70 protein-coding genes (1 of these 70 cut by a window edge) are annotated in these 87,789 nt (G+C 47.8%); 23 read left to right on the top strand and 47 right to left on the bottom strand.

The window, feature by feature from the left end; genetic code table 11:
- The first annotated feature begins 249 nt into the window (after nt 1-249).
- Nucleotides 250-696 (top strand): transposase, encoded by a 447-nt coding sequence (locus tag OEY58_09705; protein MDH5325723.1) that lies wholly within the window; start codon nt 250-252, stop codon nt 694-696.
- A gap of 625 nt (nt 697-1,321) precedes the next feature.
- Here OEY58_09705 and OEY58_09700 read toward each other — a convergent pair.
- From OEY58_09700 to OEY58_09690, 3 genes are all read right to left on the bottom strand, one after another.
- Entirely contained in the window at nt 1,322-5,254 is a 3,933-nt protein-coding gene (locus tag OEY58_09700) for a hypothetical protein (GenBank protein ID MDH5325722.1), read from the bottom strand.
- A 308-nt stretch (nt 5,255-5,562) separates the two neighbouring features.
- On the bottom strand, nt 5,563-13,509 hold the full coding sequence (locus OEY58_09695; protein ID MDH5325721.1) for an Ig-like domain-containing protein: 7,947 nt from the start codon (nt 13,507-13,509) through the stop codon (nt 5,563-5,565).
- Between the two features lie 159 nt (nt 13,510-13,668).
- Nucleotides 13,669-14,325, bottom strand: coding sequence for a cohesin domain-containing protein (locus OEY58_09690; protein ID MDH5325720.1), 657 nt, complete (start codon nt 14,323-14,325; stop codon nt 13,669-13,671).
- Nucleotides 14,326-15,544: 1,219 nt separating this feature from the next.
- Between OEY58_09690 and OEY58_09685 the strand changes: the two genes are divergently transcribed.
- On the top strand, nt 15,545-15,916 hold the full coding sequence (locus OEY58_09685; protein MDH5325719.1) for a hypothetical protein: 372 nt from the start codon (nt 15,545-15,547) through the stop codon (nt 15,914-15,916).
- A 390-nt stretch (nt 15,917-16,306) separates the two neighbouring features.
- Here the strand turns inward: OEY58_09685 and OEY58_09680 are convergent, their stop codons facing one another.
- Both OEY58_09680 and rtcR read right to left on the bottom strand, forming a co-directional pair.
- Nucleotides 16,307-16,768 (bottom strand): hypothetical protein, encoded by a 462-nt coding sequence (locus tag OEY58_09680; protein ID MDH5325718.1) that lies wholly within the window; start codon nt 16,766-16,768, stop codon nt 16,307-16,309.
- 300 nt (nt 16,769-17,068) lie between these two features.
- Nucleotides 17,069-18,661 (bottom strand): RNA repair transcriptional activator RtcR, encoded by a 1,593-nt coding sequence (rtcR, locus tag OEY58_09675; GenBank protein ID MDH5325717.1) that lies wholly within the window; start codon nt 18,659-18,661, stop codon nt 17,069-17,071.
- Between the two features lie 389 nt (nt 18,662-19,050).
- Between rtcR and OEY58_09670 the strand changes: the two genes are divergently transcribed.
- Entirely contained in the window at nt 19,051-20,364 is a 1,314-nt protein-coding gene (locus OEY58_09670) for a TROVE domain-containing protein (GenBank protein ID MDH5325716.1), read from the top strand.
- A 149-nt stretch (nt 20,365-20,513) separates the two neighbouring features.
- On the opposite strand, the gene OEY58_09665 is transcribed toward OEY58_09670, so the two are convergent.
- Complete coding sequence (locus OEY58_09665) at nt 20,514-21,050, bottom strand: hypothetical protein (GenBank protein MDH5325715.1); 537 nt, start codon at nt 21,048-21,050, stop codon at nt 20,514-20,516.
- A 566-nt stretch (nt 21,051-21,616) separates the two neighbouring features.
- Here OEY58_09665 and OEY58_09660 point away from each other — a divergent pair.
- Together OEY58_09660 and OEY58_09655 are read left to right on the top strand one after the other, a co-directional pair.
- A complete protein-coding gene (locus tag OEY58_09660; protein ID MDH5325714.1) occupies nt 21,617-24,739 on the top strand; it encodes a protein kinase in 3,123 nt (1,040 codons plus the stop codon).
- Nucleotides 24,740-24,764: 25 nt separating this feature from the next.
- Nucleotides 24,765-25,214 (top strand): histidine phosphatase family protein, encoded by a 450-nt coding sequence (locus OEY58_09655; GenBank protein ID MDH5325713.1) that lies wholly within the window; start codon nt 24,765-24,767, stop codon nt 25,212-25,214.
- 16 nt (nt 25,215-25,230) lie between these two features.
- On the opposite strand, the gene OEY58_09650 is transcribed toward OEY58_09655, so the two are convergent.
- From OEY58_09650 to OEY58_09590, 13 genes are all read right to left on the bottom strand, one after another.
- Complete coding sequence (locus tag OEY58_09650) at nt 25,231-26,055, bottom strand: phosphate ABC transporter ATP-binding protein (GenBank protein MDH5325712.1); 825 nt, start codon at nt 26,053-26,055, stop codon at nt 25,231-25,233.
- Nucleotides 26,052-26,918, bottom strand: coding sequence for a phosphate ABC transporter permease PstA (pstA, locus tag OEY58_09645; protein MDH5325711.1), 867 nt, complete (start codon nt 26,916-26,918; stop codon nt 26,052-26,054). The genes OEY58_09650 and pstA overlap by 4 nt, the downstream gene beginning before the upstream one ends.
- Nucleotides 26,911-27,498, bottom strand: a complete 588-nt coding sequence (locus tag OEY58_09640) for an ABC transporter permease subunit (GenBank protein ID MDH5325710.1) — start codon at nt 27,496-27,498, stop codon at nt 26,911-26,913. Before OEY58_09640 ends, pstA begins: the two co-directional genes overlap by 8 nt.
- Nucleotides 27,499-27,741: 243 nt before the next feature.
- Complete coding sequence (locus OEY58_09635) at nt 27,742-28,551, bottom strand: phosphate ABC transporter substrate-binding protein (GenBank protein MDH5325709.1); 810 nt, start codon at nt 28,549-28,551, stop codon at nt 27,742-27,744.
- Nucleotides 28,541-28,849, bottom strand: a complete 309-nt coding sequence (locus tag OEY58_09630; GenBank protein MDH5325708.1) for a metalloregulator ArsR/SmtB family transcription factor — start codon at nt 28,847-28,849, stop codon at nt 28,541-28,543. Before OEY58_09630 ends, OEY58_09635 begins: the two co-directional genes overlap by 11 nt.
- A 447-nt stretch (nt 28,850-29,296) precedes the next feature.
- Nucleotides 29,297-29,743 (bottom strand): hypothetical protein, encoded by a 447-nt coding sequence (locus tag OEY58_09625; protein ID MDH5325707.1) that lies wholly within the window; start codon nt 29,741-29,743, stop codon nt 29,297-29,299.
- Between the two features lie 139 nt (nt 29,744-29,882).
- Nucleotides 29,883-30,632, bottom strand: coding sequence for a fused MFS/spermidine synthase (locus tag OEY58_09620; GenBank protein ID MDH5325706.1), 750 nt, complete (start codon nt 30,630-30,632; stop codon nt 29,883-29,885).
- Nucleotides 30,633-30,774: 142 nt separating this feature from the next.
- Nucleotides 30,775-31,794: a hypothetical protein gene (locus OEY58_09615; GenBank protein ID MDH5325705.1), complete on the bottom strand. Its 1,020-nt coding sequence runs from the start codon at nt 31,792-31,794 to the stop codon at nt 30,775-30,777.
- 281 nt (nt 31,795-32,075) lie between these two features.
- A complete protein-coding gene (locus tag OEY58_09610; protein ID MDH5325704.1) occupies nt 32,076-32,657 on the bottom strand; it encodes a TlpA family protein disulfide reductase in 582 nt (193 codons plus the stop codon).
- Nucleotides 32,642-33,211 carry a hypothetical protein gene (locus OEY58_09605; protein MDH5325703.1) on the bottom strand — a complete coding sequence of 190 codons (570 nt, stop codon included), beginning with the start codon at nt 33,209-33,211 and terminating at the stop codon, nt 32,642-32,644. Before OEY58_09605 ends, OEY58_09610 begins: the two co-directional genes overlap by 16 nt.
- A 20-nt stretch (nt 33,212-33,231) precedes the next feature.
- The gene (locus OEY58_09600; GenBank protein MDH5325702.1) at nt 33,232-34,827 is read right to left on the bottom strand and encodes an amidase family protein; all 1,596 of its coding nucleotides are present in this window, start codon (nt 34,825-34,827) and stop codon (nt 33,232-33,234) included.
- Nucleotides 34,828-34,871: 44 nt separating this feature from the next.
- Nucleotides 34,872-35,225, bottom strand: a complete 354-nt coding sequence (locus tag OEY58_09595; protein ID MDH5325701.1) for a TraR/DksA C4-type zinc finger protein — start codon at nt 35,223-35,225, stop codon at nt 34,872-34,874.
- A gap of 7 nt (nt 35,226-35,232) precedes the next feature.
- On the bottom strand, nt 35,233-35,811 hold the full coding sequence (locus OEY58_09590) for a DnaJ domain-containing protein (protein MDH5325700.1): 579 nt from the start codon (nt 35,809-35,811) through the stop codon (nt 35,233-35,235).
- A gap of 142 nt (nt 35,812-35,953) precedes the next feature.
- Between OEY58_09590 and OEY58_09585 the strand changes: the two genes are divergently transcribed.
- On the top strand, nt 35,954-36,616 hold the full coding sequence (locus OEY58_09585; GenBank protein ID MDH5325699.1) for a glutathione S-transferase family protein: 663 nt from the start codon (nt 35,954-35,956) through the stop codon (nt 36,614-36,616).
- 33 nt (nt 36,617-36,649) lie between these two features.
- Here the strand turns inward: OEY58_09585 and OEY58_09580 are convergent, their stop codons facing one another.
- The 3 genes from OEY58_09580 to pgi all read right to left on the bottom strand — a co-directional run bounded on the left by OEY58_09580 (nt 36,650) and on the right by pgi (nt 39,624).
- A complete protein-coding gene (locus OEY58_09580) occupies nt 36,650-37,489 on the bottom strand; it encodes a DUF3943 domain-containing protein (GenBank protein ID MDH5325698.1) in 840 nt (279 codons plus the stop codon).
- Between the two features lie 179 nt (nt 37,490-37,668).
- On the bottom strand, nt 37,669-37,968 hold the full coding sequence (locus tag OEY58_09575; GenBank protein MDH5325697.1) for a hypothetical protein: 300 nt from the start codon (nt 37,966-37,968) through the stop codon (nt 37,669-37,671).
- A 15-nt stretch (nt 37,969-37,983) separates the two neighbouring features.
- Complete coding sequence (gene pgi / locus OEY58_09570) at nt 37,984-39,624, bottom strand: glucose-6-phosphate isomerase (protein MDH5325696.1); 1,641 nt, start codon at nt 39,622-39,624, stop codon at nt 37,984-37,986.
- 139 nt (nt 39,625-39,763) lie between these two features.
- Between pgi and OEY58_09565 the strand changes: the two genes are divergently transcribed.
- Both OEY58_09565 and OEY58_09560 read left to right on the top strand, forming a co-directional pair.
- Nucleotides 39,764-40,090 carry a non-heme iron oxygenase ferredoxin subunit gene (locus OEY58_09565; GenBank protein MDH5325695.1) on the top strand — a complete coding sequence of 109 codons (327 nt, stop codon included), beginning with the start codon at nt 39,764-39,766 and terminating at the stop codon, nt 40,088-40,090.
- Nucleotides 40,091-40,120: 30 nt separating this feature from the next.
- Nucleotides 40,121-41,236 (top strand): anthranilate phosphoribosyltransferase, encoded by a 1,116-nt coding sequence (locus OEY58_09560; protein MDH5325694.1) that lies wholly within the window; start codon nt 40,121-40,123, stop codon nt 41,234-41,236.
- 34 nt (nt 41,237-41,270) lie between these two features.
- Here OEY58_09560 and OEY58_09555 read toward each other — a convergent pair whose 3' ends face one another.
- Nucleotides 41,271-42,230, bottom strand: a complete 960-nt coding sequence (locus OEY58_09555) for a pentapeptide repeat-containing protein (GenBank protein MDH5325693.1) — start codon at nt 42,228-42,230, stop codon at nt 41,271-41,273.
- Between the two features lie 107 nt (nt 42,231-42,337).
- Between OEY58_09555 and OEY58_09550 the strand changes: the two genes are divergently transcribed.
- The gene (locus tag OEY58_09550) at nt 42,338-42,724 is read left to right on the top strand and encodes a DUF6164 family protein (protein MDH5325692.1); all 387 of its coding nucleotides are present in this window, start codon (nt 42,338-42,340) and stop codon (nt 42,722-42,724) included.
- A 30-nt stretch (nt 42,725-42,754) separates the two neighbouring features.
- On the opposite strand, the gene OEY58_09545 is transcribed toward OEY58_09550, so the two are convergent.
- Complete coding sequence (locus OEY58_09545; protein ID MDH5325691.1) at nt 42,755-43,072, bottom strand: nucleotide pyrophosphohydrolase; 318 nt, start codon at nt 43,070-43,072, stop codon at nt 42,755-42,757.
- A gap of 583 nt (nt 43,073-43,655) precedes the next feature.
- Nucleotides 43,656-44,219, bottom strand: coding sequence for a hypothetical protein (locus OEY58_09540; protein ID MDH5325690.1), 564 nt, complete (start codon nt 44,217-44,219; stop codon nt 43,656-43,658).
- A 271-nt stretch (nt 44,220-44,490) separates the two neighbouring features.
- Here OEY58_09540 and OEY58_09535 point away from each other — a divergent pair, with 271 nt between their 5' ends.
- Nucleotides 44,491-44,943, top strand: a complete 453-nt coding sequence (locus OEY58_09535; GenBank protein ID MDH5325689.1) for a hypothetical protein — start codon at nt 44,491-44,493, stop codon at nt 44,941-44,943.
- Nucleotides 44,944-44,952: 9 nt separating this feature from the next.
- On the opposite strand, the gene OEY58_09530 is transcribed toward OEY58_09535, so the two are convergent.
- Both OEY58_09530 and OEY58_09525 read right to left on the bottom strand, forming a co-directional pair.
- Complete coding sequence (locus OEY58_09530; GenBank protein MDH5325688.1) at nt 44,953-46,287, bottom strand: Glu/Leu/Phe/Val dehydrogenase; 1,335 nt, start codon at nt 46,285-46,287, stop codon at nt 44,953-44,955.
- Between the two features lie 40 nt (nt 46,288-46,327).
- On the bottom strand, nt 46,328-46,579 hold the full coding sequence (locus OEY58_09525; protein MDH5325687.1) for a zinc ribbon domain-containing protein: 252 nt from the start codon (nt 46,577-46,579) through the stop codon (nt 46,328-46,330).
- A 248-nt stretch (nt 46,580-46,827) separates the two neighbouring features.
- On the opposite strand from OEY58_09525, the gene OEY58_09520 reads away from it, so the two are divergent.
- Nucleotides 46,828-47,736 carry a serine hydrolase gene (locus OEY58_09520; protein ID MDH5325686.1) on the top strand — a complete coding sequence of 303 codons (909 nt, stop codon included), beginning with the start codon at nt 46,828-46,830 and terminating at the stop codon, nt 47,734-47,736.
- A 133-nt stretch (nt 47,737-47,869) separates the two neighbouring features.
- Nucleotides 47,870-48,016, top strand: a complete 147-nt coding sequence (locus OEY58_09515) for a hypothetical protein (protein ID MDH5325685.1) — start codon at nt 47,870-47,872, stop codon at nt 48,014-48,016.
- Nucleotides 48,017-48,034: 18 nt separating this feature from the next.
- Here OEY58_09515 and OEY58_09510 read toward each other — a convergent pair whose 3' ends face one another.
- The 4 genes from OEY58_09510 to OEY58_09495 all read right to left on the bottom strand — a co-directional run bounded on the left by OEY58_09510 (nt 48,035) and on the right by OEY58_09495 (nt 50,617).
- Nucleotides 48,035-48,328 (bottom strand): hypothetical protein, encoded by a 294-nt coding sequence (locus OEY58_09510; GenBank protein MDH5325684.1) that lies wholly within the window; start codon nt 48,326-48,328, stop codon nt 48,035-48,037.
- A 168-nt stretch (nt 48,329-48,496) separates the two neighbouring features.
- On the bottom strand, nt 48,497-49,267 hold the full coding sequence (locus OEY58_09505; protein ID MDH5325683.1) for an MBL fold metallo-hydrolase: 771 nt from the start codon (nt 49,265-49,267) through the stop codon (nt 48,497-48,499).
- A gap of 239 nt (nt 49,268-49,506) precedes the next feature.
- On the bottom strand, nt 49,507-50,283 hold the full coding sequence (locus OEY58_09500; protein MDH5325682.1) for a DUF4395 family protein: 777 nt from the start codon (nt 50,281-50,283) through the stop codon (nt 49,507-49,509).
- 130 nt (nt 50,284-50,413) lie between these two features.
- Nucleotides 50,414-50,617, bottom strand: coding sequence for a cold-shock protein (locus OEY58_09495; GenBank protein MDH5325681.1), 204 nt, complete (start codon nt 50,615-50,617; stop codon nt 50,414-50,416).
- A 473-nt stretch (nt 50,618-51,090) separates the two neighbouring features.
- Between OEY58_09495 and OEY58_09490 the strand changes: the two genes are divergently transcribed.
- The gene (locus tag OEY58_09490) at nt 51,091-51,933 is read left to right on the top strand and encodes an alpha/beta hydrolase (GenBank protein ID MDH5325680.1); all 843 of its coding nucleotides are present in this window, start codon (nt 51,091-51,093) and stop codon (nt 51,931-51,933) included.
- Nucleotides 51,934-51,936: 3 nt separating this feature from the next.
- Here OEY58_09490 and argS read toward each other — a convergent pair whose 3' ends face one another.
- The 7 genes from argS to OEY58_09455 all read right to left on the bottom strand — a co-directional run bounded on the left by argS (nt 51,937) and on the right by OEY58_09455 (nt 60,513).
- Complete coding sequence (argS, locus tag OEY58_09485; GenBank protein MDH5325679.1) at nt 51,937-53,679, bottom strand: arginine--tRNA ligase; 1,743 nt, start codon at nt 53,677-53,679, stop codon at nt 51,937-51,939.
- A gap of 102 nt (nt 53,680-53,781) precedes the next feature.
- Nucleotides 53,782-55,692, bottom strand: a complete 1,911-nt coding sequence (ftsH, locus tag OEY58_09480; protein ID MDH5325678.1) for an ATP-dependent zinc metalloprotease FtsH — start codon at nt 55,690-55,692, stop codon at nt 53,782-53,784.
- Complete coding sequence (locus OEY58_09475) at nt 55,689-56,861, bottom strand: DUF839 domain-containing protein (protein ID MDH5325677.1); 1,173 nt, start codon at nt 56,859-56,861, stop codon at nt 55,689-55,691. Before OEY58_09475 ends, ftsH begins: the two co-directional genes overlap by 4 nt.
- 53 nt (nt 56,862-56,914) lie before the next feature.
- Nucleotides 56,915-57,640, bottom strand: a complete 726-nt coding sequence (locus OEY58_09470; protein ID MDH5325676.1) for a hypothetical protein — start codon at nt 57,638-57,640, stop codon at nt 56,915-56,917.
- Between the two features lie 10 nt (nt 57,641-57,650).
- Nucleotides 57,651-58,553, bottom strand: coding sequence for a hypothetical protein (locus OEY58_09465; protein ID MDH5325675.1), 903 nt, complete (start codon nt 58,551-58,553; stop codon nt 57,651-57,653).
- A gap of 107 nt (nt 58,554-58,660) precedes the next feature.
- The gene (locus tag OEY58_09460; GenBank protein MDH5325674.1) at nt 58,661-59,062 is read right to left on the bottom strand and encodes an acyl-CoA thioesterase; all 402 of its coding nucleotides are present in this window, start codon (nt 59,060-59,062) and stop codon (nt 58,661-58,663) included.
- Nucleotides 59,059-60,513, bottom strand: a complete 1,455-nt coding sequence (locus tag OEY58_09455; protein MDH5325673.1) for a M20/M25/M40 family metallo-hydrolase — start codon at nt 60,511-60,513, stop codon at nt 59,059-59,061. Before OEY58_09455 ends, OEY58_09460 begins: the two co-directional genes overlap by 4 nt.
- Nucleotides 60,514-60,669: 156 nt before the next feature.
- Here OEY58_09455 and OEY58_09450 point away from each other — a divergent pair, with 156 nt between their 5' ends.
- Together OEY58_09450 and mfd are read left to right on the top strand one after the other, a co-directional pair.
- Nucleotides 60,670-61,707: a pentapeptide repeat-containing protein gene (locus OEY58_09450; GenBank protein MDH5325672.1), complete on the top strand. Its 1,038-nt coding sequence runs from the start codon at nt 60,670-60,672 to the stop codon at nt 61,705-61,707.
- 210 nt (nt 61,708-61,917) lie between these two features.
- Nucleotides 61,918-65,376 (top strand): transcription-repair coupling factor, encoded by a 3,459-nt coding sequence (mfd, locus tag OEY58_09445; GenBank protein MDH5325671.1) that lies wholly within the window; start codon nt 61,918-61,920, stop codon nt 65,374-65,376.
- Nucleotides 65,377-65,661: 285 nt separating this feature from the next.
- On the opposite strand, the gene OEY58_09440 is transcribed toward mfd, so the two are convergent.
- Nucleotides 65,662-66,483, bottom strand: a complete 822-nt coding sequence (locus OEY58_09440) for a cell division protein ZipA C-terminal FtsZ-binding domain-containing protein (protein MDH5325670.1) — start codon at nt 66,481-66,483, stop codon at nt 65,662-65,664.
- 74 nt (nt 66,484-66,557) lie between these two features.
- Nucleotides 66,558-70,073: a chromosome segregation protein SMC gene (gene smc / locus OEY58_09435; GenBank protein MDH5325669.1), complete on the bottom strand. Its 3,516-nt coding sequence runs from the start codon at nt 70,071-70,073 to the stop codon at nt 66,558-66,560.
- A gap of 191 nt (nt 70,074-70,264) precedes the next feature.
- On the opposite strand from smc, the gene queF reads away from it, so the two are divergent.
- Genes queF through cysZ form a run of 3 tightly spaced genes read left to right on the top strand, consistent with a single transcriptional unit; the run spans nt 70,265 to nt 72,706 of the window.
- On the top strand, nt 70,265-70,654 hold the full coding sequence (gene queF, locus OEY58_09430) for a preQ(1) synthase (GenBank protein MDH5325668.1): 390 nt from the start codon (nt 70,265-70,267) through the stop codon (nt 70,652-70,654).
- A 12-nt stretch (nt 70,655-70,666) separates the two neighbouring features.
- Nucleotides 70,667-71,968, top strand: coding sequence for an FGGY-family carbohydrate kinase (locus tag OEY58_09425; protein MDH5325667.1), 1,302 nt, complete (start codon nt 70,667-70,669; stop codon nt 71,966-71,968).
- Nucleotides 71,969-71,971: 3 nt separating this feature from the next.
- On the top strand, nt 71,972-72,706 hold the full coding sequence (gene cysZ, locus OEY58_09420; protein MDH5325666.1) for a sulfate transporter CysZ: 735 nt from the start codon (nt 71,972-71,974) through the stop codon (nt 72,704-72,706).
- Here the strand turns inward: cysZ and OEY58_09415 are convergent, their stop codons facing one another.
- The 3 genes from OEY58_09415 to OEY58_09405 all read right to left on the bottom strand — a co-directional run bounded on the left by OEY58_09415 (nt 72,707) and on the right by OEY58_09405 (nt 75,395).
- The gene (locus OEY58_09415) at nt 72,707-73,222 is read right to left on the bottom strand and encodes a DUF5658 family protein (protein MDH5325665.1); all 516 of its coding nucleotides are present in this window, start codon (nt 73,220-73,222) and stop codon (nt 72,707-72,709) included.
- Between the two features lie 198 nt (nt 73,223-73,420).
- Nucleotides 73,421-74,599 carry a pyridoxal phosphate-dependent aminotransferase gene (locus OEY58_09410; protein MDH5325664.1) on the bottom strand — a complete coding sequence of 393 codons (1,179 nt, stop codon included), beginning with the start codon at nt 74,597-74,599 and terminating at the stop codon, nt 73,421-73,423.
- 37 nt (nt 74,600-74,636) lie between these two features.
- Nucleotides 74,637-75,395, bottom strand: coding sequence for an HAD family hydrolase (locus OEY58_09405; GenBank protein ID MDH5325663.1), 759 nt, complete (start codon nt 75,393-75,395; stop codon nt 74,637-74,639).
- 325 nt (nt 75,396-75,720) lie between these two features.
- On the opposite strand from OEY58_09405, the gene dksA reads away from it, so the two are divergent.
- From dksA to acs, 3 genes are all read left to right on the top strand, one after another.
- Complete coding sequence (gene dksA, locus OEY58_09400; GenBank protein ID MDH5325662.1) at nt 75,721-76,173, top strand: RNA polymerase-binding protein DksA; 453 nt, start codon at nt 75,721-75,723, stop codon at nt 76,171-76,173.
- Nucleotides 76,174-76,238: 65 nt separating this feature from the next.
- Complete coding sequence (gene gluQRS, locus OEY58_09395; GenBank protein MDH5325661.1) at nt 76,239-77,129, top strand: tRNA glutamyl-Q(34) synthetase GluQRS; 891 nt, start codon at nt 76,239-76,241, stop codon at nt 77,127-77,129.
- A 104-nt stretch (nt 77,130-77,233) separates the two neighbouring features.
- A complete protein-coding gene (acs, locus tag OEY58_09390) occupies nt 77,234-79,198 on the top strand; it encodes an acetate--CoA ligase (protein MDH5325660.1) in 1,965 nt (654 codons plus the stop codon).
- Nucleotides 79,199-79,262: 64 nt separating this feature from the next.
- Here acs and OEY58_09385 read toward each other — a convergent pair whose 3' ends face one another.
- The 4 genes from OEY58_09385 to OEY58_09370 all read right to left on the bottom strand — a co-directional run bounded on the left by OEY58_09385 (nt 79,263) and on the right by OEY58_09370 (nt 85,307).
- Nucleotides 79,263-80,669, bottom strand: a complete 1,407-nt coding sequence (locus OEY58_09385) for a bifunctional serine/threonine-protein kinase/universal stress protein (GenBank protein ID MDH5325659.1) — start codon at nt 80,667-80,669, stop codon at nt 79,263-79,265.
- Complete coding sequence (locus OEY58_09380; protein ID MDH5325658.1) at nt 80,666-81,412, bottom strand: metallophosphatase family protein; 747 nt, start codon at nt 81,410-81,412, stop codon at nt 80,666-80,668. Before OEY58_09380 ends, OEY58_09385 begins: the two co-directional genes overlap by 4 nt.
- Nucleotides 81,413-81,683: 271 nt before the next feature.
- Nucleotides 81,684-82,217, bottom strand: coding sequence for a hypothetical protein (locus tag OEY58_09375; protein ID MDH5325657.1), 534 nt, complete (start codon nt 82,215-82,217; stop codon nt 81,684-81,686).
- Between the two features lie 318 nt (nt 82,218-82,535).
- A complete protein-coding gene (locus OEY58_09370) occupies nt 82,536-85,307 on the bottom strand; it encodes a hypothetical protein (GenBank protein MDH5325656.1) in 2,772 nt (923 codons plus the stop codon).
- A gap of 441 nt (nt 85,308-85,748) precedes the next feature.
- Between OEY58_09370 and OEY58_09365 the strand changes: the two genes are divergently transcribed.
- Both OEY58_09365 and OEY58_09360 read left to right on the top strand, forming a co-directional pair.
- Complete coding sequence (locus OEY58_09365; GenBank protein MDH5325655.1) at nt 85,749-86,606, top strand: PhnD/SsuA/transferrin family substrate-binding protein; 858 nt, start codon at nt 85,749-85,751, stop codon at nt 86,604-86,606.
- Nucleotides 86,607-86,625: 19 nt separating this feature from the next.
- Nucleotides 86,626-87,789 carry the 5' portion of a HAMP domain-containing histidine kinase gene (locus OEY58_09360; protein MDH5325654.1) on the top strand. 294 nt of this gene lie beyond the right edge of the window, so the window shows 1,164 of its 1,458 coding nt (coding positions 1-1,164); it begins with the start codon at nt 86,626-86,628; its stop codon lies off the right edge, out of view.

Below are 87,789 nucleotides of genomic sequence, written 5' to 3'. Positions count from 1 at the left end.
ACCGGTGTGAGTCTCTGTACAGCCCTTCTCCGCCGCATTAATTAAACCACCCTACCCTCACACAAAATAGTCATCTTCGCTCATAGTAATGAGTCAATTCCTTTTGGCTAGATTTTGTTTTAGCCAGTTTCTACTGCGCTGTTTCCTTTTCTTCGGGTGTATCCACTGAAAAACCGATTCCAAAGGTAATGTTGAATTGTCTTTTTCTAAGATCTGGGAGGGGTTTCGCTGGATGAGCGATTATATATCGTGGATGTCCTCTATTCTGTTATAGAAAAATTGATTTTGCGTCAGGTAAAACTACATCCGTCGTTTCTAGGGTTAAAACAAGTGCCCGGTATCGGTGACATATTGGCGCTTACCATCATGCTGGAAACGGGTGAGATAAACCGGTTTTCAAGCGCCGGTCACTATGCTTCCTATTGCCGCGCAGTAAAAAGCGTAAAGACGAGCAACGGTAAGAAAAAGGGCGAAGGCAACCGGAAAAATGGTAACCGTTACCTCGGATGGGCCTATGTCGAAGCCGCCAATTTTATTGTTCGGTACAATGAAACGGCAAAGCGGTTCTTTCAAAGGAAATTGGCTCAAAAAAATCGGGCAGTCGCGGTAAAAGCTACAGCCAACAAATTGGCCAAGGCTTGTTTTTATATTATGCGCGACCAGGTTAAATTTGATGAGACATTATTGTTTCGATAAATAAGGCTGGGGCAGTGAGCTAGTGCTGGGGTTGATTGAAATCACTGGTCTGATTGGGCCGCTGTCCCACCCTTTTATGAAATAGGTTATTTGATGCGCCTAAGCCGTGAACCACTCTAGGGTTGGTAATCCGTTGCATACGGTAAAACCATTGTTTCTGTGATATTCCTTTTGGAGGCGGCTTGGTACCAACGATTTTTTGGGGCCTTTAGGCCTGGGGTAAAACAGCAATACCGTTTTACCTAGATCCTGATGGGTGACTGGTGCGGATCAATTTCGACACCATCCATAGAGAATCCGGGTGCGTAACAAACACCTGTTTCATTTTCTAGGTCACATTGTGTGGCTATGGGATTTATTGGGACCTTGACACCGGCTGGCTAATGGGCGACCCAACATTATAGTATAGCACTAATGGGCGACCCAACATTATATATAACGCTCAAAGCACGTTGAACCTGCTCCAATAATTTATTCATTCTATTCGATTCCAATAAAACTTTGGTATCGTGTATAGCCACACGAGGCACAAAAAAAGCGAACCTCAAATGAGGCTCGCTTTATGATTGTCAAACTATGGGACAGCAGTGCCTGTTTCGGATTTTTTTTGCAGAACAAGCCTGTCTCAGTAATAAAATCGCCACAGGGCCATGTCTTCCGAATCAAAGGAAAAACCCGGGTCGGAATATCCTCCGACAAATATCCTGTCTACGCCGGATGTTGAATCCAACATAATGCCGGTGGCGTAGTTATTCGTACGGGTATTTCTTCTATCATCATAGTTCCACAATTTCACACCGGTGTGATTGAATGTTGTATCCACACCGCTGTCGGTGAGTCTCCAAATGCCGATGTTTGCACCCAGATCAGCGTCGGTCACCATTCCGGTCACTACAATTTTTCCATCGCCATGGACGGTGATACTGTGCCCTGCCTCATTGGTGCCCGTGGAATCCACAGTAAGATACCCGACCTGATTAAACGTCGTATCCAGACTACCTAAAGAGTTGTAACGCCAGACGATCATATCCGTATTGGGACTGCTTCCGGTGGTCCCGGTCACCAGAATCTTTCCGTCGTTCTGTAAGGTCAAAGCATTATTAGACCATTGGGTCAGCCTCCCGGTCTCGTTCCTGACAACGCCGTTGCCATTAAATGTGTTGTCCGGAGTCCCGTCACTGTTAAAACGCCAAATGGTCATAGCGGTGATTCCATTCAAAACACTATCACCGGCAACAACGATTTTTCCGTCACTTTGAATCTCCATGGCATGTGCCACTGACTCGGGCGTCGCGGTATAACTGACAACGCCGTATCTACCAAATGTAATATCCCATCTGCCGCGAGAATCGAAACGCCAAAGCGTCATGTTATAAATTCCGTCGGCGCTAAGTCCTGACTTACCGGCCACTATAATTTTTCCATCGCTTTGCAGGGCCAGTGCATAGGCGAAATCCGCCAGGTCCGGGGTGATGGGTTGGCTAAGCGCACTAAAGGATGTATCCAGGCTGCCATTTTCATTAAAACGCCAAAGTCCTATCTCGCGGCCGAAATAGCTATACAGTCCTGCAAGTAAAATTTTTCCGTCCGGTTGGATTCTAACAGCGTACGCGGCTTCCTCGCTTTTCCCGAAGCTGGATTCAGTGCTGTTGTATACCACTTTGCCGTCATTGTTGAATGTGGTATCCACAGACCCGTCCAGGTTAAAACGATACATTGCCAGATCCCTTGTGACGGATCCAACCATTAGAACTTTACCGTTGTGCATGACCATATCATGCCCCGTGTCAGTAAAAGTTGGCTTGGGTCTGGGCCAGGTGGACAAGGTCCAGGGGGGCGTTCCAAAACTGACAAAACCGGCAGGATAGTTATATTCATGATCCAAACTGCCGGGAATACCGGGGCTGGCTGTGATTGTGGCAGGAGGAGAAGCGTTTAAATATCGGTCAACAGCGTAAATGGTGTAATAGTAAGGAGTTCCGTTTAACAAATCATTGTACAGCTCACTCACGGGACGAAAATCGGCTCTCAGGGTTTGATCCACCCTATCGTCCGGTCCATTTGCGTAACCAACTGTTGAACTTAACACGTGAATTCTTGTGAAATCGTCGGTCGGATTGGTCCAGTTTAATGTCAGACGTCGGTCGTCTATGTCGATCCGCAAGTCGGTTACCGGTCCGGGCGGTGTCATGTCCACATCTATGGTGGCTATGACTGTGCCGGACCAATTACCGGCAGGGTCCTGGGTTTTCAGGCTAAACGTGTTAATCCCCAGATTGAGAGTTACCTCGGTACTCCAGCGGGTTCCCGAACCGGCCCCCCATTCCACATCATCGATCCACAGTGAATCCCTGAACCCTTTATTACCGCTCATTGTATATTTAAGAGTATTGACATATTCCCGACTGGTTACCACAGGATTATCGGGTGGTACCGTATCCAGTACGATAGTGACTCTACGCGGAGCGGATTCCAGACCCAGGATGTCTTTTGAACTTATATCAAAAATATTGTCGCCATCCAGAAGTGTGATCGCCAATTGCCAGACCATATTCGGGTCTGCAGGGACTTGCTCGACACCGTTGAACCATATGGAGGCCCCGGGATCTTTCGTGCCGGTTAACAAATAGGCAGAATTATTGGTCTCCGGGTTACTGGTTACCGTAGGTGTGGAGGGTACGTTGGTATTCAACACCACGGTCTGAGCGTTACTTGGTGAAACATTACCCGCCGGATCTTGACAATAAATATTGAATATATTGTCGCCCTCCGCCAAATTGGTAGTGTAACTCCAGGTAGTTTCGGCGTTGTTTGCCACCACTTGGCTGTTACCGATCCAAACCGACGTGTCCGCATCCTTAGTACCCGATAGGGTATAGGAAGGTTCACTGGTTAACAGTACACCACTGAAAGTGGGCGCTGACGGCGCGATGGTATCGCGCACAATATTCAGTACCGTCGCCGTTGAGGTGTTTCCTGCCCCATCGACGCTGGTCAAAGAAAAGCGGTTATTGCCTTCCACACTGAGTGTGATATGGGTACTCCAGGTTGCGGCCGAATCTGCCTCGACCAAAACTGAACCATCCATCCAGATTGCCGTCCCCACTTGTTTTTGGCCACTGAGAGGATAATTTTCGCTATTGAACGGGCTGACCACCGTATTGATTGTGGGCGCCCAGGGATCAATCGTATCCAGCACGATCGTGAGTGACACGACCGACGAGGAATTTCCCTGCTCGTCCCTGACCGTAAAGTTAAGTTCATTCACCCCTTCGGTAAATACATAAACATAACTCCAGTCGGTACTGGTGTTGGCCGGCACTCGTAATATGTCGTTTATCCAAAGCGATGTGCCTGTGTCTTTTGTCCCTGCCAATGTTACTTGGGTAAGGTTAGTGGGTGAGCTAACCGGATTCACCGTGGGTGGCTTAGGCCCTAGTGGCGTTACAATCAGGGATACGGTTATATTTTGTACTGAGGATTCATTACCCAATGAGTCTTTAGACGTTATCGCAAACGAGTTGTCGCCTGCGGTCAACGTGTAGTTGAGACTCCAGCCGGTTTCATTGTTAACGGCCACTCTTTCCACGCCATTTACCCAAAGGGAAGATCCCGCTTCCTTGGTGCCGCTTAAAACATAGGCACTGTTTTCGGTAGTCAGGGGACTGTTAACGGCGGGTGTTGCAGGCGGCATTGAATCCAGCACCACGTTTATCCCCAATACAGCCGACTCATTGCCCAGATTGTCTCTGGCGGTCAGGTGCAATGCATTGTTTCCTTCCTGCAGGGACAAGGAAGTGCTCCAGTTGGTACTGTCATTGAGTGCTTGAATTTCAACAGCATTCAGCCAGATGGATGATCCGGCCTCCTTGGTGCCACTTAGGATATAACTTCTGTTGTTGGTGAGTAATGGACTGACAACCACCGGGCTTGCGGGAGGCGTGGAATCCAAAACAACATTCACAGCGATCGCATCGGATTCGTTACCCAGATTATCTTTTGCCACGACATTAAAGCTATTGCCGCCTTCCTGCAGTTGAACGCTTACACTCCATTCGGTTAACTCGTCCAAAGCAACCCTTTCAATTCCATTAATCCAAATGGCGGATCCTGCCTCTTTGGTTCCGGTCAAATTATAAGCACTGTTTGCGGTTAATAAGCCGCTGTTCACAGCAGGAGATGAGGGGGCGGTTGTATCCAACACAATGCGGACTGTAACCGTCTGTGATTCCCTGCCCTCGCTATCCTTTGCGGAGAGGTCAAAGCTATTGTTACCCTCTATCAAAGCCATGTCTGTGATAGACCAGTTGGTTTGCTCATCCAGGGGAACCCTTTCAACCCCGTTTACCCAAATCGAACTGTTTGCCGACTTTTCGCCCGCTAAGGTTTGAGTCTGCACAGAAGTCGGTGAGGTAACCGGGTATACGAGGGGAACTGACGGCGCTTGATTAACGGGTTCTTCACTTTGTGCCGTGGAATCGTCGCCGCTGCCACAACCAACGATTAGTAAACTGCCTAATATTAACGCAACAACCAAAACGTCTTTAATTCCGCACATATCCTATCCCTATTGTTATTCTACCCTTACCTAATGTTTCTATGGTCCGGCCGCTCATCTTATTGAATTAACAGTACGCCCAGGAAACAACACAACTGCGGCACAATCGTACGAACAGCCACTCAGTATACGCGTTGATTTTCGAGGTCACAAGACTCAGCATCAATGGGGGTTATATCATTGGGGACACATCACTAATCGGGGGAACCTCACTCTGCCCCCTTACGGCTGGGGTTACGTTACGGCTGGGGTCGCCCCGCTATCCGGGGCGCCCTTTAATTCCCATTAATAGCGTGAATCATTTACCCCTACAACGCCTCCAAGGTTAAGGATGTAGGATTGGAATCATCCAGGATAAAATTCAATCCTGGTGCTATCGTCAAACTACCACTGCGCGTTGCATTGGTGAAAAACTGAAACCTGTTCCCCGAACTGGGGATAAAACCGTTTGCCAATTCCGCATTGAGAGTACCGGCAAGATCAGCATTCATAGTAACTCTGACACGACCAAAGGAACCCGTACTAGCCAGCTCCACCGTCATACTTCCCGTTGCCGATTGGGTGTAGTTACCGGTGATATTGATTGAGCCGCCCCTATTAGCGCGAAAATCACCATTGTTGATTCCCATATTGGAAATAGCGATAGAACGACTGACATCAGCGACAACCGTTCCATTATTAGTGAAGCTGCTGGGGCTAATGGTCATGGTACCGTTATCGGCTAACAGGGTGCCGTTGTTGACAACTGCCCCACCGGATCGGCCCACTATACCAGCTCCTCGCACGGTCATTCCTGAGCCGATTGTCAGAGTATTGCCATTGATCGACTCTAACACGGCACGCCCGGAATGAGTCATAAGGATTTGCCCGCTTCCATTTATGGTGTTACTGGAGTCCATTTGCAACACGGCCGCTCCAGAACAACAATATGTTTGCTGGATGGTTAGAGTACCGTTGATTGACAGATCAGACCGCAGCATTAATGTTGAACCGTTGCTAATTGTAAGCTCACCTTCAACAAACACTCCGGCCTCCAGAATCCCACCCGCGGTTCTAAGACTGGATCCCGTCGGAATTACCACATTCCTTAATGTAGTCGTACCAATCGTGTATACCGTACCGCCATCTTCATTGACTCTTAAGGCAGTACCCCCGTTATCAATAATCCCGTTTAAATACCCATTACCCGTAATCTGCAATTCCGAACCAAACCCCGTACTGCCATTAATAGACTCTACATAAGCTCGGCCACCGCCGATGATTCGAATTTCGCCATTGCCTCTAACGGTATGACTGCCATCTATAGTCAAACGCGTTGCACCTGAACAACAATAGGTTTGTTGTATCAACAAACGGCCATTAACCGTCAAATCCGATGTCAGTCGCAAACCCTTCTGGTTCAAGACGATTAACTCACCATCCAGTACCACTCCGGAACCCAGTGTTCCGCCTGCAGAACGAACAACACTGTTTGTGGCTATCTCCATATTTTGTAAGGTCGTGGTGCCAATCATATAGACGGTTCCGTCATCCTGATTGATTTTTAAAACACCACCGGCATTGTCTATGGTTCCTGTGAGATAACCATTACCACTTATGTGAAGATCCGGACCAAATGTCATAGCACCGTTTGATGACTCTACATAAGCTCGGCCACCGCCGATGATTCGGATTTCGCCATTGCCTCTAACGGTATGACTGCCATCTATAGTCAAACGCGTTGCACCTGAACAACAATAGGTTTGTTGTATCAACAAACGGCCATTTACCGTCAAATCCGACGTCAGTCGCAAACCGTTCTGGTTCAAGACGATTAACTCACCGTCCAGTACCACTCCGGAACCCAGTGTTCCGCCTGCAGAACGAACAACACTGTTTGTGGCTATCTCCATATTTTGTAAGGTCGTGGTGCCAATCATATAGACCGTTCCGTCATCCTGATTGATTTTTAAAGCGCCGCCTGCATTGTCTATGGTTCCATTGAGATAACCATTGCCACTAATATGAAGATTTGGACCAAACCCCATACTGCCATTAATGGACTCTACATAAGCTCGGCCACCGCCGATGATTCGGATTTCACCATTGCCCCCAATGGTATAACTGCCATCTATTGTCAAACGCGTTGCGCCTGAACAACAGTAGGTTTGTTGTATCAACAAACGGCCATTTACCGTCAAATCCGACGTCAGTCGCAAACCCTTCTGGTTCAAGACGATTAACTCACCGTCCAGTACCACTCCGGAACCCAGTGTACCACCATCCGCCGCTAACCGACTTGCCGCGGACAAGACGAGATTCTGCAGAGTCGTGGTACCCAACATTTGTACGTCGCTGCCATTTTCATTAATTCGCAATATTCCGCCAGCATTGTCAACCACACCGGTTATATATCCATTACCGGTTATATGCAGGTTAGGGCCAATTGCCATCGAAGTTTCTGTTGACTCTAAATAGGTTACACCATGACGTAACAATCGAATTTCGCCGTTTCCACTAACCCTTCTGACGCCATTCAAGCGAACTCGAGCTGTCCCGGAACAACAAGCAGTGTGCTGAACCTGCAAAGACCCATCCACCTGTGCGTTCGTAGTCAGATCTAAAATTCCACTGTTATTGACCAAGTAAGTTGCGTTAGCGTGTAACCGAAAGCCTTGCAGCATCCCAACTCCGTTGACAGTCAGGGTATTGGCTTGCAGTACGTTGGAATATAGGTCCAATGAGTTGACTGTATGATTCCCGCTAATATTAACCGTACCATTAGTAGAAATAAGTACATTATCTCCAACACCCGGCACCCGATTTTCCGACCAGTTAGCCGCCACGTTCCAGTCCCCACCTCCTGGGGTAATCCACTGAATGGTGTAATTACCACTAACCACACGAATATCGGCACTGGCCGTACCAGCAGCGGTAGTCAGCGTTAAGGTGCGTAAGCCGGTTGCGGCTGTTGCACTGACATCCAGGCGAATATCACGCCGATTGTAATCGCCCGTCCCCAGGTCTGTGAGGGTGACTCCTGTCCCGTCGATACTAATGGTGCTGATATCCGCAAGCGCGTGTCCATTAATGGCCAATTGAATACTGCTTCCCGTTCTCACTACAGCAGGATCGATGGAATCGATGCGCGGCGCTTCCAGCACATCAAACGCCAGGCGCGCTTCGCCACCAGACGTTGTCAGCCCCATATCGGTAGAGCCCAGTACCGCACCTGCCCCTATGGTTACGTTGGCGGTCACAGAAGTATCACTGACCGATACAATACTACCGCTAATACCGGGGTTGGCAGAAACGACATTACTTGCCGTTGCCAAACCTTCACCTTCAAATATCACTGGTAAAGTACTGCCACGCAAACCGCTGTTGGGGTTAACGCTGTTTAAAACCGGAACCGGATAGGGAATGCTGGTAATGGTTACGGTCGCCGTTGCGCTATTTACTTGTCCGTCGTTAACCACCAGTTCCAAACTGTAGTCTCCCACTACATCAGCAACAAAGGATGGTGTTACAGCGGTTGGATCTGACAACACGGCAGCACTGCCCGCAGGTGGTATAAACGACCAGGCATAGCTCAGGGCGTCACCATCAGCGTCACTGGACAAGCTGGCGTCCACGGCAACCGTTTGGCCCTGATAGGGATTACTTGGAGCCTGAATAACAGCCACTGGCGCAAAGTTTTCCGGACGGGTAGTAAAAGTTGCAGTGAACTCGGTGGCCATGGCATTGCCCGCAGGATCAACGATGCTGGCAGGTACCGTTATCTGGTATGTGGTATTAAAAGCCAAGGCGCTGTTTGGAACAACCGTCACTATATTATCTGCAAGCGATACTGAGATCGCCAGCGGTGTACCTCCTGTGCTTAACGACACTCCGGCACTGGCATTCGGATCCAGATTTTCACTAAACACAATTTGCACCGAAGTCGTCACGTCTACCCCAGTGGCACCGGCATCAGGGCTGACACTCAATACCTGAGGAGGCGTGCTGTCCTGCAACACTTGCAATGGATTACCGTTGACATCGTTAGCAACCGGATCCGATGCACTACCGGAAGTATTCCTTGCCTGTACAGTTAATACATTGCTTGCATCCAACAGCAAAGGAACTGTGATATTGAACAAACCCGAACCAAGTACTTGAGCACTGGCATCAGCCGCCCCTCCCAACACGGTAACTGTACTGTACGCTGGAGCTGTACCGGAAACCTGAACCTGGGCCTGATTACTGATAGCCGGTACCGGGTTGACGATCGGTGCAGCCGGTATGGCATTAGGCACAGTATTAAAAGAGTTTAATAACACGCCATTTGTGGTGCCCGTTTGTAACGGATTACCGCAAGTATCCCGCACAGTCTGGGTCAGGCGAATATGAATTTGTGAATTCACAGGTAATTCCGGTTCTGCAACATACGTCAACGTTTTGCCTGAATTACTGAAAAACGCAGTACCACTCAAAGGCGTTCCTTCTGTAACCAGTTCTCCACCCGATTCGAGCGCATTGGCGTATAAGCCGTAGGAACTCCCCAATAAATTACCCGGGGTAAACATGAGACTGGAATAATCCAATGCATTGCTGAAATTTAAAACAATGGGACGGTTTACAGATTGATCAGTTGCCCCGTTTGTCGGTTGTACGTCCAGCAATACCAAATCCCCCGTGAGAGAACAATCTTGTGCTGTTGAAAATTCCCATGTAAAAGAATCCGACATCTCCACCCCGGAAGCGCTGCAAATACCTCCCGTTCCCCCCACCAAGGTGACTCGATACCGGGTATTGGCTTTTAGAAAGGCTTGACTCAAGGGCGAGCTTAAACCCAAACGTAAAACAGCGATCGTGGTACCGCCGGCTGGTGGCGATTCAGTCACCAGGTCTGTCGGTATATGTCGAACCGCTTGACCTGTACTATCCAGCTCTTCCAAATAGTACGTTCCGGTAGAAACCAGGTTAGCCGATACTATCTGCAAACCATTGGCCGGATCACCATCAATAGGCACCGTCACCACATTGTTCCAGCTATCTGCCGTCAAACAACTACTGGAAGGACTGAACACAGTAACAACTGAACTGCTCAGCACTACATCGATTTCATTACTTTCAGGGTTTATACCAATCACGGCGGGCGCTTGATCCACCGGCAATGGTTCAAAGTTGGCAGGATACATATTATTAATTTCGCAACTGCTACCATCCGGTCCGGTATCTACACTGAGAGTGATATTTTCACTGGCTATACCCTGGCAAGCGATAATCTCACCTTCCAACTGAGATTGAACCCGGTAGGCCAGAGTGGCCGTCTCACCGTTGCGAATCGTTCCAATACTACGAATGCTGTTGGATTCAGGAACGGGGTTACCTGACTCGTCTACGAGTTGAGCACCGCCGCCGATAAACAATTCCAAACTGGTGTAAAGCGCGGGTCTCTCGGATAAGTTAGTAATCTCAACCAGTAAGTCGTAGATCTGGCCCTGACTGACATCAGGACCACCCACGACACTGGGGTGACGCAATACCACACTGAGTTCAGGTGCGCCCAGCACTTTCACGGTCGTTCCTACGGAACCGCTGATGGGAACGGGTTGAGGCAATCCACCTTCTGTAACAAAACCGGAAAAGCTCACTGAAACATCGTGTACGCCTACCGTATCACCGCGCAAAATAAACTGACCCCGGCCGGTACTGTTGGGACCAATACGTCCAATAACAACCTGGTCTTCGGAACCATCCGTATTCACCTGGGAAACATCATTACCCAAAGCTGCCTTAACGGCTGTTAAACCCGCCGGTAAAGCTAAGCTTGCCTGCATATCCTGCAATACAAAGGAGTCCGAGGTGTTATAAAGCGCCAAAGTAAGTTGAAAGAACTCTTTCAACGTTTTTATACGGCCATCGATAATGATCACACCCGGAACTGCCTGACGTCCTTCGCCCGGATTGACCACAAAGATTTGGCCGCAGGAAGTGGCACATCCGCCCACATTGTTTGAGGCGCTGTATGTGACAATACTACTGGGGCCGCTGCTGCCTCCACCGCCTCCACTGCCTCCGCCACCACCACCACCGGATCCACCGCCTCCTACAGAGTAAAAGGTTTGGGATCCCCCAAAAGCCACCCCTGCTGCCACGGGGACGGCAACGGGTTGGGTAAATGTTACCGGGTGCCCGCCAATCGTTAACACGACGGTAAACAGAGACACATTAAAGTTAGCCGGATCGTCCAGATCAATAATTCCTCTGGCAACCAGATCTGCAATTTCCTCTTCTGATAAAAGACGAGAGAACAAGTCGGCAATAATCAGTTCGGATGGGTCCAGATGAATTACACTGACCGGCTTGGCGTATGCGACAGGCTTAGGTTTATTGGCAAGATCATCGATAGCGGAAGCCAGCAAAATGTTTTGTGTATTTTGCTTCAGGGTGACATTGACGCAGAACTCGGTAGTCAAAGCATCCAGTGTTACAAACACCGGAATGGCCGCCCCTTCAATTCTCACAGTGGTGTTGGCTCGTGAGGTACCACAAACTTCGATAACATCATCTGCGGTAATGCCCGGCAGAGGATCCAAAACCGGCGGTTCCAGTGCGGATGTATTCTTGACGCCAGGTGTACCAACAAACTCAGGTAATTCATTACCTCCCTGGTTCAATACCACGGATACTTCAATCACACCATCGGCCAGGTCGCAGGCATTAACACTGCTAAACGCTACGGCCCCGGCACCATCCGATGCGCCAACCACCAAACTACTGCTAGATAGTCCACCCTGATCCGTTAAAGTCACCACAAAACTGTCGGACGCGCTACTGCTGGAAATAAACTGGACATTGCCGCTAACATTGCTGCAATTGTTCAAGGTAATAACATCGTCAAGCTCGGCACCCACGACAGGATTTGGGAACAAGGCAGGTACCGGCGCAACGGCTTTACCCCACAATGCCACGTTGTATAAGGCTTCGTCGGGGTCATTACTCTCGATTAACAATTGCGCCTCATACACAGTGCCGGCACTGCCTGCCGGTGGTGTAAACTGTATTTGCAAATCGCTGGAGCTTCCCGGTTCGATAGACAAGGGAAGGTTAACGCCTGGTATGGTAGATACGCTATAAACGCTGAGATTGGTGGAAATGCCCGTTACCAGCAGCGGCGCATCGCCCACATTATGTACAGCCAAAGTTCGTTGGACCGTCAACCCTTCTGCTACGCTGCCATAATCCACACGGGGAACACTATCAATATCCGGTGCCTGAATCGCCTCCACCGCCGAGCCTAGCAAATTCACAAGTACACTGGCTGCGTTAGCGGCGTTACTTGTTATAGTGGCTGTTCCTGCATTAGCGCCAGGTACAGTGGGACTGAAAATTACCGTCACATTGGCCTCAACATCCGGAGCCAGTAACGTCGGTAGTGGATTTACAAGTGCAAACGGTGCTCCGCTGCTGTTGATGCTTTGTATGCTTAAATCAGCGAATCCTATGTTACGAATAGTGAATGATGCACTGGTGGAGTTGTTCACCTCAAGTTGACCAAAGTCCACCGGATTCGGAAACACCTCTATCAAAGGCAATAAAAGATCTGAGCCACTGCAGTCCTCGTCAATGCCGTTGTTTGCAATTTCATTTGCTCCAGGATAGACAATCGCGTTGGCATCATCACAATCGCCCTGGTTCTCTGTAAAACCGTCGCCGTCGTTATCCACATCGTTTGGATCCAAATCGGAACCACTGCAATCTTCATCAATGCCATTACCGGCGATATCAATGGCACCGGGATTTATCGCCGCATTACTATCGTTACAATCTCCCTGATTCTCTGTAAAACCATCGCCGTCATCATCCACATCAGCCGGATCGGGGGGATCCATATTGTCACAGTTTTCATCTATTCCGTTACCAGGAATTTCTGTAGCACCCGGATTAATGGCTGCATTGTTGTCATCACAATCCTGGGTAGAGTCATAACCATCACCATCCATATCGATCACTGGATTGGAGGCCGGCTCGACACATCGGGGTTCAGTACATTGCAACACACACGTGCGGGCGTCGTTAATGGTAATGTATCCATCACCATCAGCGTCCCTGGCATCATCCTGTCCGTTTGCCGGTTGGTTGCGTGCCGCGGTGATCAGGTTTATATCATTAATATCTATATCCTGATCCGCATCAACATCGCATGTCTGAGCATAGACTTTCGACCCCCAAACAGTACTTAGCGCAATAAGAAGGAGTAAAAAACCGTATCGAATCCCTGATTTCATAGAATGGTTCCCCGATAATTGTTATTTGAGTTTTACTTGGTACAACACACGAATAATTTCAGCCGAACTGCTTACAGACAAATACAAAGTGAACGCAAAACCATCAAACACGCCAGGCCGCCAACGTCGCTGCCTCAGCGTGTAAATAGTGAAGGCTATCTAACTGCGAATTGGGTATTTCAGATTGGAAAACACAGCGATTATCCCTGCGAGCATCAGTAATGAAGTACCAGGCTCGGGAACGGACGCTGTCACGGTGATGCTCGCCTGACCTACATCCAGGGGTAAAATTGCCGCATCTCGTCCTTTTACGTCCTGACCACCAAGAATAGGATGCGGTAGAAATAGAAGCTCGCTGACACCGGCCGTCAGAGCATCGAATGTTATTGTGCTCAATAGCACACTATCCGATTGAAGAGTTGCCAGTTCGTAATCAAATAGAAACGACAAATCTACCAGTTCCACTTGACCGGCTATGGTTGTATCCGTGTCCTGGAAAAACCCTGTATACAGCTCCGTTCCGAAAACAATGTTGGATACTGATAAGATGGCGTCGTCAAAACCGATAAATAGGTCGAAGGCGGATACAATTTCGTCAGCGGCTGTTAAACCGGACACGATGATGTCCACGTCAAAACTGTCGCCTTGCGCAACAGTGGATTGCGATGTTTGAAAATCGATTAAAATTGCCGAAGATTGTTGTGCTGCAAATAAACTGCAGACCAAAACCAGATTGCGTACAACAGACAGCCCTTTACTTCCTACCCCACTCCCTACCCCATTCCCTACCCCTCTCATACCACTTAACTTGCTCATGGTCTCTCCCGATCCAGTGGAAATTTCTACAGCTGTTGGTTGACTTATCATTTATCAAAAATATTTTAGACCTCTTATTTTTGTTGAAACCTTATATACACATTTTGTACCGATTTTATTTATCCAATTTAACAAGCAGTTACAGCTTTCTCTTAATTTAACTGTAAAGTATATCGGCGTTTTGAAATTCTAAACAGGTTAGTCATTAAGCAATCAGCGTGAATGATACAGCGGATGCAATTATCGATTTCCTAGATAACCCGAAACGAGTTGATGCAGGCGTCCACATGCAACACCATTTGCCTATTCTTTTCTCTGTTTGTCACATAATAAAAAGCGTTATCGTATTCGATTCGTTGTGGCCTATAGAGCAAGCGACTTGCGCCCCGTCTACAATTACTATTTACAATCCTCGGGAGTAGTTTAGCATTTCAGAAATCTCTGTTGCTGTGCAATTACATCTTCTTAAGATTTTAGGACCGCCGCTCACTATGCATCGGTTTCTCTGATCCTTCTTTGATGGATTGTATTGCAGCACTCAATTCATTAGTAATCCGATTTATCACAATCCCACGGCCGCCCCCTTTTGTGTTACCCCTTTTTTTAGTTCACTATACCCCAACCACGTAACACTAAACAGATAATAATTATTGCTGTCCATTTGATCTGAATTAATATTTATTCGAGTGAACTTGTCTATATTAGAATTGGAATAATTAGTTTTTACATGTAGATGGTTGTGGTCAAGCCAACCGTTGGTTTTCAGAAAACTATTCATGTAAGACTGAGTCGGTCAAAGCCAACGAAATGAGTCGCCGTGGTTACTATAACAGTGCATTTCGGCGTTGGCACTGGCGTGTTGCGTATAAGCAACTAATATTTATGCATGGCGAACCTACTCCGATTAGCGAGGAGTATAAATATCAGAGGCGTTCCGGCTATGATTTGTTTAACGGACACTTACTGTTAGCAGCCGGATCTAAAGACAATAATTTTCCTGACAACCTATATTCACAGGCAATTGAACTATCAAAGGGTTTACGTCTCGGAACAAAAGTTAAAGGCACCAGCTTCGAAAGTAGCGGGTAATCCATTTGGTTATGTTGTTGGCGGTAGCCAACACGTGTTCTACCGTGATAACAATAATGGATTGCATGAGTTGTTGTGGCTTTCCGGCCAAGGATGGAGAGACCACACTCTCCCGGCAACTGCGCGAGTAATGAGCGATCCGTTTGGTTATGTTGTCGGTGGTAGTCAGCATGTGTTCTACCGGGATAATAATAATAAATTACATGAAATGCTCTGGCTTTCCGGCCAAGGATGGAAAGATAACATACTTCCAACAAGCGCAAAGGTCGCGGGAAATCCCTTCGGATACATCGCAGGCGAGAGTCAGCGTATCTTCTACCGTGACACCAACGGAGTTATGCACGAGTTGTTTTGGAAACAACATCGTGGTTGGCAAGATCTGCCACTTCCATCAATAGGGGGAAAAGCAGTGAGTAACCCATACGGCTATTTAGTTAATGGCAGTCAACACATTTTCTATAGAGATGACAAAAATCAACTCCGAGAATTAAGATGGAATTAGACTATGTGTCCAGGACTATTATGTTTTGCTGCAAAATAAAGACAGGCGTGCTTGAAGATGTTGACTCATTTACTTAGTGAAATTGATCGCAAAATGATCGCAAAATGATCTATTTCTGACAAATTCGCACATACTACGTCTGCTACAAATTGCATTGTACGATCTACAGTGACGCGGCGAACCTTGTCAGGGCAATGCGCGAAACCGCACAATACTGACCGAAACGAAAACTTAAAACGACTCTACACAAGATTCAAGGTGGAGAATATGGGGCTATGGGCAAAATGTGGCCTCAACGGACCCCACTGTTTTATGCTCCCCGTAATGGCGTTGCGTGAACGGTGAAGATAGGCCCCCAACTTAGGGAGCCGTCTCTGGCCACAAATAGAATTAAGCAGCCATGCTCGGTGTTGTGGATTTAGCTTTTGTTTTATTTGCTTTACTCAGGGCTTTGTCGGCTATGGCAACTCCCTTTAGGTAGGCTGTTACACGTTTTACATTTAGCTTTAATCCGGCCAGTTCCTCAGCAACTTTAGTTTTTTCCAGATTAGTTTTCGCCAGACTCTTTGACACCGTAATCAACTCTTTTTCAATCAGACTGAGTGCTTTACGAGTTTCTACACCGGGCGCTTTTTTCAATTTCGTTGCTGCCGTACGCTTTTTTTTCAATAATGTGTTTTTTTTCTTAGATAAGCGTTTACTGTCTGATAGTAATTTCTGCTTTTCTTTAGATCGAACCGATACAGCAGCAGAGCCACCATCATACATATTCTTTAAGGTTTCAAGGGAAGAATCAATCGATTTTTCCAGTGCTCCGAATTTTACAACCGGTTTTGTTGTCGCTTTTGGCATTATTCGCTCTCCAGTCTAATTAATATTGCTGCTGTTGTTGTGCTTTAGCGCACGCCACATATACTAGAGAAGTATAGGTTATTGTCAAATTTGTTGTTGATTATTGAGCAAATTAATTGTTTCCGGGGCCAAGTAAATGGCGAGTTGTCTTTTTTATGAGACAGTTGGAATCACTTGACTGCTTTGAACTGAAAAGTTAGCACAAACATCGATATTGTATATCGAGCTTTGAACCACTTTTAAGCGGATTTGTGTGGATCTCAGACTGTGAACAACAGCGATATCGCTTTAGCGGCGATGTCATGCGTTGATATCACTCCAGGACAAACCAAACTTCTGTAGATATTTACGCAGTCGGTCTGAATCATTGGATTGAGCGCGTTGTTTTCGTGAAACAGAAAATAGTTTTCGCCCTGCGTCTGCCAATGATTTGGAATTTCTACAAGTTTCGATGACTGTGTGTAATTGCGTTTGGGAGAACAAATCAATGGTTGTATCGTACTGTTCGCCCAGTATCTCGGCCAATAGTGCATGGCGAGTGTTAATGCCTATAGGCTTCCACAGTCTTTGTAATCGCTCTATTTCCTGTTCCGCAACGGCTGTGGTAATACGCCCGCCCGGAGCCAGTGTAGCCATGCGAGTGACGCTGGCGTTTAAATCACGAAAGTTACCGTTCCAATGTGCTTCGGATGATTTAGCAAATTGCAAATACCGGCGCCGCGCTTCTTTATTAAAATTCACCTGAGACGCATTTTGTTGCGCGAATTTTTGCAATTCATAATCCAAATTTGGTTCAATATCTTCTTTTCGCTCACTCAAACCCGGCAAGCTATAAGTCCACAAGTTTACACGGGCCAATAAATCTTCTCTGAAACGGCCATTTTGTACCTCTTTGAGTAAATCCCGGTTTGTACCGACAATTAATTGGAAATCACTGACCACTTCTTTGTCCGCGCCAACGGGTAGAAACCGTTTCTCTTCCAACGCTCTTAGCAACATGGCTTGTTCATCCACCCCCAACTCACCAAGCTCGTCCAGAAACAAAATACCACCGTTTGCCGTTTTCAACAAACCATCCCGCGCCATCACCGCACCGGTAAAAGCCCCTTTTTTGTGACCAAATAACGTTGACATGGCATTTTCACCTCGCAAGGTGGCACAATTCACTTCAACGAACGATCCACTTAACTGATGCCGGTATTGTTTTAACTCATAAATTCGTCGAGCCAGTTGAGATTTACCGGCCCCGGTTGGCCCCATAAGCAAAATCGGCGCACGCGACTGTATGGCCACCTGCTCTATTTGTGCAATCATTTGGTTAAATGCTTTGTTTTTGGTATCGATCCCGGATTTTAAATAGGTTAATCCGGATTGTTGTTCCTGTCTAAATCGCGTTGCCAGTCGGTCGTACTTGGATAAATCCAGATCTATAACGGTAAAGGAACCGGCCACGGAATGTTCGCTGCGTTTGGGAGGAGATGTTTGTAACAGCTTCCCCGGAAAATAGTGTGCTTCAGTCAACAGAAACAAGCAGATTTGTGCCACATGGGAACCGGTAGTGATATGTATATAATAATTTTCCTTGCTGGTGTTAAACGTATAACTCTGAGCAAAATCATGAAGATCACCGTAAACATTTTCAAAGTCCCACGGATCATCCATTGCCACCTGGTGCAACCTTACTTCTGTTTCCGGAGACACCATAGCGATGTCCTGCCGGACTCTTTCCGCCAAGGCGATATAGCGCTCCTGGTATAACAGTTCCAATCGATCCACCAGAAAGTCCTCATGCCGGCATACAGAAACCGTGGGGCGCCAGCGTTCCCAACGCGATGCGCCCTTACCCTGATCCAATGTGGTTCCCAGCAAACCAAAGACGACCGTTTTATGCATGTTGTTCCTTTGTGTAGCTTAATAGATAGATTACTATAAATTATTATAGTTTATACTGATTTTTGTTTCCGCCCAATATTGACAAAATACTATTTTCATACGTAATAACAATTAGTTACACGTTATCAAAAAACTTGGTACGCCCCATGCTATATACCAATTAAGGTCACGGTGAAAAAAACAGTTACTTCATATCTTGAACCGATACTGTTTTTGCTTGTTCCTGACCTTGAATTGAGTGGCGTAGCTAACAGTTACTTCATTTGGGATGACGGGGTTGCGGGTTCGAGTCCCGTCTCTTCCATTCAATGGGAGAGTAGCTCAATAGGTAGAGCACGATACACTGTTAACGATTGTTCCCTCACCACAATCTGTAGGAGTAAAAAAAAATGAAACTGAATACACACCAGACTAAAGGCAAAAAGAACTCTACGTACACCCACGAAGGTGCGCATGCCGAGAACTTAACTCCTGTACAAGAACTGCGCCGTACAGTGATGTCCTGCCTGTTGTGGGAAAATACTTTTTATGAGTCCGGCATGGATATCGCGCAGCGTTTAGAATCACTGGTGGCTAAGAACAAAGCAGAGGATGTGGCTGCTATTGCGGTTCTGGCACGCAATGACTACCGTTTGCGTCATGCACCTTTGTTATTGGCTTGTGCCTTGGCAAAACATGCCCAAGGAAAGGTTGTGGGTGATACCGTATACAATGTCATTCAACGGGCTGACGAGTTAGCGGAAATTCTGGCTGTATATTGGCGTCACGGTCGCCGACCATTATCTGCGCAAATGAAACACGGCTTGGCGCGAGCTTGGCATAAATTTAATGCCTATGCATTAGCAAAATACGACCGTAACGGTACGGTTAAATTGCGTGATTCTTTGTTTTTGTGTCACGCAAAACCAAAAGACAAAGCACAGGAAGCGGTGTGGAAGCAAATGATCGACGGAACGTTAACCAGTGCGGATACCTGGGAGGTGAATTTGTCCGCCGGTAAAGATAAGAAATCCACATTTGAGCGCTTATTGCGTGAGAAAAAGTTGGGTTACATGGCTTTGTTGCGCAACCTACGCAACATGCGTGATGCCGATGTGGATAAGCAGTTGGTATTCAAAGCGCTTGCAGATGGTGCAGAACGATCCAAAGCCCTGCCTTTTCGATTTGTTGCTGCTGCCAATGCGGTTCCTAAGTGGGAACATGCTATTGATAAAGCCATGCAGCTGGCTGTAACCGGAATGCGGCCTTTGCGCGGGAAGACCGTTGTATTGATCGATGTTTCCGGCTCAATGACTTGGAAGCTTTCGCAAAAAAGTGATTTAAACCGTATCGATGCAGCCGGCGCTTTGGCAGCATTGGTGGCCGGAATCGCTGAGGATTACGAAGTTCATACTTTTGATACTCAGGTGTACGAAATGCCGAGTCGTAAAGGTTTGGCATTGCTCGACGCGATCAAACGCAGCGGTGGTGGAGGTACTTACCTGGGTAAGGCGGTTACTCGGATGAATCAATTGCAGTATGACCGCTTGATTGTCATCACGGATGAGCAATCCAGTGATCCGGTTCCTGCTCCAAAAGGTAAAGGTTACATGATCAATGTCGCCAGCTACAAAAATGGTGTCGGTTACGGTCCATGGGTACATATCGATGGATTCAGCGAAGCTGTAATTGGCTTCATGCAAGAGTATGAGACCAACATTTGAGTTAAGGGCAGATAGAGCGCTATCTGCCCTCTACCCAAACGTATATATAGTTGCAGAAACCAGGAAGTGCGGTAAAACCGAAAAACCAGTGTATGCGGGCGGACACAAAAACCATGCGCCCTCCCTCCCCTAAACACCCTATCCAAATATCAGATCGAGTTTTCCCGCTGCTTCTGCAGTGTCTTTTCCTTGAGGACTATCCTGTCCTGTAATACTCGATACACAAAACCAGCACCGGACCGTATATCCAGGTTGGTGCGTTGATCTTCCCAAACCGTATGGGTGACCGGAATTCCAAACACGGTTTCTTGATAGTGACCTTTGGGTTTGCCGTATAGGGCTGCCGTTTCCTGTACCAGGCTGCGATAAAAAGTGGGACTGGTTCGATTCTTACTGTAGACGATATAGATCTTGTACAAAACGCCTTTGAAAAAATAATATTCATAGCGAGTACCGTCCGACACCTTACGCACATAAACATCGGGATTGGTTTCTGCATGATCGGCATAACTGTACTCACTGCCCGGTGTTGCTTTATGCACCTTCAGAGTCTGCTGTAATTGCTCCACATTCATACCCCATGCGGCATCGCCATCACCTGTTGGTAGTGGGGACAAAGGGAGTGATGCAGCAAAAGCACTGTCGACTAACAGGACTACAGCAGCGGCGAATAATAATCTGATCATAATCTCACCAACCTTTCCTTAAGCGGGTACGGACTCAAACAAAACGATAATAACAATAAAACTGACGAATGACGCTCAAAACATGTCGTTCACAAGACACGCCGCACATCGATTTAGACTCTCTCTAAATTCCGCTTTACATTGTTTATCAACAAAATCGATGCATGACATTTTTGACAAAACAATGCTTTAAATCGTTGATCGCCAAAAACATACGTCGCTTAGCGGGAATTCTGCCCCTAAAACCCGTTAATATTTCCGAATATGTGTGTAACTATTGACACAAGGTCTAATGATTAGCTAATTTACAAATGCTGCGGGGGGATTCTTAGGCAAATCAGTTGATAATTCCAGGGCTGTCTGTTTCGGGCAGTTTTTTCAATGGATAAGTCCATAATTGATAGGGGCTCCAGGCAGTGTGTGGTTTTTGTAGTTAATATTGTCGTCACGTAGTTAATATTGTCGTCACTGATATAAAAACTCAGTAATTCATCTTTTATGAATTAAAAACCAATTAAAATCTATAAACAAGATAATAAACCAGTCGGTAAGCGGTAGAAAATAACATGCTTAGGGAAATAAACAGATATCAAGTAAGAGAGCACATAGGCAAAGGCTCCATGGCAGACGTCTATGAAGCTTATGACCCTAAGACCGACCGTTTGCTTGCTATAAAAATACTTCGGGAAGACCGCTCGGACAACTACGAATATTTGGAACGTTTTTTCCGGGAAGCTAAAGCAGTTGGCAGCTTGTCCCATTCCAATATTGTTTCTATATATGATATCGATGAAATGGACAAACGTCCTTTCATTGTTATGGAACGTCTCAAGGGTGTTCCCCTAAGCGACCTCATCAAAGCGGGACGCAAATTCAACTTCACCGAAATCGTCACCATAGGCACGCAGTTGGCCTTGGCTTTGGACTATGCGCATAATAAAGGTATTGTCCACCGTGACATCAAGCCCAGCAACATCATTATTATCTCCAATAGTTTTAAAGTAAAAATCACCGATTTTGGTATCGCCCACTTCGAAGACCCTGAGATCACCATGAAAACCCGCATGGGTGACGTGCTGGGCACCCCACAGTATATGTCTCCGGAACAGATTCAGGGCACTCCTGTGGACGGTCGTGCCGATCTATTCTCCGTCGGTGTCATTTTGTATCAACTCATCACCGGTGAACGCCCCTTCACTGGGGACACGATTCCCACGTTGATGTACAAAATCACCACATTGGACCCCAAACCCATGAATCTGGGACCGGAAGTTCCCAAATCCATGCGCTATGTGGTCACTAAGTTATTATCCAAAGATCCCGCAGACCGCTACCAATCCGGTGTTGAGCTTGCTGAGGCATTGAAGCAAGCCATGCTCAAAAAGAACAAAGAACCTACTGCAAAGAAGAATAAAAACAATACAAGCAATGCCGCTCCCAAACGGCGCTGGATGCTTTCGGCAGCCATGGCTGCTTCATTGCTGGCGGTTACCTTTGGTGCTTTTTCCTTGTTTAACACGGTCACCTACAGTCCACCGGCGACGGGTCGCATTTACGGCATGGTGCAGAGCGGCCAACTGGCGCACTCCACTATTAGTGTGTATTCCTTCAGTTCTGCGGCTAAAAATAATTTCGATTTCTCCAGAATCGAAAAGCTGGACAAATTAAAAGCCAATGAAAATGGCGTGTTCGTCCTGCCGCTCAATATCAGCTCGGAAACTTTGCTGTTAACCGCTTCTACTCCGGAGAAATCCAGGCAACTGATGGCTGTATTTAATTACACTGAAGGCAAGGAAATGGGAGTTAATATCACGCTCTTTTCCCACATGTCTACTGCCCTGGCCATGTACTTGAGCAATAAATACGAAGCCAGCGCCGCCGTCGCCAGGGCCAATGCCACAGTGTCGGATTTCATGCAAATCGACAATATACTGGTGAGCAAAGCTTCGGATGTTAATGCCAATTCTGCAAACAACCCCAAGGATAATGACAAGTTCAGTATTATTCAGTTAGCCACAGTTAATCTGCTCTCCAAAATGAACAACACCTCAACGGACAGCAAGAATCTGATCCAATTCAGCGACATGGTTTTTAACGATGTTAAGCACGATGGTTTACTCAATGGCACGTCCGCCAACGGTGCCGTTCATTTTGGTGCCCGCGCTTTTTCCCCGCGCAAATTCCGCGAAGAACTGGCAGAGTCTATTATGGAGTTTGGCCGTTCCTTTGAGAATGAATTTGCCGCCAATGAATATTATAAAATTGCCTTGCTGGTCAATAACAGCAATGTTGAGTTGTTTGGTACGCCTCCTTCTGAATTTAAAGACTCTCCGGCAGGTAGATTGGTGGCCCAGCAACAACAACGTATTAAGGCTATTCGCGACAAGTTCAATCAGGACACGAAACCCAGCGCTACTGTTGAGCCCGAACTTGAACCCAAGCCGGTGAAGCCGGCGGAAGTGGTACAAGCAACACCCGTTATTAGCAGAGAAACCACACAACCCAAAAGCGTTAATAAGAAGCCGAAACCGGCAGTGAAAACCATTACCGTCAGCGGTACCGCCAATATTGGTGGTTTCTTAAGAAATGCAACGATACGTGTGGCGCGCTTAACCGACACCAAACCACACTCCAAGTTTGTTGGCAAAACGCGAACAGACTCTAATGGTGACTACTCTCTGAACATTCCTGACTCGCCTGATAGCACCATTTTTATTGCAGCTTACGGTGGTGAGTACCGTGAAATCATGACCGACCAATTGGTACGCATTCCCTCAGAACAAATGGTATTAAGTTCCATTATTAACCTAAAAAATCAAAACGAAGCGCTGGTTAACCTCACCTATTTCACCCACGTCGCCGCAGGTTTGACCCAATACCTCATGAAACGCGGACTTACCCCGGGCAAAGCTCAAAACCGAGCCTACCGCAGAATGCAGAACGTGATCGGCTTTCAGTTTATGGAAACCACCCCTTCCGGGCGTTTTACCGACAGCGAACACAACGGCCTCATAACTCCCGAACTGGCTTACGGTATGTTCAACGCTGCCATTTCCAATGTTACCTTGGACTTGTCCCATGCACTGGAGGTCAAACCCCACACCAAATATACCTCAGCAGGTTTCTCACAAATTTCTTATCAGGATATATCCCACGACGGTGTATTGGATGGCCGTTCCGCCTCAGGCCAAATAGAATTCGCCAAATCAAACGTTGATACACATTTCTACCGACGCGCCGTTGCACAATCCATTTTAGCGGTAGCACAAAGCAACGTGAACCACACCAGTTTAAAATTCAATCAGTTCTTTACCATTGCATCCAACTATAACGATTCTACGGATGATATGTTTGGCACACAAACACCAACCCGATTGGACTCTGATGGAGCTTTGATCACCAAACTCAAACCCGCAAAAGAGAGTCTATTAACCGGTAAAGTGGCTATCAAGGCGACTGTCAACGATGCCGTGGGAATCGACAAAGTGAGCTTTTGGTTGGATAAAACCTATTTGGGAACAGCCAAGAATCCTTTGAGCCCGTCATTGACTTTTAATTCCAAACGTTTTCCCAGCGGGATCCACAAGCTGAAAATTGACGTTGTCAACAAGAACGGGAAAAAGACTTCTTTGGCCCATTACGTCTATGTAAACAACCGAATCAAACGCAACAAGAAAAGTAAAAATTAATACCCTTTCGCACAAGCAACTCTACATATTACGGCATGCCGAGGCCGCCTCCGGAAGTTCTGATTTTGCCCGCACATTAACCCAAAATGGTCTTGATAGCGCTTTGCATGTAGGACAATGGATGCAGAGTAACGGATTGCACGTGGAAACCATTCTCTGCTCTGCTGCTGACAGAGCCACTCAGACCGCCTCAGCGGTTGCCAAAGCCTTATCGCCTTTACCCCAGCTCACGGTGTCAAAACAGCTGTATTTAGCCACACCTTCTATATTACTGGCACAACTAAACACTATCGCAGCAGACATTCAAAGCGTTATGGTAGTGGCCCACAATCCGGGTCTGGAACAATTGCTGTACCAACTCACTCATGAGAAACACGCCATGAGACCGGCTTCCCTGGCCCACATTAATCTATCGCGTCCCTGGAACCTGCTACAAGAAGGCAGTGGCGAACTGCTCACCCTGAGACACCCCTGACGTTCTATTCAGCAAGTCAGCCTCTGGCCCCGGATACATACGCTGCCGTTAACTCATGCTTTGGATGGGCAAACAAATGCGGGGTTGGACCTGACTCAATTAAAACACCGGCAGTCCCATTCACCCAAAAAAACGCCGTATCGTGGGATAGTCGTTTGGCTTGAGCCAAATTGTGGGTTACCAGAATAACGCTGTGATTTCTTCCCAAATCCGAAATAAGCTCCTCGATAACGCCACTGGAAATAGGATCCAAAGCACTACACGGTTCATCCATTAACAATACGCTTGGCTGTAAAACCAAAGCCCGAGCCATACACAGTCGCTGTTGTTGCCCGCCAGATAAAGCCAAGGCCGATTTATGCAGTCGGTCTTTCACCTCTGACCACAAACCCACACGGCAAAGCACCGACTCTATGCGATGCCGGACTTCGCTATTGTCCTTTATACCGTGCTCTTTTATAACCAATTCCAGGTTTCGATATATGGAAAAGGGAAACGGGGTGGGTTTTTGAAACACAAAGCCAATGTGATGTCGCACCGATTGAGCACTGCTCACATCGGTTAAATCTTTGCCTTTGAATTGAATAGAACCACTGACCCTGGCATTGGGAACCTGCCCCAGCAATCCAGCCATCGCATATAGCAAACTGGTTTTACCACAACCGGATGGTCCCATTAAGGCATATATGCGCTTTTCCGGAATTTCAATATTGATACCGTCCAAGGCTTTATGCGTACCGTAATAAACGCTAAGATTTTCACAAGAAATCAGACTGGAGGCGGTGCAGGCTTGTGGAGCGGCGACCTCCACTGCAAAATCCGATAAAATCATAGGTTTCATACGTTTACTATCCTTCGTTTTAAGAAACTTCGCATCAATATTTGAGTCGTGACATTGATAGACACTATCAGCACCAGCAAAACCAAAGCAGCACTATAGGCACGGCTGTCACCGCCGGGCACATTCATGGATAAATCAAAAATATGAATAGACAATGCCCTTCCTGATTCCAACAAAGAATCCGGCATTCTGTCAACGTAACCACTGGTAAAAATCAAAGCGGCGGTTTCTGCCAACGCTCTTCCCACACTCAGACTCAAGCCCACGGCTATGGCCGGTAAAGCCATGGGAAAAAGTACATAACGAATGGTGGACACTTGGGTCAAGCCCAACGCCGACGCATTGTGCCGATAGCTGTCATCTATGCAACGAAACCCATCTTCAGAGGCACGAATAAAAATGGGCAATACCATGCAGGCTAATGTCAATCCACCGGACAGGATGGAAAATCCCAAACCCAGTTGCACACAAAAAAACGCGTTCCCGAATAAACCGATCACAATAGAGGGAACACCGGCCAAAATATCCAAGGTTCGGCGTACGAACCAACCCAATGGGTTTTCCAGTGGCAGATATTCAGCCAATAGTACCGCTGTTCCCAAACCTAAGGGCACAGTGACCACGAGACATACCGCCAAAATTAGCAATGTAGACACCAATACCGGCCCAATACCGCCGGCACGTCCCGACTCCAGAGGGGTTTGAGTTAGGTAAGCCCAGGAAATATTGTCAATACCAACCCAAAATACATCAATCAGTATGAAGGCAAATAAAAACATCAAAGCTATGGCCACCAAACCCAGAAGCAGTGCGGAAACTTCGAGTTTTCCTTGTGTATATTCCTGTAGATGCACGCTATACATAAGATCTACCTCGCTCCAGTTGCGCTACCAAGTTGACAACCAGCATAGACAATCCCAATAAAACCACCCCGCAAAAAAACAGCGCCGCCCGGTGAGCGTCCATAGCATAGGCCATCTCCAGCGCAATATTGGCGGTCAATGCCCGTACCGGGTCAAATACGCTGGAGGGCAGTTTGACAATATTGCCACAGACCATGAGAACGGCCATGGTCTCCCCCATCGCACGTGCCACTCCCAACAACATGGCAGTGAGAATACCTAAACGGGCTGCCGGCAGCAGGATTTGACGCACCGTGGTCCAGCGGCTTAGACCCAAGGCTTTAGCATTTTGTATATAGTGGGGAGGCAAGCTTTTAAGGTGCGAATCCACAATCAATGCAATGGTGGGTAATATCATCAGCGCCAGAATAATAGTGCCCGCCAATAGACTGGCCCCCGGCGGCTGCAAACGTGCAATCGTTGGCACCAGAACCACCAAACCCCAAAAGCCATACACCACCGAGGGAACGCCGGCCATCAACTGCAGTGCCTGACGGTAAATGGCGGCAATACGACCGAAACTATAATAATTGCAATACACGGAATGGCGATGGCTAGGGGTGCAGCCAACAGCAATGCTCCAAAGGTTAACAATAAGGTTGCCAACAACATGGGTAGGATCCCGTATTGATTTTCCGTCGGATTCCAAGCCAGTCCCAGAAAACGTGAAGCACCAATACCGGTGAACCCCAAGGCCGCCTCATCTAACAAAAAAACTATAATGAAAAATAGCAGACTGCACACAATCAACGTGCATAGCAGCAACAGCGGTGGAAACCATTTATTAGTGGGAAGCGGCAACAAAGCTTTGTCCTTCCACCAAATCCCTCACTTGGGTGGAACTGGCAAATTCTATAAACTGCTTTTGCAAGCCTTCGGGCCGATGGCGTGTCACCAAGTTGAGTACACGAGACATGGGATAACGTCCCAGGGCAATGGTTTTAGTGGCTGCCGCATTTCCATCCAAAGACACCAGTTTTATGGGAACACCCACTGCGATATCATGTTCCGCAGTACCCACAGACACGTATGCGATGGCATTGACATTACCTGCCACCGTCTTAATAGCCTGCTCATTGTCACCAATAATGACATCTGCGGTGATTTGACTGTTTTTTAAGCCAAAATGCTCCAAAAAAACCTCCAGAGTGGAACGCCCTTCTGCCTTGTTCACCACCGTAATGGCTGCCTTCAGCCCTGACATCGTTTCCCAATTGCGAACTTTACCGGTATAAATATCCACAATTTGTGAACTGCTTAAATTGTCTATGGGATTATCCTTGTGTACCACAACGCCCACACCGTCTCGAGCAATGATAAACGCCGATAGATCCTGCTCCTTTTGTTTCAATGCACGAGATACCATTCCTATCTGTGACACCCCGCGACGCACATCGGCAATGCCCCGAGAAGAACCACCGGTCTGCACATCAATGCGCACGCCGGGGTGTTGCTGCTCAAATCGGCGCCCGATTTCCAATGCCAAGGGAGCCACGGTACTGGAACCGGTTAACACCAGTTTTTGTGACGGCCCGGTGTCAGAACAAGCGCTCAGGCAGACCACTGCCACGCCTAAGAACACTTTAGATAGCATTGCGGCCCTCCTGTTCTGTTGAATCAAACTCCAGCTGACAGCAGCCCAAATTAATTCCGGAAGGTAATCTAAATTTTGGAGAAATATCATACAAAACAGCTTTGCCGGCCCGTTTGGCAATAACCAGCCCGGCATCGCGCAGAATTTTCAAATGATGTGACAGTAGACTCTGACTCACAGGAATGGCTTGATTCAATTCATTCACCTGTTTGGGTGTATGCAACAACTGCTTTACCACCCCCAAGCGCGTTTCATCTCCCAAGACCCGCATTATTGTGGCACAGCTGACTTCCGCCATTCCTTTCTCCCTTTAAATTACAAACTGTTATGAACATCCATTCATTAGAAACTAGACAAACATAACCCAATTCACAAGCCTTTCACGAAAATTTAGTGCTGATTCAGTAATATGCAGTATCACGAGCCCCCCAAATGTTACAGAAAATATTCCACTATTTTACTGTGGTTAATAACCAACGGTTGACCTAGGTTAATTTCTTGGGTACTCTTTTGCCTGCTCTAAAATTGAGCGAATGTTAAAAAATATTGAGGGGGAGATTTCAATGGATTTAGTTATTATTTTATTTGTAGTGTTACTGTCTATCGCATTCGCCGGTGCATTTTTCGGTTAATCGGGGAAAAATCCAAGATCAGACCGGAATGCTTTTTTCCGGTCTGGGATTCTCTCACTACCCCCTTTTAAAACCTTCTCCAAATCTTTTATTCCATACGCTTTCCCAACCCGTCAGTCACTCACCACTTGTGGATCTTTTAATGGTTGCAGAATACGGCAGTTCTCACCCGGCGGGAGAATTAACCACAACTGTTCCAAAGTGGGTGGTACCCCTCGGTCCAGGCAGCAACGAATCATTTTCATAAAACGTACCGCACTGATTCGCCCGTGCACACCTCCCAGTATGGGAACAGCAATAGAACGAAATCCTTCCCGATTTACGATCTCAAACACCTCTTGCAGCGCTTCATTGACCCATTCCACCCGCCAGGAAGGCTCCTGTTCTAAGTCATGCACAATGGCCAATAGTCGTTTGGGATATTTTCCGGTGACGATCACCTGTCCGGGAAAGGAAGGTTTGTCGTTGAGCATTTCAGTAACAAGTTTACGTGTGGATTGGCGCGGCTCTGTTACATCATGATACGCCCCTAATACCCGGTGGGTATCTTCCTCTTCCACGTATGCCTGTACGGCAAACGGAGCAGAATTTAGTGGGCGCGCTACGATACGTAAACCCTTAAACTCCAGTTCGCATTGCCTAGCATCCCAGACTAGGCGTAAAAAACCCGCATCGTGATAAGTAATTACGTTCTCCCCCCTACATAGAGATAGCTCGTATCCGATACTTTTCCGGATAATTTCTAAGTACCGCGTGGAGTTCCGGAGCTGATAGGTTTCGCAACAGGGCTTTGGTGCTTGAAGCAGTTTTTAAAAAGGCAGCGATGGCATTCTCATTACTAGGGGTTTCCAGTTTAAACGCGGATCGAAATTGGGACTTCACCAAACGGTTGGAAAAAAAAGCACTGCGTTTCAGCTCTTTTGCTGACACAAAATTCATAACCAAAACACCATTGGAACTCAAATGCTTTAGCAATAAGGAAAACCAGCCATGATCCGCTTCCACAGCGCGTTCCGGCTCACCGGAGGCGTCGCTGAATAAGTCGTCCACAATATAGTCGAATTTAGGACCTTGGTAGGAACGCAACCAATGTACCGCATCATGTTCGTATAAATAGGTGTTAGGACGGTTTATTTTGAAAAATCGTTTGGCAATATACAAATGCATGGGATCCAACTCGACACCCGTAATGCGGGTTGGATGTAAGAAATGTTGTAACTGACGAACGACTGCACCGCCCCCTACTCCCAACACCAGCACGTTCTTTATGGTCGCAGGATTGGATAAATATGCAGGCAAAAACAATAAATCCCAGACACTGCCCGAGGCCGGACTATCCGCATTATATTGACTATGAAATACTCCGTTGGTGTACAACCGTAATGATTTTCCGGCCGTACGCACTTCATAACGGGTATCGTCGACTACCTTACTCCACAAAACCGCCATTCAACTCTCCGAAGGTCCCGGAATATGTGTTATAACATGATTCCTGCTTCGCTGCAGCATGCGGTGAGGTAGAAAAAAAAACCGCAGACTGGCTGCGGTGGTTAAAGACGGTTTATCTGGAGTGGTTTTATTATTAGTCGGTTTAAACAGCTTGTGTGTTCCTGGCTACGAAATTCATAGGAACCAGAGTTGGAACCTTTTCCAAAGAAGTTCGTATAAAATTTGAATTCAAAGACTTCATTTCACGAATATGTGTATACACAAGATCAAAACTTTGTTCTAAGGTTCGAATCTTGACCCCTAATGAGTCATAGTGTTTGGATGCCGCCCGGATTTGCGCTGCGTACATGGTCTCGTGATTTAGAATTTTCTGTTTGTTGTCCAAAAACATTTTATAGATTGCTTTACAGCGGGATGGGGCAAGAGAAATCGCCGTTTCTCCCTCTTCATACAGACTAAACAATTCACTTTCAAAATAGCGTTTCTTGATAATGCGATTGCCTATTTGGTCGCCAATAAACGCGGTATAGCGAATCAAATACCAACACTCTGCGCGGTTTTGTTGCAACAGCGCTTGACCTAAAGCAGAAAATTTTGGAGTTTTCCCATCCTGCTCCATCCCTATCAATCCTTGGTACGCCAGGCTGAACAACACCGACCGCTCTGCAGATTTAAGCGAAAGTTGCGGACTCATGTTCTCAAAACTTTCCAACCAACGATCCAGTTGCTCCTCGTAGTAACTAATGATCGATGCCAGCGAAGTAATCATGCCTTTGGGCTTCTCAGCTACAAAGTGCTGTAACCGCACAAAATCCGGGTCATAGCGTTCATCTTGAGCTCTTGTCATTAGGATATTGTTAGTGATTCGTTTTAAGGACGCTGCATCTTTACAGCTAACAATCTGGAAGGCACTAAAAATCAACTCTATATAGTATTTCTCAGCGACAGCGGCCTCACCACTGAGAACCGCACCGGAAATATCAAAGCCCATGGCAAACAAAACCTGTCGCAGAACCACCGGGTCCTTAAGGTTAAAATTGTATCCGATACTGGGAAACCCATGATCAGAAATAAAAAGTTCTGTGGAGTAACCGGTGTCGCCAACAATGCTTTTAAACACCAGTTGATTGTATTTGTCATTGCTAAGGTATTGCAGTTTCATCTCACTAATTCACTTTTTCTGAAGCCCCCCTGACAGTGCTTCTTTCGCTGGTAAAAACCAGACAAGCTCATGTTACCGATACAGATATTATTGGTCAAACTTATCCGATTACCCTATAAACAGGACTTTATTCCATAATAAACAAAGAGATAGGCTGTTTTTTTGACCCAAAACGACATTCCCGTTTGTCGGCTTAACCGCTCCTCTTATCTGCGCCAAAACGGGTGTAACGAAGCGTTAAGGAAACACTAATGGAATCTTAAGTCCAGACACGACGTCGACTATTGGGTTGGTAAATGATGCAAGAAATTCAGGTACTCCGGTTTTTCCCAATCGCGCCCACCCAGGACAACATAGCGAACCTGTCCTTTGGGATCGACCAAGAATGTCGATGGCAAACCACGAGGTTGCCAAGCCTGGGTCACTCCGCCGTCCAAATCCAACAGCGCCCCCAATTCAGGAGCCACTTCGGCCAGGAAACTAAACACGGTATCTTCGGTTTCGGACGTGTTGATGATAGCAATGTGCCAACCTTTCAGCTTGGGAATGAGCTTTTGAATACTGGGCATTTCCCGTCGACACGGACCACACCAGCTCGCCCAGAAATGCACAAATACCCAATGGCCCCGTGACTGGTTAATATCATACTCGTTGCCATCCATATCGGCTAATTTCAGAGCCGGTGCGGCACGGGGGGCGGCCACAATAATACCTTTCGGTGGGTTTTGGAATGGTTTTTGGGATGACTTTTGCGATGACTTTTGCGATGACTTTTGACTTAGCTCCGTGGCTGCGATCACACCGGGTAAGACAACACCCAGAATCAACCCGGCCACGGTTACTCTGATTATTTCAATTTGCATTGTAATGGTCCTATCGGTACGCGGTATCGCTTTCCCTTACGATTATCGTTTGTAGGAAACTCTATCAACCAAGTGACAGCTTCTTGATGTAAACGCAGAGTCACGTTTCCGCCAACACCTTCTTCCGGAAATAAGCCGCGTTCTTCCGGCAGTAAGGTCCAGCCAAAGGTTGAACGATACGCGGGGGCTAATTGGATCTCATCCCACTGCTGTTGCCAAAAGTGTCTGTCGAGACGCAAGGATTGATCTTTGCTTCCAAATTGCCATTGACTCATATCCAACCAAAGTCTGTTGTTGCTTTTGTTTTGAATAATCACGGTAAAAAAACAGGCTTTGGCGATCCGTTGCTTGGCCATAACAGGAAAACCGCGACCTTCGTAAAACGCCAGCATTTGCTCGGGAGAACGTGGAATAATTTTCACCTCCACAAATTTGTCTTCGTAAATGAGTTCTTGTGGCTGTTCCTTCGTATCAGTCTTCGCAACGAGTACAGCTTGATAAAAGGTACTTGGAAGTAAAAATACCAAAACCATCCAACCCAATTGCCTTTTCATGTTCTGTTGCATCCTAAACCTCAGGGAAACATGGCCGGTGGTTGTCGATGCAGCGTCGCTTGCTCATAAGCGTAGGCCAGTTGAAACAAAAGCGCCTCGGAAAACTCCCGCCCCAAAAACTGGATACCCGTTGGCAACCCGGATTGAGTGAACCCCATAGGTACCGTAATGGCAGGTTGCCCCGTATGGGGGGCAATAACCGGGCTGTTATTACCGTTCGGACTGTCCAGATCACCCAGCAAGCGCGGGGGATTGGTCCAGGTGGGATAGACCAGGGCATCCAATTGTTGTTTGTCCATAGCCCACTGTACCGTGTCACGATAGGATTTGCGCCGGGGATCACCCTCCACATCCACACAAGGAATTTCCTGCTCCTCAGGTGCCACATCCACCGACATTGCCCAATCCATAGCACGTTTGCTGGTTTCGTGAAAAGCGCCGGACTCTACGATTTGTGCCAGGGATTGAACGGGCACTTTATCCCCCATACTTTTAAAGAAACGGTTAATATCATAACGAAACCGACTGCAAAACCCGTTGATTTTGCGCAATTCCGCAAAATTCGGTATGTCCACCGCATCAACGATAACCGCCCCGGCTTTGTGCAGATCGCGAAGCGCACGTTCAAATATTTCCGTAATTTCAAAATCCTCATCTCCCGGTTGCACCAGGGTTCTCAATACACCAATGCGCATGCCTTTGAGACCGGAGCGACTCAATGACTGTGTATAATCCACCGGTAACTTGTCTCTACCTTTTTTGGTAATCGGATCTTCAGGATCGTACGCATCAATCACGGCAAACACCCGCGCCGCGTCTTCCACGGTACGCGTTAATGGACCGGCAACATCTCGATTCATCAGTAAAGGAATGACACCGCTGCGACTGGTACTTCCCAAGGTGGAACGAATACCCACCAAAGCAGTGTGTGATGCCGGCCCCCGAATGGAGTTACCCGTATCCGTTCCCAACCCAACCAAACCGAGATTCGCTGAGATGGCAGCTGCCGTACCGCCACTGGAACCGGCCGGCACTCGATTCAAATCATAGGGATTGCGAGTCTCTCCCGCAGTAGAACTGATGGTGAAATAGGGACTGAATGCCCACTCTGCCATATTGGATTTAGCCAGTACTAACGCACCGGCTTGTTTCAGAGCAGCCACCATAAATGCATCGTTATCCGGAATAAAACTGCGCAACACCTGTGACCCGGCCGTTGTGGGCAAATCTTTGGTGAGGAAATTGTCTTTTACGATCAGAGGAACACAGTGCATGGAACGCAATTTTCCGGAACGCCTAAACTCGCCATCCAGTTTGAGCGCCGTTTCCACCGCCCGTTTGTTAACAAACGTAATGGCGTTTAATTTGGACACGCTATCGTATTGCTTGATGCGGTTTAGGTATTCCCGCACCAGTTCCAGACACGACAATTTACCGTTACGAAATGCTCTATGGACATCACCAATGGTGGCCTCCACCAAAGTGAAGGGTTCATCGCTTGCGCTCGGCCGTGGTGGAGTATAGGTATCCGCATGTCGCAGCGGCACACGCGCGCAGGCGCTGATCGCTACCGCGACAAGAACAATAAGCAACCATTGACTAAATTTGTGGAACATAAACATTACCCGCGAAGTGTTCAAATGATATATATTAATCCAATTCATGTTGTTTGATCTTCAGCACATTGTATGCACAAGGTTGCAGCAGGGTCCACTTCCAACCTCGCTTTGTGCACCGGTTCTTCGCAACGCAGGCAAAAACCGTATTCCCCGGCATCCATCCGAGTCAGTGCAGTTTGAATTTTTTGTAGTTCCTGACTACGCCGGCGTCCGGCTTCCTGTGACATAGCCTGTCCCTGCAAAGCATCCATACGGGATAAACGACCCACTCGGGTTTGATCCAACTCCACCGTTTGCGATGCCTCTTTGTTGGTTTTATCCAGCGCCAGCAATTGCTCCTGTTTTTGCAAAAGTTGACAGCGTAATCGTTCCAGTTCCTGAGCATCAAGACTCATAACTTTCTTACACCTTCCCTAATAGTACTTTGACAGCCTCATTGATGAGCTGAACCGTTTCCTTGTCTCCGCCTCGGTCAGGATGAAACTTCATCACCAAACGTTTGTAAGTGATGCGAATGGTAGCATTGTCCACAGGGTCTTCAAGCCCCAACTGCTCTAAAGCCCATTTACGCTTACCCCAACCGGACAAATGCTCATAAAACGTACTCAGCATTTGCTCAACCTCTGTGGCACTGGTGTTTTTCAGATGAGAAATATCAAGATAGTAGGCGGCAAGTTCATCAAATTCCGTGAGCCCTGATTCCTGCTCGACATAGGGCAGCAACTGGATTTTGAGCGGGCTTATATCCAAATGCCCCTTTTTTTCAAGCCACAAATCATTACGCAATTTATAAAGCACATGAAACAAGATAAAATGTGCCTTAAATAATGAGTGATTATTGTCAAATGCATTTTCTATTTGGGCAGTGTTATAATTGGTTTTGAGGAACTTCATGAATTCGTATTCGCTCAAACCATCAGGGTGCCGCTCGATGACATCCAGCACGACGGACGATAATTCGAGGGTGATGGAATCCGACATGGAACTAACCACGTAGTTGGTAAAACACAATCATGAACCTAATGGTAGCATAGAAAATTCACGTACGTAGACCTCACCATAACTGGACATAGAAACATAGGCAGTGGACGGGTAAGCCCGCAGCAAAGAAGGAAAACCGAATATGACTCCCGAATTGAAATTGATCAGCTTCGCACTGTGCCCTTTTGTGCAGCGCGCACTAATCGTGTTAGCTGAAAAAGGCCTACCGCACCAGATTGAATACATCGACTTGGATAGCCCGCCACCTTGGTTTTATGATGTGTCACCTTTAGAAAAGGTGCCGGTGCTATTGGTGGATAAAGAGCCCCTATTTGAATCCATTCCTATTATCGAGTTTATTGACGACATTTCACCGGGCTCCTTATATCCGAGTGACCCTATGCAAAAAGCCAAACAAAAAGCCTGGATGGAGTTTGGTAACGACATCTTGTCCAGTGTATACAGTTACTATACAACCACAGATGCCATGCTCCACAAACAGCAACGCAACACCATCGTCGATCGATTGGATACCTTGGAAGAGTTTTTATCCGACGGTCCTTTTTTTTCCGGCGCCGAATTCAGTATGGTAGATGCCGTATATGCACCCCTGTTTCGCTATTTAAGTGTTCTAAGCTCATTGTCCGGGGAGGATTTTTTTGACGATCTGCCGGCTATTAAAAAATGGAGCGAGGAACTGCTAAAACGCAACTCTGTGTTAAACAGTGTACCGGCCAGTTATCCCGATGAAATCATTGCCTATGTCCGCAGCCGTAATTCCGTGTTCTCCGCAAAGCTGTCCTGATCATACAGTAAATTTGCGCCCGAAATCGCCGGACTACCACTTCAGACTGATACGCAGGCCCAGCGTTTCCTGAACTTGAACACCAGCCAGTTCACCAACGGGATCAAGATACCTGTTGGCCTCACGACTGGAGAGATGCAACTCCAGATGATCTTTCCAGCCGAAAACGCGCCTGAATTTATTGTTCAAGCTACCGATGGGGTCGGTTAGAAATAATATGATGCCATCACTGGTGGATCGCGTAATGGGACGTTTGTTTTTGATGGGTTGGCGCACCCGCATAAAAAATTCACCCACCATTTTTCCAAAGGTAGGCGTAACAATCATATCTTGAATGGAGACCGGTTCAGCCAATGCTTCCAAACCCAGCTCCCAGGAAGTGGACATCATCACCGTATACCAAAAAGCAGTCTTGGGATCGTAACCCCGTTCCCTGGCGCGTACATAATAGGTACCGCCAAAGTAAGGATGACCGACATAATTGATGTACCACCGATCCTGGTCCCATTCCGGATGGGTGACATTGTAACCCCACTTGTCAAACGGGTTGCCGTGTTTTTGTTCGGTGCTCCAACCCGATTCGTCCTCCGGTAATACGTAAATCAAACCGAGAAAAAACACTTGGTAGGAGAAAAAGTACAATGAATCGGATATCAGTCCTTTTTTATCGGGTGTGTTAATTGTTGTGCTGGAATCCGCATCGTCAGGATCAGGTACAACATCGATCGCTACAACATCGATCGCAGGTGCAACATCGATCGCAGGTGCAACATTGATCGAATGTGCAAAACAGGAGAATAAAAACAAACCTGTACAGACCAATAAAACGGCCCAACGTGAAAAACGCTTAATACTCCGATTTGTGCCGCTCATTGAGCTATCACTCAGACTTTTCCCAAGCAATTCCAAAATAAGTGCCAAATTACTCTGTCATCACTAATACACATCCTCTACAGTAACTATAGTAAAATCAATGCTGCTATTTTTCCGTTTTTATTGATTTACCTCATAGTCTACGGCGATGACAGATTGACTTACCGGCCCGGTGTAGGCTACTTGATTTCTTCGATGTAGGTTCGCCCCACCGGTGTTTGCACATACACGGACTTACCGTCCACCCTGGCCCAAAAGTAGTAATAGCCTTTTTGCGGGTCACTGGTGACTTTACCGTCTTTCACTGTCCAGGATTTGACGTGGCTACCGTCAGCATAAGTAACCCGGTAATCCCCTTCCAGCCACGTCACCCCCAAACGGGACAATTTATTCTGCTGTTCTTCTGAACACCCAAATAGAACCACAGCAAGAACAACGCCGCTGATCACTTTGACTGACCAATCATAGAAATAGGACATTTTTCGCTCCAACCACTATCGATTATCAAAAATGTAGTTTAACAAACCCGCAGTGGAAGCGTCATGCTCCTTAGTGACTTTACCAGATTTTAACTCTTCCAAAACATTGGATGCCAGTTGTTTTCCCAATTCCACACCCCACTGATCGAAGGAATTGATACCCCAAAGGACTCCCTGCACGAATATTTTATGTTCATACAAAGCCACTAGTTTTCCTAGGGCTTGTGGGGTTAAAGCAGGAAATAGTAAAGAATTGCTGGGCTTGTTACCGGGAAATATTTTGTGCGGCGACAAAGCGTCGATTTGCTCGGTACTCATGCCTTTACTTTCCAATTCGGCACGAGCCTCAGCCTCGGTTTTACCTTTCATCAGCGCTTCGGTTTGCGCGAGAAAATTGGCTGTTAAATAATCATTATGCCCTTCCAGGGGATATTGGCTGTGTATCGGCATGATAAAGTCGCAGGGGATCAAACGATCGCTTTGATGTACCAGTTGAAAAAAGGCATGTTGACCGTTGGTCCCCGGCTCGCCCCAAACAATAGGCCCGGTTTCATAATCCACCTCACTGCCCTGTTTATTGATACGTTTACCGTTACTCTCCATATCACATTGTTGCATATAGGCAGCAAAACGGTGTAAAGACTGATTATAGGGAAATATGCCATGGGTCTCGGCGCCGAAAAAATTAATATACCAAACCCCCAGAAGTCCTAGAATGACCGGCATATTCTCGGAAAATGGTGCACTACGAAAATGCTGATCCATTTGCCAGGCACCATCCAATAATTCCCGGAAATGTTGTTCGCCAATCGATATCATGATGGACAGCCCAACTGCCGACCATAGCGAATAACGACCTCCCACCCAATCCCAAAACCCAAAAACATTATCACTATCGATACCAAACTCTGCCGTAGCATCCAGATTGGTGGACACCGCCACAAAGTGCCGCGCCAAAGCTGACTCCTCATTGTGGTGAGACAAAAACCACTGCCTGGCGCTGTTGGCGTTGGCCATGGTCTCCTGAGTTGTAAAGGTTTTGGAAGTCACAATAAACAAACTGGTTTCGGGATCCAACCGTTGCAACACCGCGCCCAAATCTGCTCCATCCACATTGGAGACAAAATGCATATTCAAATCGCCGCTGCTAAAAGGCCGTAGTGCCTCGGTTACCATTTTGGGCCCCAGATCAGATCCACCGATGCCAATATTCACCACATCCGTTATACGTTTAGCGCTGTAACCTTGCCACTCACCGGATCGCACCTTGGTGGCAAACACCCCCATACGTTCCAATACCCCGTGCACCTCCGGCATCACATTCTCATTGTCCACACACACCGGTTCTCCGGAACGATTGCGTAAGGCCGTATGCAAGACTGCTCGATGTTCAGTAAAGTTGATTTTTTCGCCTTCAAACATGCGATGGATTTCTTGGCTCAATCCCACTTCCTGTGCCAATTGGAGCAGTAGCTCCAGGGTTTGAGTAGTAATACGGTTTTTTGAGAAATCCAGAAAAAAGTCATCCACCTGTAAACTGAACCGGGAAAATCGGTCACTGTCTTTGGCAAACAGCTCTCGCATGTGGAGATTTTTAAGAGTCGACCAATGTATTTGCAATGATCCCCAAGCGGAGCTGTCTGTTATAGAATTCACTGTAGCATTTTCCTTCTTTCCGTGGTTCCGGCTACAAGTGTAGCAGTTCCAGGACACCACCTGAGAGCAGAATCTCCTAGCCCCCCGTCGCTACCACCAGTGAGATATGGATTTTTTTGTTGTCGGACAGATACAATAGATGCCCATGGAAAACCACAACATACGAATAGCTCACATCGCCGAATTCGAGCCCGGAACGATGAAATGTTTCCGTATTGGAGAAAAACGTCTACTCATTGCCTATAGTGAGGGACAGTTTTTTGCTGTCGATGAGATGTGCACTCATGAAGATGCTTCACTTTGCACCGGGTCTTTGAAAAACCACTACGTAAAATGCCCACTGCACGGCAGTCGCTTCGACTTAAATAGCGGAGAAGCTCTGGACGACCCGGCAGACGAACCTTTGCGTACTTACCCCATTGAAATCATTGATGGTGAAATTTTTGTTAATTTAAACGACCTCTGACCAGAGGCTGCCAGACAGGACTTTTCTCAAATGCCGAACCCAAGTACCGACCTTTACTCCGACCCACTGGCCACCATGCGCTCTGTTATTCAGCGAGTGGCAACCGGTCCGGAATTGAGCAAAAACATTTCTCTGGAGGAAGCGAAAGCCGCCACCCGGTTTGTGTTGGACCAAACCGTTGACCCGGTTCAAGCTGCCGTGTTTCTCATTGGTCTGCGCATGAAACGGGAGACCGATGACGAGATGAAAGGTGTACTGGAAGCCATTTGCGAGTCCACTCCCCCAACCTCCGTTGAAGCGGACGAAGTTGTGGCTTTGGCAGACCCCTATAACGGTTACAATCGTTGCGTTCCTGCAGCACCGTTTGTACCGGCCGTACTGGCGGCCTGCGGGGTCGCGGCCTATACCGAAGGTGTGGAGAAAATGGGACCTAAATGGGGAGCCACTCACCACCAGATTTTGGCGGCAGCCGGTATCGATGTGAATCTTAGCAGCCAACAAGCAGCTGCCCGCCTAAGCGACAGCCGTATTGCATGGACTTACATCGATCAAAAGGTATTTTCACCTAAATTGTATCAATTGAGCGAACTGCGTCGTCTCATGGTAAAGCGGCCCTGTCTCACCACCATTGATGTGTTGACCGGACCCTTGCGGGGACGTCAAAAAACCCACTTAGTGACAGGTTATGTCCATAAACCCTACCCCCGTATTTATGCCATGCTGGCACGGCATTCCGGCTTCGACAGTGCCCTGTTGATACGCGGTGTGGAAGGGGGGATCACACCGTCATTACGTCAAACCGGAAAATGTTTTTATTATCATGATAACAATGCAGAACAGGATCAAGACTTAAATCCGACGGAATTGGGCATCAGCCAGGAGCTGAGGGCCGCCCCCTTACCCGAGAACCTACAACGCCAAGATGATGACAGCACCGTAGCAGCAGACATTCCTGCACTGGCTAAAACCGCAGCACAAATGGGTTTGGCTGCTTTACGGGGAGAAGCAGGGATCACTCGGGATGCATTGATTTACAGCGGTGCTCTGTGTTTGTGGCATGTCAAAGGCACTCCCCTACCTCAAGCGGCAGATCAAATCCGCGCTGTACTGGATAACGGTAAGGCTTTACAGCATTTTCAAGCCTAGCCCTGGCGCCGGCCGAAATCAGTAAGGTCGGAGGCTAACGACCGTAACCTGCATCATCAATGGGTAACTCGGAAGGTACCGTGCCTTCCAATATGGCGTCACTAAAATCCGCGCTACGGATATCCGCGTTCATGAGCAAAGCATTGCTGAGATCCGCATGCACCAGTAAGGCATTCTGCAAATTGGCAAAGGAAAAGTCTGCACCGACCAAGCTGGCGCCTTCTAACTGCGCCTCCACCATATAAGCTCGATAGAAAGAAGCGCCGCTCAAGTCCGCATTCATAAACTTGGATTTGTATAAATAGGCATCCTTAAACTTAGCCGAATACAAATTGGAAAAACTGAAGTCCACGGATTCCAACGTAGCCAGCGTAAAATTAACTTGCGCCAGGCGAGCCCCTTGAAAATTAGCTTGGTTAAGTATTGACCACTCCAGGTTCGCTTGATCCATCTGTGCATCCATTAACCGGGCTCGACTTAAATCCACGCCCAACATGTTGACACCACGAAGATCCGCTCCGGACAAATCGGCTCCCGCCAATACAGCGCCAACCATTTTGCTGTCTTTCAGGTCCAGTTTAGCCAACAAAGCATTACTTAAATCGGCTGCGATAAAGTCACACCTGGAAACCTTAGCGGCCGTAAAAGAGACACCGCGCGCCTCTGCCCCTACAAAACCGGTTCCGCGCAATTCTGCTTGAGCAAAATTAGCATCCGTAAGCAGTGCACCGTGAAATAAAACGTCTTTTAGTTTGGTTTTGCTGAAATTACTTCCACGCAAGTCGGAGAAACGCAAATCCACTCCGGTCAATTGCAAGCCGCTGAAATCTGCACCACACAGATTGGCTCCCGATGCGATATCCTTCAGTTCGGGCCTGCCTCCGTTTTGGAACTTCCCGGTACAATCGCCTCCAGCCCATACACCGGTACTCCCGGTACTCCCGGCCACAAAAGCCCCTACCACTAAAACCGCTATAATGACCGACCTTATCATGATCCCCGCTTCTTCTTGTGTATGGCTTGTGTATAAAAAGGACTAGTAAAATTATAGAATGTTGCAGGCTAATTGTAACCAGTTTTATTTAAACACCTTAGGAACTTATGAGTAAAAGATTATTCTCCTACCCAATGGATGCGGATCGGGAAGCCGAGGGCATGAAAAAAGTGCTGGAACAGCATCACATTGACTATTATGAAACTCCGGGCAATCGCTGGGGCTTTAGCAATGCGGCATTGTGGATTAAGGACGCCCAGGACTTCGAAAAGGCCCAATCCCTGTTTGATGAGTATCAGCAAGAATATGCGCAAATAGCGCGAAAAAAGTACAAGCAAGAGACGGGATATGACCCTAACGCACCACTGACTCAACGCATAGGATTCACGTTAGTGCGCTTGCTCCAAAACAAAGGATCATTGTTGCTACTGATTTTTACCGTTGTTCTTGTTTTTTTGTATTTACGAATGTTTCTATCATTGTTTTCCAAATAGCAAGGCTAAAAACATTGCTTAATTTCTGCGTCAATATTCGTTATATTTTTTAGAACTGCCTTTGACCTTATCGACAGGGTACTTGTTTTTATTTATTTGGATTTTCTCTTTGACGGCCGACAATAATTCTATATCCAGTTGGTCGGCGATTCGAACCAGGTAAATGAGTATATCTGCCATCTCATAGCGCACTTGATCCCGCTTATCCGACTCCAACGCATAGCTTTGGGGTTCGGTCAGCCATTGAAAATGTTCTACCAACTCCGCCGCCTCTTTGACCAATGCCATACTTAAATTTTTAGGTGAATGAAACTGCTCCCAATCCCGCTCCTGTGCAAATTGTCGCAGTGGAATCTTTAATTTCTCCAGCGGGTCTCCATCTAAAGCAGATTGAATGATTTTATTAACCGCTTTGCTTATATGCGGATCTTTCGACATCAATGAATCTCCAACTTTGGTGAAAAATCAGGTTACAATTAAGGTTATATTAAGGTTAACAGCGTTAACTACACAGGCCTGAATGTTCATTGCGTCATTCAGGTCCCCTACAGCCCGTTTCAGTGCCTGGACGGGCTGTATTCTTTTCTGCTCTTATAAAACAAAAATAGTGTCCATCAAAGATCAATTGTTAAGCACGTGTTCAGATTTTGTGTCGTATACTGAATCCGCTTCTACAGTAACACACGGATGAAAGTTACATCTAGATGCCCCCTTGGACAAGCCCGCGCCCCCGCGGGCTTGTTTTTATCTGCGGCTTTTTTGTTAACACATTTGAAAACTAAATTTTTTATAGTTGGGGCAAATCATTAAGCTTGTATTCAGGTTTGAAGCAATAAAATAAACCCAGCTTCTACTAAATGACAACGGGAATGTTGTCATGCTAGATGCCCCCTTACAAGCCCGCGCCCCCGCGGGCTTTTTCTGTTTACCACTACTCAGTTGGCTTTTGTTTCAATGTAATCATTTTCTGCCATTGTGACCTACTAAGATACCGACCCGGTATAGGAAAAATTCCCGGCACTTGCTCACAGTAACTGAGGTAAGTGGCACCATATAACTCGCACAGTTTCCGATCCTCCAATTTAGAACCGATATAAAAATACAAACTGAGCAGAATAGCACTGCACAAGAACAGACTATCCATATCACGACTCCAAATATAAACCAACGCCAAAAAATACCAGGGGTGGCGCACATAGCGATGCCATTGGGTTAAAGCCATGGGCCCAGGGTCAGAATGCTGATTCCATTGCCGCAATCCGGCAAACTCCTGCAAATCATAACCTTTAGAACTGAGATAAAAGCCCAGCACCACCATTGCGGTGATGAAGATTTGAACGTACAACCACCCACCGTCCCAACGCCACAAAATCGGAGCTTGATATACGGCCAAAAACCAGGCGATGGGCATTAGTAACAGCAAGGACAGCAAATTAAAGCTCAAACGATAGTACCGAGGTACCAGCGGATGGAGGCGATACAGTCGGCTTTTCACTGAATTAGCCGCTAACGTTGAATGAATTATATAATAAATCAACCACATAGATGACAAAACCCAAAAATCACTAGAACTGTTCAATGTCTTTCACCCGTCTTTCATCCGGTAACTGTGGTAATTTCTTACAATTGTTATACAATTTAGATCTGAACCTCAGGGGCTAATCCAGGAAACCTTACAAACGCCTGGATCATAATTAAAAGATTATAATATTCAAGTGGACTACTTAACCATTTACATTAGTACGATAGCGGCTACCATTCTGCTCATGTCAGTTTGGGTCGGCTTACGCTGCTATAAAAACGAAGGTTTACGACCGTTTCGTTCCCTGTGGTCCGTACTCATAGAAATGACAGTGTGCTCGGTTGGTTACGGGGTGTTTTTATTTGTTGTCACCTTGGCCATTGGCGTAGCTATCTGGTTGCTTTTATTAGGTTTTGTCTACATACCGGCAGACTTATACCACAACACCATTGGCGGCCAGGCCATGGAGCAGTTAGTCAACAAGATTTCGCCCTATATTCACCGCAGCCATGACACCCCAGGCATCACCGGTCAGCCCATATTGGACTATTGCACCTTAAGCGTGTTGATATTGGCGCCCCTGGCTGGAATCTGGGCAACGTTTAATAACCACAAACCGAAGAAAAAACCGCCTCCCGCCTCACCGCCGGATAATTCACCCGACGAGAGCCACTCCAGCCCCACAACAACGCCTTGATCGCCCCCGCTAGGGCCAAATTCCGCGCTCCAATGTGACATGCGCCAGCCGTTCTACAGCCAACATCATAGCAGCCGTACGCAAATTGACAGGATCTTCACTCGGTTTTTGTTCCTGTTCCTGCAGCATTTTTTTCCAGCGATCCACCACAGCGTCAGCTGCCCGGTTCATTTTCAAACGCAGTTTCTTGTTAACCTCGTCAAAATCCCATTCTTCATTTTCGATGTTTTGCACCCATTCGAAATAGCTCACCGTCACCCCTCCGGCGTTGGCAAGAATATCCGGGATCACAAACACGCCTCGCCTGGCTAAACTATCATCAGCTGCTAAGGTGGTCGGGCTGTTAGCCGCTTCAACAACCATTTTGGCCTGCACACGATCCACATTGGACAGACGAATCTGACAACTCAAGGCGGCGGGGATCAGAATATCACAGGGGATAGTCAACAAATCTTCATTGGTAATCGTCAAAGTGTCCGGTAATCCCACCACAGAACCGTGCTGCGCCTTGTAAGCGAGAGCGGCAGAAATATCCAGACCCTTTTCGTTGTATATCCCACCTTGGGAATCACTGACGGCAACAATTACGGCACCGGCCTCAGCAAACAAAGTGGCAACCGCTTCGCCCACATTGCCAAATCCCTGTACCGCGATGCGTGCGCCTTCAACGCTTTCCATGTCGGTAATCAGCTGGTTAGACAATACTCTTTGAGTGGCGTACAGCACCCCCCGCCCGGTGGCGTCCTGTCTTCCCACCGAACCCCCAATTTCCAAAGGTTTTCCCGTAACCACAGGCAGATTGTTTCTTCCCGGATGCATCATGTCGTAGGTATCGTATACCCAGGCCATGGTTTGCGCATCAGTATACAAATCCGGCGCGGGAATATCGGTATGAGGACCGATGTTGTCGCCCAGTTCGGTAATAAAGCGGCGGGTGATACGCCGTAATTCGCGCAGACTGAGTTCTTTGGTGTTGCAAGCCACACCACCCTTGGCACCGCCAAACGGAACCCGTATCAAAGCGCATTTCCAGGTCATCAACTCCGCTAATGCTACTACGGACTCGGCAGTGACATCGGGATGAAACCGAATTCCACCTTTGCCCGGACCCAAAACCCGGTTATGTAACACCCGATGACCTTTGAATATCTGCACCGATCCGTCATCCATCTCAATGGGAAAACAGACCGATATCGTGCGTTTGGGAGAATTAAGAAAACCGATAACACCGCGTTTCATATCATCCAAATGCTCTATGGCCCGCAATAACTGGGCTTGGGTGATATGCAAAGGATCCAGGTCTTCAGCTGGCTCAAGTTTTTCCACATCCACCGGTTTATTCACTGTCACCTCAGCTTAGCCCATCTATTTGAGCCCCGTTAAATCACATCAGACTGCAACCACCGCCGCAACATGGCCCTTGCCCACACGGAGGAGTGGTCTCACCTAAGCGTCCGCTTTTAACAATTTGTCCGCCAGTTGCCAATTTATGTACAGGTGTATCTGACGGGGTCGTACCGGGATCAATTCCGGCTTTTTGACAAAGCTCGCCCCAGCTGCGTATCTCATCGGCCATGGAATGGCGAACTTCAATGACCCGTTCATTGAAGTCGCACTTGTAGTCATATGTGGGCATGTCTAAACTCCCTATTTATAAATTTAACACATTCTTTATACATACCGATTTTCGCCAGTGTGCTATTCTATGTATGCATTTGTATCGTAAAGTATTTTTCACTTCCCATTACACACCTGATATTGGGAACGCTTTAGTTTTCTTTAGTTAATAGCTATTCACTCCGATATACCCAAGAAGGGGGTGGATACAGGCATAGCGGATGCAAATAACATATGATTGAACATTAACAGATTCAAGGTAATTCTATGTTACGCCAAGGAATAATTATCACCACATGTATATACCTGCTCGCCGCTGTATCAGTGGGTTGGGCCGGTGAAACTCCGTTTGTGGATAGTCGCATCTTAAAAAAATTTCTAGATCCGAACCAGTTAAAATTACACTCCAGCACCGTTATCGTTAAAGACAGTCGAGAACAAGTCACTTTATACAGCAAAAATTCCAGGGAATCTCTGGCCATGGCATCTATCACAAAATTGATGACTGCCATGATTGTACTGGACTCTAACCAGGCGTTGGATGAATACATAACCATTTTGCGCGAAGACAAAGATCGTTTGCGTTGGTCCCGTTCACGTTTGAAATACGGTTCCATACTCACCCGGGGAGAATTGTTGCAGTTGGCTCTCGCCGCTTCTGAAAATCGCGCAGCGTCGGCTCTGGCCCGCACCTACCCCGGCGGAAAGGCAGCGTTCATCAAAGCCATGAACCGAAAAGCGCAAATACTGGGTATGCACAATACGACATTCGCAGATGCCTCCGGCTTACACCCCGACAATGTAGCCAGTGCCAATGACTTGATTATTTTGCTGGAAACCGCTTACTACTACCCGTTGATTCGCAGCATGAGTACCGTCGATAAAGGCGAGGTTCTGAATGCCAGAAACAACCATTCCATAAAGTTTATCAACACAAACCGACTGCTACGTAGCGACAGCTGGAAAATCGACTTAAGTAAAACGGGGTTTACCTCAGATGCAGGTTATTGCCTGGTTATGTTTGCTGAAATTGCCGAACGTCCCGTGACCATTGTGCTGCTCAATTCATGGGGCAAATACAGCAAATACGGCGACGCCAACCGAATTCGCAATTGGATACTTGCCAATTTCAAAAAAGCCAAGCGTTATTATTCCAATGTAGCAAATAACATTTAACTGTTAACAACGTCACTGTTTGTTCGTTCGCTGACGTCCCCTTCCCGGTCTGTGACACGTTTCACGGCACAATTCCCACCACTTGTTATAGTTAGTGAGTTTTCATCTCGCCTGGTGTCAAAGGGGTAGTCATATGTTGCGTAACATTAAAAAGCTGCTGCTTAACTTGTTTTTGCATATAACAGAAGAAGTAACAGACCGCATCACCTGGAAACGCGAGCCTGTGTTTCACAAAAGCGACGCGGAAACCGAAGATTCAATTACTATCGACTTTGATTGAGGCAATCCATCGGTAACGTCAAGAAAACATCATTTCCATATCCAACTCACCGGATGCATCGGACCACATGAGCGTGCCGCCGGTTTCACGAAATTTTTTCAAAATATTACGGACAAAACAGAAAGCCAAACACATAGACTGGAATGAATCCACACCATTCACATGGTAGGTATTATCCAGTAAACCGTCGATGGTAATCTCATTGCTCCATTCTCCGCCTTCCTGGACCGGGGCACTGATTTGAATAGTCACCGCCAATGTCTGACCGGCGTTGGTAATGCAATGCAGTTTTCTCTCAATTAAGGCTTCCACGGGCCCCCAACCTCCTGTTTGTATTCACAATGTGTGTGCCAGTGGAAAACATCCGTGAGAATTGATGCTTAAAACCGGTGCCAAAATTCCCAATTATTCAAGCAGATAATATGCCAGAGCATCAACATTCAAAATCGTGTGAAAATACCAGTAAAACCGCAAGAAAACCTAAGGGAGTTTGTAGTGTTGTTGAAACAGATTATCAATGCCACATTCCAATTGTTCAAACCAGTTTAAAAATTCGTTGATTATTTCTTTACCCTGAAAGGGCCGGCCATGTTGAGGCACAATCATCTCCGGATCCAACTCTCGAATCATATTAACCCATAATCGGCACACTTTATTGGAAACCATATAACGTCGATGGAAACCACTCATTTTGGCAATATGTTTTTTAAAATCCTGTACCGGTCGATTCGGTTCAGCATCAACCAAGGAAGCGCCAACATCACCGGAAAATAATATTTTGCTGCTGCAATCATAAAAATGAAAGTTACCGACGGAATGGAGAAAATGTGCCGGAATGGCTTTGATGGTTGCATCACCCAATTTAATATTGGCGCCTTCGTCCGGTATTGGAACAATTCTTCCTTGGCCTTTTTCTTTCATATAACCTGGAACCAGATGGGGAATGAATCGATGCCATAGTTTGGAAATGACTATTTTGGCATCGCTGTAAATCAGCCATTTATCCAGGGAAGAAACTATGTCCGGATCCTGATGTGTTGCAAAAACAAAATCCACATCTTTAACACGAACGTATTTGGCAATGGCCATACTCAAGGGCATATAGGTCAGATCACCACCGGGATCGAATACCGCGGAATGATCTTTGTTCACAATGACCAATTGATTGGATTGTATGCCTTCACCGGTGACCAAATCGGTAAAAGTCATGACTTTGTGACCGTCACTTTCATAAAGAATATTTGCCTGCATAATGGCTCCCCAAGCACAAAGAGCCTGCCAGACCTCGGTAATGATAATGAAACCCGGCAAGCTCTATATTATTGTAATAACTGAGTATGTATTTACTGCCAATGTTTTAAACAACGCATGACAGATATTGCCTTTGTACTATTATGACATTTTATGTTGTCGCATCACTTGATATAAATCAATCCAAAAAAAACGGCCACTTATGTGTGGCCGTTTGAAACTTCATTTGAGTCGTATCGTTATGCTTCGCACAACTGTTTGGCTCTGTCATACGCACCCACATTGAATATTTCACTAACACCGTGATGCTTGAGTTTTTCTGCAGCAATATGACTTCGAGTCCCACTATTGCAAAAAACCAAACAAACTTTTTCCCGATAGGTTTCCAAATGGTGTTGTAGATCTTCCAAAGGCAAATTGATCGCACCCTGAATAGAGTCCTTCTCATATTCATTGGGACTGCGCACATCCACCAGCATGGCGCCTTGTTGTAATAAAGATTTGGCATTGTCCAGATCAATAGGAGCATGCCATTTACCTAACAACCGCATCAATCCTTCATACATCCACGACAAGGTACAAAAATGCGTGAAAATGACGATAGCTTGTAGAAATAACAACATCACACCGACAACGATCGCAGCCACATTAAAACCCAACAGAAACAAACTGGCTGCAGCCACATTCATTACGCCGGCTGCAAAACAAGCCAGACGACGCTGGAAGGGGTTTTCCGGTAGCTTTACCGCTGAGAACATGTAACGCACTGCGTGATTGTATAATAAATCCATGGGGTGTTTAGCCGGAAAGAAAAATGCCCAGATTCCCAAAAATGCCACGGCATACAAAACAACCGGTAACTGGTAATACAAGGCAAATGCGGTAATAAGGGAACAAACCGCCGGGGTAAACCGCAAGCCCCATTCAAGCTGCTTTAACTCTGTCGGGGTAAATTGTTGATATCCTTGCTGAAATAAACTTTTTTGCTGAAACGTCAAGTCACACGATTTTGCCATTTTGTCCACCTGAATGAGTACGAAGCCAGTATATTAGCAATCTCTTATATTCTCGTCAAGCGCTCAACCATTTCTATTTTGCAAAAAAAAGCCCGCTGCAAGCGGGCTTTGAGTTGTTTAATTCGTGGTTTCAATCAGGCATCACTTTGGCAGCCTGTAAACCTTTGGGGCCGTTTTCCGTTTCATAGCTTACCTTCTGCCCTTCATGGAGCTCTTTAAACCCTGATCCCTGAATTGCCGAATAGTGTACGAATACATCCTTACTCCCGTCATTGGGTGTAATAAAGCCGTAACCTTTATCTTTGTTAAACCATTTTACAATGCCGTTGTTCATATAGAAAAGTTCCTTACCAATTGAAATATAACTGAAAAAAATACTGCTTATTCGTGAATCGTGCTGGGTTTCTTCGAGGGACATTGCGGTTGAACGACGTTACTAATGGCACCGGAAAAATCGATCTAAAAACGCAGATATTCATTAAAAAGTATAATTGAGATTGTTTGAAAATAAACCAGACATTGAAAAAATTCGATCTGTGTCTCAGTTTTTCCCCGGTTTTCTTTGCCTCGTCATTGCTTTTGGTGCTATAAGTTGCCACTAGTCACTGACAAGTGACATTCAATCGATAAAAATTCCAGGGGGACATTCATGATCATCCGCAATATGTATCGTTTGACCATAATAGGCGATCTAAAATAAAGAACTAACAGCAAAACCCGGCAACTCTGAGTTTGCTAGAGTCTTGATAAGGAAATTGATTAAGGCTTGGTTCAAAGCACTCGGATTTGTCGGGTTACCCGCTACGCATGGACACATTACTTAACGTGTTAAAGATTGCCGCGATTGCTTACATCGCCATGTTGGCGTTGTTGTACTTTATGCAACCCGGTTTGATCTACTATCCCAAAATGCCTTCCAGGGAAATCCAAGCCACCCCCGGGAACCTCGGCCTGGCATTTGAAGATGTTACACTGAACACCCGTGATGGAATTTCCCTTCATGCCTGGTACATCCCTCATCCAAACCAAAACGGTGTGTTACTGTTTTTCCACGGCAACGCCGGAAATATTTCGCATCGACTCGACTCGATTCAACTTTTTCATCAGTTGGGTTTTAGCGTATTCATTCCGGACTACCGGGGCTATGGGCGCAGTCAGGGTTCTCCGTCTGAATCCGGCACATACAAGGATGCCGATGCGGCGATAGAGTATTTAACTCAACAGCGGGGAATCGCCTCAGAAACCATTACCGTTTTCGGCCGATCTCTGGGAGGCGCAATCGCCGGCTACACAGCAGCGAACTACCCGGTCGCCGGCTTGATATTAGAGTCGACCTTTACCTCTGCTAAAGACATGGCAGCCCGTGTGGTACCCTGGCCGGTTTTTCCTGTACGACTGTTGTCGCGCTACTCCTATGATTCGCGAAAACGCTTAGAGCAGATTCAGTGCCCTATTTTAATTGTGCACAGCCCTGAAGATGAAGTGATCCCTTATGCGCATGGACTTAGCTTATATGAAACCGCACAGCAGCCCAAACAACTGCTTACCATTCACGGTGGACACAACGATGGCTTTCTACTTAGCGGTGACATCTATAAGCATGGATTAAAACAATTCTTATCAAACCATGTTTATCGGAGAAAACACTAAGGTTTACATTTTTTCCAGGACGCGAATACCTAACAGCTGTAAACCCAACTTGATCGTGGAAGCCGTTACATCACACAGCAACATTCGTGTAATACGACTGTTGTCGCTATCGGCCTTAATCACCGGGCAAGCTTCGAAAAAAGTGGAAAACGCAGTGGCCAGTTCAAACAGGTAATTACACAATCGATGCGGTTCCAAACTGGACGCCACTGAATCCACTGAGCCGCTGAACTGGCTCAGTTTCAAGCACAGAGCTTTTTCCGCGTCGTGCACCATGGTTAGTTGCTCCGGTGTTAACGTGGATGGATCAAATTGACCAGCGCTACCTTCCAGGGCTTTGCGAAATATGGATCGAACCCGAGTGTAGGCGTATTGAATATAAGGCGCGGTATTACCTTCCATTGCCAACATGCGGCTCCAGGAAAACACGTAGTCCTTGATTCTATCTCCACTGAGATCAGCGTATTTGATGGCACCAATCCCCACCGTTGCTGCAATGTTGTCTTGCTCGTCTGACGTCAATCCTGGGTTTTTTTCTTTGACCACTTCGGTGGCACGACGTTTAGCCTCATCAATAAGGTCGATTAATCGCACTACCTCACCGCTGCGGGTTTTAAAGGGTTTGCCGTCTTCACCCAACACCGAACCAAAGGGAACGTGCTCTAAAGAGCTGTCGCCCACCCAACCGGCTTTTTGGGCTGTGGCAAACACCATGGCAAAATGTTGAATCTGCCGAGCATCGGTCACATAGATAACTCGGTGTGCATTTAATGTGTGTAAGCGATATTCCAGGCACGCCAGGTCGGTGGTGGCATACAAATAACCCCCGTCGGATTTTTGTATAATCAAGGGAATCTCGGCAACATCCGGCAAGTGCACCACTTGCGCCCCTTGGTCCAGGGTGGCCAGTTGCTGCTGTTGTAATTGCTCCACTGTCTGCGACAGGTGCTTATTATAACTGCTCTCACCCCGAATATGATCGTTGCTTAGGGTGACATCCAACTGTTGATATACCGAACTGAAATAGCGTTCAGACAATTCCACCAATGATTTCCATATGGCTACCGATTGAGGGTCGCCGCCTTGCAAGGCCACCACGCGTTCACGGCTGCGCGCCTTAAATTCCTCATCCGCATCAAAACGCTGTTTGGATTCCTGGTACAAGGCATTTAAATCACCGTAGGCCGCATTGGCATCGGCACTCCAGCCTTTATCCAATAAGTTCTCAATAAGCATGCCGAACTGGGTACCCCAATCCCCTACATGGTTTTGGCGTATGACTTTGTGCCCCTGAAACTCCAGGGTTCGAGCGATGGCGTCTCCAATGATGGTGCTGCGTAAATGCCCCACATGCATTTCTTTGGCGACATTAGGGCCGGAATAGTCCACCACCACGGTTTGTGGTTGCTCTGTCACACGAATACCCAAGCGTTCATCACCGGCTAATTGCAAACAATAGCGGCACAACGCAGCGGCCGAAAACCGCACATTAACAAAGCCCGGCCCGGCGATGTCCACACTTTCGCAAAGATCATCCAATTGCAAACAGTCACACACCTGTGTCGCCACCTCACGCGGATTGCGCTTTAAGGTTTTTGCCAGACCCATAGCGAAATTGGCCTGAAAATCTCCAAAACGGGGATCCTGGGTGGGGCGGATGAGGGGGTCCATGTGAGCGTAGTCGGATCCAAAAGCCTGAACAAAGGCGTCTTTAAATCGTTGCACTAAAAGCTGGGTCAAACTCATTGATCTGTGTACTCGGCGAATAAAAGCCTGCCATTATCAACCAGGCAGGCAAAAATGGAAAGAGCAAACACTAAAACGCCCTAAACACTTGAGCTCACACCACTATTGCTTTGGTTTCGGCCCCAAGCATTGCTCAATCTGCTCTCGATTCAGGCTCTCATATTGTTCCAGTTGGGCCACCAGCTGCTCCAAACCCTGACGATGATTTTGAATCACAGCCCTGGCATGTAACTCTGCATCCAGTAATAGTTTTTTCACAGCATCATCTACTTCTTCCGCTGAATGCTCGCTGTAATGACGTGGCTGGGCAATATCTCGGCCTAAGAACGGATGTTCCTCAGACTCGCGTAAATCTACCGGTCCTATTTCCTCCGACATACCCCAGCGGGATACCATAGCCCTGGCAATAGCACTGGCTTGATGAATATCGTCATCAGCACCGGAACTGACCGAACCCAACAGATCTTTCTCGGCCACCCTACCGCCAAGTACCACAGCCAATCGATCCTTCAAATAGTCCTCGGGCAAGGTATGACGCTCATGTTCCGGTAACTGTTGCGTCGCCCCCAAAGCACGGCCTCTGGGTATGATACTGACTTTGTATAACGCATCGGCATTGGGGAGGAAATAAGCCACGACAGTATGCCCGGATTCGTGCACTGCCAAACGGTGCCTTTCTTCCTCTGTCATTACCAAAGCCCGTTCCGTACCCATAATCACCTTATCATGCACATCGTCGAAATGACGCATATGGACTTCGTTAAGGTTCTCTCGAGCAGCTAAGATGGCGGCTTCATTGACCAGGTTTTTCAGATCGGCCCCTGAAAAACCGGGGGTCGCCTGAGCAACCCGCCTTAAATCCACATCCTCAGCCATCGGTGACAACTGACTGTGGACTTTCAAAATAGCTTCCCGGTCGGCCACGTCGGGTAGATCCAAAGTCACGTGCCGATCAAATCGGCCTGGACGCAATAAAGCCGGGTCCAATACATCAGGACGGTTTGTCGCTGCCAACACAATCACAGCTTCATGCCCTGCGAAACCGTCCATTTCCGCCAAAATCTGATTCAAAGTCTGTTCCCGCTCATCGTGTCCCCCACCTAATCCCGTACCACGAGTACGCCCCACGCTGTCCAATTCGTCGATGAAAATAATGCTGGGTGCATGGCGCTTGGCCGAGTCGAACAAACTGCGGACTCGGGAAGCTCCCACGCCCACAAAAACTTCTATAAATTCAGAACCGGAAATGGAATGAAAGGGCACGCCGGCCTCTCCCGCCAACGCTTTTGCCATAAGGGTTTTCCCTGTTCCCGGAGGCCCCATGAGCAACACCCCGCGGGGAATTTCCGCACCCATTTTCAGATATTTCTGTGGATTTTTTAGATAATCCACAATTTCCATGATTTCCTGTTTCGCGGCAGCTTGCCCTGCCACATCCTCAAATCTAATATCGGGAATAACGGTTTGCTTACGCGACAAGTCCAAAAACCGCTGTAAATCACCTCCCGCTCCCCCCATTCCTCCGCCTATCCCTCGTCTGGCCTGGCGCACAAACCAAATCAGCACTACAAAGAACACCACCCAGGGCAATAAAGACAGAATAAACGCAGACAACATCCCCGGCTGCTTTTCCTTTTCCACCTTAATTTTAACCTCGGCTTGTTCCAATGCCTGTAACAGGTTCTCTTCACCGAAGGGGGGAATCCGGGTGATAAAATGGGTGGAGTTTTGACCCTTAGGACCAATAGGTAGCGCATCAAACAAATGACCTTCCAGAGTTTCGCCTCGGATGATTACCTCATGAACGTTTTCCTGGCTCAAATATAACTTGAAATCGCTGTAGTTGATTTCGTAAACGGGGTCCCGCCCCTGCCCCATGTATAGGAGAAAATAGCTGACGGAAAAAACCACGGTGATAACGATGTAGACCAAAAGCGCAGAGTTGCGCGGTGGCTTTTCGCCCGGCCCAAACTCCGGCACCTCGGCATACGGATCTATTTTTTGACCGGTCATAAACTATGAAAGGGCCCCGTGACTTCATAGGTTCGCCCACCTTCCGGAGCCCCTAAAAACCCCCGCTGCGAACTGAAATACAATCTTGTGTAATCGGGATTAAACGCCACTCCCGTGACCTCGGATAAACCCTGTGAAGCCAGCTGTGCCACCGCTCGGGTGCGACCATCATGCGTCAATTTCACCACCTGAAAATCACCACCGTCCTCAGCGACGTATAAGCTCCCCAGCCTATCTGCAACAAGTGCATCCACACCTTGTAATATGCCGTAGGAACCCGTGTTTTTGTCCTTCTTATTTCCATCATAGATGACTTGAATGGTGGAGTTATTGACGTACAACACCCAAACACGGTTGTCGCGCTTGGTGGTAAAATACACTTTACCGTCGTAGTAACAAATCCCTTCGCCACCGCGAAATACTCGGCGCTGCTTAACTTGATACCGGGTAGGTATTGTGTCTGCATTGGGATCGGGAACGATTTCCCAAGCCAGTTTATCAGGTTCCCCGGATATACCAATAGCTACTTCCAACAAACCTTGAGATAAATCAACCGCACCATTGTCACTTATATTTGGTGTAAAGCGATAGAGACAGCCGTCTTTCTCGTCTTCGGTCATATAGATCTTCAGAGTACTGGGTTCCACTACAGCCGACTCATGCTTGAATATGCCCATTTGGGTTCTGACCATGGCCGGGTTCTTTCCCATAGGGTCACACTCCCAAACCCGCCCATTATGGACCTCTTCACAAGACAACCAGCTCCCCCAGGGTGTCACGCAACCCCCACAGTTTCTGTTTCCCCCTTCCAAAATCGAGTACGCAGACACAATCTCTGCTGCGCCATTAAAGCGAATCACCCCCACTTTGCCTTTTTTTGGCATTTCACTGTTGGAAATATACAGCCAGCCGCCATCGTCCAGGGCGACAGTGCCGCCGCCGTCGGGAGCGGCATGCCACTGATACGGAGAATCGGGATGTACCCGTTCTCCGGATTGGGCAATGAGTCGAGACGTAAAACCCTGCGGTAACCGAACTGAATTTTCATCCGCCGACAGCAAGGTATCGGGTGGCTTTTGGTTTTTGCAAGCACTGAGAAACGTCGCGGGAAAAGCCACGCATGCTGCGCCGGCTTTTAGAAAGTTACGTCTGGAATGATGTCGCCTCACGACATTGGGAACCTCTTGTTGATCACCATACCTATTTTACGCTATTTTGCCAATTAACGCTTGGCCTGCACCAATAATCGGTTCTCTTGCACCACAACGCTGTGCTGACTCAGCCGGAAATTAATTTTTCCTTTTCGAAACGGATGTTGCATCACCGGTCTGAATATCTCTGTAACATCAAACAACAATCGTTCCAGGAACCTATCCTTATATAGCAGTTCATTAATGAGATTGGCCAGGGCTTTATCAAGAGGCGGAATTATATTGTCAATATCAAGAAAACTCACCGCCAAGTATGGGCGCAAAAATACTTTTTTACCCCTTGTTTCCAAACGGGGAGCCAATTGGATGACTATATCTTTCACCGCTATGGTATTGCTGGAAACAATCCCTTTTAACACAGCCTTACCGCTGCCACCTATGGCTAAGGCACCTTTTTCCCCGGCGCGAAAACGGGTCAATTTCTCCAATACAATATAACTATCATCCAAGTGATGTACTTTGGAATTTTGCAAAGGTATTCGGAATCCCTCGCCAATAAAATTATTAATGAGCTTCTTGATCATGGTGTCACTGAATTCCAATGTAACATCCGGATCAGTCAGCTCAGGGTTCAGTGGCGGTAACTGTACGGGTTCGACACCGCCCCATAGGGTAATGATTCTATCACCGATCTCGCCAGTGCCTGAATCCACAGAGGGAATGGTAGATGTCGCGCCGCAAGCCACCAGGAAAACGGCGAACAGCTCCAACACAAGAATTCGCGTCAGCTTGCGCATCTTGCAGTCCTTATAAACGAGCCGCGATGAACATGCGGTCCTTATTAACATTTACAGAGATTTGTTGCGGCATTATGTTTACTTTCCGTTCTTGACCAAACAGGGAAATTTCCTGACTCACGGCCAGCAAAGGCGTTAAGTCTCTTTCCAGTAAATAGCCTTTCCCTAGCACCAATTCCTCAGCAATAGAAGCAAATAGCTTATCCACCACCGAAGAGTGATTTGCAATATCGATGTAGGTCATCCGCGCTTTAAGGCGCAACCAGGTTCGGTTGCCCTGAGTAACCACCGTAGGCGCGAATTGCATTGTGGCACTATTGACCTTTATACCTGCTTTTACCAAACCTCGGAATCCGGCATAACCGTCGTTAAAAAATGCCATAATCACGTTACGTTTTTCGTTAAATGCGATTCTCACCTTACGTAATTTAAAATAGCTATTGGTAACGTCCGAATCCAAAGCAATGGGGCTGCTCATTAATTCGCTGATCATTTGTTGCAAATAAGCTTGTTTGATGGTGATTTGGACATTGGCCCCCTCAATGGTTTGCTTGGGATTCTTAAGCCCCGGCGGAAATGATTTGGACTTCTGTAGTATGTTAACAATTTTATCGCTTCCATACTGCGCTTTTTCCAGTACGTCCAACGCAGCGCGTTGAGCGTCTTCCAACTCGTCTGACCATTGCCGGGTTACCGGATCCAGATGTTGTTTTTTGAATTGCTGCCAATGCCCGTTGATGCTGTCGCTAAGTTCAGTCTCAGCCAAAACAGTCGCTGAGGTGGTGGCCACATTTTGCGCTGCCTGCGATTGTGTTGACACCGCTGCTGCTTCTTGTGGCCCTGCCACAGGCACCCCTGGCACCAGAGCCAATAATAGTGCGATCAATCCTCTATAAGTTGATAGTCCTTTCATTTTCAATACTCCTGATTGTGACCCTATAGCCCCAGTAAACATAGCACAGCTTCCCAACTACGGAGAAAAGCCATGATTAAAGAGGTAAAACAAGCGATGATTTTCGACTAAGATTGGGAAATCGATTGCGAAAGCAGTTGAAACAAAGAGTCCGTATGTTGCAACTTCCCCTCTTCGTTGCGCAAAGCCACATAAGCCTTGGCGTCGACAACGACAGTATCTTTCCTCGTGATAGTCTGTGCAAACAACAACCTTAGGGGTGAATGCTGTTTTATCACGACACTGACTTCAAATTGATCACCGCTGTGTAAAGACTGTTTGTAGTCTATTTCCATGCGTACCAAAACCGCGTGAATTCCCTCTTGCAGCAACGCACTAAAAGATTTTCCCCGTGAGCCTAAAAACTCGTGACGGGCATGCTCCAAATAATTTTGATATACGGCATTATTGACAATACCCTGCATGTCGCACTCATAATCCCGGACACTCATTGGGATTTTAAACATCATTCCAAACCCTCCAAGCCCGTAAATAGCAAACGATAAAACAATACGGCTTTTTTTAAATCTTCAATACGAACCCGCTCATCCACACCATGATAGCGTTTTATATCCTCTCTGCTTATCCGGTTAAAACGAAACCGGTAAACATTTTCACTAACACTGCGGTAATGTTTAGAATCGGTACCGGCGACTGTTAAAGACGGTACAGCAACAATGGTCGGATCGACCTGGCTTAAGCTCGATGTAATGTGGCGAAACCCGGTGGCATCAATCGATGCGACAGGTGAGGGCTCATGAATCTTACCGAAGGGCTTAAATTCCAGCTCCCTATCTCCCGCTAAGCCCCGCAGTCGCAACAAAACCCGGTCACTGCTGTCACCGGGATGCAAGCGAAAATTAATCATCACTTTGGCTTGAGCCGGTAACACATTATCTGCTACGCCTGCATTAAACATAGTGACTGCGGCGGTGGTGCGAATCACCGCATTCGTACTGGGGGCACGACTTAACTGAGACAACACCAAAGGTTCAAATAACCACAAATTGGAAAACACCATACGCTGAGCCCAAGGCATATGAGGAGCCAGCCCTATGAACATATCCCGAACCGGAGCCCGTAAGACGGCTTCCGCAGGATGAGCTTCTACAGCGGTAACAAAAGCACTCAATTCACCCACGGCAGTGGATGGCGGAGGAACTGAAGAATGACCGCCGTTGCTGTGCCGGGTCACCTCGTAGCTGACATAACCTTTTTCCGCGACACCGATCAAAGCCACAGCCGGGACAACCCCAGGCACCACTCCTTGGGTTATCATTCCCCCTTCATCCAAAATGTATTCCGCTTTCACATTTCGTTGCTGTAAATACCGAGCAAGATGGACAGCGCCTTCGTTGCCGCCGGTTTCCTCGTCGTGACCCAAAGCCAGGTAAATATCCCGTTGCGGTTCCTGACCATCTGCCATCATCATCTCCAAAGCCTGGAGAATAGCGATCAAAGCCCCCTTGTCGTCCATGCTACCACGTCCCCAAACGTAACCGTCACGAAGGGTCCCGGAAAACGGAGGCTCTGTCCAACGAGTAATATTTGGCGCAGGCACCACATCAAAATGAGCCAAGACGATGATGGGTTTTAGATCACGGCGCTTTCCCTGCAGATGAAATAATAGTGAGTATTGATTGATTTGCAGTGGTGGTGCACTTTGGTGCAATAAGGGAAACTGCTGCTGCAGTAAGCTGTGAAAGTTCAAAAACGTTTTAGCATTGAAATAGTTAGGATCCGAAATGGTTGCCTGTTGAACTGCCAGTGAAAGTTTCTGCACTACCGCGTCGTCCACTAACGTCAGGTCCGTTGCAGCCCTTACTTCGGGAGCAGAGGCCACTGTGCGCACTGCGAGAATGAGCGCCAAGCCAAACAACATCGTTGCTATCAGCACCAACAGCTTTACCAATACTTTCATTTCGCTTTCCCTGTCTTACCCTGCCGTCTAACGGAAATGTTTAACAAAAAATTACATTCACCGATCGTGCACACATTTTGCTTATCTATAATCGTTTTTATGGTTAAATTTATGCAGCTTGAAAAATCCCGTACCAACGTTTGAAAACACTATATCATGTCACAACCTGTTAACATTGTCTCCACAAGCCTATCGGAACAGGATCAAGCGACGGACTTGTCATCCGTTACCGCGATCCAATGCCAATATATTACGCCAAATGGCAAACCTTGCCAGGAACCCGTAGAGGAAGGAGAGTATTGCAAGTGGCATGATTCGGAACAAATTCGTACCGACCCGGCTATTCGCCTGAATCTTCAAAGTCAAATCCGAAAAGTAAAAGTGGCGCAGGGCTACAAACTCGCTTTCGTGGACCTGCGCGACATTGATTTGATTCATCACGGCTCCAATGATGGCTATCAAATGCTAAACACGGATTTTTACCGCGCTGACTTGCGCGGGGCGCATATGTTTCGCCTTAACTTAAGCAACAGTTCCTTAATGAAAACCAACCTCAAAGGCGCCAATCTTCACAGCGTCAATCTCACCAATGCCAATTTGTTGGGAACTATACTGGATAAAACCCGTTTGGAAGGGGTTATATGGGGAGAGAAGGTCCTCCAGGAAAACCAGGCGGAAATATGTTCCGACCCGGAACAAAAGGCTCTCTTACTCAATGAAGCGGAAGAGGTCTACCGCAACCTGCGCACGATTCTGGACGGACAAGGTCACTCCCATACGGCCGGCTATTTCTTTCGGCGGGAAATGATCATGAAACGGTTTCAAATGCCACGCTTTTCAATACAGCGCTTGGGTTCCAAATTATTGGATTTGTTCAGCGGTTATGGCGAACAACCAACCCGTGTGATTTTATTTTCCATGACGGTGATTGCAATATTTATGGTGTTGTTCGCGTTGTTTGGGGTGAAATCCAACGGTGAAATTGTCCAATTAAGCAGCACAATGTCATTACAACAGAATTTCGGCACCCTGATGGAATGTCTGTATTTCAGCGTTGTCACCTTCACCACATTGGGATACGGCGACATTACGCCGTTTCAAATCACCCGGCTCATGGCAGCAACAGAAGCTTTCGTTGGGGCTTTCACCATGGCAGTGTTCGTGGTTATGGTGGTCAAGAAGATGTCCCGATGACTGCGTAAAACACAACCAATCCAACCCACCCACCGAATCGTATAAGCGCCGGGGAACTATACACAGACTTATCCACAGTTTTAGTGGAAATACATGAAACATCGGTAATGTTTCACGCTCCAGCAATGTTAGGTCCAAGCGCTTTAAACCGTCTGACATAGAGACTACAATACGCGGCTCAACTTAATTAACCCGCGGTATTGCAGTTGCATGAGTCAGTTACAGTCACCTTTTACCCCTAACATCCATCGGAAAACGGGGTTTAAAACCCATTGGGGCCGCCTCTACGGCAGCGCCGCCGCCCTGGCCCTGTGCAATGCCGCACGCCTGGAAAACGCTCCCGTGGTAGCTTTGACCATGGATACGCCCGGTGCCACCCGTTTGGAATACGAATGCCGCTTTTTCGGCGCAGGCACCGAGACATTACCCCTGCTTAGCTTTCCGGATTGGGAAACCCTGCCTTACGACGGTTTTTCCCCTCATCAGGATATCATTTCCGATCGTTTGGCCACCCTGTACCGCTTGCCCCAGTTGCAACAGGGCATTTTGATTGTACCCATTTCCACCCTTATGCATCGCTTGCCGCCCCGCGCATTCTTAGATGCCCACTACTTTGTCATGGATGTGGGTGATGACATCGACCTGGAAGCCTTGCGCCAACGCTTAACTCAGGCGGGTTACCGAGTGGTGTCCCAGGTGATGGAACACGGCGAATTCGCTGTACGGGGCAGTATTGTGGATTTATTTCCCATGGGAGGCTCGCAACCCTACCGCATCGAGTTGTTTGACCGGGAGATCGAAAGCATCCGCACCTTTGATGCCGAAGACCAACGCTCCTTGGAAAAAGTGCAACGCATACGCTTACTGCCTGCCCGGGAGTTCCCATTTACCGACGACTCCATCAAAACCTTTCGGGAAAACTACCGCCAGAGTTTTGAAGGCGACCCGCAAAACAGCCGTATTTATCATGACGTCAGCAATGGCATCACCCCGTCGGGAATAGAGTACTATCTGCCGCTGTTTTTTCAGAATACCGCCGTATTATTCGACTATTTACCGGAAAACACCATTATTGCCGGTTTTGGCGATTATCAGGGTGCAGCCGAGCTTTTTTGGCGGGAAGTCAACACACGCTACGATCAATACCAATACAACAGTGAACGTCCACCCTTACCGCCACGCCAGGGTTTTTTACCGGTTAATGAACTGTATGAAAACATTAATCGTTTTCCTATTGTTACACTACAGAGTTTTAAGCATGAAGATAAACCTGACAATTACAACTTCAGCAGTATCAAACCCCAAAGTCTGAATATCGATTCCCGCGCCGCCAACCCCACGGAAAAACTGGAACTGTTTCTCAACAGTTATGACGGCCAGGTTTTATTCGCCGCCGAATCCACCGGACGACGCGAGAGTCTTGCCGATTTGCTCAAAGAACGGGGAATAAAAACCACCGTTGTTGATAGTTGGCAGCAGTTTCTGCAAAGCGGCACCAGCCCTGCTATCACTGTTGCCGCGCTGCAGCAAGGCCTGCAACTGGAAGATCCGCATCTGGTGGTTATTGCCGAAGCTCAGTTGTACGGCGAGCAAGTGCTGCAACAACGCCGCCGTCGCGCCAAACAGCGTGATCCGGATTTGGTCATTCGCAATCTGGTGGAACTGGAGCCCGGCTCTCCCGTAGTGCATGAAGATCACGGCGTGGGCCGTTACCAAGGCCTGCAAGTATTGCAAGTGGGCGCCACAGAACAGGAATTCTTAACCCTGGAATACGCCGGTAAAGATAAACTCTATGTGCCGGTGGCCTCCTTGCATTTAATCAGCCGTTATACCGGTGCTTCTCCCGAGACGGCACCCCTGCACAAGCTGGGCAGTCCACACTGGGAAAAAGTCAAACGCAAAGCACGGGAAAAAGCCCGTGACGTGGCGGCAGAACTGTTGGATATTTATGCCCGGCGCGAAGCCCGCAAAGGCTATTCCTATCAGTTGGACAAAGAAGGCTATCAAACCTTCAGCCGCGCCTTTCCCTTTGAAGAAACCCCGGATCAGGAGGATGCCATCACCGGTGTGATTCAGGACATGCGTTCCGACAAACCCATGGACCGACTGGTGTGCGGCGATGTCGGCTTCGGTAAAACCGAAGTGGCCATGCGAGCGGCTTTTGTGGCGGTACAAGATGGCAAACAAGTGGCCATGTTGGTGCCCACCACACTGCTGGCACAACAACACTACGAAAATTTTCAAGACCGTTTTGCCGACTGGCCGGTTAAAATACAGTCCCTATCCCGGTTTCGCTCCAAAAAAGAACAAGACGAGATCCTCAAGGGTCTGGAGAGCGGAACCGTGGACATTATTATCGGTACGCACAAACTGATTCAAGATACGGTGAAGTTTAAACGCCTGGGTCTGGTGATCATTGACGAGGAACACCGTTTCGGCGTACGCCAAAAAGAGCAGTTCAAAAAACTGCGCTCGGAAGTGGACCTGCTCACCCTCACCGCCACACCCATTCCCCGTACCCTCAACATGTCCCTCTCCGGTTTGCGCGACTTATCCATTATCGCCACGGCTCCGGCCAAACGCATGGCGGTAAAAACTTTTACCAGCCAATGGAACGATACTCAAATCCAGGAAGCCTGCATGCGTGAGATTCGCCGCGGCGGTCAAGTATTTTTCCTGCACAATCAGGTGGAAACCATCGAAAAAATGGCGGCACAAATTGCCGCTTTGTTGCCGGAAGCCAAGGTGGAAATTGCCCACGGGCAAATGCGCGAGCGGGAATTGGAACGCGTTATGGCGGATTTCTATCACCAACGTTTCAGTATACTGGTCTGCACCACCATCATTGAAACCGGCATTGACGTTCCCAATGCCAACACCATCATCATTAACCGCGCCGATCGTTTTGGCCTGGCCCAACTGTACCAATTACGCGGTCGTGTGGGACGCTCCCATCACCAGGCCTATGCCTATCTCATCACACCCCCGCCCAAGTCCATGACCGCCGATGCCGTCAAACGACTGGAAGCCATCGAGTCCATCGAAGACCTGGGCGCCGGCTTCACCCTGGCCACCCACGATTTGGAAATCCGAGGTGCCGGCGAATTGCTGGGCGAAGACCAAAGCGGACAAATGCACGAAATCGGATTTGATATGTATATGGACCTGCTGGAACGGGCCGTCAAAGCCATGAAATCAGGCAAACAACCGGAACTGGACCAACCCCTGGATCACGGTGCCGAAGTGGACTTGGGCATCTCTGCGCTGATCCCCGATGACTATTTACCCGATGTGCACTCACGTTTGATTATGTACAAACGTATTGCCAACGCGGCGGATCAAGCGGAACTGCGGGAACTGCAAGTGGAAATGATCGACCGCTTCGGCTTGTTACCGGAAAACACCAAGAACCTGTTTAGCATAACCGAACTTAAGCTTCTGGCGACACCTCTGGGTATCAAAAAATTGGAATTGGGCAGCGAAGGCGGCCGCATTGTGTTTAACACCAAACCCAATATAGACCCTATGAACATCATTAAGCTGATCCAAACCCAATACAATACCTACAAACTGGAAGGCCAGGACAAACTGCGCATCGTCAAGAAACTGGAAGACCCGGCACAACGGCGGCAGTTTGCGGAGCAGTGTTTAGGTTTGTTGCAGGGCTAAGATATGGTGAACCTAATGATGGCACGATTCATTGCACCACAATTTTGTATTTTCCACCCACAATGTTGTAAGCAAGCGTTAAGGGCTCATCAGCGGAGTACCCGGCTTTCATAATACCGTTCGAGGCTAATTGAATAGAACCCACGGTGATATCCGTACGTCCGCCGGTAGATGGTAAAGTAGCAAGTGTCGCGAAAGGCAGGAGCCGGGAGAGACTATTCCGCCCTACCCGCTACAAGTAGCGTAGCCCGGCTGTAGCCTGCTACCTTGCTACCGATAAAATAATTAATGCACTGAGCGGCGATTGAGACTTCTGAGTTTGAGGTTGTAAGCGGAAATTTCGTCTTTGATGTTAGCCATGGCTTGCAGGGTCATTTTGTTGCGTTTTTCATCGCAGAACACGCCTCCTAAACGCCCGGCGAAGTATTTGGCAACTTGGCACATGCGCTCAAAGGCCAGGACGCCGTCCAAGGGGCCGGGGATTTGCAGAAACAGGGTTAAACCTGCTGTTTCATAACTGCTCAACCGGGAACGGTCAAAATACCCCGGTTCGGTCGCGCTGGCGATACTGAAAACCTTTTGCCTGACTTTTCGGTCCAGGGGGTCGGCTTGTTCATAATAATGATAAATACTCATGTCACCGTAGACCAAAGATGTGGACTCGATACTGGCCTTCACGTCCACACCACGAAACTTGGAAGCTTTTGGGGAAATGACATTAACACAAATAATCAGAGGCTCGACGCCGGGGGGCAGCGGTACCGGAGGCACATAATCCTCCACGACATATTCTTCTTTTCGAGCCGGCTTTGTGTGAAGACGGTCGAATTGCACCAAATCGTCTTCGTTGGTAAGACTTTCAAAATCCCCTTCGCAATCCAACACATGGACATCTTCGTCCATAAAAAAATCGTCTTCGTCATGCTTTTGTAGTGGAGAGAAACCCGGTTCCAAAGACTGCAGATCCAATCCACTTTGTCCGTTCTTACGCTTGACCCTGCGTCCGTTGATGTAGATACCAAGGATAATAAATACCCCGGCAGCGATTAACATCAGCCTAAGATCATTGGCGAAAAATGCCTCAAGGTCTATTTCGATGTTCGGCACGTTCTTCCTCTACGCTTGCCTCAGAGGCTTGCAACCTGCTTGCGACCCTTGGCCGCTCTACCCTTGGGGTACAACTACCCCACTGCCATATCGTAGGCTTCATCCACGTCCACGGCAACAATGCGGGACACACCCGGTTCATGCATGGTAACGCCGTTAAGTTGGTTGGCCATTTCCATGGTAATTTTGTTATGGGTGATAAAAATAAACTGCACATGCTCCGACATTTCCTTAACCATGTTGCAGAATCGGCCCACATTGGCGTCATCCAACGGTGCATCCACCTCATCCAGCATGCAAAAAGGAGCCGGATTCAACTGGAATATGGAAAATACCAGTGCCACTGCCGTCAGCGCTTTTTCACCGCCCGAAAGCAAATGAATACTACTGTTACGTTTACCCGGCGGTCGCGCCATTACTGTTACGCCCGTGTCCAGCAGATCTTCACCGGTGAGCTCCAGATACGATTGACCACCGCCAAACAACCGCGGAAATAACTCTTTGAAACCTTCGTTAACCTTTTCATAGGTCTCTTTAAATCGGGAACGGGTTTCGCGATCGATTTTCTTAATAGCGTTTTCCAACGTCAACAGAGCCTCGCTCAAATCGTCAAATTGAGCATCCAGGTATTCTTTACGCTCCAGCTGTTGCTGATACTCTTCGATAGCGGCCAGATTAATGGGTCCCAGACGCTGAACCCGTTGTGCCATTTTATCCACTTTCTCCTGCCAGAGTGTCTCCTCGGCTTCCGGCGGCATTTGCTCGCACAAAGTGGCGAGATCGTGCCCGGTTTCCTGCAAGGACTCTTCCAGGGTCTGGCGACGTACTTTTTGTTCCTGTTGCGCCATGCGCATCAGATCCATTTCCTGACGTATGGACTCTGAACCCTGTTCCACTTCATGGCGTTCACTGGCCAGCGCTCGCATGGAATGGTCCAGTTCTTCGACACCTCGACGGGCTGCTGTGAGTTGAGCCTCTACGTCAACGCGCCGGTTTAAAAAGTCCTGCAATTCTTCCGCCATTTGTTGCAGCGGTGCTTCACTTTCTTCAATTTGACGTTGCAACTCCTCCCGCCGGGCGGTGAGCTGCTCCAGTTGTTTGTCCATGCGTTGCTGGTTCTGCTCAGTGGAATTCAGTTCGGTACGCATGGTTTGTATTTTCATGGCTATATCATGGGCCACATCCCGATCGTGCCTGGCCACAGAACGGGTATCATCCAAACGTCGACGTAACTCGTCTTTGCTGGCTTCCAACAGTTCTCGCTGTTGCGCAAACTCTTCCATCATACGAATGGCACCGTCCAGAGACCCGCGTGCGGCTTCGGTTTCCTGTTCGCTTTTTAGATTATGGGTTTTTAATTCTTTCACTTCAGCCAGAATGGTTTCACGACGCTGCACAACCTGATCGTAGCGCGCTTGCTTACCACCCAGCTTGGATTGCACTTGCGCTTTTAATTGATTCGCTTGATTGTGTTCGTTCTGTAGTGCTTCTCGTTGCTCCTCCATGGAATGCAGGCTATCGCGCCCCTGTTGCAAATCCGATTGCAACTGTTCGATTTGCGCTTCCAGCACTTGAATATTTTCATTCAAATTAGCCAGTTCCTGTTCGCGCTGTATTACACCCTGTTTTTCGTCGCTTTCCTTAAGAAGTCGCAACCAACCTTTACCAACCCAAACCCCGTCGCGACAAATCAGTGATTGGTGATCCAACAAGCGCGGGCGCAATGCCAGTGCCGAACTTAGATCTTCCACACAATAGACACCCGGCATCAGGGTATTGACGTTCCAGGGCGAGCTGATTTTACTGAGTAAGGACTCACCCAGTTCGCTATTGCTTGCTGCCGGTTCGACAGTCACAGCAGTATCGAACAAAGCCAGGCTGCCGTTTTCAAAACTGCTGAGTATATCACTGACGGAATTCAAACCATCGATGCAAACCGCTTCCAAATTAAAGCCCAGTACGCATTCTACTGCCTTTTCCCATCCAACCTGCACATCAAGGGATTGAGCCAGACGTTGGGCCTGGCCCAATCCGTTTTGCTCCAACCAGGATGTCACCACGCCTTCTTGTTTGCCTAAGGCCGCCTGTTGTAGAGCTTCCAAAGAAGATTGGCGGCCCTGCAGACTTTGTAATTTGCCACGCCGTTCGTTTAGCTGTCGATCCAACTCCACATTGCGTTCACGCTGTTCACTGATCTGGTTCAATTGTTCATGCAGCTGATGTTGCATTTCGTCGCAACGTGCTGTGTTGATCTCCTGTTCACTGTTGAGCTGTTCAATTTCCATCGCCAATGCATCCGGCACTAAAGACTCCAACTCGATCTCGAGGCGCTTCAGGGTATCCAGGGCTCTGAGAATCTGTTGTTCCAGGTGAGCAATGCGGGTACGTTCCACTTCAGCTTTCTGTGCAGGTTCGGCCGCTTTATTATTGAAATCTTCCCACTGTGCTTGCCAGGTATTCATAGCCTGCTCGGCATCCGCCAGTTCTGCAGCAGAATTGCTTTCTTTTTCTCGCGCCAACTCCAAGGCAGGTTGGTTCTCTTCCAAAGCAGCGCTCAGTTCCTCGATGCGGGTAAGATCGGTTTTTATGTGCGCGGACGCTTCATACCAGGACTCTTCCGCAGTTTTCAAATCCTGCTCATTTTGAGTTTTACGTTCCTTGGTGTGAGCAATGGACTGCTCCACCCGGGCGATCTCCGAACCCACACTGTAGTAGCTCGCCTGGATTTCGTTAAACTCCTCGCTGGCTTCCAGATGCTGGTCTCTTTGTTTCTCTATGTCTGCCTCGATGCTGCGCAGTTTGGCTATGACCGCTTCATAACGATTCCGCGTCTCGCCGATCTGTTCCTGTTTAGCTTGGATTTGGCGATCCAAGCCCTGCCAGCGCAACGCCGTTAACTGCGCCTTGAGCAAGCGCTCTTCTTCTTTGAGAATTTTATATTTTTCTGCGGTGCGGGATTGGCGTTGCAACTTATCCAGCTGTTTGGCCAGTTCCTCGCGCAAATCGGTCAAACGTTCCATATTCTCGCGGGTATGGCGAATCCGGGTTTCGGTCTCTTTTCGCCGTTCCTTGTATTTGGAAATTCCGGCAGCTTCCTCCAGGAAAACGCGCAAGTCTTCCGGTCTGGCCTCAATCAATCGAGAAATCATTCCCTGTTCAATAATGGAATAGCTGCGTGGTCCCAGGCCTGTACCTAAAAATATGTCGGTAATATCCCGGCGGCGACAGCGGGTACCGTTTTGGTAATACTGTGACTGACCGTCACGAGAGACCATACGCTTAATGGAAATCTCACTGTATTGGGCATATTGGCCACCCAGAGTGCCGTCGCTGTTATCGAAAATCAGCTCTATGGATGCCTGCCCCACGGGTTTGCGGGTATTGGAACCGTTAAAAATAACGTCGGCCATGGAATCACCGCGCAAATTTTTAGCCGAAGATTCCCCCATTACCCATCGCACCGCATCGATAACATTTGATTTGCCACAGCCGTTGGGCCCGACCACGCCAATTAAATTGGATGGTAGTGGAATGGTGGTCGGGTCTACGAACGACTTAAACCCTGCGAGTTTGATTTTGCTCAAGCGCATGTGAGATCCATGATTCCTTTATTAGATGTTATGACCGGGGTTTTTGAAACCCGACTTGTAATGCTTATTTCGCTTTGCGTGATCGTCCACTGCCTGTGATAAACTACGCCTCCTTATAGAACCAGCCCTGTTTTGTCGGCCATTTATGTCGACCAAAGTTAGCGAGCCAAACTACCATACGAGACCTGTTTATGCCTAGTCAACCCAGCAAAGAAATCGAAACTTTTGATAACCCTAATATTGACAGGGATTATACTATTCGAATAGAAGTGCCGGAATTTACCTGCCTGTGTCCGAAAACGGGACAGCCGGATTTCGCCACATTTTCCATTGAATATGTACCGGATTCGCGTTGTATTGAACTCAAATCCCTTAAATTATACATGTGGTCTTTCAGGGAAGAAGGCGCGTTTCATGAAGCCGTTACTAATCAGATACTTAACGACTTGGTCCAAGCCTGCCAACCGCGTTTCATAAGGTTGAGTGGTGATTTTAATGTACGCGGCGGCATTTATACAACCGTCGTTGTGGAGCACCGCCACCCTGAATGGACCCCGCCTGTTCCCGTACAGCTGCCCTGATTAACTCAATCCATGTTCATTGGCCTGGATCTGGGTACTTCCGGTTGTCGCGCCTGCGTCATTGACTCACACAATCGGGTTCTGGCACAGCAGCGCACCTCTTTTCCCCCGCCTCAAAGCCGGGGCAACGCGGTGGAACAGGATCCGGCCATATGGTGGGACCTGTGCCTGCAAACCCTGGAAGCGGTTATCAACCAAATTGATCCGGCATGCATCCAGTCCATCAGTGTGGATGGCACCTCCGCCACTGTATTACTGTGCGATGCCAACGGCCAGGTCCACAGCCCCGCACTGATGTACAACGATGCCAGAGCCCAGGAGCAAGCCCGACGCATCGCCGCGATAAGCCCAGCCCATTCGGCAGCTCAAGGGCCCAGCTCCACATTGGCCAAAGTGCTCTGGTTCCAGGACAACGGGTATCCTGTGGGTGATTTGAGAATTCTGCATCAGGCGGACTGGATCAGTGGCTGTCTTAGCGGAATTTTTGGTTACACCGATAGCAACAACAGTCTCAAACTGGGTTATGACCCCCTTATAAAATCCCAAACCAACCCATGGCCGAGTTGGTTGGAACAGTTGAATCTTCCCTTGACCGGGTTTCCCAAAGTTTTTGCTCCCGGCCAGACTGTGGCTCACATCAGCCCGTCAATCGCCCAACGGTTACGGTTACCTGCCCATACCCAAATAGTCGCCGGCACCACCGACAGTACAGCGGCTTTCATCGCCTCCGGGGCTCATGTGGCGGGAGACGCCGTCACCTCGCTGGGTTCCACCTTGGTGCTCAAATTACTCAGCGACAAACCTTTATTTGCCCCTGAGTACGGAATCTACAGCCAACCATTTTTCGGCCGCTGGCTTGTGGGCGGCGCATCCAACAGTGGCGCAGCGGTATTTTTGCAATACTTTAGCAAAGAACAACTACAGCAAATGACCCCATTAATAAAACCGCAACAGGATACGGAACTAAAGTACTACCCCTTGAGTCAACCGGGAGAGCGATTTCCCATCGCCGACCCCACTCTGGCACCGCAACTGAGCCCAAGGCCCGACTCGGACCTGGAGTTTTTTCAGGGACTGCTGGAGGGGGTTGCCGCTGTGGAGAAACGTGGTTACGATCTATTGAGGGATTTATGCGGTGTTTATCCACGTCGCGTGTTCAGTAACGGCGGTGGTGCTGACAACCAACCCTGGCTTGAAATCCGTCAACGTTATTTAGGTGTACCCGTATTGAAAGCAGAGCATACTGAGGCAGCTTTCGGTGCGGCAAAATTGGCACAATGGGGATGCAAGTCGTCTCTCGAGGAGGAAATCTGAATTATGGGCAATCCGGTTAAAGGCGCAACGTATTTATTCAGCGGTTTAGGGCTGATTTTCAAGCCAGGCATACGTGGCTATGTAGTGATACCGCTGAGTATTAATGTCTTGTTGTTCGCCGCTCTTGTCTGGTTTGGGGTTGCCCAGTTTTCCCTGCTGACGGATTGGGTCAATGCGCAAATACCCGAATGGCTGCAATGGCTATCCTGGCTACTGTGGATTGTGTTCGCTATGGGCATCCTGCTGGTGGTGTTTTTTTGTTTCTCCCTGCTGGCTAATCTAGTCGCCGCACCTTTCAATAGTTTACTGGCACAAGCCGTGGAACGCACGCTGGACCCGAACGCCGCCACAATGGAAAAGACCGAATCCGGCAAGAGTTTTGTTGCCAACTTCATTCCCGCTATCGCCAATGAGCTGCGTAAGATTCTCTATTTTCTGGGCTGGTCCATTCCTTTTTTAATTCTATTTTGGATTCCAGTGATCCATTTCGCCGCACCGGTGTTGTGGTTCTTATTTACTTCCTGGATGCTTTGCCTGGAATACGCGGACTATCCCATGGGAAATCACGATTTGTTATTTGACGAACAAAAACAAAAACTGAAAGGAAAACGTCTGACTTCGTATGGCTTTGGCGCCATGGTCAGTGTAGCAACCATGACCCCCATTGCCAATTTTCTTGTTATGCCCGCAGCCGTTGCGGGTGCCACCTTGCTCTGGGTGAAAGAATTTAAGGCTTGACTACAAACCAACAAACAATTTGGAGAAGAAATCCACGCTCACTAACATAGCGAACTCATAGCTTACCAGGGCTCCATACATAAAAAAGGCTAAGTACATTAAATGGTAGCCATTGAATCGATTTAAAAAACGAAAATTTTTGTGCATCACCAAAAACAGTAGGCACAGCGCCGTCATGGAAAATTTCACCAACAGGAAAACTGTCTCCCCTTGTTGGATGAAATAGAGCATGAACGGATTTAATTCCTCACTACCGTGCTGCAACAAAGCCAGGGTAAAAAAGGCATCACAAATACTTAAAAACAAGGCCGTTATGGCCATGTAAACGAACCAGGGCTCGTGACGGTCTACGTACACATCCACTTGCTCTTCAGAAACTCGACGCGGCCCTACGCGGCGATTTTTAAAAATTGAATAAACAGCGGTTTTCGCTGTGGTTCTTCGTCGATCTCTGCGTGTGCCTCGCATTTGATATTGCTCACCACTTTGGGGGTTATAGTCACTGCGTTCAAACATGAATCTTAATCTCACACTCAAAATTACGTGCCGCTACCCCACGCTTGAGGGGAACCGTGTCACAATTTGGTTAATTCTTGTTCAACTTTACCTAAGTGTATCGCCGTTTTCCAGATTTTGTTAAATATCTCGACACTTAATAAGCTTTTAAACAATTAAGATATATTTGAGAATTGAATGACTTAAGGAGAGCATATATTATTTATTGATATAGCCATTGATATTATTAATACCTTGAGCCAATGCATCCATGCCAGTGGTGTAAGCAAAGCGTAAATGCTCTTGGGAACGATGCCGGCCAAAATCAATTCCCGGCGTTACCGCCACTGCCGCCTGCTCCAATAAACGTTGTGAAAAATCAAAACTGTCCTGAGTCAATGCAGCGCAATTGGCGTACAGATAAAACGCACCCTGCGGGGTGGATGCAATCTGAAAACCCAGCTGCCGCAGTTCGGGCAATAAATAGTCGCGCCGCTGTTTGAACTGTTCGACCCGCTGTTCCAACTGTACCCGCGTTGCCGGAGAAAAAGCCTCTAAGGCCGCATACTGGGATATGGTTGGTGGTGCCAGAAACAGGTTTTGCGCCAATTTTTCTATGCTGCCGGTCATATGATCGGGGCATACCAACCAACCCAGGCGCCAACCGGTCATATTGAAATATTTAGAAAAACTATTAATCACAAACACCCGTTCCGACAAATTAGCGCAAGTAAATGCGACAGTGTCGTAAACCAGGCCGTGGTAAATTTCGTCTACAATCAAATACGCATCGTTTTTTTCCACCCAACGCAACAAATCTCGACATTGTGACTCGGACAACAAGGTTCCGGTGGGATTCGAAGGTGAAGCCACCATCACGGCCACCGTACGCTGTCCCTTGTGCTGCTGCGCCAGTTCCGGTGTGATTTGATAGTTGCTGCTGTCATCCACGGGAACGCCAACCGGTTCGCCTTCCAATAAGCGAACAAAATGCCGGTTACAAGGATACCCCGGATCCGACATTAACACTTGATCCCCCGGATTGACCAAAGCCGCCAAAATAAGCATTAACGCTCCGGAGGCTCCCGGCGTCACCACAATCTGTTGAGCAGGTACATGCCTGCCATACTCATCCGCATAAAACCGGGAAATGGCTTCGCGCAGGTGTGGCAAACCCGATGCGGGGGTGTAGTGGGTTTTGCCCTGCGCCAAAGCCGCCACACCGGCATTGATGATGGTTTTGGGTGTGGTGAAATCGGGTTCGCCAATTTCCATGTGCACCACCGACCGGCCTTGAGCTTCCAACTCTCGGGCACGAGCCAATATGGCCATCACATGAAAAGGTTCAATATGTGCTAAACGTTGGGCAAAATGCCATTTATCCGAGGTTGTGCTCACTGCGTGTTCCTTTCAACACCACCCCGTATTACCACGTTTAAGAGGCCAGGAGGTGTCGCAATAATTCCAAGTTTAGATAAGTATGGCCATAAGTGTTTCCCTCCGCCACTGTAAATGGCTGGTCCGGCTCGCCCAGATGATCCACGACTAATGCAGCCCCGTCAAAATTATGCGTACGGGTAAAATCGTTGGTGCTAATTACTGTGGTAAGCCCCGCCGCACGGGCCGCCTGAATACCATTTTCCGAATCCTCCAGGGCAACGCACTCACTTGCATCCAAGCCCAGTTCCCGTAAAACGTAGTCATAGATGTCCGGTGCCGGTTTTTTCGCTTGTACCATATCTCCGGCTCCGATCACGTCAAACCAAGCCATCCCTCCTTCACCCAATGTGCTGGCCAATAAGGCTTCCACATTGGCCAGCGTGGTAGTCGTGGCAATGGCCAGACGTACCCCCTGCTGTTTGGCTTGTTCCAACAGGCGCTTGACCCCGGTTCGCAGAGTCACTTGACCCGAAGCCATCATCCGTGTGTATTTTTCCGTCTTACCTTTGTGCATTTGGGCAATGTATTGATCCAGGTCAGGGGGGGCTTCAAAGGCGGGTTTGTAGGTATCTATAAAATGCAGCATACGCTCTTTACCGCCGGTTACGGCGAGCAACTCCAAGTACCTCTCCTTAGACCAAAACCAATCCAAACCCGCTTCGGTGAACTGGATATTGAATGCCTGCCGATGCATCTCCTCCGTATCCGCCAGCGTACCATCTACATCAAAAATAATTGCCTTTAATTCAGCCACGTTTTTAACACCTTTAAAAACAATAAGTTGCAAAGATTACTTGATGGCGATTGAGGAAGCAAATCTTTGCTTCAGTCAATTCATGCTCAATCTTTATTCAAATAAAAACCAAGCCTGACAGTCTACCTAAAAATTTTTTCGGCAAAAAGCCATTGTGGGTCTAAACTTTCTATCGAATTAATTTACTAACTAAAATGAGCCTATTGACCACAAAAGCAAAATGGTGAAAAAAAAGCCATAATTAGATAATGGATTGTGTTTGTCAGTCGTTTTTGATATAAGATTCGCCCTTAAATTTTTATACCTGTAAATGGGAGCAGTTAAGATGGCTGTGAAGAAGAAAGCAAAAGAATCGAGTGCCGATCTCGACTTTCGGAATTTTACCCCTTACAAGGAAAAGAAAGGGGAAGAATACATGAACCCGAATCAGGTTGAGCATTTCAGAGGGATGCTGCTTAACTGGAAAAAGGAACTCATGGATAAAGTGGATGAGACTGTGCACCACATGCAGGATGAAGCCGCTAACTTTCCGGATCCCAACGACAGAGCCAGCCAGGAATCCGACTTCACCATGGAGTTACGCACAAGGGACCGTGAACGTAAATTGATTAAGAAGATCGATGAGTCCATTACGGCATTGGAAAACGAAGAATATGGCTACTGTTCTTCTTGCGGCGTGGAAATCGGCATCAAACGTCTGGAGGCCCGCCCCACCGCCACTCAATGCATCGACTGTAAAACCCTGAATGAAATTAGGGAAAAACAGTACGGCAAATAACATCTAAACCCGTAAAGGTGCAGCACCAGCGTGTTGCACCTTAGGCTGCCTGTAGCCCTCACAACATGGTCCCATTCTATAGAGGACGATTTGCCCCCTCACCCACCGGCCCCCTACACATGGGATCTCTGCTCTGCGCCGTGTGCAGTTTCCTGGATGCCCGTCATCACAATGGACAGTGGTTGGTGCGCATGGAGGATCTGGATCCACCTCGAGAAACCCCCGGTGCGAGCTCACAAATACTCACCACTTTAGAACGGCATGGTTTGGCTTGGGATGACGCAGTCTTGTACCAAAGCACGCGCACTGAAGCCTATGAGGCCGCTCTGCAACAGTTAAAACAAGCACAGTTCAGCTATGTTTGCACCTGTTCACGTAAAACCATACAAGCAAACAGTCAGAATCCTCATGTATATCCCGGCAGCTGTCGCAACCTGGGGTACAGCACTTCCAAAGCGGCTATTCGCCTGCGACTGGAGGATCGGACCGTGTGTTTCACCGATCAACTGCAAGGACAACAATGCCAAAATGTGCTGCAAGAAGTGGGCGATTTTGTCTTAAAACGCGCAGACGGTTTGTATGCGTACCAACTGGCGGTGGTAGTGGATGACGCCTTTCAGGGGGTGACCCATGTGGTACGGGGCTTTGATTTGTTGGATAACACGGCACGTCAGCTGGTATTGCAATCAATGCTGGGATTGAGTCAACCGACGTACGCCCACATTCCCATACTCGTGAACCCCGAGGGAGAAAAACTCAGTAAACAAACTTTCGCACGTGCGGTCGACAACACCAAACCCGTGGAGAACTGGCGGATTATACTCAGGCTGTTAGGCTTATCGCCTCCGGACCTGTCACTGGATACGCTGATTCAATGGGCCGTGCAACAATGGGAATTAAACACACTGAGCCGGCAACAATACATCCCCTATGTTAACGTCGAGGGCAGCGCCTGAGCCAAGTGAGGTGGATCATGGCTTCACAGCAACAGCTCTGCTACCATAGGCGCCCTATCCATCTTTAAATTTGGGTCCAATACATAGAATACCAGGGAGGCCATATGAGCACTGAAAATATCGAATCCATCCTGCAGGAAGATCGAAAATTTCCACCTCCGGAGAAGTTTGCCGCAGCGGCTAATATCAACTCTGCCAAACTGGACCAGCTCTATGCGGATGCGACCCAAGATCACGAACAATTCTGGGCTACCATGGCCCGCCAGGAAATTCACTGGAACAAAGACTTTAATACCATCTTAAACAGCAGCAATGCTCCCCACTACCGTTGGTTTGAGGACGGTCTGACCAATGTGGCCTACAACTGCATCGACCGCCACTTGAGCGATAAGGCAGATAAAACCGCTATCATCTTCGAAGGTGAAAAAGGTGATACCCAGCACATCAGCTATGCCCAGCTGCACCAACGGGTGAGTCAATTTGCCAACGGCCTCAAGTCCAAGGGCATCCAGCAAGGCGACCGGGTGGTCATCTACATGCCCATGGTACCGGAAGCCGCCATCGCCATGTTGGCTTGCGCCCGTATTGGTGCGGTCCATTCAGTGGTCTTCGGGGGGTTTTCGGCAGAGTCACTAAAAGATCGCATCGAGGATGCCGGGGCGAAAATGCTCATCACCGCTGACGGCGGTCATCGTGGTGGTAAAATTGTGGAACTCAAAGTCGCAGCGGACACCGCATTGAATAACGGCTGTGGCAGCATCGAATCGGTCGTGGTGTTAAAACGCAGCGGTCAGAATATTAATATGCAATCCGGCCGTGACATTTGGTGGAACGACATAGAAACAGGCCAGAGCGACCAATGCGACCCGGAGTGGGTCGAAAGCGAACACCCTTTGTTCTTATTGTACACTTCCGGGTCCACCGGCAAGCCCAAGGGTATCCAACACTCCTCGGCCGGCTATCTACTCAACTCCATACTCACCATGAAATGGGTCTTTGACATCAAAGACAACGATATTTACTGGTGTACCGCCGATGTAGGCTGGATTACCGGCCACAGTTACGTCACTTACGGACCCTTAGCGGTGGGCGCCACCATGGTCATGTACGAAGGCGCGCCCTCCGTCCCCGACTTTGGGCGCTTTTGGAAAATATGTCAGGATCACAAAGTCACCATATTTTATACCGCGCCCACGGCTATCCGCGCTTTGATGAAGCAAGGCGATGAGATACCGGCTCAATATGATTTATCCAGCATTCGACTATTGGGCACGGTAGGTGAACCCATTAACCCGGAAGCCTGGATGTGGTACCACCGCATTATCGGCAAAGAGCAATGCCCTATTACCGATACCTGGTGGCAAACCGAAACCGGAGCCAATATGATTGCACCGGTACCCGGTGTCACGGCGACCAAACCCGGCTCCTGTACCCGAGCCTTACCGGGTATTGACGCCGACATTGTTGACGAAAACGGTGCCCCCATTACTCAGGCCAACCAGGGTGGCTACTTGGTCATTAAAAAACCCTGGCCATCCATGCTGCGCACCATCTGGGGCGATGACTCACGTTATATAGAAACCTATTGGGCCAAATTTGATAACCGCTACTATCTTGCCGGAGACAGCGCCCGGCGCGATGAAGACGGTTACTTCTGGATTATGGGCCGGATTGATGATGTACTGAATGTTTCGGGCCATCGACTCGGCACCATGGAAGTGGAATCCGCACTGGTAGCCCATCCCAAAGTGGCGGAAGCCGCTGTTGTGGGCCGCCCGGATGAAATCAAAGGTGAAGGCATATTCGCTTTTGTCGTGCTAAAGGGAACCCGACCCGAAGGCGGTATTGACGCTAAACTGACTCAAGAGCTCAGGGCGTGGGTCAGCGAACAAATCGGTCCCATCGCCAAACCGGATGAAATACGCTACTCCGATAATCTGCCCAAAACCCGTTCGGGAAAAATTATGCGACGGTTGTTACGCTCCATCGCCAATGGCGAGGAAATCACGCAGGACACCTCGACCTTGGAAAACGAATCCATTGTGTTACAACTTCAAGGCAAGGAGTAAGTCAATTCAATTTAAAGCGGGTTATGCTCTGATAACCCGCCCGTACCCGCAAGGAAGCACACACCTACCCTAAACGTGTTCTCACCACAGTCACAGTACATGGCGCCTCAGCCATAACTTTGGTAGATACGCTGCCCAAATAACGACTTAATCCGCTGCTGCTACGAGCACACAGCAATATATGATCCACTACATGGTATTTAGCATAATCCAATATCTCGCGTGCCGCCTTACCCTGAAGCACTTGATAATGAATACGGTGTTTGGCAATGGGCAAGGCTTTCATCCAATGACGCAGCTCCATTAACCGGTGCATATGTCCGGGACGTTCTTGATCGATTATGTCTGAGAAGTCTTCGCGCCCATCCAGCTCAGCATCGTCCATTACTGTCATGACAGTGAAATAGATGTTCCTATCCTGTTGCGCTAATCGACGCAAGGTATGTTGCATGGCAGTTCGCAGTTCCTGGCCGGTGTGTTCCAAATCCACAGCCACCAGCACATGAGAAGCTCCGGCTATACGTTCGCGCGGTTGCATATTCTGCTGACTCTGAAGTTCGTTATCCGTGTTAAACCAGGACTTCATTATTGCCATCAAGCCCGGTTTACGTGTCAATTCCGCCAGTTGGGTCAGGGGCACCGCATTGGGATGAGAAAGATAATACGCCACCTGTTTGGCACTGGCGTAGCGATCCTGGGCGCGCCGTTGCAGGCAGGTAAGAATAATCTGCTGCAACCAGGGAGGGACTTCGGGGTTTAGCAGGCGCGGTGGCTTGGGAAGTAAAAACAACCGTTTTTTCACCGTTAAGGGATCGCCCTTACCGAATGGCAACTCAGCCGTAGCCAAACGGTATAGAATTACGCCTATGGCAAACAAGTCACTGCGCGAATCGGTACGCACACCTTGCAGTTGCTCCGGTGCCACATAGGGATAAGAACGGGGTGCCTGTTTGTGCGGATCCTCGTAGAGATCCGGCATTTGGCTGTGGTGCGCCGTGCCAAAATCCAGTATAACCGCACGACCATCACCGCGATTGCGGATATTTCCCGGTTTTAGATCCAAATGAATAATATTGTGCCGATGCATTTCGTGTACAGCCTTGCACACGGGAACCATCAACTGTCGCAATTCGTCAATATCAACAGGCGCCCTGTGGACGGCCTGTTGCAAGGCATCCCCCTCCACGTATTCCATCACCAGGTAGGGTAAAGTTTCCAAATCGCCTTTGGCGATAATTTTGGGGGTATAGACTCCACGCAAGCGGGACAAAATTCGCATTTCGGTCTCAAATGCGGTTAAAACTGCGGCGGGTAAAGTTATATTGATGCGGGGGGCTTTTAGGATTAATGGTAAATCATAATCGGGGTGAACCACCCGATACAAATCATGATATAGACGCCTGGACTCCAGTGCCTGAAGGGTAAATCCGTCAAACTCATCTCCAGGAGCCAATTCATGGATTGCCGTCATGGCCCTTGTTTCCTGCCTGCCAGGCGCTCGGCAAATTGCGGAGGAAATCCCGCCTCTAAGATTTTTTTGGCCGTTTGCGTATAGTCGTAAGCTACTCGGTGAAAGGTTAATTCACGTTGTACCGTATCATAAACCACAAAACTCGAGGTACTGCTACCGTCACGGGGCTGTCCTACCGACCCCACATTAACGAAATAACGCTTCCCTTGGTATACAGGAATAACACTGTCTTCGCGAACCAGCTGTTGCTTGATGCCCCCCGCGGCAGTTTCATGAAACAATGCGGGAAGATGGGTATGGCCGGTAAATACGACCGGCCTGGGGGCAGCTAACATGCAATTTCTCACGGAAACCATGTCCAGCAAATAAGGCCAGGATTGAGGATTGTGAACCGAAGCATGGGCAAACACCGCGCCATAGGCGTTTTGCACATAGGGTAATTCCTGTAGGAACTGACGATGCCGATCCAGTAATTTTCCGCGGGTCCAGGCGAAAACCAGCTGCACAGCGGGATTCACATTGTGATATTCACCGGTTAGAACCGCTTCATCATGATTGCCTCGTACAGCAATAAGTCCGGGAAGATTGATCACCAAGTCAAGCACCGGCACCGGATCCGCCCCATAACCCACCATATCCCCTAAGCAGACATAACGCTTTACACCAACAGATCTAGCCCGACGACAACAGGCGATCATGGCTTCCAGGTTACTGTGTATATCCGAGAGTATGGCTATTTTCACGTGTTGTGCATAAGGGTAAGGATGACTATGTCCATAGTACTTTAATTAGCCACATTTTTCCAAACCCAACTTTGGCATCATGGCCGTTTCACCCAGCGGATTATCGTGGTAACAAATGTGTGCTGTCCTGCAAGGAATCCGGGCTGAGAAGCAAGGATGATTGACGCCAGGGCGCCCTACTCACGTTGCTTACCGACATCCATGTAAACAACGCAGCGGTAAATCAGAGGCTACCCGGTGCAGTGTGGAAGCATTCCAACTCCGTGACGCATTAACCGCTGTGGGTTTTTTCATTGACTAAAGTGGAAATCACCTTATCTCCCGGCACCTGAAACACCCCTATACCCCGAACCGTTTGGGTGCGACCTTTGACATCGGCATACCGAAATTCTTTCATGGTTACACAAAGAATATCGCCGACAATATTTTTCTCCACAGCAATACAATCCACCATGGCACGATTAATCAAAACGGCGGCACGGCAAGGAAAATATCTTGGTTGCCGAAAGGTGGTTACGCAGGACTGAGGATCAAGGTGATCATTGTAGATAGTGACAGGTTCCATAAATTTGTAGGCAGCCAATACATCAATCGCTTGCTGATGTTTTAAATGCTTACCCAACCATCGTAATAACTCGATGTCTTTTTGTGATAAAGCGAAACCGGTACGTAACTGACGTACGATAGTCTGATCCTCGACCCGTACAACAGAACAAGCGGTTTTCCCGCGATTGGCGATGGATACGCTGCATTGTCTCTGCGATTTTTCTTGTTTGGGAAAAATGGTCCAGTACAACTCTTTCATAGGAATCCCCCGAATTCGTGCAAGGTTTAGTCTATCCGATGTGCAACGATTGCGGACAATAGGCAGCATTAACAATGCCAACAATCAAACGAAAAAAAACAATTTTAACTAATTGTTTTTATGAAATTTTATTTCAAATAACCGTCTCTTTAAAGTATAGGCCATCATGCGGATCACACAGCATCTCATCAGTGGTGAGCGTGTGAACAGATTCAACGTGACCTCGTCAAATATTTGTCACCAAAAAGCAGAAAACCGGCGACAAAAAAAAGGGCTGCGTACTTGCAGCCCTTTTCTTCACTTATTGCGTCTCAAAAATCAGACTTCGTCCCCATTGAGAATCCCGTCTTCATCGCGATCGATAGCAATACGCGTTCCTGAACCCGGGGGTACGCAGGTATAGGTAATCTCACCCGAGTCGGCATTGGCTTTATCGCGTAAAGCCGCATCACTCAGTTGAGCCGCTGCAGCGCTGTCTGCCTTAAACATGCCACCACCCAGATACAAATAACCCGCATTTTGTTGCTTGGCCACCAGATCGCACTGTTGGGCATCGGCTTGTTGTATTAACAAATCGATACGTGCACCCACAATATGGCCATTACCTTTGCTCAGAGTGATTTGTTGGCCAACAATAGGAAACAAGTTGGTATCGAAAGCCAGCAGGAACTGCTCCGTTTGACGACGTATGGGATCGCCCAGGCTACGGTCACGTGGATAGCCGTTAGGATTACCCGGATCCCTAGGACCGTTCGTACCCGGCTCACGGAAAATAAATCCACGGGCGCTTTGTTGTAAGAACAAAGTTCCGCGACTGCCGTCATGATGAAAACCAAAACCACGAATTTGATCACCCATGTGTTTGTTTTCTTCACCTTCTACGTCCGGCAAGTGCTGTGGAATATTGGGGAAGCCGAACATGCCGATCTTCTGATACATATTTCGCAAGTGCGGTACTTTCAGGGCCTGAGTGGACAAACGCGTCACGTTGTAAAACCCGTCCGTACCGAAAAAGCCGGGTTTGGCTACGCCAAATTCACGGTTACCATCGCGGTCCACAACATGACACTCAAAACAGCCGAAGAAAGTATCTGCCTTGGCACCGAAGAAAAAGTCCGCGCCACCCTGCTGTTCCGGAGTTAAAGAGTTGTCCAGATTACGGTTTGGATTGGGTGGATAGGTCAATTGCAAAGCAAACTGGGTAAAAGCGTCCATTTCTGCATCGCTCAGGGTTTTGTCGCGACCGATCAATCCGACAAATGCCGGATTAAAGGCTTTGAACGCCACGTCTTCGTTAAACTGACCGCCATCGGGCTGCACATTGTTCTCCATAACAGGGTCGGCACCGGTACGGTCACCGCGCCAATGCAAAGGACCGTGGTTGGCCATACCACGCAGGCTTTGTGTGGTCATGGGGCCTTTCATAGGCGAAAACTCATGTTTAACTGGCGAGTTGAGCAGCGCCGCAGTGTTACGGAAACGTCCAAACATGGGTACGCTTACCAGATCCGGATCGCCTAAATCCCAGGCCAATTGGTCCATATCACCAAAGATATGACACCCTGCACAGGATGAGTCACCCCGACTGGAGGTGTAAGAAGCATCGTATAAGAAAGGGCGGCCGGCGATGACACTGGCGGGCTCAGGGTTGTACATTGCGACATGTGCCATTTCCGCTTTGCTGTTGGTGTCAATGACGGAGACGGAATTATCAAAACGAGTCAACACATACAGACGTTTACGTCTCTCGTCCAGAACCAAACCACTGGGACCACCACCACTGACGTTAACTTGATCATCGGTGGAAGGTACGAAAGTATCTTTTTCCAGTTCGGCTGTATTATAAATTCCTACTTTAGAGGAACCGAAAGCGGCAACATACAAAGTTGCCCCATCCTGGCTGATCGCCATGCCCATGGGCGTGGCTAAACTACGGGCATTTTCATCATTGGGAATGGGATCACAGCATTCCTTCTCATAGTTAATGTGTTTATTCAAGTGACGATGTTGTACCCCGCCCTTTTTATCCAGTACAGAAATACGGTTTTGAATAAATTGGCCACGTACGGTTTTACCTGCCACATAACCGTGGCCTTCAAAACGCACTTCATTTCTGGCTTCCAGGTTACTTACATACACTTTACCGTTAGCAGGGTTCTCAATCATGTTAAACAATACCGTACCCACGCCGGAATAATCCTTCAGTTTGGCATTAGTCAATGCGGGAGGGTTGGCATTAGCGTCAATGATGAATACGTCTCTATCAGGCAGATTAAATTTCACATGTTCGTCCCAGATACGACCGATTTCATCAACCCAATGCTCACCGTTGTAACGAACAATCAGGCCGGAAGAAGGAATAAATTCACCGGTTATGTTAGTGCTGGGCTCTGGAATACCACCGTTTTGCAAAATTTTCAGATGCCAAACAGTGGTGGTCTGGTTACCGGTTTTAAAACCGGCTGCAAAAACGTTTTGACCGTTGGCCGAAACCGTCAATGCACGGGGTGTATCGGTAAACAAAGTGATAATATTTACCGGAGTACCTTCTAAATTGTCACCGGGATTTTCTCCATCAAAAACCCAAACGTCCGCGCGATCCACTCCAGGAGTGGTTAATTGCGGATCATAGGGGACATTTTGACCACGATGTGCGGTGGTTATAAACGCGTGTTTATTATTAGCACCGGCAAAAACCACATCGCGCGGCTCGTCGCCAACTAATAAAGTTTTGACAACACGTTCTTTGCCGGGCTCCAAACGCACAATACTAACGCTATCGGACACATGGTTTACTACCCAAGCTTCATTTTTGTTACGCAGACTCACGGCTATGGGCTCTAATCCCACAGGAATAGATGCCTCGTGTTTAAGACCGCTGTCGGTAACGGAAAATACTTCTAAAGCGTTATCCGGTGTATTTACCGCATAAACTCGATCCCCCCCGGGTGATAATGCCAAGGGTCGAACCTGACCGGATTCAAACAATGTGTACGACTGTTCTGTCGCCCACAATGACACTGGTGCATACAAGCAAAAAAATAACCCGGAAATCAAACCAGTCGATCTCCACCGATTTATTGTTTTCATAAATCAATCCTCTGTGCAAAGAATTACGGCGTTGACTCCATCAACGATGGAAAATACCAGGGAAATTTACGAGGACGGGACTGGAAACGCATTTACAGGACTACCATACTTCCCTGCATACTAAGTTTCCTACTTAAGCAGCCTCCCGAAGGAACAATATAAACAGCTGGTTTCTCAGTGCATTACCACGTGTTCGCACCTGGACCCGATTGAAATGCTTACGCAACCGGAAGCCACTATTCTACTGGAATGACTTCCAGATTAAAACCGTTAAGTGTGACATTCGGAATACATTTAGCTTCAGATGCTTAGCGTATATCCCGAGTTAACCGCTAAACTATTTCGTGTCGATCAAAAAAGCTATGAAAATGCCACCTTGACTCAAATTTCAAGCAAAGCTACCGATATTAATGCATATCCCAATAAACCAACGAGCCCACTATGAAAAATTTGCCCTCTCTATCTATCTTGTTGTTTTTTCTATGTTCTACAATTGCTGGAACAGTGGTAGCTAAAACCCAACCCGCAACGCTTGCGGTCAAATCGGTCACTTTGGCTGTCTTGATGCCGGCGCCGGCAAAAAAAATCCATTCACAATGGAAACCCCTGGCCGACTATCTGTCGAAAAAACTAAACATGAAGGTGGACATAGTTACTCCCAGGGGTTTGGAGCAAGCTAAAAAAACACTGGCCGAAGTGGATTTTGTGTTCGCCAATTCCTATTTGTACGATCTATTGAAAGAGGGCGCCAAGATTATTCCCGTGGTACAAATGGAAAACACCAGTAATAGCATCTATAGCCAGGGTCGGTTTCTGGTTCGAAGCGATAGTCCTATCAAGAGTGTCAGCGAACTGAAAGGGAAAAAAATAGCGTTAATCAGCCCATTTGGAGCCGGTGCCTATCTTGCCCCTAAGGCCTATTTGATGAAACACGGTATCGATATCGATAAAGAGGTAAACATCAACTTTACAAAAGACCTTAAAAAGGCAGCCTACATGGTCATGCTCGGTGAAGCTGATGCAGCCGTGATGTGTGATGTCAGTTATGGTATCTTATCCAAAAAAGTAGATACGGGAGAACTCACCTTTTTCGATAAAACGGACGCATTCCCGGAAGGTCTTATATTTACCACCCATGAATCTGATAACGCCATGGTAAAAACAGTTCGTGAGGCGCTCTTAAACGCCGACGAAGATACCATGAAACCACTGCGCAATATGAAAATTGGGAAGTTTGTGCCCTATAACGAGCAAGTGGAAACCAGGTTAAAGCACTTGAAAAAAGAAGCAAACCTATAGGCTCAGACTCTACCGTACCATGCAACTAAGCCTGCATACTAAATTTGTATTTAGTTTGATATTGCTTGTCGCTGTGTCTATTGTCGGTATGGGTTTCCTGCTGATCCAAAATGCCAACCACCGATTGGAGGCATTTCAGTTTCATCAGGCTAAATCCCAAGTCCGCACACTGGCGGCAAGCAGTATTGAGGCTCTGCTGACCCATGATTATACCCTTTTGGAAGATCTGGTTACGGTTACCTCGTCGGAACAACGCTATCTTTATGCAGCGGTGGTTCGAACCGACGGTACCATACTGTCTCACACAGATATGAATCGAGTGGGCGATGTAATGCCCACGGCAACAAACAGCGATGAAATCTTAGTTAAACCGGTTTTCCTGCTGGAAGACTCCCGATCAGCAAAGGAAATCATTCACCCTATTTCTTTCACCGGTAAACACCTCGCCAATGCCCACATTGCCTATGCGATTCAGAGTGGGGTCAGCACTGAAGATGATTCTATTGTTTGGCTGGTGAGAATGCTGGCTACCACCCTGTTGGTGTTAATTGTAGGTAGTTTGATCATCACTAAAAGTCTGACCAAACCCATTAGTTTGTTGACGAATCTGGTCCATAGCAACCAAGGCGATAAGTACCTGGATTTGCCGGAATCGATTTCAAAACAAAACGATGAAGTCGGCGCCCTGGCACGCTCCTTTAAGTACTTATCGGATCAATTGGTGGACCGGCTTGAAGAGCTGAAACTGCAGGTACGCGAAAGAGACGATGCTCGCAACGCCAATAAAATAAAAAGCGACTTTCTTGCCAATGTCAGCCATGAGTTACGTACGCCCCTAAATGCCATTATTGGCTACAGTGAACTCATTCTGGATACCACCCAGGATAAGAATACACAAGACGACTTGAACAAAATCCGCAGTTCCGCCAGTCATCTTAATCGCCTGATCAATGACATGCTGGACCTATCAAAAATAGAGGCCGGTAAATTGGAAGTGGTCACCGAACCCATCAAGCTTGAGCCTTTTCTTAAAGAAATTCGATACGATGTACAACCGTTGATAGAAAGAAACCGCAACACGCTACAGTTTCATTTTAGCGATAACAACAATAAGGTACTGGCGGATCCGGTGAGACTGCGCCAGGTGATACTGAACTTAATCAGCAACGCCACCAAGTTTACC

This window comes from Gammaproteobacteria bacterium, assembly GCA_029882975.1.
Taxonomy (GTDB): domain Bacteria; phylum Pseudomonadota; class Gammaproteobacteria; order SZUA-152; family SZUA-152; genus JAJDNG01.
The sequence above is the reverse complement of the archived record's forward strand: the minus strand, read 5'-3'. Positions and strand labels throughout refer to the sequence as shown.

Bases quoted from the DNA above. Each gene is read 5' to 3' on its own strand.
- OEY58_09690 (MDH5325720.1), bottom strand. From the start codon at position 14,325: ATGAGCAAGTTAAGTGGTATGAGAGGGGTAGGGAATGGGGTAGGGAGT.
- OEY58_09565 (MDH5325695.1), top strand. From the start codon at position 39,764: ATGCCCATGGAAAACCACAACATACGAATAGCTCACATCGCCGAATTC.
- OEY58_09385 (MDH5325659.1), bottom strand. From the start codon at position 80,669: ATGACGGCAATCCATGAATTGGCTCCTGGAGATGAGTTTGACGGATTT.
- OEY58_09580 (MDH5325698.1), bottom strand. From the start codon at position 37,489: ATGAGCGGCACAAATCGGAGTATTAAGCGTTTTTCACGTTGGGCCGTT.
- argS (MDH5325679.1), bottom strand. From the start codon at position 53,679: ATGAGTTTGACCCAGCTTTTAGTGCAACGATTTAAAGACGCCTTTGTT.
- dksA (MDH5325662.1), top strand. From the start codon at position 75,721: ATGGCTGTGAAGAAGAAAGCAAAAGAATCGAGTGCCGATCTCGACTTT.
- OEY58_09685 (MDH5325719.1), top strand. From the start codon at position 15,545: ATGAGCGATCCGTTTGGTTATGTTGTCGGTGGTAGTCAGCATGTGTTC.
- OEY58_09415 (MDH5325665.1), bottom strand. From the start codon at position 73,222: ATGTTTGAACGCAGTGACTATAACCCCCAAAGTGGTGAGCAATATCAA.
- OEY58_09500 (MDH5325682.1), bottom strand. From the start codon at position 50,283: ATGGCAAAATCGTGTGACTTGACGTTTCAGCAAAAAAGTTTATTTCAG.
- OEY58_09560 (MDH5325694.1), top strand. From the start codon at position 40,121: ATGCCGAACCCAAGTACCGACCTTTACTCCGACCCACTGGCCACCATG.
- cysZ (MDH5325666.1), top strand. From the start codon at position 71,972: ATGGGCAATCCGGTTAAAGGCGCAACGTATTTATTCAGCGGTTTAGGG.
- gluQRS (MDH5325661.1), top strand. From the start codon at position 76,239: ATGGTCCCATTCTATAGAGGACGATTTGCCCCCTCACCCACCGGCCCC.
- rtcR (MDH5325717.1), bottom strand. From the start codon at position 18,661: ATGCATAAAACGGTCGTCTTTGGTTTGCTGGGAACCACATTGGATCAG.
- OEY58_09535 (MDH5325689.1), top strand. From the start codon at position 44,491: ATGTCAGTTTGGGTCGGCTTACGCTGCTATAAAAACGAAGGTTTACGA.
- OEY58_09630 (MDH5325708.1), bottom strand. From the start codon at position 28,849: ATGGCGGAAGTCAGCTGTGCCACAATAATGCGGGTCTTGGGAGATGAA.
- OEY58_09495 (MDH5325681.1), bottom strand. From the start codon at position 50,617: ATGAACAACGGCATTGTAAAATGGTTTAACAAAGATAAAGGTTACGGC.
- OEY58_09670 (MDH5325716.1), top strand. From the start codon at position 19,051: ATGAAACTGAATACACACCAGACTAAAGGCAAAAAGAACTCTACGTAC.
- OEY58_09660 (MDH5325714.1), top strand. From the start codon at position 21,617: ATGCTTAGGGAAATAAACAGATATCAAGTAAGAGAGCACATAGGCAAA.
- OEY58_09585 (MDH5325699.1), top strand. From the start codon at position 35,954: ATGACTCCCGAATTGAAATTGATCAGCTTCGCACTGTGCCCTTTTGTG.
- OEY58_09555 (MDH5325693.1), bottom strand. From the start codon at position 42,230: ATGATAAGGTCGGTCATTATAGCGGTTTTAGTGGTAGGGGCTTTTGTG.
- OEY58_09470 (MDH5325676.1), bottom strand. From the start codon at position 57,640: ATGCGCAAGCTGACGCGAATTCTTGTGTTGGAGCTGTTCGCCGTTTTC.
- mfd (MDH5325671.1), top strand. From the start codon at position 61,918: ATGAGTCAGTTACAGTCACCTTTTACCCCTAACATCCATCGGAAAACG.
- OEY58_09370 (MDH5325656.1), bottom strand. From the start codon at position 85,307: ATGAAAACAATAAATCGGTGGAGATCGACTGGTTTGATTTCCGGGTTA.
- OEY58_09365 (MDH5325655.1), top strand. From the start codon at position 85,749: ATGAAAAATTTGCCCTCTCTATCTATCTTGTTGTTTTTTCTATGTTCT.
- acs (MDH5325660.1), top strand. From the start codon at position 77,234: ATGAGCACTGAAAATATCGAATCCATCCTGCAGGAAGATCGAAAATTT.
- OEY58_09620 (MDH5325706.1), bottom strand. From the start codon at position 30,632: ATGGCGGTTTTGTGGAGTAAGGTAGTCGACGATACCCGTTATGAAGTG.
- OEY58_09460 (MDH5325674.1), bottom strand. From the start codon at position 59,062: ATGATGTTTAAAATCCCAATGAGTGTCCGGGATTATGAGTGCGACATG.
- OEY58_09375 (MDH5325657.1), bottom strand. From the start codon at position 82,217: ATGAAAGAGTTGTACTGGACCATTTTTCCCAAACAAGAAAAATCGCAG.
- OEY58_09520 (MDH5325686.1), top strand. From the start codon at position 46,828: ATGTTACGCCAAGGAATAATTATCACCACATGTATATACCTGCTCGCC.
- OEY58_09465 (MDH5325675.1), bottom strand. From the start codon at position 58,553: ATGAAAGGACTATCAACTTATAGAGGATTGATCGCACTATTATTGGCT.
- OEY58_09665 (MDH5325715.1), bottom strand. From the start codon at position 21,050: ATGATCAGATTATTATTCGCCGCTGCTGTAGTCCTGTTAGTCGACAGT.
- OEY58_09515 (MDH5325685.1), top strand. From the start codon at position 47,870: ATGTTGCGTAACATTAAAAAGCTGCTGCTTAACTTGTTTTTGCATATA.
- OEY58_09505 (MDH5325683.1), bottom strand. From the start codon at position 49,267: ATGCAGGCAAATATTCTTTATGAAAGTGACGGTCACAAAGTCATGACT.
- OEY58_09450 (MDH5325672.1), top strand. From the start codon at position 60,670: ATGTCACAACCTGTTAACATTGTCTCCACAAGCCTATCGGAACAGGAT.
- OEY58_09490 (MDH5325680.1), top strand. From the start codon at position 51,091: ATGGACACATTACTTAACGTGTTAAAGATTGCCGCGATTGCTTACATC.
- OEY58_09550 (MDH5325692.1), top strand. From the start codon at position 42,338: ATGAGTAAAAGATTATTCTCCTACCCAATGGATGCGGATCGGGAAGCC.
- OEY58_09605 (MDH5325703.1), bottom strand. From the start codon at position 33,211: ATGAAAAGGCAATTGGGTTGGATGGTTTTGGTATTTTTACTTCCAAGT.
- ftsH (MDH5325678.1), bottom strand. From the start codon at position 55,692: ATGACCGGTCAAAAAATAGATCCGTATGCCGAGGTGCCGGAGTTTGGG.
- OEY58_09635 (MDH5325709.1), bottom strand. From the start codon at position 28,551: ATGCTATCTAAAGTGTTCTTAGGCGTGGCAGTGGTCTGCCTGAGCGCT.
- OEY58_09615 (MDH5325705.1), bottom strand. From the start codon at position 31,794: ATGAAACTGCAATACCTTAGCAATGACAAATACAATCAACTGGTGTTT.
- OEY58_09590 (MDH5325700.1), bottom strand. From the start codon at position 35,811: ATGTCGGATTCCATCACCCTCGAATTATCGTCCGTCGTGCTGGATGTC.
- OEY58_09525 (MDH5325687.1), bottom strand. From the start codon at position 46,579: ATGCCCACATATGACTACAAGTGCGACTTCAATGAACGGGTCATTGAA.
- smc (MDH5325669.1), bottom strand. From the start codon at position 70,073: ATGCGCTTGAGCAAAATCAAACTCGCAGGGTTTAAGTCGTTCGTAGAC.
- OEY58_09650 (MDH5325712.1), bottom strand. From the start codon at position 26,055: ATGAAACCTATGATTTTATCGGATTTTGCAGTGGAGGTCGCCGCTCCA.
- OEY58_09425 (MDH5325667.1), top strand. From the start codon at position 70,667: ATGTTCATTGGCCTGGATCTGGGTACTTCCGGTTGTCGCGCCTGCGTC.
- OEY58_09575 (MDH5325697.1), bottom strand. From the start codon at position 37,968: ATGTCCTATTTCTATGATTGGTCAGTCAAAGTGATCAGCGGCGTTGTT.
- OEY58_09455 (MDH5325673.1), bottom strand. From the start codon at position 60,513: ATGAAAGTATTGGTAAAGCTGTTGGTGCTGATAGCAACGATGTTGTTT.
- OEY58_09595 (MDH5325701.1), bottom strand. From the start codon at position 35,225: ATGAGTCTTGATGCTCAGGAACTGGAACGATTACGCTGTCAACTTTTG.
- OEY58_09610 (MDH5325704.1), bottom strand. From the start codon at position 32,657: ATGCAAATTGAAATAATCAGAGTAACCGTGGCCGGGTTGATTCTGGGT.
- OEY58_09695 (MDH5325721.1), bottom strand. From the start codon at position 13,509: ATGAAATCAGGGATTCGATACGGTTTTTTACTCCTTCTTATTGCGCTA.
- OEY58_09700 (MDH5325722.1), bottom strand. From the start codon at position 5,254: ATGTGCGGAATTAAAGACGTTTTGGTTGTTGCGTTAATATTAGGCAGT.
- OEY58_09600 (MDH5325702.1), bottom strand. From the start codon at position 34,827: ATGTTCCACAAATTTAGTCAATGGTTGCTTATTGTTCTTGTCGCGGTA.
- pstA (MDH5325711.1), bottom strand. From the start codon at position 26,918: ATGTATAGCGTGCATCTACAGGAATATACACAAGGAAAACTCGAAGTT.
- OEY58_09680 (MDH5325718.1), bottom strand. From the start codon at position 16,768: ATGCCAAAAGCGACAACAAAACCGGTTGTAAAATTCGGAGCACTGGAA.
- queF (MDH5325668.1), top strand. From the start codon at position 70,265: ATGCCTAGTCAACCCAGCAAAGAAATCGAAACTTTTGATAACCCTAAT.